The 115,343-nt window shown below is 72.2% G+C and carries 107 protein-coding genes and 1 riboswitch (2 of these 108 cut by a window edge); of the genes, 82 read left to right on the forward strand and 25 right to left on the reverse strand.

Translation table 11 applies throughout. From position 1 onward, the window contains the following. Both PWG71_RS02365 and PWG71_RS02370 read left to right on the forward strand, forming a co-directional pair. Positions 1-431, forward strand: the 3' portion of a protein-coding gene (locus tag PWG71_RS02365) for an SAM-dependent methyltransferase (protein WP_274807776.1). It extends 271 nt beyond the left edge of the window; the window shows 431 of its 702 coding nt (coding positions 272-702); its start codon lies off the left edge, out of view; the stop codon is at positions 429-431. Next, positions 419-961, forward strand: coding sequence for a DinB family protein (locus PWG71_RS02370; RefSeq protein ID WP_274807777.1), 543 nt, complete (start codon positions 419-421; stop codon positions 959-961). Before PWG71_RS02365 ends, PWG71_RS02370 begins: the two co-directional genes overlap by 13 nt. An 86-nt stretch (positions 962-1,047) precedes the next feature. Here PWG71_RS02370 and PWG71_RS02375 read toward each other — a convergent pair whose 3' ends face one another. Then, positions 1,048-3,126 (reverse strand): primosomal protein N', encoded by a 2,079-nt coding sequence (locus PWG71_RS02375; protein ID WP_274807778.1) that lies wholly within the window; start codon positions 3,124-3,126, stop codon positions 1,048-1,050. Positions 3,127-3,234: 108 nt separating this feature from the next. On the opposite strand from PWG71_RS02375, the gene fmt reads away from it, so the two are divergent. From fmt to PWG71_RS02425, 10 genes are all read left to right on the forward strand, one after another. After that, positions 3,235-4,170 (forward strand): methionyl-tRNA formyltransferase, encoded by a 936-nt coding sequence (fmt, locus tag PWG71_RS02380; protein ID WP_274807779.1) that lies wholly within the window; start codon positions 3,235-3,237, stop codon positions 4,168-4,170. Positions 4,171-4,241: 71 nt separating this feature from the next. Next, the gene (locus PWG71_RS02385) at positions 4,242-5,702 is read left to right on the forward strand and encodes an RsmB/NOP family class I SAM-dependent RNA methyltransferase (RefSeq protein WP_274807780.1); all 1,461 of its coding nucleotides are present in this window, start codon (positions 4,242-4,244) and stop codon (positions 5,700-5,702) included. Positions 5,703-5,945: 243 nt separating this feature from the next. After that, positions 5,946-6,614, forward strand: a complete 669-nt coding sequence (rpe, locus tag PWG71_RS02390) for a ribulose-phosphate 3-epimerase (protein ID WP_274807781.1) — start codon at positions 5,946-5,948, stop codon at positions 6,612-6,614. A 178-nt stretch (positions 6,615-6,792) separates the two neighbouring features. Continuing rightward, a complete protein-coding gene (locus PWG71_RS02395; protein WP_274807782.1) occupies positions 6,793-7,926 on the forward strand; it encodes a phosphatase PAP2 family protein in 1,134 nt (377 codons plus the stop codon). Positions 7,927-7,928: 2 nt separating this feature from the next. Further along, a riboswitch (FMN riboswitch) is annotated at positions 7,929-8,059 on the forward strand. Between the two features lie 112 nt (positions 8,060-8,171). Further along, positions 8,172-8,798 carry a riboflavin synthase gene (locus PWG71_RS02400; protein ID WP_274807783.1) on the forward strand — a complete coding sequence of 209 codons (627 nt, stop codon included), beginning with the start codon at positions 8,172-8,174 and terminating at the stop codon, positions 8,796-8,798. A 79-nt stretch (positions 8,799-8,877) separates the two neighbouring features. Further along, positions 8,878-10,167: a bifunctional 3,4-dihydroxy-2-butanone-4-phosphate synthase/GTP cyclohydrolase II gene (locus tag PWG71_RS02405; protein WP_274807784.1), complete on the forward strand. Its 1,290-nt coding sequence runs from the start codon at positions 8,878-8,880 to the stop codon at positions 10,165-10,167. Positions 10,168-10,200: 33 nt separating this feature from the next. Beyond that, on the forward strand, positions 10,201-10,674 hold the full coding sequence (gene ribH / locus PWG71_RS02410) for a 6,7-dimethyl-8-ribityllumazine synthase (protein WP_274807785.1): 474 nt from the start codon (positions 10,201-10,203) through the stop codon (positions 10,672-10,674). Positions 10,675-10,735: 61 nt separating this feature from the next. After that, positions 10,736-11,197, forward strand: coding sequence for a PH domain-containing protein (locus tag PWG71_RS02415; RefSeq protein ID WP_274807786.1), 462 nt, complete (start codon positions 10,736-10,738; stop codon positions 11,195-11,197). 134 nt (positions 11,198-11,331) lie between these two features. Beyond that, entirely contained in the window at positions 11,332-12,492 is a 1,161-nt protein-coding gene (locus PWG71_RS02420; protein WP_274808120.1) for an XdhC family protein, read from the forward strand. Between the two features lie 125 nt (positions 12,493-12,617). Continuing rightward, positions 12,618-13,217 (forward strand): nucleotidyltransferase family protein, encoded by a 600-nt coding sequence (locus PWG71_RS02425; protein WP_274807787.1) that lies wholly within the window; start codon positions 12,618-12,620, stop codon positions 13,215-13,217. 21 nt (positions 13,218-13,238) lie between these two features. Here PWG71_RS02425 and PWG71_RS02430 read toward each other — a convergent pair whose 3' ends face one another. Both PWG71_RS02430 and PWG71_RS02435 read right to left on the reverse strand, forming a co-directional pair. Then, positions 13,239-14,156 carry an aldose 1-epimerase family protein gene (locus PWG71_RS02430; RefSeq protein ID WP_274807788.1) on the reverse strand — a complete coding sequence of 306 codons (918 nt, stop codon included), beginning with the start codon at positions 14,154-14,156 and terminating at the stop codon, positions 13,239-13,241. Between the two features lie 216 nt (positions 14,157-14,372). Continuing rightward, positions 14,373-15,029, reverse strand: a complete 657-nt coding sequence (locus tag PWG71_RS02435) for a DUF998 domain-containing protein (RefSeq protein WP_274807789.1) — start codon at positions 15,027-15,029, stop codon at positions 14,373-14,375. Positions 15,030-15,180: 151 nt separating this feature from the next. On the opposite strand from PWG71_RS02435, the gene PWG71_RS02440 reads away from it, so the two are divergent. Both PWG71_RS02440 and PWG71_RS02445 read left to right on the forward strand, forming a co-directional pair. Beyond that, the gene (locus tag PWG71_RS02440) at positions 15,181-15,504 is read left to right on the forward strand and encodes a YciI family protein (protein ID WP_274807790.1); all 324 of its coding nucleotides are present in this window, start codon (positions 15,181-15,183) and stop codon (positions 15,502-15,504) included. Positions 15,505-15,566: 62 nt separating this feature from the next. After that, positions 15,567-17,576, forward strand: coding sequence for a DUF6596 domain-containing protein (locus tag PWG71_RS02445; RefSeq protein ID WP_274807791.1), 2,010 nt, complete (start codon positions 15,567-15,569; stop codon positions 17,574-17,576). On the opposite strand, the gene PWG71_RS02450 is transcribed toward PWG71_RS02445, so the two are convergent. The 3 genes from PWG71_RS02450 to PWG71_RS02460 all read right to left on the reverse strand — a co-directional run bounded on the left by PWG71_RS02450 (position 17,548) and on the right by PWG71_RS02460 (position 21,720). Next, positions 17,548-20,253 (reverse strand): protein kinase domain-containing protein, encoded by a 2,706-nt coding sequence (locus PWG71_RS02450; protein WP_274807792.1) that lies wholly within the window; start codon positions 20,251-20,253, stop codon positions 17,548-17,550. The two genes, PWG71_RS02445 and PWG71_RS02450, sit on opposite strands and share 29 nt — an antisense overlap. A 255-nt stretch (positions 20,254-20,508) precedes the next feature. Beyond that, positions 20,509-20,763, reverse strand: a complete 255-nt coding sequence (locus tag PWG71_RS02455) for a DUF2470 domain-containing protein (RefSeq protein WP_446724972.1) — start codon at positions 20,761-20,763, stop codon at positions 20,509-20,511. Between the two features lie 414 nt (positions 20,764-21,177). Beyond that, positions 21,178-21,720 (reverse strand): YceI family protein, encoded by a 543-nt coding sequence (locus PWG71_RS02460; protein WP_274807794.1) that lies wholly within the window; start codon positions 21,718-21,720, stop codon positions 21,178-21,180. A gap of 147 nt (positions 21,721-21,867) precedes the next feature. On the opposite strand from PWG71_RS02460, the gene PWG71_RS02465 reads away from it, so the two are divergent. The 11 genes from PWG71_RS02465 to PWG71_RS02515 all read left to right on the forward strand — a co-directional run bounded on the left by PWG71_RS02465 (position 21,868) and on the right by PWG71_RS02515 (position 30,961). Beyond that, the gene (locus PWG71_RS02465; protein ID WP_274807795.1) at positions 21,868-22,377 is read left to right on the forward strand and encodes a MarR family winged helix-turn-helix transcriptional regulator; all 510 of its coding nucleotides are present in this window, start codon (positions 21,868-21,870) and stop codon (positions 22,375-22,377) included. Between the two features lie 48 nt (positions 22,378-22,425). Further along, the gene (locus PWG71_RS02470) at positions 22,426-23,133 is read left to right on the forward strand and encodes an SseB family protein (protein WP_274807796.1); all 708 of its coding nucleotides are present in this window, start codon (positions 22,426-22,428) and stop codon (positions 23,131-23,133) included. A gap of 70 nt (positions 23,134-23,203) precedes the next feature. Then, on the forward strand, positions 23,204-24,148 hold the full coding sequence (locus PWG71_RS02475) for a prepilin peptidase (RefSeq protein ID WP_274807797.1): 945 nt from the start codon (positions 23,204-23,206) through the stop codon (positions 24,146-24,148). Between the two features lie 45 nt (positions 24,149-24,193). Beyond that, on the forward strand, positions 24,194-25,375 hold the full coding sequence (gene aroC / locus PWG71_RS02480; RefSeq protein WP_274807798.1) for a chorismate synthase: 1,182 nt from the start codon (positions 24,194-24,196) through the stop codon (positions 25,373-25,375). Positions 25,376-25,449: 74 nt separating this feature from the next. Next, positions 25,450-25,953, forward strand: a complete 504-nt coding sequence (locus PWG71_RS02485) for a shikimate kinase (protein ID WP_274808121.1) — start codon at positions 25,450-25,452, stop codon at positions 25,951-25,953. Further along, the gene (gene aroB, locus PWG71_RS02490) at positions 25,950-27,050 is read left to right on the forward strand and encodes a 3-dehydroquinate synthase (RefSeq protein ID WP_274807799.1); all 1,101 of its coding nucleotides are present in this window, start codon (positions 25,950-25,952) and stop codon (positions 27,048-27,050) included. The genes PWG71_RS02485 and aroB overlap by 4 nt, the downstream gene beginning before the upstream one ends. Before the next feature lie 136 nt (positions 27,051-27,186). After that, positions 27,187-27,747: an elongation factor P gene (efp, locus tag PWG71_RS02495; protein WP_274807800.1), complete on the forward strand. Its 561-nt coding sequence runs from the start codon at positions 27,187-27,189 to the stop codon at positions 27,745-27,747. Next, a complete protein-coding gene (gene nusB / locus PWG71_RS02500; protein WP_274807801.1) occupies positions 27,747-28,160 on the forward strand; it encodes a transcription antitermination factor NusB in 414 nt (137 codons plus the stop codon). Before efp ends, nusB begins: the two co-directional genes overlap by 1 nt. 34 nt (positions 28,161-28,194) lie before the next feature. Continuing rightward, on the forward strand, positions 28,195-28,983 hold the full coding sequence (locus PWG71_RS02505; protein WP_274807802.1) for a methyltransferase domain-containing protein: 789 nt from the start codon (positions 28,195-28,197) through the stop codon (positions 28,981-28,983). 36 nt (positions 28,984-29,019) lie between these two features. Next, positions 29,020-30,306, forward strand: coding sequence for a DNA polymerase IV (dinB, locus tag PWG71_RS02510; protein WP_274807803.1), 1,287 nt, complete (start codon positions 29,020-29,022; stop codon positions 30,304-30,306). Positions 30,307-30,550: 244 nt separating this feature from the next. Then, positions 30,551-30,961 carry a DUF3040 domain-containing protein gene (locus tag PWG71_RS02515; RefSeq protein WP_274807804.1) on the forward strand — a complete coding sequence of 137 codons (411 nt, stop codon included), beginning with the start codon at positions 30,551-30,553 and terminating at the stop codon, positions 30,959-30,961. 394 nt (positions 30,962-31,355) lie between these two features. On the opposite strand, the gene PWG71_RS02520 is transcribed toward PWG71_RS02515, so the two are convergent. Genes PWG71_RS02520 through PWG71_RS02530 form a run of 3 tightly spaced genes read right to left on the reverse strand, consistent with a single transcriptional unit; the run spans position 31,356 to position 35,895 of the window. Next, entirely contained in the window at positions 31,356-33,668 is a 2,313-nt protein-coding gene (locus tag PWG71_RS02520) for a transglutaminase family protein (RefSeq protein WP_342455933.1), read from the reverse strand. Beyond that, positions 33,665-34,867: a DUF58 domain-containing protein gene (locus PWG71_RS02525; protein WP_274807805.1), complete on the reverse strand. Its 1,203-nt coding sequence runs from the start codon at positions 34,865-34,867 to the stop codon at positions 33,665-33,667. The genes PWG71_RS02520 and PWG71_RS02525 overlap by 4 nt, the downstream gene beginning before the upstream one ends. A 35-nt stretch (positions 34,868-34,902) precedes the next feature. Continuing rightward, positions 34,903-35,895, reverse strand: a complete 993-nt coding sequence (locus tag PWG71_RS02530; protein ID WP_274807806.1) for an AAA family ATPase — start codon at positions 35,893-35,895, stop codon at positions 34,903-34,905. Between the two features lie 446 nt (positions 35,896-36,341). Here PWG71_RS02530 and mraZ point away from each other — a divergent pair, with 446 nt between their 5' ends. From mraZ to PWG71_RS02550, 4 genes are all read left to right on the forward strand, one after another. Further along, complete coding sequence (gene mraZ / locus PWG71_RS02535) at positions 36,342-36,773, forward strand: division/cell wall cluster transcriptional repressor MraZ (protein WP_274808123.1); 432 nt, start codon at positions 36,342-36,344, stop codon at positions 36,771-36,773. Between the two features lie 274 nt (positions 36,774-37,047). Beyond that, entirely contained in the window at positions 37,048-38,076 is a 1,029-nt protein-coding gene (gene rsmH / locus PWG71_RS02540; protein ID WP_274807807.1) for a 16S rRNA (cytosine(1402)-N(4))-methyltransferase RsmH, read from the forward strand. 9 nt (positions 38,077-38,085) lie between these two features. Then, positions 38,086-38,532 (forward strand): hypothetical protein, encoded by a 447-nt coding sequence (locus PWG71_RS02545; RefSeq protein ID WP_274807808.1) that lies wholly within the window; start codon positions 38,086-38,088, stop codon positions 38,530-38,532. Beyond that, positions 38,529-40,496, forward strand: coding sequence for a peptidoglycan D,D-transpeptidase FtsI family protein (locus PWG71_RS02550; protein WP_274807809.1), 1,968 nt, complete (start codon positions 38,529-38,531; stop codon positions 40,494-40,496). Before PWG71_RS02545 ends, PWG71_RS02550 begins: the two co-directional genes overlap by 4 nt. Before the next feature lie 121 nt (positions 40,497-40,617). Here the strand turns inward: PWG71_RS02550 and mmuM are convergent, their stop codons facing one another. Then, entirely contained in the window at positions 40,618-41,550 is a 933-nt protein-coding gene (gene mmuM / locus PWG71_RS02555; RefSeq protein ID WP_274807810.1) for a homocysteine S-methyltransferase, read from the reverse strand. Positions 41,551-41,658: 108 nt separating this feature from the next. On the opposite strand from mmuM, the gene PWG71_RS02560 reads away from it, so the two are divergent. From PWG71_RS02560 to PWG71_RS02630, 15 genes are all read left to right on the forward strand, one after another. Continuing rightward, entirely contained in the window at positions 41,659-43,320 is a 1,662-nt protein-coding gene (locus PWG71_RS02560; RefSeq protein ID WP_274807811.1) for a UDP-N-acetylmuramoyl-L-alanyl-D-glutamate--2,6-diaminopimelate ligase, read from the forward strand. Between the two features lie 322 nt (positions 43,321-43,642). Continuing rightward, positions 43,643-45,091: a UDP-N-acetylmuramoyl-tripeptide--D-alanyl-D-alanine ligase gene (locus PWG71_RS02565; RefSeq protein WP_274807812.1), complete on the forward strand. Its 1,449-nt coding sequence runs from the start codon at positions 43,643-43,645 to the stop codon at positions 45,089-45,091. Then, positions 45,088-46,161: a phospho-N-acetylmuramoyl-pentapeptide-transferase gene (gene mraY / locus PWG71_RS02570; protein WP_274807813.1), complete on the forward strand. Its 1,074-nt coding sequence runs from the start codon at positions 45,088-45,090 to the stop codon at positions 46,159-46,161. Before PWG71_RS02565 ends, mraY begins: the two co-directional genes overlap by 4 nt. A 5-nt stretch (positions 46,162-46,166) precedes the next feature. After that, a complete protein-coding gene (gene murD, locus PWG71_RS02575) occupies positions 46,167-47,603 on the forward strand; it encodes a UDP-N-acetylmuramoyl-L-alanine--D-glutamate ligase (RefSeq protein WP_274807814.1) in 1,437 nt (478 codons plus the stop codon). 190 nt (positions 47,604-47,793) lie between these two features. Next, a complete protein-coding gene (gene ftsW / locus PWG71_RS02580) occupies positions 47,794-49,194 on the forward strand; it encodes a putative lipid II flippase FtsW (RefSeq protein ID WP_274807815.1) in 1,401 nt (466 codons plus the stop codon). After that, positions 49,191-50,357: an undecaprenyldiphospho-muramoylpentapeptide beta-N-acetylglucosaminyltransferase gene (gene murG / locus PWG71_RS02585; protein WP_274807816.1), complete on the forward strand. Its 1,167-nt coding sequence runs from the start codon at positions 49,191-49,193 to the stop codon at positions 50,355-50,357. The genes ftsW and murG overlap by 4 nt, the downstream gene beginning before the upstream one ends. Then, complete coding sequence (murC, locus tag PWG71_RS02590) at positions 50,354-51,850, forward strand: UDP-N-acetylmuramate--L-alanine ligase (protein WP_274807817.1); 1,497 nt, start codon at positions 50,354-50,356, stop codon at positions 51,848-51,850. The genes murG and murC overlap by 4 nt, the downstream gene beginning before the upstream one ends. Before the next feature lie 102 nt (positions 51,851-51,952). Beyond that, positions 51,953-52,642: a cell division protein FtsQ/DivIB gene (locus tag PWG71_RS02595; RefSeq protein ID WP_274808124.1), complete on the forward strand. Its 690-nt coding sequence runs from the start codon at positions 51,953-51,955 to the stop codon at positions 52,640-52,642. Positions 52,643-53,133: 491 nt separating this feature from the next. Then, positions 53,134-54,627 (forward strand): cell division protein FtsZ, encoded by a 1,494-nt coding sequence (ftsZ, locus tag PWG71_RS02600; RefSeq protein WP_274807818.1) that lies wholly within the window; start codon positions 53,134-53,136, stop codon positions 54,625-54,627. A 126-nt stretch (positions 54,628-54,753) separates the two neighbouring features. Next, positions 54,754-55,473, forward strand: coding sequence for a peptidoglycan editing factor PgeF (gene pgeF, locus PWG71_RS02605; protein WP_274807819.1), 720 nt, complete (start codon positions 54,754-54,756; stop codon positions 55,471-55,473). A 51-nt stretch (positions 55,474-55,524) separates the two neighbouring features. Further along, entirely contained in the window at positions 55,525-56,250 is a 726-nt protein-coding gene (locus tag PWG71_RS02610) for a YggS family pyridoxal phosphate-dependent enzyme (protein WP_274807820.1), read from the forward strand. Positions 56,251-56,384: 134 nt separating this feature from the next. Further along, a complete protein-coding gene (locus PWG71_RS02615) occupies positions 56,385-56,912 on the forward strand; it encodes a cell division protein SepF (protein ID WP_274807821.1) in 528 nt (175 codons plus the stop codon). Between the two features lie 37 nt (positions 56,913-56,949). Then, entirely contained in the window at positions 56,950-57,249 is a 300-nt protein-coding gene (locus tag PWG71_RS02620) for a YggT family protein (RefSeq protein ID WP_274807822.1), read from the forward strand. A gap of 130 nt (positions 57,250-57,379) precedes the next feature. Further along, the gene (locus PWG71_RS02625) at positions 57,380-58,225 is read left to right on the forward strand and encodes a DivIVA domain-containing protein (protein ID WP_274808125.1); all 846 of its coding nucleotides are present in this window, start codon (positions 57,380-57,382) and stop codon (positions 58,223-58,225) included. Positions 58,226-58,289: 64 nt separating this feature from the next. Continuing rightward, on the forward strand, positions 58,290-59,615 hold the full coding sequence (locus PWG71_RS02630) for a hypothetical protein (protein WP_274807823.1): 1,326 nt from the start codon (positions 58,290-58,292) through the stop codon (positions 59,613-59,615). 65 nt (positions 59,616-59,680) lie between these two features. On the opposite strand, the gene ileS is transcribed toward PWG71_RS02630, so the two are convergent. After that, the gene (gene ileS / locus PWG71_RS02635) at positions 59,681-62,884 is read right to left on the reverse strand and encodes an isoleucine--tRNA ligase (RefSeq protein ID WP_274807824.1); all 3,204 of its coding nucleotides are present in this window, start codon (positions 62,882-62,884) and stop codon (positions 59,681-59,683) included. Positions 62,885-63,244: 360 nt separating this feature from the next. Here ileS and PWG71_RS02640 point away from each other — a divergent pair, with 360 nt between their 5' ends. The 4 genes from PWG71_RS02640 (at position 63,245) to PWG71_RS02655 (ending at position 65,812) form a co-directional block, all read left to right on the forward strand. Then, positions 63,245-63,505, forward strand: coding sequence for a hypothetical protein (locus PWG71_RS02640; protein WP_274807825.1), 261 nt, complete (start codon positions 63,245-63,247; stop codon positions 63,503-63,505). Positions 63,506-63,852: 347 nt separating this feature from the next. After that, a complete protein-coding gene (locus PWG71_RS02645) occupies positions 63,853-64,263 on the forward strand; it encodes a TraR/DksA family transcriptional regulator (RefSeq protein WP_274807826.1) in 411 nt (136 codons plus the stop codon). A 29-nt stretch (positions 64,264-64,292) separates the two neighbouring features. Then, the gene (gene lspA / locus PWG71_RS02650; RefSeq protein ID WP_274807827.1) at positions 64,293-64,889 is read left to right on the forward strand and encodes a signal peptidase II; all 597 of its coding nucleotides are present in this window, start codon (positions 64,293-64,295) and stop codon (positions 64,887-64,889) included. Next, positions 64,886-65,812 (forward strand): RluA family pseudouridine synthase, encoded by a 927-nt coding sequence (locus PWG71_RS02655; protein WP_274807828.1) that lies wholly within the window; start codon positions 64,886-64,888, stop codon positions 65,810-65,812. The genes lspA and PWG71_RS02655 overlap by 4 nt, the downstream gene beginning before the upstream one ends. A gap of 112 nt (positions 65,813-65,924) precedes the next feature. On the opposite strand, the gene PWG71_RS02660 is transcribed toward PWG71_RS02655, so the two are convergent. After that, entirely contained in the window at positions 65,925-66,893 is a 969-nt protein-coding gene (locus PWG71_RS02660; protein ID WP_274807829.1) for a DMT family transporter, read from the reverse strand. A gap of 73 nt (positions 66,894-66,966) precedes the next feature. Here PWG71_RS02660 and PWG71_RS02665 point away from each other — a divergent pair, with 73 nt between their 5' ends. Then, positions 66,967-67,890, forward strand: a complete 924-nt coding sequence (locus PWG71_RS02665) for a LysR family transcriptional regulator (protein WP_274807830.1) — start codon at positions 66,967-66,969, stop codon at positions 67,888-67,890. A gap of 58 nt (positions 67,891-67,948) precedes the next feature. Here PWG71_RS02665 and PWG71_RS02670 read toward each other — a convergent pair whose 3' ends face one another. The 4 genes from PWG71_RS02670 to PWG71_RS02685 form a co-directional block, all read right to left on the reverse strand. Beyond that, positions 67,949-69,631, reverse strand: a complete 1,683-nt coding sequence (locus PWG71_RS02670) for a thiamine pyrophosphate-dependent enzyme (RefSeq protein ID WP_274807831.1) — start codon at positions 69,629-69,631, stop codon at positions 67,949-67,951. Between the two features lie 340 nt (positions 69,632-69,971). Continuing rightward, complete coding sequence (locus PWG71_RS02675) at positions 69,972-70,286, reverse strand: AzlD domain-containing protein (protein WP_274807832.1); 315 nt, start codon at positions 70,284-70,286, stop codon at positions 69,972-69,974. Next, positions 70,283-71,005, reverse strand: a complete 723-nt coding sequence (locus PWG71_RS02680) for an AzlC family ABC transporter permease (protein ID WP_274807833.1) — start codon at positions 71,003-71,005, stop codon at positions 70,283-70,285. Before PWG71_RS02680 ends, PWG71_RS02675 begins: the two co-directional genes overlap by 4 nt. Positions 71,006-71,061: 56 nt before the next feature. Continuing rightward, the gene (locus tag PWG71_RS02685) at positions 71,062-71,919 is read right to left on the reverse strand and encodes an AraC family transcriptional regulator (RefSeq protein WP_274807834.1); all 858 of its coding nucleotides are present in this window, start codon (positions 71,917-71,919) and stop codon (positions 71,062-71,064) included. Positions 71,920-71,976: 57 nt separating this feature from the next. Here PWG71_RS02685 and PWG71_RS02690 point away from each other — a divergent pair, with 57 nt between their 5' ends. The 3 genes from PWG71_RS02690 to PWG71_RS02700 all read left to right on the forward strand — a co-directional run bounded on the left by PWG71_RS02690 (position 71,977) and on the right by PWG71_RS02700 (position 73,765). Next, positions 71,977-72,414 (forward strand): GNAT family N-acetyltransferase, encoded by a 438-nt coding sequence (locus PWG71_RS02690; protein ID WP_274807835.1) that lies wholly within the window; start codon positions 71,977-71,979, stop codon positions 72,412-72,414. A gap of 147 nt (positions 72,415-72,561) precedes the next feature. Beyond that, a complete protein-coding gene (locus tag PWG71_RS02695) occupies positions 72,562-73,221 on the forward strand; it encodes a PaaI family thioesterase (RefSeq protein WP_274807836.1) in 660 nt (219 codons plus the stop codon). Between the two features lie 232 nt (positions 73,222-73,453). Then, positions 73,454-73,765, forward strand: a complete 312-nt coding sequence (locus tag PWG71_RS02700; protein WP_274807837.1) for a chorismate mutase — start codon at positions 73,454-73,456, stop codon at positions 73,763-73,765. Positions 73,766-73,912: 147 nt separating this feature from the next. On the opposite strand, the gene PWG71_RS02705 is transcribed toward PWG71_RS02700, so the two are convergent. Beyond that, complete coding sequence (locus tag PWG71_RS02705) at positions 73,913-75,145, reverse strand: endonuclease/exonuclease/phosphatase family protein (RefSeq protein ID WP_274807838.1); 1,233 nt, start codon at positions 75,143-75,145, stop codon at positions 73,913-73,915. 68 nt (positions 75,146-75,213) lie between these two features. Here PWG71_RS02705 and PWG71_RS02710 point away from each other — a divergent pair, with 68 nt between their 5' ends. From PWG71_RS02710 to PWG71_RS02725, 4 genes are all read left to right on the forward strand, one after another. Then, positions 75,214-76,059 carry a hypothetical protein gene (locus tag PWG71_RS02710; protein WP_274807839.1) on the forward strand — a complete coding sequence of 282 codons (846 nt, stop codon included), beginning with the start codon at positions 75,214-75,216 and terminating at the stop codon, positions 76,057-76,059. Positions 76,060-76,391: 332 nt separating this feature from the next. Beyond that, positions 76,392-78,131, forward strand: coding sequence for an HNH endonuclease signature motif containing protein (locus tag PWG71_RS02715; protein ID WP_274807840.1), 1,740 nt, complete (start codon positions 76,392-76,394; stop codon positions 78,129-78,131). 189 nt (positions 78,132-78,320) lie between these two features. Beyond that, positions 78,321-81,884: a DNA polymerase III subunit alpha gene (gene dnaE / locus PWG71_RS02720; RefSeq protein ID WP_274807841.1), complete on the forward strand. Its 3,564-nt coding sequence runs from the start codon at positions 78,321-78,323 to the stop codon at positions 81,882-81,884. Between the two features lie 151 nt (positions 81,885-82,035). Next, a complete protein-coding gene (locus PWG71_RS02725) occupies positions 82,036-82,827 on the forward strand; it encodes a PadR family transcriptional regulator (protein ID WP_274807842.1) in 792 nt (263 codons plus the stop codon). Between the two features lie 71 nt (positions 82,828-82,898). Here PWG71_RS02725 and PWG71_RS02730 read toward each other — a convergent pair whose 3' ends face one another. Both PWG71_RS02730 and PWG71_RS02735 read right to left on the reverse strand, forming a co-directional pair. Then, positions 82,899-83,429 carry a DinB family protein gene (locus PWG71_RS02730; protein WP_274807843.1) on the reverse strand — a complete coding sequence of 177 codons (531 nt, stop codon included), beginning with the start codon at positions 83,427-83,429 and terminating at the stop codon, positions 82,899-82,901. 44 nt (positions 83,430-83,473) lie between these two features. After that, positions 83,474-84,013, reverse strand: coding sequence for a DinB family protein (locus PWG71_RS02735; RefSeq protein WP_274807844.1), 540 nt, complete (start codon positions 84,011-84,013; stop codon positions 83,474-83,476). 81 nt (positions 84,014-84,094) lie between these two features. On the opposite strand from PWG71_RS02735, the gene PWG71_RS02740 reads away from it, so the two are divergent. Beyond that, positions 84,095-84,748 (forward strand): hypothetical protein, encoded by a 654-nt coding sequence (locus PWG71_RS02740; RefSeq protein WP_274807845.1) that lies wholly within the window; start codon positions 84,095-84,097, stop codon positions 84,746-84,748. Between the two features lie 4 nt (positions 84,749-84,752). Here the strand turns inward: PWG71_RS02740 and PWG71_RS02745 are convergent, their stop codons facing one another. The 4 genes from PWG71_RS02745 to PWG71_RS02760 all read right to left on the reverse strand — a co-directional run bounded on the left by PWG71_RS02745 (position 84,753) and on the right by PWG71_RS02760 (position 88,746). Next, the gene (locus PWG71_RS02745) at positions 84,753-86,618 is read right to left on the reverse strand and encodes an AMP-dependent synthetase/ligase (RefSeq protein ID WP_274807846.1); all 1,866 of its coding nucleotides are present in this window, start codon (positions 86,616-86,618) and stop codon (positions 84,753-84,755) included. 98 nt (positions 86,619-86,716) lie between these two features. Continuing rightward, entirely contained in the window at positions 86,717-87,172 is a 456-nt protein-coding gene (gene ybaK / locus PWG71_RS02750; protein WP_274808126.1) for a Cys-tRNA(Pro) deacylase, read from the reverse strand. 145 nt (positions 87,173-87,317) lie between these two features. Further along, positions 87,318-88,091, reverse strand: a complete 774-nt coding sequence (locus PWG71_RS02755) for an LON peptidase substrate-binding domain-containing protein (protein ID WP_274807847.1) — start codon at positions 88,089-88,091, stop codon at positions 87,318-87,320. A gap of 94 nt (positions 88,092-88,185) precedes the next feature. Further along, positions 88,186-88,746 (reverse strand): ferritin, encoded by a 561-nt coding sequence (locus PWG71_RS02760; protein WP_274807848.1) that lies wholly within the window; start codon positions 88,744-88,746, stop codon positions 88,186-88,188. Positions 88,747-88,993: 247 nt separating this feature from the next. On the opposite strand from PWG71_RS02760, the gene hisD reads away from it, so the two are divergent. The 9 genes from hisD to PWG71_RS02805 all read left to right on the forward strand — a co-directional run bounded on the left by hisD (position 88,994) and on the right by PWG71_RS02805 (position 98,785). Next, on the forward strand, positions 88,994-90,295 hold the full coding sequence (gene hisD, locus PWG71_RS02765; protein ID WP_274807849.1) for a histidinol dehydrogenase: 1,302 nt from the start codon (positions 88,994-88,996) through the stop codon (positions 90,293-90,295). Between the two features lie 94 nt (positions 90,296-90,389). Next, on the forward strand, positions 90,390-91,487 hold the full coding sequence (locus PWG71_RS02770) for a histidinol-phosphate transaminase (protein ID WP_274807850.1): 1,098 nt from the start codon (positions 90,390-90,392) through the stop codon (positions 91,485-91,487). A gap of 39 nt (positions 91,488-91,526) precedes the next feature. Further along, positions 91,527-92,120: an imidazoleglycerol-phosphate dehydratase HisB gene (gene hisB / locus PWG71_RS02775; RefSeq protein ID WP_274807851.1), complete on the forward strand. Its 594-nt coding sequence runs from the start codon at positions 91,527-91,529 to the stop codon at positions 92,118-92,120. Next, a complete protein-coding gene (locus PWG71_RS02780; protein ID WP_274807852.1) occupies positions 92,121-92,279 on the forward strand; it encodes a hypothetical protein in 159 nt (52 codons plus the stop codon). A 13-nt stretch (positions 92,280-92,292) separates the two neighbouring features. Further along, positions 92,293-92,955 (forward strand): imidazole glycerol phosphate synthase subunit HisH, encoded by a 663-nt coding sequence (gene hisH, locus PWG71_RS02785; protein WP_274807853.1) that lies wholly within the window; start codon positions 92,293-92,295, stop codon positions 92,953-92,955. A gap of 30 nt (positions 92,956-92,985) precedes the next feature. Next, a complete protein-coding gene (priA, locus tag PWG71_RS02790) occupies positions 92,986-93,738 on the forward strand; it encodes a bifunctional 1-(5-phosphoribosyl)-5-((5-phosphoribosylamino)methylideneamino)imidazole-4-carboxamide isomerase/phosphoribosylanthranilate isomerase PriA (protein WP_274807854.1) in 753 nt (250 codons plus the stop codon). Next, positions 93,735-94,508: an imidazole glycerol phosphate synthase subunit HisF gene (gene hisF / locus PWG71_RS02795; RefSeq protein WP_274807855.1), complete on the forward strand. Its 774-nt coding sequence runs from the start codon at positions 93,735-93,737 to the stop codon at positions 94,506-94,508. Before priA ends, hisF begins: the two co-directional genes overlap by 4 nt. Positions 94,509-94,958: 450 nt before the next feature. After that, positions 94,959-96,938 (forward strand): ABC transporter ATP-binding protein, encoded by a 1,980-nt coding sequence (locus tag PWG71_RS02800; RefSeq protein ID WP_446724962.1) that lies wholly within the window; start codon positions 94,959-94,961, stop codon positions 96,936-96,938. Next, positions 96,935-98,785, forward strand: coding sequence for an ABC transporter ATP-binding protein (locus PWG71_RS02805; protein WP_274807856.1), 1,851 nt, complete (start codon positions 96,935-96,937; stop codon positions 98,783-98,785). The genes PWG71_RS02800 and PWG71_RS02805 overlap by 4 nt, the downstream gene beginning before the upstream one ends. Before the next feature lie 10 nt (positions 98,786-98,795). Here the strand turns inward: PWG71_RS02805 and PWG71_RS02810 are convergent, their stop codons facing one another. Then, a complete protein-coding gene (locus PWG71_RS02810) occupies positions 98,796-99,797 on the reverse strand; it encodes a sugar isomerase (RefSeq protein ID WP_274807857.1) in 1,002 nt (333 codons plus the stop codon). Positions 99,798-99,919: 122 nt separating this feature from the next. On the opposite strand from PWG71_RS02810, the gene hisI reads away from it, so the two are divergent. From hisI to PWG71_RS02885, 15 genes are all read left to right on the forward strand, one after another. Beyond that, the gene (gene hisI / locus PWG71_RS02815) at positions 99,920-100,264 is read left to right on the forward strand and encodes a phosphoribosyl-AMP cyclohydrolase (protein WP_274807858.1); all 345 of its coding nucleotides are present in this window, start codon (positions 99,920-99,922) and stop codon (positions 100,262-100,264) included. Next, positions 100,261-100,965: a Trp biosynthesis-associated membrane protein gene (locus PWG71_RS02820; RefSeq protein ID WP_274807859.1), complete on the forward strand. Its 705-nt coding sequence runs from the start codon at positions 100,261-100,263 to the stop codon at positions 100,963-100,965. The genes hisI and PWG71_RS02820 overlap by 4 nt, the downstream gene beginning before the upstream one ends. Beyond that, on the forward strand, positions 100,965-101,237 hold the full coding sequence (locus PWG71_RS02825; protein WP_274807860.1) for an HGxxPAAW family protein: 273 nt from the start codon (positions 100,965-100,967) through the stop codon (positions 101,235-101,237). The genes PWG71_RS02820 and PWG71_RS02825 overlap by 1 nt, the downstream gene beginning before the upstream one ends. A gap of 311 nt (positions 101,238-101,548) precedes the next feature. Continuing rightward, on the forward strand, positions 101,549-101,902 hold the full coding sequence (locus PWG71_RS02830; RefSeq protein ID WP_274807861.1) for a CD225/dispanin family protein: 354 nt from the start codon (positions 101,549-101,551) through the stop codon (positions 101,900-101,902). 91 nt (positions 101,903-101,993) lie between these two features. Then, positions 101,994-102,509 carry a DUF2752 domain-containing protein gene (locus PWG71_RS02835; protein WP_274807862.1) on the forward strand — a complete coding sequence of 172 codons (516 nt, stop codon included), beginning with the start codon at positions 101,994-101,996 and terminating at the stop codon, positions 102,507-102,509. 43 nt (positions 102,510-102,552) lie between these two features. Next, the gene (locus PWG71_RS02840) at positions 102,553-102,942 is read left to right on the forward strand and encodes a CD225/dispanin family protein (RefSeq protein ID WP_274807863.1); all 390 of its coding nucleotides are present in this window, start codon (positions 102,553-102,555) and stop codon (positions 102,940-102,942) included. A 150-nt stretch (positions 102,943-103,092) separates the two neighbouring features. After that, positions 103,093-103,356, forward strand: coding sequence for a CD225/dispanin family protein (locus PWG71_RS02845; RefSeq protein WP_274807864.1), 264 nt, complete (start codon positions 103,093-103,095; stop codon positions 103,354-103,356). 176 nt (positions 103,357-103,532) lie between these two features. Next, positions 103,533-104,339, forward strand: a complete 807-nt coding sequence (gene trpC / locus PWG71_RS02850; protein WP_274807865.1) for an indole-3-glycerol phosphate synthase TrpC — start codon at positions 103,533-103,535, stop codon at positions 104,337-104,339. A 259-nt stretch (positions 104,340-104,598) separates the two neighbouring features. Next, positions 104,599-105,816, forward strand: coding sequence for a tryptophan synthase subunit beta (trpB, locus tag PWG71_RS02855; RefSeq protein ID WP_274807866.1), 1,218 nt, complete (start codon positions 104,599-104,601; stop codon positions 105,814-105,816). Then, positions 105,816-106,628 (forward strand): tryptophan synthase subunit alpha, encoded by an 813-nt coding sequence (gene trpA, locus PWG71_RS02860; protein ID WP_274807867.1) that lies wholly within the window; start codon positions 105,816-105,818, stop codon positions 106,626-106,628. The genes trpB and trpA overlap by 1 nt, the downstream gene beginning before the upstream one ends. A 341-nt stretch (positions 106,629-106,969) precedes the next feature. After that, complete coding sequence (locus PWG71_RS02865) at positions 106,970-107,476, forward strand: MauE/DoxX family redox-associated membrane protein (RefSeq protein WP_274807868.1); 507 nt, start codon at positions 106,970-106,972, stop codon at positions 107,474-107,476. Between the two features lie 45 nt (positions 107,477-107,521). Continuing rightward, entirely contained in the window at positions 107,522-108,499 is a 978-nt protein-coding gene (locus PWG71_RS02870; RefSeq protein ID WP_274807869.1) for a DsbA family protein, read from the forward strand. A gap of 55 nt (positions 108,500-108,554) precedes the next feature. Then, the gene (lgt, locus tag PWG71_RS02875; protein ID WP_274807870.1) at positions 108,555-109,655 is read left to right on the forward strand and encodes a prolipoprotein diacylglyceryl transferase; all 1,101 of its coding nucleotides are present in this window, start codon (positions 108,555-108,557) and stop codon (positions 109,653-109,655) included. A gap of 139 nt (positions 109,656-109,794) precedes the next feature. Then, a complete protein-coding gene (locus PWG71_RS02880) occupies positions 109,795-110,958 on the forward strand; it encodes a hypothetical protein (protein WP_274807871.1) in 1,164 nt (387 codons plus the stop codon). Positions 110,959-111,195: 237 nt separating this feature from the next. Beyond that, positions 111,196-112,134 (forward strand): hypothetical protein, encoded by a 939-nt coding sequence (locus PWG71_RS02885; protein WP_274807872.1) that lies wholly within the window; start codon positions 111,196-111,198, stop codon positions 112,132-112,134. Between the two features lie 44 nt (positions 112,135-112,178). On the opposite strand, the gene PWG71_RS02890 is transcribed toward PWG71_RS02885, so the two are convergent. After that, a complete protein-coding gene (locus PWG71_RS02890) occupies positions 112,179-113,879 on the reverse strand; it encodes a bis-aminopropyl spermidine synthase family protein (protein WP_274807873.1) in 1,701 nt (566 codons plus the stop codon). Between the two features lie 569 nt (positions 113,880-114,448). On the opposite strand from PWG71_RS02890, the gene gltB reads away from it, so the two are divergent. Further along, positions 114,449-115,343: the 5' portion of a glutamate synthase large subunit gene (gltB, locus tag PWG71_RS02895; protein WP_274807874.1), read on the forward strand. The gene runs 3,668 nt beyond the window's last position; 895 of the gene's 4,563 nt are visible here — the first part of the coding sequence; it begins with the start codon at positions 114,449-114,451; the stop codon falls past the right edge of the window.

Here is a 115,343-nt window from a genome sequence, read left to right on the forward strand (position 1 = left end):
CCGACGCGCGCGTCGTCCACGTCTCCCCGCCCGGTGTCGCCGGGATGGTCGCCTCCGACGCCGTCCTGACCGGCGACGGCTCCTGCTCCCCCTCCTCCCTGAACCGCCTCGCCACCTCCGGGCTCGTCGATCTCGACGAGCCCGTCGCCGTTCTCATGACCCGGCCCTTCGCCGCGGACGCCCCGCCCACCGGCATCGCCGACCTGCACGCCCTCATGCGCGGCGGCGGCTACCTCGCCCTCACCACCACCGGCCCCCACACCGCGCTGCGGAGCGCCCTGGCCCCCTTCCGTCCCGTCGAACCCGGGGCGGCCGACATCCAGTGGTGGCCCTACCCGGACGAGGACGTGCCCGGACCGGGCACCGGCACCCTGGGCGCGCTGGGACGCGCGACCGGACGGACCGGGGGAGGACGCCGATGGCGACGGTGAACTGGACGGGCGAGATCCTGGCCCAGCTCCGGTTCTACTGGGACTACTCCCTGTGGCCCCGGCTGGAGGGGCTCACCGACGCCGAGTTCCACTGGGAGCCGGTCCCGAACGCCTGGGGCGTGCGTCCCGGACCGGACGGGCGCTTCCACCCCGACCGGATCGTCCCCGAACCCGACCCGCCACCGGTCACCACCATCGCCTGGCGGCTGGGCCACATCGTGGTCGAGCTGCTGGAACAACGCGACGACCGCCACTTCGGCGACGGCACCTTCGGCGACGTCGCCTGGCCGGGCACCGCCGACCAGGCGCGCCGACGCCTGCGCCGCGCCTACCTCTCCTGGTCCGACCACGTCGCCGCCCTCGACGAGGAGGGACTGGCCGCCCCCGTCGGCGGCGCCGAATCCACCGAATGGGCCGACTTCCCGATGGTCGCCCTCATCCTGCACGTCCAACGCGAGGTCGTCCACCACAGCGCCGAGGTCCTCCTCCTGCGCGACCTCTACCGCGCCGGGCTCGGCCCCACCGCCTGAGCGGACCCGGCCTCCGCACCGAGGCCCCGTCCTTCGCACACCCCTCGCACGAACCGAAGCGGCGCGGGGGTTCGCAAGGGCGCATCCTAGACGACGTGGAGCGGGTCCACCCGGATCTGGGCGAGGTGCTCCTCGCGGCGGGCGCTGCGCGCGGCCGCGGCCGCCTTCAACACCCGGGCCAGCTCTCCCACCCCCGCGCGCGGCACCCGCAGCAGGGCCCGCTCGGTGGTGTGCGTTCCGCCCGGCCCGGCGGGCCCCTCCACCCGTTCGGGTCCCACCGGGACCGGGCCGAGCAGCTCCACGCCCTCGGGCAGGTCCACCCGGTCCAACAGCTCGCGCACGTGCTCGGGGCCCCCGGTCACCGACGCCATCGACACCGCGGGGGGGAACCCCAGTTCACGTCGGTCGGCCAGCTCGCGTTCGGCGAAACCGCCCGGATCCCACCGCACCAGCGACTGCACCACCGGCGACCGGACATCGGCGCACACCACCACCGTGCCCTCCGGGCGCACCAGGGCGGCCGCGCTCAACCACCGCCGCAGCGTCTCCTCGGCCGCCCGCAGGTCCATCCGGTTGAGCAGCGCCCACCCGTCCAGCAGCACCGCCGCCGCGTACCCGCCCTCGGCCACCGGTTCCGCCCCGGGCGTGGCCACCACCAGCGACGGCGCGTCCGGCACCCGCGACAGCACCTCCTCACGGCCCGAGGTGCGCACCGTCAACGACGGGAAGGCCCGGCCCAGCTCCTCCGCGGTGCGTCGGTCGCCCACCACCACGGCCCGCATCCGGGTCACACCGCACTCCGGACACGCCCACGCACCCGCCACCCGACCGCACCAGCCGCACGAGGGCATCGCGTGCGAACCCCGCACCGCCAAGGGTCCCCGGCAGCCGTCGCACCGGGCCGGTTCCCGGCAACCCGCGCAGGCCAGCGTGGTGAGGTACCCCCTCCGGGGCACCTGGAACAGCACCGGACCCGCCCGGGACGCCTCCCGTGCCACCCGCAGGGCCAGACCGGGCAGCCGCGCCGTGCGCGCCGCCCCGTCCCGGGCCAGCTCGCGGTCGTCGCCGGCGGCCCGCACCAGGGGCGCGTGCCGCCGCAGGGTCGCCCGGTCGGCGACGAGCGCCCCCGCCCACCCCGACTCCACCAGCATCTGGGCGTCGGTGGTCCGGGTGTGCCCGCCGATCAGCGCGCCCGCCTCCGCCCGGTGGGCGCGCATCGACAGCACCGTGCGCGCGTGCGGGTAGGGGGCGTGCGGGTCGGCGTGCACGTCGTCACCGTCGTCCCACAGCACCACCAGACCCACGTCGCGGACGGGCGCGAACGCCGCCGCCCGGGTCCCGACCACCACCCGTACCCGGCCGCGCAGCACCGACAGCCAGCGCCGATAACGCTCGGAGGGGCCCAGGCCGGCGGTGAGCGCCACATGCCGCCCCTCGCCGAGCACCGAGACCAGGGCGGTGTCGACCCGCTCGACGTCGCGGCCGTCGGGCACCACGATCACGGCGCCCCGCCCGGCCGCCAGCGCGGTGCCCGCCGCCACGGCGATCGCCTCGGCCCAGTCGGTCCCCGGCAACGCGTTCCACACCGCCCGGGGCGCCCGCCCCCCGCGCAGTTCCTCCAGGAAGGCCGGCCCGTCCGGATACTCCGTCCACGGGCCCGCCTCCGGCGCGACGGGGACCGCCTCGGCGGGGGCTCCGGGCTCCTCCTTCTCCGCGCGGGCGTGCCGGGGCGGCACGGCCAGGCGCAGCACGTCGCTGAGGGTGCCCGCGTAACGGTCGGCGACCGCCCGGGACAACCCCAGGACCTCGGGGGTGAGCACCGGTTCGGGGGACACCACCGCGTCCAGGTACGCCAACCGTCCGCCGAACTCCGAGGAGTCCACCCGCTCGACCAGGAAGCCGGTCAGCTTGCGGTTGTTGAACCGCACCCGCACCCGGCACCCCGGCACCGCCGCCTCGTCCATGTCGGCGGGCACCCGGTAGTCGAAGTACCGGTCCAGGTGCGGCAGCGGGGTGTCCACGACCACGCGCGCGATCGGCAGCCGCTCGGCGGGCCTGCGCGGGGCCGGGCGGTCGGACCGCTTCTTCTCCTGCTTCTTCTCCGCCGGCGGTTCGGCGGGAAGCTCGAAGAGGGCCCCGTCGGGCCCATTGGACCGGGATGTCATCCCCTCTGGTCTACCAGAACCCGGCGACAACGCCCCTGGGACGCCCGGTACGGCTGGTACAACTGGGATCCGCGGCGGTGGGCCGTGGATCCAGGAGGGGGACCCCGCATGAAACTCGTCTTCGCCGGCACGCCCGAGGTGGCCGTTCCGTCCCTGCGAGCGCTGATCGACTCCGACCACGAGGTCGCCGCCGTCGTCACCCGCCCCGACGCCCGGTCCGGGCGCGGGCGCAGGATCGCGGCCAGCCCCGTCGCCGAACTCGCGGAGAAGGAGGGCATCGAGGTCCTCAAACCGCTCAAGGTCGGTGACCCCGACTTCCTGGCCCGCCTCGCCGAGATCGCCCCGGACTGCTGCCCGGTGGTCGCCTACGGCGCCCTGCTGCCCCAGGCCGCCCTCGACATCCCCCGCCACGGCTGGGTCAACCTGCACTTCTCCCTCCTGCCGGCCTGGCGCGGCGCCGCCCCCGTCCAGCACGCGATCCTGCACGGCGACGACGTCACCGGCGCCTCCACGTTCCTGATCGTCAAGGAACTCGACGCCGGTCCCGTCTACGGCACCCTCGCCGAGACCGTCCGCCCCACCGACACCAGCGGCGAACTCCTGGACCGTCTGGCGGTGTCGGGGGCCGGGCTCCTGGCCCGCACCATCGACGGCATCGCCTCGGGCGAGTCGTCCCCCGTCCCCCAGCCCGACGCCGACGTCTCCTACGCCTCCAAGCTGGAGACCGACGACGCCGAGGTCGACTTCACCGCCCCCGCACTGCGCGTCGACCGACTCGTGCGCGCCTGCACACCCGCCCCGGGCGCGTGGACGACCTTCCGGGGGACCCGCCTCAAGCTCGGCCCGGTCGTGCCCCTCCCCGACGCCGACACACCCGCTCTGGACCCCGGCCGCCTGCACGTCGACAAGAAGCGGGTCATCGTCGGCACCGCCACCCACCCGGTGCGGCTCGGCGAGGTCCGGCCCGAGGGCAAGCGCGCCATGGCCGCCGTCGACTGGGCCCGTGGCGTGCGTCCCACCGAAGACGACCGTTTGGGCGACTGAGCTGCCGTAGGCTCGACCTGGTGGGGCCCGACCCCACCAGGTCACGTCCACGGTCCCAGGAGCAGCACACGTTGAGCGAGCAGTCCCGATCCCCGTACCGCCGACCGCGCCACGGCTCCAGGCCCGGACAGGGCGGGGCCCAGGGCGGAACGGCGCAGGCCAAGCCCCGCGACCCGGCCCGCCGGGTCGCCTACGACGTCCTGCGCGCGGTCGACCAGCGCGACGCCTACGCCAACCTGCTGCTGCCCTCCCTGCTCAACGAACGCGGCATCTCCGGCCGCGACGCCGCCCTGGCCACCGAGCTGACCTACGGCACCCTGCGCCTCCAGGGCACCTACGACGCCATCATGGAGACCTGCGTGGACCGCACGCTGGCCTCCGTCGACGCCGAGGTGCTCCCGGTGCTGCGGTTGGGCGCCCACCAGCTGCTGTCCACCAAGATCCCGCCGCACGCCGCGGTCAGCGCCACCGTCGACCTGGCCCGCCGGGTGGTGGGTCACCACCGCGCCCGGTTCGCCAACGCCGTCCTGCGCAAGGTCGCCGCCCGCGACCTGGACGCCTGGACCGAGGTCATCGCCCCGGACCGCGCCGTCGACCCCAGCGGATACCTGGCGGTGGTGCACAGTCACCCGCGCTGGGTCGTCAAGGAGCTGGCCCGCGCCCTGGGCGAGCGGTCCTCGACCGGGTTGGTGGAGACCGAGCGCCTGCTGGTGGCCCACAACGAGCGCCCCAAGGTGACGCTGATGGCCAAGCCCGGCCGGGCCACCGTCGCCGACCTGGTCGCAGTGGGCGCCGAGCCCACGCCCTACTCTCCCTTCGGCGCGCAGCTGCCGGAGGGCGATCCGGGGACGATCCGCGAGATCCGACAGGGCCGCGCCGCCGTGCAGGACGAGGCCAGCCAGTTGGTGGCGCTCGCCCTGACCAGGGTCGACGTCCACGGCCGCGACGAACTGTGGCTGGACATGTGCGCGGGTCCCGGCGGCAAGGCGGGGCTGCTCGCCTCGCTGGCCGGCAAGGGGGAGGCGCGCCTGGTGGCCTCGGAGGTGCAGCCGGCCCGCGCCGGGCTGGTCGCCCGGGCGGTGCACCGCGCCCCGCGCGACGCCGGGCGCGCGATCGCCGCGGACGGCACCCGCCCGGCCTGGAGGCCGGGCGTGTTCGACCGGGTCCTGGTGGACGCCCCCTGCACGGGGCTGGGCGCCCTGCGCCGCCGCCCCGAGTCGCGGTGGCGGCGCACCGAGAACTCCGCCGCCGACCTGGCCCCGCTCCAGCACGACCTGCTCGTGAACGCCGTGGAGGCGGTCCGGCCCGGTGGCGTGGTGGCGTACGTGACGTGCTCTCCCCATCTGGACGAGACCGACGGCGTCGTGCGCCGGGTGCTGGCCGAACGCGACGACCTCACCCTGCTGCGGGCCGCCGACCTCTTGGACGGGGTGCCCGACCTGGCCGCCGGCGAGGACGGCCGGTACGTGCAGTTCTGGCCGCACCGGCACGGCACCGACGCCATGTTCCTGGCCCTGCTGCGCCGCTCCTGAGTCGTGTCCCGTGTCGCCGCCGGTCCCGGGGCCGGCGGCCGGGCCTCCGGGCCGTCCCGGTCGTGCCCCTCCGCGGGGCGCGAGGACCCGGGGACGGCGATGCACCATCATCGCAAAAGCGGACAAAGCGTGATCTACATTGTCAAGCTGCTGCTTTGTGATGAGATCACCCCAGGTCCGGGCACCCGCGTCGACACGAGGTCCTCCAACGGACCCGTCGGACGTCTGACTACACTGCCAGGCGTGGCAATCCAGATCTCACCCAGCATCCTCAGCGCCGACTTCGCGCGCCTCGCCGACGAAGCGGCCGCCGTTCCCAACGCCGACTGGCTGCACGTCGACGTCATGGACGGACACTTCGTCCCCAACCTCACCCTCGGCCTGCCCATCGTCGAGTCCCTGCTCAAGGCGACCGACACCCCCGTGGACTGCCACCTCATGATCGAGGACCCCGACCGGTGGGCCCCCGCCTACGCCGAGGCGGGCGCGGGCAGCGTCACCGTCCACGCCAAGGCCGCCAACGCCCCCGTGCGCACCCTGCGCGAGATCCGCCGCCTGGGCGCCCGCGCCGGACTGGCCCTCAACCCCGCCGAGCCCGTCGAGCCCTACGCCGACCTCGTCGGCGAGATGGACATGCTCCTGCTCATGACCGTCGAACCCGGGTTCGGCGGACAGCGGTTCCTCGACCTGGTCCTGCCCAAGATCCGCCGCGCCCGCGCCATCCTCGACAGCCGTGAGGCCTCCGTCTGGCTCCAGGTGGACGGCGGGGTCGGCACCGAGACCATCGAACGCGCCGCCGAGGCCGGGGCCGACGTCTTCGTCGCCGGTTCGGCCGTCTACGGCGCACAGGACCCGGCCAAGGCCATCGAGGTCCTGCGTTCCCAGGCAGCCGAGGCCTCCGGGCGCGCATAACGATCCCGGTGTGGCATCGGCGTGCGGCTGGTCACGCCGGCGCCGCACCCTCTAGGCTGGCGCACCGTAGTCGTCGATTTCGCTTGGTCGCGGCTCCGTCTTCCCCTGGCGCCCGCGCCCTCGGGGGAGCGGCGCGGCGTGAGCGCGTTGCCAAGCGCGGACACGTGGAGTGCGCGCTGTGAACGCTCGAACGGCCGGAGACCCGGCCATGGACGTGCTGTGGGAGGCCGAGACCGCCCCCATCGAATGGCTCCAAGGGCTGGGGGACCGCCTCGTGGGGCCCATGGCCGTCGTCACCGAACTCGGTTCCCAGACCTTCATCATCGCCCTGCTCGCCCTGATCTTCTGGTCCGTGAACTCCGGGCTGGGCGCCCGCCTGTTCGTCCTGGCCGTGGGCACGGGCGCTCTCAACCACCTGCTCAAGGGCTTCGTGTACGGTGCCCGGCCCTCCTGGTACAGCGCGCAGATCGCCCAGCACGCCGCCGAGTCCAGTTTCGGGATGCCCTCCGGCCACGCCCAGGGCTCCACGGTCCTGTGGGGTTACCTGGGGGTCGCCTCCGGTCGGCGCGCCCTCCTGTGGGCGGCGATCGGGCTCATCGCGCTCATCTGCCTGTCGCGCGTGTACCTGGGCGTCCACTTCATCAGCGACATCGTGGTGGGGGTCCTGCTCGGGGTCGCCACCCTCTGGGCGTTCCTGCGCTGGGAGGGCCGGGTGCTGGCCTGGTGGCGTCGGCTGGACACCGTCCGCTGGGTCGCCGTCGCGGCGGCCGTGTCCCTGACCCCCTGCCTGATCGGTGCCGCGTGGCGGTACCTGGCGCGCGACGGCTGGGAGCCGCCGGCGGAGTGGATCGGCGCGACCCCGCTGGATCCGGCCGGGTACACCCTGGCCGGCCTCTTCGGCCTCTCCGGGGCGCTGCTCGGCGGACTGGTGGGCTTCACCCTGCTGGACCGGCGCGGCTGGTACAGCGCCGAGGGCCCGCTGCCGGCGAGGGCGGCCCGGTTCGTCCTGGGCATCTCCGTGGTGGTGAGCGTGCTGGTGTTCACCGACCTGGTGTTCGTGTCGGTGACCGGGCCCACCGAGGCCCTCCTGCGATTCCTCACCTACGTGGTCGTCGCGTTCTGGGCGTCCTTCGGCGCGCCCGAGCTGTTCCTGCGCAGCGGCCTGGCGCGGCGCCCGTTTCCCCCCCCGGGACCAGGGAGAACAGGCCGAGGACCGGTCCGACGGCGTGCCCGGCGCATGATCCCGGTCACACGCACTATGCGCTCGTGCTACCGCGGAGTTAAGATCGGGGTCGTCTCAGACATCAGTTGAGAATGCGTGCTCCGGGGTCGGTGAAAGTCCGAACCGGCGGTGACAGTCCGCGACCCGGCCGAGTCCATCGGCCGGTTGAACCGGTGGAATTCCGGTACCGACGGTTAAAGTCCGGATGGGAGGCAGCACGCGTCGGGACGGTCTGTTCGCCGTGGCGCGCCATGCCCACGGCCGCTCACCGATCCGCCGTGGACGCACGTTCCGCACACGCCCCGGAGCCCTGTCAGGCTAGGGAAGGCGAAGGCGTGTTCACAGGAATCGTGGAAGAGCTCGGCGAGGTCGTCTCCATCGAACCCGCGGGTCCCGAGGGCGAGGCCGCCCTGCTCACCCTGCGCGGCCCCCTGGTCTCCTCCGACGCCGGCCACGGCGACTCCATCTCGGTCAACGGCGTGTGCCTGACCGTCGTCGACCGCGGCGAGGGGACCTTCAGCGCCGACGTGATGAAGGAGTCCCTGGACCGCTCCTCCCTCGGCTCTCTGACCCCCGGCGCCCCGGTCAACCTCGAACGCGCCGCCCGTGTCGACTCCCGCCTGGGTGGACACATCGTCCAGGGCCACGTGGACGGCACCGCCCGACTCCTGTCCCGGAATCCGGGCGACAACTGGGACGTTCTACGGTTCGACCTGCCCGACGCGCTGTCCCGCTACGTGGTCGAGAAGGGGTCGATCACCGTCGACGGCACCAGCCTGACCGTGTCCGCGGTCAGCGAGCCGGGCGCGGCCGCCGGGTACTTCGAGGTCAGCCTCATCCCGGAGACCCTGCGCGCCACCACCCTGGGCGGTCTGCCCCTCGGCGCCACCGTCAACATCGAGGTCGACGTGATCGCCAAGTACGTCGAGCGCATCACCGCCGTCGCGAACGCCCGCGTCTAGCCCCGCCGGTCCCGGGGCGGACCCCGTGGGGGCCGCCACCCACCCGTACCACCCGTACCCATCGACCACTGGAGCGGTAATGACCGTCACCGACACCACCCCGGCCGCGACCCATGACGAGCGGCCGGTGTTCCTCGACCCGATCGAGGACGCCATCGCCGATTTCGCCGCCGGTCGCGCCATCGTGGTGGTGGACGACGAGGACCGTGAGAACGAGGGCGACATCATCTTCGCCGCCGAACTCGCCACCCCCGAGCTGCTGGCGTTCATGATCCGCTACACCTCCGGTGTGGTGTGCGTGCCCATGGAGGGCCCGGACCTGGACCGGCTCGACCTGCCGCTGATGACGGCCCGCAACGAGGAGAGCCTGCGCACCGCCTACACGGTGACGGTGGACGCCCGCCAGGGCGTCAGCACGGGTATCTCCGCCGCCGACCGGGCGCGCACGATCCGCCTGCTGTCCTCCGCCGAGAGCCGCCCCACCGATTTCGTGCGCCCCGGGCACATCCTGCCCCTGCGCGCCCGGCCGGGCGGCGTGCTGGCCCGTCGGGGCCACACCGAGGCCTCCGTCGACTTCGCCCGGCTGGCCGGACTGCGACCCGCCGGGGTGCTGGCCGAGGTGGTCGAGGACGACGGCACCATGGCCCGGCTGCCCCGGCTGCGCGAGTTCGCCGACGAGCACGGTCTGAAGCTGGTGTCGGTGGAACAGCTGGCCGCCCACCGGCTGGCGCTGGGGGAGTCCCTCTCCGAGGAGGACGCCCACCCGCCGCTGGTGACCCGGCTGGTGGAGACCCGGATGCCCAACCGGTACGGGCAGTGGCGCGCGGTCGGGTTCAAGGGCACGGCCGACGGCGCCGAGCACATGGCCCTGGTCATGGGCGACCTGGGCGACGGCACGGACGTGCTGGTGCGGCTGCACTCGGAGTGCCTGACCGGCGACGCGTTCGGCTCCCACCGGTGCGACTGCGGACCGCAGCTCGACGCGGCCATGGCCGACATCGCCCGCGAGGGGCGCGGTGTGCTCGTCTACCTGGGCGGCCACGAGGGCCGGGGCATCGGGCTGCTGCACAAGCTGCGCGCCTACGCCCTCCAGGACGAGGGGGTGGACACCGTCGACGCCAACCTGCGGCTGGGGCTGCCCGCCGACGCCCGCGAGTTCGGCGCGGGCGCCCGGATCCTCACCGACCTGGGCGTCTCCTCGGTGCGTCTGCTGTCCAACAACCCCGACAAGGCGCAGGGTCTGGAGCGGCACGGGGTGCGGGTCACGGAGCGGATCCCCACGCCGGCGTTCCTCACCGACGACAACATCGCCTACCTGCGCACCAAGCGCGACCGGATGGGTCACGACCTGTCCGGTGTCACCGACTGAACCACGAGCACGAGACGACGGGAAGTAGCGACGATGAGCGGTGAAGGACGTCCCGAGGAGCTGGGCCTGGACGCCTCCGGCATGTCGGTGGGCATCGTGGTGACCCGCTGGAACGCCCCGATCGTGGAGCCGATGCTGGCCAACGCCCTGGACGTGGTGAAGTCCTCGGGTGCCGCCGAACCGGTGGTGGTCCGGGTGGCGGGGGCCGTGGAGATCCCGGTGGTGGCGCAGGAACTGGCCCGCCGGCACGACGCGGTGATCGCGTTGGGCGCGGTCATCCGGGGCGGGACCCCGCACTTCGACTACGTGTGCCAGTCGGTGACGCAGGGCCTCACCGAGGTGGCGTTGCGCCAGTCCACCCCCGTGGGCAACGGTGTCCTGACCTGTGACACCCTGGAACAGGCGCGGGACCGCGCCGGCCTGCCGGGCAGCGTCGAGAACAAGGGCGCGGAGGCGGCCGAGGCCGCGTTGGACGCCGCGGTGGTCCTGCGCGGACTGCGGAGCTGAATTCGGGTCGCGGGGGCGGCCCCGGGAGTGGAGCGAACGGGTGCGGACGAGGGAACAGACCGTGGACGATACGTCGGAACGGCCGGCACTGCCCCGGACCTGGCGGCCTCGGGTGGTGCGGATGGTCGCCTACGGCCTGGGGCTGTTGATCATCGCCACGATGGTGGTCCTGGCGGTGATCCTGCCGGGGGACTGGCGGTTCATGGACCGGGTCATGCTCGTGGGGCTGGGCGCGGCGATCGCCGCGGGGCTGCACCTGTTGGCCCGGCCCCGGCTGGTGGCCACCGAGGAGACCGTCACGGTCGTGAACGGCATCCGCACCCACGTGCTGTGGTGGGCGGAGATCGTGGACGTGCGGATGCCCGAAGGGGAGCCGTGGCCGTCGGTGGACCTGTCCGACGGCACCACGTTGGCGGTGATGGGCATCCAGAGCGCCGACGGTGACCGGGGCCGGGCGGCCCTGGAGGAGTTCCGTCTACTGCTGCGCGAGCGGGGCGAGGCCGCGGAGCCGGGCCGGGACTGACACCTCCTCGTAGGAAGCTCCAACGGGAGCCCTCGTTTCTTGATGGAACGAGGGCTCCCGTCGTGCGGTACGGGGCACATACCTTGGTAGCGAGGACCACAGGTGTGTCGAGGCAGTCGGGAACGGGGTGGCAGGTGCGCGATATCCGAGCGGCCGTGTCGGAGCTGTACGCCTCCGGGGAGACGTTCGCCGTGGCGACGGTGATCGACACCTTCAAGAGCGCGCCGCGCCCCGCCGGTGCGGCGATGGCGGTGAGCGCGTCGGGTGAGGTGTTCGGGAGCCTGTCGGGTGGCTGCGTGGAGGGCGCGGTCCACGAGGAGGCGATGGAGGCGATCCGCACCGGGGTGCCGGTGCGCCGGACCTACGGGGTCGCCGACGAGGACGCCTTCGGTGTGGGCCTGACCTGCGGTGGCACCCTGCACGTGTTCGTCGAGCCGGTGGACCGCGCGCGGTACCCCCGGCTGGGCGCGGTGCTGGGGGCGATCGACGAGCACCAGCCGGTGGCGGTGGCCACGGTGGTGTCGGACCCGTCGGACGCCGACCGGGTGGGTCGGCGGCGGATCGTGTGGCCGTCCGACGCCGAGGGGGACGTGGGCGGTGCCCGGCTGACCGACGCCCTCGACGACGATGTGCGCGGGATGTCGGCGCAGGGCGGTACCGGTCTGTTGCGCTACGGGGTGGACGGGCAGCGGCGCGGCGACGAGCTGGAGGTGTTCGTGCAGTCGTTCGCGCCGCCGCCGCGGATGCTGGTGTTCGGCGCGATCGACTTCGCGGCGGCCGTCGCCGAACTCGGCGCGTACCTGGGGTACCGGGTGACGGTGTGCGACGCCCGTCCGGTGTTCGCCACGGCCAGGCGGTTCCCCGCCGCCGAGGAGGTGGTGGTCAAGTGGCCGCACGTGTACCTGGACGAGGTGGCCGACCGGATCGATGAGCGCACGGCGATCTGTGTGCTGACCCACGATCCCAAGTTCGACGTGCCGGTGTTGACGGCGGCGTTGCGGACCCGGGCCGGGTACATCGGCGCGATGGGGTCGCGGCGCACGCACGACGACCGGATGGCCCGGCTGCGCGAGGCGGGTGTGGGCGAGGAGGACCTGGCGCGGCTGCATTCGCCGATCGGTCTGGACCTGGGGGCGCGGACCCCGGAGGAGACGGCGGTGTCGATCGCGGCCGAACTGGTGCGGACCCGGTGGGGCGGGAGCGGTCGCGCGCTGCGCGAGACCACGGGTCGGATCCACCGGGACGTCCCCGTGGAACCCTTTATTCCGGCCGGATTCGGTCACGTCAACAGGTGAACCGAAAATTCGGTTCGGGTGAAACCGCAGGTCGTGGCGGTCCCATCGGTCGGGTCCGGGAATCACTTCGGACGCTGTGCCCGAGGTGGCCGGTGCGGAGGGGCCGCGCATGGCATCATCGCGGCATGGGAAGCGGGGACGGGGAACACGGCCGGGTCGCGGGCCTGTTGTTGGCGGCCGGTGCCGGGAGCAGGTTGGGTCGGCCCAAGGCGCTGGTCGAGGTGGGCGGTGAACGCCTGGTCGATCGGGGGGTCCGCACCCTGCGCCTGGGGGGTTGCGAACCCGTTCTGGCGGTGTTGGGGGCGGCGGACACGACGGTCCCCGACGCCTGGACGGTGTTCAACCCCGACTGGGCCTCGGGGATGGGTTCGTCGGTACGGGTGGGCATCGACGCCCTGCCCGACGGGGTCGACGCGGTCCTGATCTCCCTGGCCGATCAGCCCCTGGTCACCCCCGAGGCGGTGGCCCGCCTGGTGGCGGCGCACGCCGAGGGCGCCCGTGCGGCGGTGGCCACCTATCGGGGCAACCAGCGCAACCCGGTGCTCATCGGGCGCGAGCACTGGTCGACGGTGCACGCCATGGCGGTGAACGATGTGGGGGCGCGCCCGTTCCTGCGCGCCTACTCGCACGTGGTCACGCCGGTGGCCTGCGACGACGTCGCCAGCCCCGAGGACATCGACACGTTGGAGGACCTGGCCCGCCTCAGCGACCTGCTGAGCCGCTGAGGCCGGGGACCGGACGGCCCGTCAGGCCGTCGGTGCGGCGGTGATGCCGAAGACGTGCCGGCTGTCGGCGCCGGGCGCCAGCACGATGAGGCCGTCCCCGCTGACGAACGCGTCGGGCGGGCAGGTCATCGGTTCGACCGCCAGGTGGGCGCGGTGGTCGGCGCCGCCGAGGGTGTCGGAGCTGAACAGCTGGAGGTACCCGAAGCTCGCGTCGCACCACACCGACACCCGGTACCGGGGGCCGTCCACGTGGGTCCACGCCCGGCCGTCGGCGTCGCGCCCGCCGATGGTGAAGGCGGTGTCGAGCACGGTGTCGCCCAGGCCCCGGCCGGGCGGGCCGAAGTCCAGGTCGGTGTCGGCCACCGGGAGGGGGTCGCCGACGGGCAGCAGCCGGTCGTCGGTCGGCAGGTACCGGTCGACGGGGGCGCTCAGGGTGAGCGCGTCGCGGGCGGCCAGCCCTCCCACGGGCTCGCCCAGGGCCAGGTAGGGGTGGAAACCCAGCCCGAACGGTGCGGGGGAGTCCCCGGTGTTGCGTGCGACGGTGGTGACGGTGAGGCCGTCCTCGCCCAACCGGTAGGTCAGCTCCATGGCCAGCGTGAACGGGTACCCGGGGGTGGCGGGCAGGGCCAGGTGCAGGTCCACGGAGTCCTCGGTGACCCGGACCGGCTCCCACGGCCGGTCATGGACCAGTCCGTGGATGGCGGACCCGGTGGCAGGGTCGTTGACGTCGAGCCGGTACTCGGCTCCGTCGAACCGGTAGCGGCCCTCGCCGATCCTGTTGGGCCAGGGGGCGAGCACCTGCCCCTGGAACGCGGTGGGCGTCCCGGTGTAGGGCCACACCAGGTCGTCGTCCCGCCAGGTGAGCGCCTGGATCGCGGCCCCCGTGGTCGCGACGCGGGCACGGAACCCCCCCGAGCGCAGTTCGATGGTCTCTCCCACGTGCGGCCTCTCCACGGTCCTCGCCCGATCCCCACCACGGTCCGGCCCGCTGCCGAACCGGGAGATCATAGCCCACCGGCCCCGTTCGGAAGGGGCGAACGGTGCCGGTGGGAGGGGGATCACGCTCGGGGACGCGCCGCCGGCCGGGCCGTCCGGCGATCGCCTCGGGGCCGACCTCCTCGGGGAGCGGGACCCGGTCCGGTCGGGCGGGTGACGTCAGGCGGTGCGCAGGTGGTGGGCGGCGACGGCGGAGACCCACAGCATCGCGGTGATCGCGCCGACGGCCAGGGTCAGCGAGCCGAGGGCGCCGCCGGTCATCGCCCAGCCGTCGCCCAGGAGCAGGGCGGTGCCGGCGATCACGGAGAGCACGCTGCGGGCGCGGTCGCCGGTGCGGGCGAAGCGGCGGGCCAGGACGTAACAGACGGCGATCAGCGCGATGAAGGTGAGCGAACCCGCGGCCATGTGGGCGAAGGACGTCCATCCCAGCGCGGTGGGCGTTCCCTCGGGGGTGCCGACGGGGAACCCGTCGGCCGGTTCCATGACGAACGCGCCGGCGGCGATCATCCCGATGCCGTAGATCGCGACGAGCCGGGGCGCCCAGACACCGCCCGGGGCGCCGGCCAGGGCCCGGCGCAGCCCGATCGCCCCGGCGACGGCCAGGACTCCGGCGACCGCGAAGTTCGCGATCTGGAGCCAACCGAGGTCGCCGTTGCTCAGCGCGCTGAGCGGGTGGCGGGTGAGGTCGAAGCCCTCCCTGCCGACCACCTGGGCCAGGGAGACGCCGGCCCACAGCGGGCCGGCGACGACGGCGCAGGCGAGCAGCGCACGGGTACCCGGGCGGGCGGTGGCGGTGGGGGTCGGGGCGGTGATCATGATCGGTGTCCTTCCGGGGCGGTGGCCTTCTCACCCCCACGTCGAACCGGAGACGTGACAGGGAACGCCGGCGTTCCCTGTCACGTCTCCCGAACGACGTGTAAGTGTTCGCGGCCGATGCGCGAGGCGCACGAGAAATGAGGAGCACCCCATGCGATTCCTGATGCTGAGCCGACCCGAGGAGAACGCCCGTACCGACGAGGGCCTGTACGTGGAGATGGCGGCGTTCGTGGAGGAGCTCACCGCCGCCGGGGTCCTGGTGGCCACCGGTGGTCTGGAGCCCGGCGGGATCCGGATGGCCTCCCACGGGGACGAGATCACCGTCACCGACGGCCCCTTCACCGAGAGCAAGGAGGCCGTGGCCGGGTTCGCGCTGGTCGACGTCGCCACCGAGGAGGAGGCGCTGGAGCTGGCCCGCCGGTTCCGTCGGATCGTCGGTGACGGCGAGAGCGTCATCCGGCGGGTCTTCTCCTGATCCCCCCGCACCACACCGTCCCGGGTTGCGCTCGCACCCGGGGCGGTGCTGTCATCGACGGTGTGAGCGAAGTGCACGAGGTCGTCAACGCCGTCTGGAAGGCCGAGTCGGCGCGGATCGTCGCCGCGCTCACCCGCGTCGTGCGCGACGTCGGCACCGCCGAGGAGTGCGCCCAGGACGCCCTGGTCGACGCGCTGCGACAGTGGCCGCACGAGGGGGTGCCCGACAACCCCGCCGCCTGGATCACCACCGCCGCCAAACGCCGCGCCCTGGACCGGATCCGCCGCGAACGGCGCCTGGAACGCGAACACGAGCGCATCGCCCACGACCTCGAACGGGCGGCCCCGGAGGAGGCGGGGGGACCGGGCGGGCCGGGCGGGGAGCCCGAGGACGTGCTGCGGCTGCTCTTCCTCACCTGCCACCCGGCGCTGTCGGTCGGCGAACGCGTCGCCCTCACCCTGCGCCTGGTCACCGGTCTGACCGACAACGAGATCGGGCGCGCCCTGCTCACCCCCGAGCGCGACATCGCCCGGCGGATCGCCTCGGCCAAGCGCACCCTCGCCGAACGCGGCGCCGCCCTGGAACCTCCCGGGCCGGAGGAGGTCACCGACCGACTGCCCGCCGTCCTGGACGTGATCTCCCTGGTCTTCAACGAGGGCCATACGGCCACCGCCGGACCCGGACTGATGCGGCCGCGCTTGTGCGCGGAGGCGTTGCGCACCGGCCGGATGCTCGCCGCGCTGGTCCCGGACCGTGCCGAGGCGCACGCCCTGGTCGCCCTGATGGAACTCCAACGGTCGCGATCGGCCGCCCGTATCGGCCCCTCCGGCCAACCACTGCGACTGCACGAACAGGACCGGAGCCGGTGGGACCGGGAGGGCGTCCGACGCGGCTTCGCCGCGATGCTGCGCGCCCGCGACGCGGGCGGCCCACCCGGCCCCTACACGCTCCAGGCCGCCATCGCGGTCTGTCACGCGCGGGCACCCGACGCCGAGGCCACCGACTGGGGGCGGATCGCCATCCTGTACGACCGGTTGGCGGACCTGACCCCGACCCCGGTGGTACTGCTCAACCGGGCGGTGGCGGTGGGCTTCGCGCACGGCCCCGAGCGGGGGCTGGAGTCGGTGGACGCGGTGGCGGCGGAGCCCGCGCTGCGCGACTACCACCTGCTGCCGAGCGTGCGCGGGGACCTGTTGGCGCGGTCGGGGCGTCCCGCCGAGGCCAGGGTCGAGTTCGAGCGTGCCGCCGCCCTCACCGACAACCGCGCCGAACACGCCTTCCTGCTGCGTCGGGCCGCCGACCTGCCGGCCGCCCCGACCGGCCCCCTCCTGGGGGAGACCGTGCGCGCCTTCCTCGCCCGCGACGACCTGGGTGAGCAGGCCGCCCGCTCCTACGGGCGGACCCTGCACCGCCTGTGCCGGTCCCTGGGAGAGGGGCTGCCCCTGACCGATCTGACCGCCGAGCGGGTGGCCGGGGTGTTCGCGGCGGCCTGGGGCGGGGGCGCCGCCCGCACCTGGAACCGGCACCGGTCGGCGGTGCGGTCGTTCGCCGCCCGGATGGACCTGGCGGGGATCGACGCGGCGCTGGAGCGCAGGGCCGAACCCGCGATCGCGCCCGCGGGGATCGATCCGGGCGCGGTGCGCGCCCTGTGCGAGGGCGCGTCGGTGCGCGAGCGCGCCCTGTGGTGTCTGCTGAGCGAGTCCGGTGTCCCGGCCCGCACCGCCCTGGCCCTGAACGTCGAGGAACTGGACCTCGACGACCGTTCGGCCGTGGTCGCGGGCGCCCGGGTGACCTGGCGTTCGGGCACCGCCCGGCTACTGCCGGACCTGGTGGGCGACCGCACGCGCGGCCCGTTGTTCCTGTCCGACCGTCGCCCCGGTCCGGCCCGCACCCCCGGGGCGGGGGACCTGTGCCCGGACACGGGGCGGCGGCGGCTGTCCTACGAGCGCGCCGAGCGCCTGTTCGCGCTGGCCTCCCGCGCGGTGGACCCGCACGGGAGGGGATGGACCCTGGGCCTGCTGTCGGGGCTCGGCCGGGCGGGGATCAGCCGAGCAGGCCGTCGAGGGGGATGAGCACACCCGAGCCGAGCATCAACAGCCCGGTGGACAACAGGACCACCAGCATGAACACCGATCCGACCACGGCCAGGCGGGACGCGGCCAGGCGGCGCCGTGCCCGGGAGGCGGCCCTCGTGCTCGCCGCGGTGCGTCCCAGCACGATGAGCCCGATGGAGGTCAGCACCGGCAACCACCAGGCGGCGCCCGTGTCGCCGGGCAGCAGGCCGGTGACCGCGCCGGTGAACTCCGACAGCGACCCCAGGATCGGGCCCCGGGAGCCCTCCACCAGGCCCGTGTAGGCGTCGGTGACGAACGCGCTCTCGGGATAGAAGCCGTCCGCCGGGCGCAGCGCCCGCCCCAACCCGTCGACGAGCCCGAGCAGGGCCGCCGGGTAGGCGAAGCGTCGGCACCGGCCCGCCGTCATCGCCTTCTGGATCTGCTTCATGGTGCGCTGGACACGACGGGAGGCGCGGTCCCGCGCCCGCTGGGAACCCTCGGGCCCGGCCTGGTCGGGCCGGTTCGGGTCCTGTGCGGCGCCCCACCCTCCCCACGGGGGCCGACGGGCGGCGTGCTGCGGGGCGGTGCCGTCGATCACCGGATCGTCGCCGGTGGCGGCCTCGGCCCGGCGACGACGGGTGTCGGCCATCCGGGCGCGGGTCTCGTCCCAGCGTTCCCGGGCCGAACCGGTCAGGGCCGCCCACCGGTCCTGGCGGCGGGCGCGTCCGTCGGCGCGTTCGCGGTCGGCGATGGAACCGCCGATGCGGACGGCCTCGGGCAGCAGGAGCACGGCGGTGAGCAGGGCGGCGCGCGAGGCCAGCGGGTCGGTACCGCCCTCGCGCAGGCCGGTGCGGCGCTGTTCGGTCCACCAGGGGGCGTGCGGCGCGGTGCTGCGCTGGGCGGGGTGCCAGGACTGGCGGCGCACCAGGGCGCGGTGCCGGGAGGCGATCTCGGGGGCCAGGACCAGTTCGACGGCGCGCGCCCAGGTGGTGTCGATCTCGTGGGCGGCGGGGCGGTCCGGCCGGTCGCCGCCGCCCCCGGTGATCCGGTCGAGGCTCTCGGTGACCCGCCGCATGAGCAGGGGGACCTCGTGCTGGACGCGTTCCAGGAGCACACAGCGCCCCGACCCGTTGGTGCGGCAGCCCGGGTGGGGGCACCAGTGCTGGGCGGCCAGCCCCACCGCACCCGATTCCACGGCCTCGCGCACCACGGCGTGCCGGCTGGCCTCACCGGTGGCCAGTTCCAGCAGGCCGTCGGCGCTGATCTCGTGACCGTGGAAGCGCGGCGGCATGCCCGGAACGTAGCGGGCGGCCAGGGCGCTGATGGCGATGTGGGCGCGTTCGGGGTGGCCTTCGAGGCCGGTGAGGTAGGCGCGGTCGAAGGTGTGGTCCTTGACCTCGCGGTCCAGCCAGGTGCGCAGCTCCGACCAGTGGGTGCGCAGCCACAGGGCGCCGGTGTCGGACCGGTCGAGGAGGTCGAAGGCGAGACTGGGCGGGTCCTCGTGGGAGGCGCCGGCGAACACGATGGGGCGCAGGCGCCGGGCGGTGCGGATCGCGGGGCGTTCCCCGGCCAGCCACTGGGAGACCTCGGCGTGCCCCCAGCGGGCGGAGGGGGAGGGGGCGAGCAGGCCGCGTACCAGCAGCCGCCAGCGCTCGTCGGCGACGGCGGAGATGTCCACCTCGGTGTTGCGGGCGGTGAGCCAGTTGCCGCCGCGGTCGGGGCGGCGTCCGGTGACCAGTTCGTGGGCCATCACGCCCAGGGCCCACCAGGCGCCGGGGGCCTCGCGGCGGCCCTCCACGACCTCGGGGGCGGCGTAGTCCTCGGTGATGGCCAGCCCGCCGTAGACACGGCTCATGGTGGCGCGGACGGCGCCGCCGAAGTCGGTGAGCGCGAGCACCGGCGGGTCCAGGGAGCGCACCAGCAGGTTCTCGGGTTTGACGTCGGTGTGGTTGTGCTGGAGGTCGTCCTGCCAGTGGCGGAGGCACTCGGCGACGGCGGAGACGACGGCGCGGGCCCGGGCCTCGTCCAAGGGGGCCCCGTCGATGACGGTGCGCAGGGTGCCGTGGGCGAAGTACTCCTGGGCCTCCCAGGCCAGGTCCTCGTCCCAGGAGCTGGTGGCGTGACCGTAGCCGTGGATCGCCGGGGTGTGCGGTGAGGCGGTGCCGCGGGCGCGCAGCCGGTCCAGGAGCTCCCGGTTGATGTCGTGGCCGGGCCGGTACACCTTCAGCGCCAGGCGGCGGCCGGGGGAGTCGGCGGGCTCGACGAGGTAGACGACGGCCTCGCCGCCCGCGCCGATGCGGTCCAGGACCTGGTAGCGGCGGCGCAGTTCGGCGGGGACGGCGTAGTCCAGGTCGCTGGCGGGGCCGACGACGACCCGGGAGACGAGTCGGGCCATCCAGTCCAGGAGCGGCCCGAACAGGGAACGCCACCAGGGGGCGTCTTCGCCGCCGCCCGGGGCCCCGGTCCCGGGGGTCCGGGCGGCGGGCGACGCGGTCCGCTCGACCCTGGTGGCCCGGGGCGGCGACCCGGGGTCCGCGACCCGGGTGGGCGGTGTCCCGTCGCGGGTGGAGCCGGGGCGCAGCACACGGGTGACCCACCGCGTGGCCCCTGGCGCGGGCCCCGCCTCGGCGGTGGGCGCGGTGGGTTCGATCCGTTGCGTCGGCGCGTTGTCGTCACCGGTGTGGGGCGTGACCATGGAGGTCGGTGCCGTCCTTCGGTTGCGTGGGTGTCTGGACGTCCGTGGGATCGGCGGACCGCTTTCCGGACCGGGCGCCCCCGCGGCGCCGTGCGGCGACCGTGCGCCCGTGGACCCCCGGGTGGCGCCTCTCCCCGTCTTCATCCTGTTGGACTCCCGACGCCGCCGTCGAGTTCCCGCGGAAGCGGTCCCTGTCACAGCGGGGGCGGCCGGTGCCCGCGTGTCACGGTCGGCCGCGCGTCCCGGTCGGCGGGGTCAGTGCCCGCGCGGGGTGAGGCCGAGCTTCGCGCAGGCCTCCTGGTACATGCGCACGACCTCGACGCGGATCTGGGCGCGCTCGGTGAGCGGCCGTGCCCAGGGGATGCGGACGGTGTGCTCGGTGCCGTCGACGGTGACGGCGTAGTCGCCGCCCTCGCCGTCCAGTCCGGTCATGCGGGCCTCGGTGGCCTGGGGGAGGCCGCCCAGGGCGCGGCAGATGAGCAGGGTGTCCTCGGGGTGGTCACCGTTCATGTGGGCGGTGACGGCGGTGACGACCTCGGGGGGAAAGGGGCTGGACGGCACGGTTCCTCCTGGAGTGCGGGGCGCGGGTGCGGGTGCGCACGACGAAGCGGGGGGAGGGCGTGCGCCCTCCCCCCGCCGACGATAGCCGAGCGTCACCCCGGGTGGTGACGGTGTGTCGCCAAAACCGGTCGGCCGTTCTCCCGCGCGCGGGCGGACCGACGTCCCCCCGCCCCGCCCCCGAGGGGCGGGGGCCGCCGTGCCCACCGTGTCCGTGCTGCCGGCCCGCGCCGGGGCGCCGGGCCCCCGCCCGCCGCGCGGACCTCCCGACGCCCCGGGGTTCCACCGGACCCCGGGGTCCCGTGGGCGCCGTCGCGACGATCCGCCCCGACCTGGTCGGGGGAACCGCCCGGTGGGAGGGCGGGCTCAGGCCTGGTGGGTGAACTCGGCGTCGATGTCGATGGTGATCTTGTCGCCGATGACCACGCCGCCACCGTCCATCGGCATCTCGATGTCGACGCCGAAGGCCTTGCGGCTGATCTGGGTGGAGGCCGCGAAGCCGGCGCGGTCCAGCCCGTAGGGGTCGACGGTGGAGCCGTTGAACTCCAGCTTGAGCTCGACCGGGTGGGTGTTGCCCTTGATGGTCAGGTCGCCCTTGAGGACGAAGTCCTCGCCGTCGGCCGCCAGGCCGGTGGAGCGGAAAGTGAACTCCGGGTGGTCCTCGACCCCGAAGAAGTCGGCGGAGCGGATGTGGCCGTCCCGGTCGGCGTTGTCGGTGTTGATCGAAGCGGCGTCGATGGTGGCCTCGACGGACGCCCCCGTGGGGTCCTCGGGGACGGTCAGGGTGGCGTCGAACTTCTCGAACCGACCGCGGACCTTGCTCACCATCATGTGGCGGACGGAGAAGCCGACCACGCTGTGGGCCGCGTCGATCGTCCAGGTGCCGGGCTTCAGTTCCTGCGCTGCCATGTGCCTACATCTCCCTGTGAGCGGGTCGGGGCCCGGGATCGGGCCCCTCTATCTGCCTAGGAACAAAGTACCTTAGAAATATCTTCCTTGGAAGAAGGTTAGGTGTCCGATCCGGGGTTCGCAAGCGGTCGGCGTTAGGATCGCCCCATGGAGAACCCGGCATGGCTCGACGCCGACGAACAACGGGTCTGGCGGGGCTTCCTGCGGGTCAACGCCTGGATCTACGACGACCTCGAACGCGACCTGCGCGAACGCGGCGGACTGAGCCTCATCGAATACGGCATCCTCGTGCACCTGTCCGAGGCGCCCGAACGCCGCATGCGCATGCGCGCCCTCGCCGACGGCGTCATCGTCTCCAAGAGCCGGCTCTCCCACCAGATCTCCCGCCTCGAACGCGACGGGCTCGTCCGCAAACAGGAGTGCGCCGACGACCGGCGCGGCCTGTGGGCCGTCCTCACCGACGAGGGCGCCCGCCTCCTGGCCGACATCGCCCCCGGACACGCCGCCCGGGTCCGCGCCCTCGTGTTCGACCGCCTCGGCCCCCGGCGCACCGCCGACCTGGAGGCGATCCTCGCCACCCTGGAACCCTCCGGCGACGCGCCGATGGACGGCATCCGACCAGCGGACGACCGTTCCGCCACGGCCGGTCACGACTGAGCCGAACACCGACCCGCCCGGCCCCCGTCCCGGGTAGAGTCGGGGGCCGTGAGCAGACCAACGATCATCGGCGCCCAGAACTTCCGTGACGACGACGGCGGCGCCGACCCCGAGGTCGAATCCCGCCTGCGCGCCCACGCCGCCGGCGAGATCGGCGACCGCCAGGTGCTGACCGCCCTGGGCGCCTCCCGCCTCCTCATCCCCGTGGTCGCCGTGGCCACCGAGACCGAGAAGGGCGTCGGCGGGCTCACCAAGGACAAGAACAGCGAGGTCGCGGTCCCGATCATGACCGGCAAGGACGGACGCCGCGGCGTACTCGCCTTCACCTCCGTCGACGCCGTCCGCCGGTGGCGTCCCGACGCCCGACCCGTCCCCTTCGCCACCAAGGACGCCTGCCGGGCCGCCGTCGAGGAGGGCGCCGACGCCCTGGTCGTCGACGTGTCCGGTCCGGTGCCCTACAGCGTCCAGGGGCGCTTCCTCACCATGCTCGCCGAGCACGGCACCGTCCCCGAACCCAAGGACGACCCCCAGGTGCTCGCCCTCGTCTACCGGGTGACCCACTCCGAGTTCGGCATCGAACGGGTGCGCATCCACCCCTCCGAACGCGCCGACATCGGCATCCGCCTCGAACTGGAGGAACGCGACGACGAGGTACTGCGCCGCGTCGCCGAACGCCTGGCCGCCGAACTGCGCCACGTCCTGCCCGGCGGGATCGAACTCAGCGCCGTCGTGCGCGCCCACCGCGACGAGGACTGATCGCGCGGGGCTTTTCCACAGGTACGATCCGGGCCTGTCGCCACGGATCGCCGACCGGTAGCTTCGCACTATGCCCACCCCCTCCGCGTTCGTGCCGCATCCGGACCCGTGGGCGATCGCCGTCATCGCGGCATCGGTCCTGTTCGGGCTGGTCGCCGGTCATATCGGCGGTCGCCTGGTGCCCCTGTTCGGCCCCGCCCGCCCCCGCGAGCACGTCCCCGCCGACGTCCACGGCGCCGTCTCTCCCGGCGCGGACGAGGGCACGACCGCGGGCACCGACAAGGCGGTGGCCCCGCCGGCCCCCAGGGGCGACGACGAGGGGCCACCACCGCCCCGCTGCCCCCACTGCCGGGCCGAACTGGTGTTCTGTCGCTGGTTCCCCCTCGTGGTCGATCGCTGCTTCCGCATCCGCGGCGCCTGCCCGCACTGCGAACAGACCGTCCGCTCCCACCCCGGTGTCCTCGTCCTGGCCGTGCTCGGCGCGACCCTGGTGGGTCTGACCGCCCTCCGGGACCCCGTCTGGACCCCCCTGTGGATCCCGGCCGGGCTGTGGCTCGTCGCCGTGGGCGCGGTGCTCTCCGTCGTGGACCTGCGGGTCCAACGCCTCCCGGACGTCATCGTCCGCCCCTCCTACCCGGTGGCCGCCGCGCTCATCGCGGCCGCGGTCCTCCTCCCACCCGGCGGCCCTCACCTCCACCGCGCCACCGACGCCCTCATCGGCATGGTCCTCGTCACGGTGCTGTACTGGCTGCTGTGGCGCGTCCGCCCCGGCGGACTCGGCTTCGGCGACGTCAAACTCTCGGGCCTCAGCGGCCTCTACGCCGGATGGGCGGCCGGCCCGTTGGGCGCGCTGACCGCCGTGTTCTGGGCCTTCGCCGCCTTCTCCGCGGTGGGCCTGGTCCTGCTGGCACTGCGCCGCCTCTCCCACCGCGACCCCTTCCCCCTGGGGCCGTTCATGTGCGCCACCGCGCTGGCCACCGTCCTGGCCGCCCGACCCCTGATGCCCGCACTCTGAGACCGGATGCCACCCCTCGGACCGATCCGTGAAAAGATCGGACCCATGTTGCGTTGGCTGACCGCAGGGGAATCCCACGGGCCGGCACTCGTCGCGATTCTGGAGGGCCTCCCGGCCGGTGTGTCCGTCACCTCTGACGACATCACCGCCGCGCTGCTCCGCCGCCGCGCCGGGTACGGTCGTGGCGCCCGGATGAAGTTCGAACAGGACCAGGTCTCCCTCATCGGAGGCATTCGCCACGGCCTGACCCTCGGGGGTCCGGTCGCCATCGAGGTCGGTAACACCGAGTGGCCCAAATGGGAGAAGGTGATGTCCGCCGACCCGGTGCCCACCGAGGTACTGGACGGCATCGCCCGTAACGCGCCGCTCACCCGGCCGCGCCCCGGCCACGCCGACCTCGTCGGCATGCAGAAGTACGGGCACACCGAGGCCCGGCCGATCCTGGAGCGCGCCAGCGCCCGGGAGACCGCCGCACGCGTCGCCATCGGTGAGGTCGCCCGCCTCTTCTGCCGACAGGCGCTCGGCGTGGAGATCCTCAGCCACGTGGTGTCCATGGGCCCGGTCGCCGTCCCCGAGGACGCGCCCGAACCCCGCCCCGAGGACCTCGCCGCCGTCGACGCCGACCCGCTGCGCTGCTTCGACCCCTCGACCAGCGCCCGCATGGTCGACGAGGTCGACGACACCAAGAAGTCCGGCGACACCCTCGGCGGCGTCGTCGAGGTGCTCGCCTACGGCCTGCCCCCGGGGCTGGGCAGCCACGTCCACTGGGACCGACGCCTGGACGCGCGGCTGGCCGGAGCCCTCATGGGCATCCAGGCCATCAAGGGCGTCGAGGTCGGCGACGGTTTCCGCACCGCCGCCCGCCGCGGCTCCGAGGCCCACGACGAGATCGAGCCCGGACCGGACGGCGTGCGCCGCCGCACCAACCGCGCCGGCGGAGTCGAGGGCGGCATGAGCACCGGCGACCCGCTGCGGGTGCGCGCCGCCATGAAGCCGATCGCCACCGTCCCCCGGGCGCTGGACACCATCGACACCGAGACCGGCGAACCGACCCAGGCCCACCACCAGCGCAGCGACGTCACCGCGGTCCCGGCCGCAGGAGTGGTCGCCGAGGCGATGGTCGCCCTGGTCATCGCCGAGGCCGCCATCGAGAAGTTCGGCGGTGACTCGGTCGCCGAGACCGCCCGCAACCTCCAGGGGTACCTGGACTCCCTGGAGATCCGCTGACCCGCCCGGGCCCGCCCGCGGGCGGGCCCGGGGAACGAGACGAAGGTGGGAAGAGCGTGTCACGAGCGATCGCGGTGCTCATCGGATCGCCCGGTTCGGGCAAGTCCACGGTCGGGGAGGCCCTGGCCCGACGGCTCGGCGTCGATCTGCTGTGCACCGACACCGAGATCGAGAAGCGGGCGGGCAAGCCCATCGGCGACATCTTCCTGGAAGAGGGCGAAGAGCGCTTCCGGGCGCTGGAACGCGAGATCGTCGCCGAGGGACTGCGCACCTGGGAGGGCGTCATCGCCGTCGGCGGCGGCGCGGTCCTGAACGAGGACACCCGCCGCGACCTCGCCGACCACCACGTGGTCTACCTCCAGGTGGAGTTCGCCGAAGCGGCCAAACGCGTCGGCATGGACACCGCCCGGCCGCTGCTGGTCGGCAACCCCCGCGCACGACTGCGCAAACTCCTCGAAGAACGCCTCCCCGTCTACGAGTCCCTCGCCACGGTCACGGTGCCCACCACCGGGTACCACCCCGAGGAGATCGTCGACGTCATCGTCCCCACCCTCGACGCCGGAAAGGCCGACCGATGACCGTCACGCGCATCAGGGTCGGGGACACCGCCGGCCGTTACGACGTCGTCGTCGGCAGCGGCGTGCTCTCCGAGCTGCCCTCGCTCGTCGGGGACGCCGCCCGGGTGGCGGTCGTCCACCCCGAAGGGCTCGGCGGTATCGCCCGGCCCGTCGTCAAGGCCTTGGAGGCCGCCGGGTACGAGGCCCACCCCATGCCCGTCCCCGACGGCGAGGCCGCCAAGACCGTCGCGGTCGCCGCCGACCTGTGGTCCCGCCTGGGCCGACACGGCTTCACCCGCACCGACACCGTCGTGGGCGTGGGCGGCGGGGCCGCCACCGACCTCGCCGGATTCGTCGCCGCCACCTGGCTGCGCGGGGTGCGCTCGGTCCTGGTGCCGACCACCCTGCTGGGCATGGTCGACGCCGCCGTCGGAGGCAAGACCGGCATCAACACGCCCGAGGGCAAGAACCTCGTCGGCTCCTTCCACCCCCCGGCCGGGGTGCTGTGCGACATGGCCACCCTGCCCACCCTGCCCCGCGCCGACTACATCGGCGGCCTCGCCGAGATCATCAAGGCCGGTTTCATCGCCGACCCCGTCATCTGCGACCTGGTCGAGGACGACCCCGAGGGCGCCGCCCTGCCCGAGGGACGGCACACCCGCGAACTCATCGAACGCGCCATCCGGGTCAAGGCCGAGGTCGTCTCCGGCGACCTCAAGGAGAGCGGCCGCCGCGAGATCCTCAACTACGGCCACACCCTGGGACACGCCATCGAGCGCGCCGAGAACTACACCTTCCGGCACGGGTACGCGGTCTCCATCGGCATGGTCTTCGCCGCCGAACTCGCCCGGCTCGACGGTCGCATCGACGCCGACCTGGTGTCCCGCCACCGGGCCCTGCTCACCGCCGTCGGCCTGCCCGTCTCCTACGCCGCGCCCGCCTGGCCCGAGCTGCGCGCCGCCATGAGCGTGGACAAGAAGACCCGCGGCGCCACCCTGCGCTTCGTGGTCCTGGACGGCATGGCGAAGACCGCGATCCTGGCCGGACCCGCTCCCGAGCTGCTCGACGCGGCCTACGCCGCCGTCGCGGACGGCGCCCCGGTTCCGGGAAGCCACTAGACTTGCACCCAGGCGGCCTGCGCACCGGTGCGCTCGGGGCGGACCCCGAGGCGCCCGCGGCCGGCCCCACCGATCAGCGGACCGGGCCCCAGGGTCCGGCCCCCGACGTGTCAGACCCCTTGGAGAGACGACCGAAGTGGCCACGACGAACGACATCAAGAACGGCACGACCCTGCGGATCGACGGCGTTCTGTGGAACGTCCTCGAATTCCAGCACGTCAAGCCGGGCAAGGGCGGCGCGTTCGTCCGTACCAAGCTGAAGAACGTCCTCACCGGCAAGATCGTGGACCGGACCTTCAACGCCGGCGCCAAGGTCGAGTTCGCCAACGTCGATCGCCGCGACATGGAGTACCTGTACCACGACGGCGAGTCCTTCATCTTCATGGACACCCAGACCTACGACCAGCTCCCGGTCCCGGACGCCGTCGTCGGCGACGACAGCAACTTCCTCCTGGAGAACACCAAGGTCACGGTGGCCACCAACGAGGGCAACCCGCTCTACATCGAACTGCCCGCCGCCGTCGAGCTGGAGATCACCCACACCGACCCGGGTGTGCAGGGCGACCGCTCCACCGGCGGTACCAAGCCCGCCACCGTCCAGACCGGCGCCACCATCCAGGTGCCCCTGTTCATCTCCACCGGTGAGCGCGTCAAGGTCGACACCCGCACGGGCGACTACCTCGGGCGAGTCAACTGATGAGCGGAGCACGGCGCAAGGCGCGGCGGCGCGCGGTCGAGGTCCTCTACGAGGCCGAGGTGCGCGGCATCTCGGTGGAAGAGGTCATCAAGCGCCGCCTGGCCCAGCCCGAGCCGCCGATCAACGAGTTCACCGAGCAGTTGGCCCGTTCCGTCAACGGGCACCGCGACCGCATCGACGAACTCCTGGACACCTACGCCATCGGTTGGACCCTGGAGCGGATGCCGGTCGTCGACCGCAACATCCTGCGCATGGGCGCCTATGAGCTGCTGTGGGCCGAGGACATCCCCGACGCCGTGGCGATCGCCGAGGCCGTCGGCGTCGCCAAGGAACTGTCCACCGACGAGTCTCCCAACTTCGTCAACGGGCTGCTGTCCAGGCTCATGGAGAACAAGTCGACGCTCGCGCTGTAGAGCCGGCGGGCGGCAACGGACATGGGGGACACGGGTGAGTGACAGGACCGGCACCAGCGCGGGCGGTCTGGGCGAAGGCGGGGCGACCGGCCCCGGCAGGGCGGCCAACGCGGCGCGGACCGCCGTCGTGTGGGAGGCCTTGGCCGGACTGCTGGACCGACTCGGCGGCGGTGCCCCGTTGGACATCGTCGACGCCGGTGGCGGCACCGGCGGGGCGGCCGTCCCGCTCGCCGAACTCGGCCACCGGGTGACCGTGGTCGAACCCAGCCCCGACTCGCTGGCCGCGCTGGAACGCCGCGCCGCCGAACGCGGCGTCCGGGTGCGCGGTGTGCAGGGGGAGATCGGGGACCTGGTGTCCCTGTTCCCGGCCGGCGGCACCGACCTGGTCCTGGTCCACAACGTGCTGGAGTACGTCGACGACCCGGTCGCCGCCCTGCGCGACGTGGTCGGCGTCACCCGCCCCGGCGGTGCGGTCAGCCTGCTGGTCACCAACGCCGTCGCCGGCGCCCTGCACCGTGCCCTGGCCGGTCACCTCACCGACGCCCGCACCCTGCTGGAGGACGTCGAGGGCCGCTGGGGCCCCGGCGACCCCATGCCCCGGCGGTTCACCCGACGAGGCGTCCTGGAACTGGTCGGCACCGTCGGCCTCACCGACGAACGGGTGCGCGGGGTGCGGGTGTTCGCCGACCTCGTCCCGGGCCAGGCCTGGGAGGGCGACGTCCACGCCGGTCGGCACCTGGTGGAACTGGAGAAGGCGGCCGCCGAGCACCCCGAGCTGCTCGGCATCGCCACCCAGCTCCACGTGACCGCCCATCGGCCCTGAGCCGGGACCGTCCCCGACGGCGCGTAGCCTGACCGCATGAGCCGACGTCAACTGGAACGCGGGGCCGCGCTGCGGGGCATGGTCTCCCCGGAGGGCATCGTGCCCCTGGACGCCGGGTTCCCGCTCGACGGGTCGGGGCCCGACTCCGACTGCAACGTCCTGCACCTGGACATGGACGCGTTCTTCGCCAGCGTGGAACGGCTGCGCGACCCCGGCATCGGGGACGCGCCGATCATCGTCGGCGGCACCGGTCCACGCGGCGTCGTCTCCTCCGCCGACTACCGGGCCCGCGCCCGAGGGGTCCACTCGGCGATGCCCATGACCCGGGCCCTGCGCCTGTGCCCCGACGCGGTGGTCCTCCCGCCCGACGGGCGCGCCTACCGCGCCGTCTCAGAGGCGGTCATGGAGGTCCTGCGCGCGGTCACCCCCCTGGTGCAGCCCCTGTCGTTGGACGAGGCGTTCCTCGACGTGTCGGGCGCGCGCCGCCGCCTGGGCGGGCCGGTGCGGATCGCCGCGATGATCCGCGAACGGATCCGAAGCGAACAGGGGCTGACCTGTTCCGTGGGGGTGGCCGCCACCCGCTTCGTCGCCAAACTCGGTTCCACCCACTGCAAACCCGACGGCCTGCTCCTGGTGCCCACCGCCGGTGTCCGCGCCTTCCTGGATCCGCTGCCGGTGGGCGCCCTGCCCGGAGTGGGGGACAAGACCGAACGGACGCTGGCCCGCATGGGCGTGCGCACCGTGGGCGCGCTGGCCCGCCACGACGGCGATCTGCTGCGCATGGAGCTGGGCGACAAGGTCGGCACCCGTCTGGCCGAGCTGGCCCGCGGGGTCGACGACAGCCCCGTGACGGCCGAGTCCGTCGACAAGAGCGTCGGCGCGGAGGAGACCTTCGACACCGACGTCGCCGACCCCGGGACGGTCCGCAAGGAGTTGCTGCGGCTCTCGGAGAGGGTCGGGAGACGTCTGCGCGCCTCGGGGCTGATGGGGCGTACGGTGAGCGTCAAGCTCCGACGCGGTGATTTCTCCACCATCACCCGGGCCCGGACCCTGCCCGACGCCACCGACGTCGGACGGGAGATCAACGCCGCGGCCCGCGCCCTGTACGCCGAGTCCGGACTCCAGGGGACCCCGTTGCGGCTGGTCGGCGTGCGGGTGGAGGGCGTGGTCCCGGCCGGCGGGGTCCATCGCCAACTGGCCCTGGACGAGCGGGAGACGGGCTGGCGGGACGTCGAACGTGTCATGGACCGGGTGGCGGAACGATTCGGACCCGGCGCGATACAGTCGGCTGTATTGGCCAAGCGTGACGAAAACGACGTATGATGCCGCAACTTCTGGACTGTTCCGAGCGTTATACGGTGCAGGACCGGAGTCAGGGTAGACAGAGAGGCATGGAAACCGGTGTTTCCGAGACAGCGCGGGGGTATCGTGACCTTGGTCGGTCAGGTCCGCACGCACCTTTTCCTTCCACCGTGCGCTAGCGCACCGTATTCTGGGCATACCACTGACCAAGAGACTGTTGATCAGTACCCGTCACCCCAACCGGGGACTGTCGTAGGGAGGCGCCGTGCCGCTCTCTGAACACGAGCAGCGCATGCTCGACCAGATCGAGCAGGCGCTGTATGCCGAGGACCCGAAGTTCGCGAACACCGTTCGACAGACGAACCCCGTGGTCCATCACAAGCGCCGGATCATCAAAGCCGGACTCGGGTTCGTTCTCGGCCTCGTGCTGATGCTGACGGGCCTGTTGCTCGGTAGCTCCATCGGCACCGCCGTGGGCGTCACCGTCAGCGTCTGTGGTTTCCTCGTCATGCTGACCTGCCTGCTATGGGGCCTCAACGCCTGGCGTAGAGCGGCCGGAGGCGGTCCGGAGACCGTCGTCGCCGAGCAACCCCGCCGACGCAAGGGCGATGGGCGTCCCGGCATGATGAACCGCTTCGAGGAGCGCTGGCGTCGCCGCCAGCAGGGCGACGAGTGACCCCGTCCCCCTGACCGGTATCGGCTTCACAGACGACCGGGGTCCCGCACATCGGTGCGGGACCCCGGTCGTCGTTCAACCGCCCTCCCCGGCCCGCCCCGACCGCGCCCGCCGACGGGAACAGTCCCGAACAGGTGACCGGGGGTCCCCACGTGGTCGCGCACGATGAGCGGCGGCACCGCCGTCCGGGCGTCGGCGGCCGGGTCCACCGCCGGGGAACCGGCCCGGAAACGGTCGAAGGCGGCGCTCGGCCGCGGTGTCCCCGGGGGCCGTGGGGCGAAAGGGCATGATCGTCCCCGGGGGGAGGGTCGGACACGACAGGCCCTCACCCCATGGCGATCCGTGCGCTTTGAAGACGGAACCGGGCGCGCCCTCCCGGGCCCGCCCGGCACCCTCACGCCCCTTGGGGTTCGGGGTCGGGCGTCACCGCGCGCGGCCGGTCCCACAGGGACCGGGGCAGCAGCGTCGCACGCAGTCGCACCCCCCGCGTGACCACCCCGGGCAGCCCGGCCACGATCGTGCGCAGGTCGGTGCCCACGCTTTCGTCCCAGACCGAGGCGGGGGCGTACCGGTCGCGCTCCTCGGCCAGGGCCAACCGGTGCAGGGCCGCCCGGACCCCCTCGGGCAGCGGCACCCTGTTCCGGTCGCGCAGCGCCGACAGGCGGGCCGCCGTGGCCCGGGGGCTCTCGGCCAGGTCCCAGCCCAGCCCCAGGTCCACGCACGTGTCCCGCAGCTCGCGCCAGGCGGCCCCCGGCCGTCCCGACCGGGAACGCCGCACCAGGGCGCGCACGGCGGCGGGCAGCAACGGCACGAGCAGAACGCCGACGACCGCGGCCGCCGCGGGCACCCACGACAGGTCCGGCCCGGTCCCGTCAGGGCCGACGGGGGGCGCGGCGGCGCCCTCCGTCTCCTCCGCCTCGGCGGACGGGCTCGCCCCCGGGGAGGGCGCGGGCTCCTCCTCCGACGCACTGGGCTCGTCGTCGGGGCCGATGGTCGGCGTGGGCTCCGGTTCGGGGGTCTCGGGGTCGAGACCCCCGCCGGTGCTGTACTCGGGCTCGGTGGCCGATCCCTGTCCGGTCGCACCGGCCGGCGTCGGTTCGAACCGGACCCATCCGGCCCCCTCGAAGTACAGTTCCGGCCAGGCGTGGGCGTCACCGGTGGTCACCGTCCACCGGCCGTCGCCGAGCCGCTCACCCGCGGTGTAGCCGACCGCGACCCGGGCGGGGATGCCCGCCTGACGGGCCATCACGGTCATCGCCCCGGCGAACTGCTGGCAGTAGCCGGTCCGGTCCACGGTCAGGAAGTGGACCAGCGGATCGGAACCGCCGGGCACCTCCGGCGGCCGCAGGCTGTAGGTGAAGTCCCCCGAGGTGAAGAACTCCTGGAGGGCGACCGCCTTGAGGTAGGGGGAGTCGGTGTGCCCGGTCAACGACCGGGTCAGCTCCCCGACCCCCGGGTCCAGGTTCCGGGGCAGCGAACGGAAGTCCCCCGGCAGCGAACGCGGAGCGCCCGCCCCGGCCAGCTCCCGCGCGTCGACCGGTCGTTCGGAGGTCTCCACGGTGAAGTTGAGCCCGGTGGACGGCTGCTCGGTCGTGAACACCATGAGGCTGTCGGGGTGCACGTACCACTCACCGGACACGTCCACCGAACGGGCCCAGTACGGCAGCGGAAGGAAGTCCATGCCGGCGATGTCGGAGTCCAGGGACACCCGGGTGAGGACGGTCTCCTCCTCGGCCGCCGAGGGCCATCCGGTGGGGAGGGGGAGGTCGTCCTCGACCCGCGTGTCACCGGAGGCGTCGACCGGGCTCATCGTCCAGTTCACGCCGTCGAACTCGTCGAGGACGTACCGGCGCAGATAACCGGGCTCCTCCGCTTCGGTGCGGTAGGTCAGCACGGTCCGGTCGGACTCCGCCAGCAGTTCCCGGCGCAGGGACACCAACGGGTGGGTGGTGGTGATGACGTCGTTCTGCCGGCCGATGTAGGTGCCCTCCGCCATGGAGTGGAACGCGTCGGTGCGCAACCCCGGGACCGCCGCGGGCAGGGCCGACGCCAACACGATCGCCGCGACCCCGGCCAGCGTCGCCACGAGGGCGTGCTGGAGGGCGCCCCCGGCGGGGACCGGGACCACCACCCCCCACTCGCGGCCGCGCACCCACGTGTCCACGGCCAGGAGTTGGAGGAACCCGAAGGCGCACACGGCCAGGGGCCATGCTCCGATGCCGTCCCCGTCCACCACCAGCGGCACCACGGCCAAGGCCAGCAGCAGCCCGCCGACCATACCGGGGCAGCGCGCGGTGGCGGCCAGGAAATCGGCGGTGATCAGGAAGACCGCGAAGGACACGGCGATGATCAGCACCACACCGGAGGTCGCCGTCACCGGCGGCTGATTGACGTTGATGACCTCCAGCCCGCGGGAGAACACCTCGAACACGTGCTCCACCGCCGCACCGGAGGGCAGCAGGCCCATCGGGGCCAGGTGCCCGGCGAACAACGGCACGATCAGGAGACCCACCACCGCCGTTTGCAGCACCGGCACCAGCAGCCCGACCCGGCCGCTCCACATCCGGTACAGGACGGACACGACGGTCGCCGTGACCATGAGGACGACGGCGGGCGACCACCAGCCGTCGCCGCGCACCAAGGGGGAGAGGAGGGGGAGCGCGCACAACAGGCAGACCAGGGCGGCCAGGGGCATCAGGGCTTTCAACGCGGGACCTTCCCGAGAGGTGCGGCGTCCCGCCACAGCGGGGGCAGCTCGGCGATCGAGGACAGGCGCACGACCCGCCAGCCGCCCGTGGACAGGATCTCGCCCACCCCGCGCAGCGCGTCGGGAGAGGGCCAGGCGGCCCCGGCGCACAGCACGGCCACGCGGTGACCGCCGCCCGTCCTGGCCAGGACGGCGGCCTCCTCCGCCTCCACGGCGCCCAGGACGGCCACCGTCAGGGAGGCGGAGGAGGCCGGGGCCGAGGCGCCGAGCGGCGGGGCGGTCGCGTCGGAGGGTTCGATGACGGCCAACCCGTCCAGCAACGCGGAGGGGGCGGTCACCGGCATCCGCCCGCGCTCGGTGTGCAGGCGCACCTCGTGGCCCTGGTCGAGCAGGTGGAGGGCGATGGAGGCGGCGGCGCTCACCGCGGTCTCCAGGGAATGGGCGGCCCCCGTGCCCGCGTGGGCGCGGCGGCGGGTGTCGAGCAGGATCGTGCCGTACTCGCGCCGGTGCTGTTCGTCGCGGCGGACCATCAGCTCGCCGTGTTTGGCGGTGGAGCGCCAGTGGACCCGGCGCAGTTCGTCCCCGTACCGGTATTCGCGGGGGACCGGGTCCTGTTCGCCGATCCCGCTCGTCGAACGGCGCGGGGAGTCGTCGCCCTGGGAACCGTCGGCGGTGCCGACCCGGCCCAGGGGGACGGTCGCCGGGGTGACCAGCAGATGGTCGGGGGCGCTCGGCCGCTGTTCGACCCGCACGCACCCCAACGGGTCGGTCACCGACACCCACAGGGGCCCCAGCGGATAGTTGCCGCGCACGGCGGGACGGACCAGGTAGGCGAGGTCGCGCACACCGCGCGGGCCCAGGAGGCCGAGCGAGTAGCGCGGTTCGTGCCCCAGGGGGGTGGGCAGGGTGTCGCGGATCGACACGGAGGTGACCGGCCAGGCGTGGGAGGAGTTGCCGACCCGCACCATGACACGGGCGTCATGGCCGGCCCGCACCCGGGAGGGCGTGATGAGGCGGCTGTGCGCGATCCGGCCCGCCGCGCCGAACACGCTGAGCGCCGCCAGCGGCGGGACCGCCGTGGCCAGCACGCCCAGGGCCACGAGTTCGCGCTGGCCGATGACGAGACCGGCCACGAGGGCGATCAGGCCGAGGAGCAGCAGGCAGACGCCTCGGGCGGTGAGGGTTCGTCGCGGGCGCATGGACCCTCTCTCGGGACGGTCGGACGGTCAGGCGGTCAACGGGGCGCGGGGACGGGCAGGCGGGCGACCAGGTCGGCGACGATCCGCTCGGCGGTCATGCGCTCCATCTGCGCCTGCGGTCCGGGCAGCAGGCGGTGCGCCAGGACCGGGACGGCCAGGGACTGGACGTCGTCGGGGACGATGTAGTGGCGCCCCTCCAGGGCCGCGTGGGCGCGGGCGGCCCGGACCAGGTGCAGGGTGGCCCGCGGGGACGCGCCCAGGTCGAGTTCGGGACTGGTCCGGGTGGAGTTGACCAGGTCCACGATGTAGCGGCGCATACCGGGGGCGACGTGCACCTGGCGGACCAGGTCGGCCAGCCGGCGGACGGTGAGGGCGTCGGTGACGGGGGTCAGCCCCTCCAACGGGGAGTGGGTGCCGTGCGAGTCGATCATGTCGAGCTCGGCCTGGGGGGAGGGGTAACCGACGGAGACCCGGGCCATGAACCGGTCCCGCTGGGCCTCGGGCAGCGCGTAGGTGCCCTCCATGTCTGCCGGGTTCTGGGTGGCCACGACCATGAACGGGCGTTCCAGGGGGCGGGTGCGGCCGTCGACGCTGACCTGGCGCTCCTCCATGCACTCCAGCAGGGCGGCCTGGGTCTTGGGCGAGGCGCGGTTGATCTCGTCGCCCAGCACGATGTTGGCGAAGATCGGCCCCGGGTCGAACTCGAACTCGCGTCGTTCCTGGTGGTAGACGCTGACCCCGGTGATGTCGCTGGGCAGCAGGTCCGGGGTGAACTGGACGCGCTGCACGGAGCAGTCCACGGCCCGGCCCAACGCCTTGGCGAGCATGGTCTTGCCGACGCCGGGGACGTCCTCGATGAGCAGGTGGCCCTCGGCGAGCAGGACGGTCAACGCGACGCGCAGCACCTCCGGCTTGCCCTCGATGACCGTCTCGATGGCGCCGCGGACGCGGTCGGCCACGGCGACGATCTCTTCGACGTCCGCCTGGACGCCGCCCCCGCGACCGCCGTGGTGTGTGCCGAGTGACACGAGACCCCTCCCGCTCCGTGTGTCGGTGTTCGGATCCGAGGCTAGGGCCAATCAGAGCGATTGCAAACCAAAGTGCCGGAATCGGCCGTCGAATGCGGGCTGATGCGACGAAAGCGTACTAAAGCGCGAGAATTGCTCTTCTGATCATTCGCTCCGACCCCGTTACGACCCACGGGGCGGCTGCGAAAAGAGAACCTCGCAAAGCCGCGTCTCCCGGCTTTCCCCGACGCCTCCGGGGTCCGATCCGGGCGTCCGCCCTCCCGCCCGCCGGGCGGCGCGCCGGGGAGCGCGGGATCCCCCACCCACGCACCACCGCTGTGACCTGCGCATTCGTCGCCCAATCCGCCATTGTGCCCCCATCGGAGCTGTTGACGGTGGGGAAGAGTGGAGTAAGGTGGAGCATCGTGGAGAGGGTGAATTCTCCGCTTCGGGAGGAGGTCGGGAGTGTGTTCCTCGGCACGCACACGCCTCGGCTGGATCAGAAGGGACGCCTGTTCCTTCCCGCGAAGTACCGCGACGACCTGTCGGGGGGTGTGGTGATCACCAAGGGCCAGGAACGCTGCCTCTACGTCTTCCCGGTCAAGGAGTTCGTGCGCATCACCGATTCCCTCGCCGAGGCCCCCGTCACGGCCCGAGCGGTCCGCGACTACGGCCGCATCCTCTTCGCGAGCGCCTCCGACCAGACCTGTGACGGTCAGGGACGGGTCACCGTACCGGCCGCCTTGCGCGCCTACGCGGGGCTCACCCGCGACTGCGCCGTCATCGGGGCCAACACCCGACTGGAGATCTGGGACGCCCAGGCCTGGTCGGACTACGAGGCCGAGCGCGAACGGGAGTTCGCGCACATGTCGGAGGAGGTGCTTCCCGGGGTGCTGTGAGCCCGGACGCCTCCGGCTCCACGGCACGGAAACAGGTCCACACCCTCGCAGCCGGGATCCGGTGACGGCCTCCGGGTGCGGCGACACGAGCTGGCACGACTTCCCCGGTGCCAGACCGTCAACGCGACGCCACCGAAAGGTGGACAATAGCGGCCGTGCCCGGAGGCCCACCGGAAACCGGTGAGGCCACCAGGGACACCGTGGAGCGCGCCCGCACGGGCGCGACCGCGGCGATTCGAGGGGGAGACGCGACAGCGTGGAGGAACGGCATCGCATGGGTGACACCCGGGGGCACGGCGACGGGAACGGGGACACCGGCGACGAACGCGTCGCGGCGGTCCGCACGGGGGCCGACCCCCTGCACGTCCCGGTCATGCTCGACCGCATCGTGGAACTGCTCGCCCCGGCACTGCAACGCCCCGGATCGGTGCTCGTCGACGGCACCCTGGGCCTGGGCGGCCACTCCGAGGCGCTCATGAAGGCCTGCCCGAACGCCCGCCTGGTCGGCGTCGACCGCGACACCACCGCCCTGGAGCGCAGCGCCGCCCGCCTGGCGCCCCACGCCGACCGCGTCCACCTGGTCCACGCCGTCTACTCCGAGATCCCGCGGGCCCTGGACGAGGCCGGCGCCACCGACGCCGCCGCCGTCCTCCTGGACCTGGGCGTGTCCTCACCCCAACTCGACGAGACCGACCGCGGCTTCGCCTACGCGCACGAGGCGCCCCTGGACATGCGCATGGACCGCACCCAGACGCTCACCGCCTCCGAGATCGTCAACACCTACCCGGTGGCCGAGCTCACCCGCGTCCTGCGCACCTACGGCGAGGAACGGTTCGCCTCCCGCGTCGCCCGCGCCATCGAACGCCGCCGCTCCCAAGGCCCCATCGAATCCACCCGCGAACTCGCCGAACTCGTCCGCGAGTCCATCCCCGCCGCGACCCGCCGCACCGGCGGCCACCCCGCCAAACGCACCTTCCAAGGGCTGCGCATCGAGGTCAACGCCGAGCTGTCCATCCTGGAACGCACCCTGCCCGCCGCCCTCTCCCGACTGGCCGTCGGAGGACGCATCGCCGTGCTGTCCTACCACTCGCTGGAGGACCGCCTCACCAAGAAGGCGTTCGCCGCGCTGGCCACCGACACCACGCCCCCCGACCTGCCCGTCCCCCTCCCCGACCGGCAACCCGAACTCCGGCTCCTCACCCGGGGGGCCGAACTCCCCACGGACGAAGAGAACGAACGCAACCCGCGCGCCCAGTCGGCCCGCCTGCGAGCGGCCGAACGCGTGCGGCCCACGCGGCAGTAGGGAGAACAGATGAGCACGACCAGGACGGACACCCGTCGCACGGCCCCGCGCCGCACGGCGACCCCGCGCAAGGCACCCGACGGCGGACGCGCTCCCGCGCGCCCGAAGAAGACGTCGACCGCGACCCCGGCCCGCTCCCGCGCGCCCAGGATCCCGTTCGTCCTCCTCGTCCTGTGCCTGCTCGGCGGTGCCCTGGTCGGTCTCCTGCTCCTGCGCGGTGTCATCGCGCAGGAGGCGTTCGCCATCTCCAGCCTCCAGACACAGAACCGGGAACTGTCCTACGAGGAACAGCGACTCCAGAGCACCGTCGCCCACCTGGAGACCTCCGAGCGCATCGCCCGCGAGGCCGAGGGGATGGGCATGGAAGAGGGGGACGCCCCCCTGTTCCTGGACCCGGACGCCGGTGAGGTCAGCGGAGGGACCGAGGACGGTTCGACCACCGGGAGCGCCGATTGAGCACCCCCCGACGCCCCCGCGACCCCCGCAGGCCCGGCGCGACCGGCAAGTCCGGCTCCCGGCCCGCACGCAGGCCCCAACGCGACGCCCCGCGCCCCGACACCGGGGCGCGGGCCTCCGGCGAACGCCGTTCACCCCGGGAGAACCGCGCCGCGTCCGGTGAGCGCACACGCCGCAGGCCGACCCCGCCACCGCCCCCGCCGCCCCTGCTGCGCCGCACCTTCCGCCGCGGCGAGCCGGGCAGACGCATCCGCTTCGGCGGCGCCCTGGCCCTGGCCGTACTGGTCCTCTTCGCCGGGCGCCTGATCCAGATCCAGGGCATCGAGGCGGAGACCTACGCCGAGGCCGCCTCCGAACTGCGCCTCCAGACCATCGACATCCCCACCATGCGCGGCGCGATCACCGACGCCAACGGCGACCCGTTCGCGCTGTCCGCGGAGGTGCGCACGGTCTTCGTCGACCCCGAGGAGGTCCGCGAGGACCAGCGTGAGGAGCTCATCGACGAACTCGTCACCCGCTTCGACCTCGACGAGGACGAGGTCACCGCCAAGGTCGACGCCGCACCCACCCGCTACCAGGTGGTCGCCCGCAAGGTGCCGCCCGGAGAATGGCAGGAACTGCGCGAACTCGGCCTGCGCGGGGTGGGAGCCGAGGTCGACTACGAACGCGTCTACCCGGAGGAGACCGGGGCCGCCGACCTGGTGGGCTTCGTCGGCAGCGAGGGCCACGGCCTGGAGGGCCTGGAGGCCTACATGGACACGATCCTGGCCGGAGAGGCGGGCAAACGCCAGGTCGAGGTCGGCCTGGACGGCACCCAGATCCCCATGGCCGGCGGCCTGGTCAAAGACCCGGTGCCCGGCCGGGACGTGCGCCTGACCCTCGACCGCGACGTGCAGTGGTACGTCGCCCAGACCCTGGCCGAGCGGGTGGAGGAACTCGACGCCGCCGGCGGCAGCGCCATCGTCATGATCCCCGGAACGGGCGAGATCATCGCCATGGCCGACTACCCGAGCTACGCGCCGACCGACATCTCCGCCGGCGGCCCCGAGGAATGGTCCAACGGCGCCGTCGCCGAGACCTTCGAACCGGGCAGCACCAACAAGGTCATCACGGTCGGCGCGGCCCTGGAGGAAGGACTCACCACCCCGGAGACGGTCTACACGGTCCCCTACGCCCTCCAGTACTACGACCAGACCTTCCGCAACTCCAGCAACAACGGCACCCAGCGCCTCACGGTCAACGGCATCATGGCCCAGTCCAGCAACGTCGGCACCATCAAGATCGCCGACCAGGTGGGCCCCGGGGTCCTGCACGACTACATGACGCGATTCGGGCTCGGCCAGCCCACCGGCCTGGCCCTGCCGGGTGAGGAGACCGGCATCCTCACCGACCCCGAGGACTGGTGGGGCACCCAGCTGCCGTCGGTGTCCATCGGACACAGCGTCACCGTCAACGCCGCCCAGATGGCGTCGGTGTACGCCACCGTCGCCAACGGCGGCGTGCGCGTGGAACCCCGCGTGGTGGCCGGGACCGTCGACACCGAGGGCACGTTCACCCCGGCCGACGACCCCGGGCGCACCCGGGTGATCGGCGAGGAGACGGCCGAACGCCTCGCCCTCATGCTGGAGGCGGTCACCAGCGACGAGGGCACCGCGCCCCAGGCCCGCATTGACGGCTACCGGGTGGCGGGCAAGACCGGTACCGCCAACCGGGTCAACCCCGAGACCGGGACCTACGAAGGCGGCGGCTACACCTCGACCTTCGCCGGCTTCGCGCCCGCCGACGCGCCCGAGGTCGTCGTCCAGGTGGTCCTGCACAACCCGCAGGGCACCTACTACGGCGGTGAGGCGGCCGGCCCCGCCTTCAACGACATCATGTCCTTCGCGCTCAAGACCCTGAAGGTCCCGCCGACCGCCACCGACCCGCCCGCCATCCGCCTCTTCGAGGAGGAGGACGGCGACTGACCCCGCCCCTCCGCGCCCTCGCGTCGCCCCGCCGCCGCCCCCACACGGGCGACCGGCGGCCGACGCCCCCTCGAAGGCCTCGCCTCCGCCGGCCTCCGGAACCCCGAGGGCGCACTCGCGGTCAGGGCGACGCGAGCGCGTCCAGGTGGGCGCGCACCGACCGGATGTGCTCCGGGCCGGTGCGACAGCAACCGCCCACCAGCACCGCCCCCGCCCGGCACCACGTCACCGCGGCCGCGCCGAACTCCTCGGGGGAGGAGACCCCGGTCCAACGACGCGCCCCGGCGTCCCACACCTCACCGGAGTTGGGATAGGCCACCGCGGGGAACCCGGCCTCGGCCACCACCCGCACCAGATCCGGGACGAACCGGGGAGCCGTGCAGTTCACACCCACCGCCACCAACCGCGGCGCCGCGGGCGAGCCCGCCAGCTCCGCGACGACCTCCCGCAGCGGCGTGCCGTCGCACGCCCGGACCCCGTCCCGGCACGACAGGCTCAACCACGTCCGCACCCCCGGCGTCTCCGCCACCAGCCGCGCCAACGCCCGGACCTCCGCCGCCGACGGCACCGTCTCGCACGCCATCAGGTCCGCCCCCGCGTCGGCGAGCACCCGCCACCGCTCCCGATGCCACGAGTACAGGCCGTCCTCGTCCAGGTCGTAGGCGCCGGTGTACTCCGAACCGTCCGCCCGGGCCGCCCCGTAGGGGCCCACCCCCGCCGCGACCAGACCCGAACCGAAGGCGTCGCGTTCGAGCCTCGCCAACTCCACCGACCGCCGCACCAACCCGATCGCCTCGGCCCGCGACCACCCCCGGGCCGTCAACGCCGGAAGACCCGCCTGGTAGCCGGCCGCGGTCACCACCTCCGCGCCCGCTTCGAGATGATCCCGGTGCACCCGCCGGATCGCGTCGGGGTCCTCGGCCAACAACCGCGCCGACCACAGACCGCCCGACAGGTCGTACCCGTACTCCTCCAACCGGGTCGCCAACCCGCCGTCGAGCACCACCGGCCGCCCTCCGGCCACCGCCTCCGCCACCCGGTCCACACCCCTCACCCCCGCCCACCACGGTAGCCGCGGAACCACGACCGATCGGCGTCGTCCCAGCGTGGAAATTACCGACCGATCGCCTCCAACGGTTAACCTCCACACGTGCCACCGGTAATGCGACCTGAACACACGCCACTGCGACCCCTGTCCGACCTCGTGCCGCTGCTCGGCCCGGACGCCGTTCTGCTGCGCCCGGACCTCGCCCCGGATCACCCGGTCCCGGCCCGCGAGGTCCAAGTGCGCGGTATCACCCACGACTCCCGACAGGCGGGCCCCGGCGACCTGTACGCGGCCCTACCAGGGGCCCGGGCCCACGGGGCCGACTACGCCGCGCAGGTCGCCGAGGCGGGGGCCGCCGCGATCCTCACCGACCCCGCGGGGGCCGACCGGGCCACCGCCACCGGGCTCCCCACCCTCGTCGTCCCCGACGCCCGCGCCGCGCTGGGCACCGTCGCCGCCTGGATCTTCAAGGAACCCTCCCGGGACCTGCTGCTCATCGGCACCACCGGGACCAGCGGCAAGACCACCGTCTCCTACCTCATCGAGTCGGGGCTGCGCCGCGCCGGCATGGGGACCGGCCTCATCGGCACCGTCGAGATGCGCGTGGGCGACGAACGCGTCGCCTCCTCCCTCACCACGCCCGAGGCCACCGACCTGCACGGTCTCTTCGCCCTCATGCGGGAGAAGGGCGTCACCGCCGCCGCCATGGAGGTCTCCAGCCACGCCCTGGCCCTGGGCCGGGTCGGCGGAGCCCACTACGACGTCGCGATCTTCACCAACCTGTCCCAGGACCACCTGGACTTCCACAGTGACCTGCGCGACTACTTCGAGACCAAGGCGCGCCTGTTCACCCCCGAGTACTGCGACATCGCGGTGATCAACGCCGACGACCGGTTCGGCCGGGCGCTCGTGGACATGGTGCAGGCGCGAGGGGCGGTGCCCGTCACCACCTTCGGCGTGGAGGGCTTCTCCGACGCCGACCCCGAGACCGCCCTGACCGCCGACTGGACCGCCGTCGACGTGCGCCTGGGCGCCGCCGGCAGCACCTTCCGCATCGTCGGTCCCGGCGGCATGGAGGCCCGGGCCTCCGTCGGCCTGCCCGGCCCCTTCAACGTCTCCAACGCCATGGCCGCCGTCATCGGCCTCGTCGAGGCCGGCCTGCCCCTGGAGACCGCCATCGAGGGCGTGGCCGCCGCCCCCGGCGTCCCCGGCCGCATGGAGAAGGTGACGGCCCGGGAGGTGCCCACCTCCCTCCAGGACTTCACCGCACTGGTCGACTACTCCCACAAACCCGGGGCCGTCGAGGCCGTCCTGTCCTCCGTGCGCACCGTCGCCGAGGGCGAGATCACCGTGGTCCTGGGCTGCGGAGGCGACCGCGACCGCGCCAAACGCCCGCTCATGGGCGAGGCCGCCGCCCGCCTCGCCGACCGGTTCGTCATCACCAACGACAACCCGCGCTCGGAGGACCCCGTCGTCATCGCCACCGCGATGCTGGAGGGCGCCGCCAAGGTCCCCGAAGAGGAACGGGCGCGGATCACCGTCGAGTTCGACCGCGCCGAGGCCATCCGCCTGGCCGTGTCCCGCGCCGGCGCCGGCGACGTCATCGTGGTCGCCGGCAAGGGCCACGAGACCGGCCAGTACGTCAAGGGCGAGGTCCTGCCCTTCGACGACCGCGAGGTACTGCGCTCCGCCATCGAGGAGCACCTGTCCGTCGACGTCCGCGAACGCCTCGGAGTCGCACTCCTGGACGTCCATCGGCCCGCCGACGGCACCTGACCCCGACCCCGCCCCGTGCGCGACCGGTGCACGGGGCGGAGCCGACGGTCACGAAGTGGCGGATATTGCCGACCACGGGCCCTGCCGGGACCCCGAACACCCCAACATGTTCTAAGGTGGGTGCGGCAATCGCAGCCCGAACACGCGCCGTCCACCGGTGGCGCCCATGGACGTTGTCGCCCCCGAACCACCGTGGTGGAATCCGGCGCGGCACCGCGTGCGCGCCCGTCCGCGGTGCCATCCCCCGAACCGAGTCCTCCGGCCGGGTGGCCATCCGTCATCCCGTGGTCGCCGTGGATCGGGCCTGACCTGAGGAGTGGATTTGATCGCGCTCACGCTCGATCGGATCGCCGAGATCACCGGAACCGCCCTCGGCGGATCAGTGCGCCCCGATACCGTCGTCGACGGCCCCGTCGTCGTCGACTCGCGCCTGGCGGCGCCGGGCTCCCTGTTCGTCGCCCTGAGCGGCGAGCGGGTCGACGGCCACGAGTACGCGCGGGCAGCGATCGAGGCGGGGGCGGCCGCGGCCCTGGTCTCCCGCCCCGTCGACGCCCCCCACCTGCTGGTCGACGGCGGGGACGACGCGGTGGTGGAGGCCCTGGCACGGCTGGCCCGCCACACCGCCGACACCCTGTCCGACCCCGCCCGCGGCGCCGACGCCGTCGAGATCGTCGGGGTCACCGGTTCCTCCGGCAAGACCACCACCAAGGACCTCATCGCGCAGGTCATCGGCCGGCGGGGCACCACCGTCGCCCCGGCGGGCTCGTTCAACAACGAGATCGGCCACCCCCTCACCGTGCTGCGCGCCGACACCGACACCCGACACCTGGTGCTGGAGGTCGCCGCCCGCGGCATCGGGCACATCGCCCACCTGTGCCGCGTCGCGCCGCCCCGCATCGGCGTCGTCCTCAACGTCGGCAGCGCCCACGTGGGCGAGTTCGGCGACCGCGACGCCATCGCCAAGGCCAAGGGCGAACTGGTCGAGGCACTGCCCCCGGGGGCGTCGGCCCCCGGCGCGGGCGGCCTCGCCGTGCTCAACGCCGACGACCCCAAGGTCAACGCCATGGCAGCGCGCACCGCCGCCCGCGTCGTGACCTACGGGCTCGCCGACGACGCCGACGTGCGCGCCACCGACGTCGTCATCGGCGCCGACGGCGCGCCCGCCTTCACCCTCCACCTGGGCGGGACGAGCACCCCCGTGCGCCTGACCCTCGTCGGCGCCCACCAGGTGCACAACGCGTTGGCGACCGCCGCGGTCGCCCACGAACTCGGCATGGACATCGCGGGCATCGCCGACGCCCTCGGCGCGGCCGTCCCGGTCAGCCGCTGGCGCATGGAGGTCACCGAACACGACGGTGTCACCCTCGTCAACGACGCCTACAACGCCAACCCCGAGTCCATGCGGGCGGCGCTGACCACCCTGGGCGCACTGGCCCGGGACCGCCGACCCATCGCCGTCCTCGGCCACATGGCCGAACTCGGTGACGAGGCGCACATCGAACACGAGAAGATCGGCGACCTCGCCGCTCGCACGGGCGTGCCCCTGCTGATCGTGGTCGGCGATCAGGCCGAGGGCATCGCCACCGGAGCCGAGAACGCCGCCCGCGAGGGGCGGTGGTCCGGTGAGACCGTCCGGGTCGCGGACGCCGCGGCGGCCGCCGCGGAACTGCGCGCGCGGATGCGCGCGGGAGACGTCGTCATTGTGAAGGGATCACGGGTGGCAGCACTCGAAAAGGTTATCGACCACATCACCGAAGGTGATGTCCGGTGATCGGCATCTCCATCGCGGCGGCGCTGTCGCTGATCGTCTCCATGGCGTTGATGCCGCCGCTGATCAACCTTCTGTACCGCTTCAAGTTCGGCCAGGAGGTCCGCGACGACGGCCCCGAGGGCCACAAGACCAAACAGGGCACGCCCACCATGGGCGGCATCGTCGTCATCCTCGGCGCGGTGGTCGGCTACCTCGGCTCCCACCTGGTGCTGAGCCTGGTCCAGCCGTCCGCCCCCGGCCCCACCGCCTCCGGCCTGCTGGTGATGTTCCTGTTCGTCGGCATGGGCTGTGTCGGCTTCCTGGACGACTTCATCAAGATCTACAAGCGCCGCAGCCTGGGCCTGCGCAGCGGCGCCAAGATGGTCGGCCAGGCCATCGTCGGCGTCGGGTTCGCCTACGGCGTCACCCAGTTCCCCAACGGCTACGGCTACACCCCCGCCGCCCCCAGCCTGTCCTTCCTCCGTGACTTCGGCCCCCCGCTGATGATCGGCCTGTTCATCCTCTGGGCGCTGTTCCTCATCGTCGGCTTCTCCAACGCCGTCAACCTCACCGACGGCCTCGACGGCCTGGCCACCGGCGCGACGATCATCTCGCTGGTCGCCTACATGATCATCGGCAACTGGCAGCTCCGCCAGTCCTGCGTGTCCTACCTCTCCAACAACTGCTACACGGTCCGCGACCCCCTGGACCTCGCCGTCGTCGCCTCCGCCGTCCTCGGCTCCTGCATCGCCTTCCTCTGGTTCAACGCCCCGCCCGCCAAGGTCTTCATGGGCGACACCGGCTCCCTGGCCCTGGGCGGCCTCATCGTGGGCCTGGCCATCACCACCCGCACCCAGCTCCTGCTGCTCCTCATCGGCGGACTGTTCGTCATCATCACCATGTCGGTGATGATCCAGATCGCGTCGTTCCGCCTCACCGGCAAACGCGTCTTCCGCATGGCACCCCTCCAGCACCACTTCGAACTCAAGGGATGGGCCGAACCGACCATCGTGATCCGCTTCTGGATCATCCAGGGCCTGTTCGTGGCGGTCGCCATCGGCCTGTTCTACCTCGAATGGATGCCGAGGTAGCCGGGATGTCCCATCACTCCACCACCCCCACCCCCTTCGCCGGCCTACGGGTCTGCGTCGCCGGCCTGGGCGTCTCCGGACCGCCGGTGGTCCGCCTCCTGCTGGAGCGGGGGGCCCGGGTCACCGTGGTCGACGGACGCGACGACGACACCGTCCGCCCCGTGGCCGCCGAGCTCACCGAGGCCGGAGCCGAGGTCGTCCTGGGCGCCACCCCCCTGCCGGACGGGTGCAACCTCGTCGTCATCTCCCCGGGCTGGCGCCCCGACTCGCCCCTGGCCGTCGCGGCGGCCGAGGCGGGCGTCGAGGTCATCGGCGACGTCGAACTGGCCTGGCGGATCAAACCCGCCGACCAGGTGTGGCTCGCGGTGACCGGCACCAACGGCAAGACCACCACCGTGCGCATGCTGGAGGCCATGCTCCGCGCCGACGGACGCGACGTCCTCGCCGTCGGCAACGTCGGCACCCCCGTCGTCGACGCGGTGCGTCCCGACACCGAAGGCCGGTACCCCGACGTGCTCGCCGTCGAACTGTCCAGCTTCCAGCTCCACTGGTCCTCCAGCCTGCGCCCGCACGCCGCCACCGTCCTCAACGTCGCCCCCGACCACCTGGACTGGCACGGCGGCCTGGAACCCTACGCCCGAGCCAAGGGCGCGGTGTTCGCCCCCGGCACCCTCCGCGTGGTCAACACCGCCGACCCCTGGTCGGTGCGCCTGGCCGAGGAGGAGGGCGACCCGCACACCCCGCTGGTCGGCTTCGGCCTCGGCACCCCCCGATCGGGGGAACTGGGCGTCGTCGAGGACCTGCTGGTGGACCGGGCGTTCGTCGACGACCCCGTGGGCGGCGCCGAGGAACTGGCCACGCTCGCCGACGTGCGCCCCCCCGCGCCGCACAACGTCGCCAACGCCCTCGCCGCCGCCGCGCTGGCCCGCTCCACCGGGGTCGCCCCGGCGTCGATCAAGGCCGGACTGGCGGCGTTCGCCCCCGAACCGCACCGGATCGCGTACGTGGCCTCGGTGGCGGGCGTCGACTACGTCGACGACTCCAAGGCCACCAACCCGCACGCCGCCGCCGCGTCCCTGGGCGCCTACGCCTCCGTGGTGTGGGTCGCCGGAGGCCTGCTCAAGGGCGCCGAGGTCACCGACCTGGTCGCGGCCTCCGCCGGCCGGTTGCGCGGAGCGGTGCTCATCGGCGCCGACCGCGCCCGGTTGCGCGAGGCGCTCACCGAGCACGCCCCCGACGTCCCGGTCGTGGAGATCGACGGGCCCGCCCCGGACGCACCCGAGGGACACACCGTCATGGACGCGGTGGTCGCCGCCGCGACCGCCATGGCACAGGAGGGCGACACCGTCCTGCTGGCCCCGGCGGCCGCGTCCATGGACATGTTCACCAACTACCCGGAGCGCGGACGCCTCTTCGCCGAGGCCGTCCGCCGATTGCTCTGAGTGATCGATCGCCGCCCGCGCGTGAGAAAACGCGCGCGGGCGGCCTTCGCTGTGCTCCGAACCACTCCTTTCCAGGCCGAAGATGGCCAACACGCGGGAAATGTCCACGGTTCCCGACCCGCCGTTCGCCACTATTGAGGCGCGCAGGTGCGGAGGGTGGTGCGGATTGGCGACGACGACGGTCCCCGGAGTGGCCCGAACCCGGGCGACGGTGATCAAGGGGCGCGAGCGTCCCCTGTGGAGGGAATGGGCCGGTGCCCTGGACCGACCACTGACCTCCTACTACCTGATCCTGGGCACGGCGGTACTGCTCATCGCCCTGGGTCTGGTCATGGTGCTCTCCTCCACCATGGTCAAGTCGATCAGCGAGACCGGCTCCTCCTTCTCCCTCTTCCAGAAGCAGTTGGGGGCGGCCGTCATCGGCCTGCCCCTGATGATCCTGGCCTCCCACATGCCCCAGCAGGTCTTCCGGCTCGTCGGCTACCCCGCCATGATCGTCTCCGCGGCCCTGCTGCTGCTCACCGTCTTCCAAGGGGTCGAGGTCAACGGCGCCACCCGTTGGCTGGACATCGGCGGGCTGATCGTCCAGCCCTCCGAACCCGCCAAACTCGCCTTCGTCCTGTGGGGCGCCGGCATCCTCGCCCGCAAGGACGAACTCTCCGAACTCACCGAGTGGCGCCACCTGCTCTTCCCGCTCCTGCCCGGCTGCGGTCTGCTCGTCCTGCTCGTCCTGCTCGGCTCCAACCTGTCCACCGCACTGGTGTTCCTCGTCACCTTTCTCGGCCTGCTGTGGGTGGTCGGCGCACCCGGCAAGCTCTTCGTGGCCATGTTCGGCCTCGTCCTGGGCCTGGCCCTCATCGCCATCGCCATCGAGCCCTACCGGATGGCCCGCGTCACCACCCTCTTCGACCCCATGGCCGACCCCCAAGGCGCCGGCATGCAGTCCCTCCACGGCCGCTACGCCCTGGGCACCGGCGGGATCTTCGGCGTCGGCATCGGCGCCAGCCGCGAGAAGTGGGGCTTCCTGCCCTTCGCCGAGTCCGACTTCGTCTTCGCCATCATCGGAGAGGAATTCGGCCTCATCGGCACCCTGCTCCTCCTGGCGCTCTTCGGCGTCCTGGGCTACGCCGGGCTGCGGGTGGCCTTCCGCGTCAAGGAACCCTTCCCCCGCCTGGCGGCCTTCGCCATCGTCACCTGGATCATGGGCCAGACCATGATCAACGTCGGCGCCGTCATCGGCCTGCTCCCCGTCACCGGCGTCCCACTGCCCCTGGTCTCCTACGGCGGTTCGTCGTTGATCACGACCATGGTCGCCCTCGGCGTCCTCCTGTCCCTGGCCAAGACCGAACCCCAGGCACAGCGGGCCCTGGCGGCCCGGGGTCCCGGATGGGCGCAAAGGGCTCTAAGCTGGCTGGGCCTGGAGAACATCGCCAACCCGGTCACCGGCCGCGGCGGCGCCCCGTCCTCCGGGCGCGCCGCCACGGCGCGCGGCCCGCGCACACCGGGTCCCCGCGGCGGCGGGACAACGGCCAAGTACGACAGCGGACCGGTCCCGGCTGGGAGCCGGTCGAGGAGGAATCGGCGACGATGAGGGTAGCCCTCGCCGGAGGCGGCACGGCCGGGCACATCGAGCCCGCGCTCTCCCTTGCGGACGCGCTGCGGCGCATCGACCCCACCACGGAGATCCTCTGCCTGGGCACCGAACGCGGTCTGGAGACCCGCCTCGTGCCCATGCGCGGATACGAGTTGGGTCTGATCCCCGCGGTCCCCCTGCCCCGCAAACTCACCCCGCAACTGCTCAGTGTCCCCGGCAAGCTCGCCGGAGCCCTCAGCGCCGCCGGCGACCACCTGGACCGCCTCCAGGCCGACGTCATCGTCGGCTTCGGCGGCTACGTGGCCACCCCCGGATACCTGGCGGCCCGACGGCGGCGCATCCCCATCGTCGTCCACGAGGCCAACCCCCTGCCCGGGCTGGCCAACCGACTGGGCGCCCGCATGACCGAGCACGTCTACACCGGTCACCCCCACACCCAGATCCGCCACGGCCGGTTCATCGGCATCCCCCTGCGCCAACAGATCACCACCCTGGACCGGCTGGCCATGGGCGACAAGGCCCGCGCCTACTTCGGACTCCGCTCCGACCTGCCCACCCTGCTGATCTTCGGCGGCTCCCAGGGCGCCCAGCGCATCAACGAGACCGCCTTCGCCGCCCGTGACGCCTTCCGCGACCACGGCGTCCAGGTCCTGCACGTGGTCGGCCCCAAGAACGCCGACGAACCCCAGGACCTCACCCAGGACGGCATCCCCTACGTCGCCGTGCCCTACGTCGACCGAATGGACATGGCCTACGCCGCCGCCGACATCGCCATGTGCCGATCCGGCGCGATGACCTGCGCCGAACTCACCGCCGTCGGCCTGCCCGGCGCGTTCGTGCCCCTGGCCATCGGCAACGGCGAACAGGCCCTCAACGCCGAACCCATCGTCCAGGCGGGTGGCGGCCTCATGGTGAACAACGCCGAGATCTCCGTCGAATGGATCACCGGTCGGCTCATCCCGCTGCTCACCGACACCGACCGGGTCGTGGCCATGTCCGAGGCCGCCGCCCGCATGGGCCGCCGCGACGCCGACATGGAACTGGCCCGCGAGGTCGCCGCCATCGCCCGCGGCGACCGGCCCAGCCCCGAAATCCCCGTCCCCGAAGACGACAACGGCGACGACACCTACTACGACGACGACGGGAAGGACGCCCGATGACCCTGGTGCGACCGACCGACCCGATCCCCGTCGACGAACTGGGCCGCACCCACTTCATCGGCCTGGGCGGCGCCGGCATGTCCGGCATCGCCCGCGTGCTCCTGCAATCGGGCGTCGAGGTGTCCGGCAGCGACGCCCGCGACAGCGACACCCTGCGCGAACTCGAAGAGATGGGCGCCCGCGCCCACGTCGGCCACGCCGCCGAGAACCTCGGCGCCGCCGAGACCGTCGTCGTCTCCTCCGCCGTCCGGGAGAACAACCCCGAACTCGCCGAGGCCCGCCGGCGGGGCCTGCGCGTCCTGCCGCGCGCCGCCGCGCTGGGCGCCCTGCTGCTGGGCCGCGAGGGCATCGCCATCGCCGGCACCCACGGCAAGACCACCACCACCTCGATGGTCACCGTCGTCCTCCAGCACCTGGGCGTCGACCCCGGCTACGTCATCGGTGGAAAACTCGTCACCACCGGCCTCGGGGCCGACGCCGGCATCGGCGGCCCCATCGCGGTGGAGGCCGACGAGAGCGACGGCTCCTTCCTCATGCTCTCCCCGAAGATCGCCGTCGTCACCAACGTCGAAGCCGACCACCTCGACAACTACAGCGGCATCGAGGAGATCCACGCCAACTTCGCGTCGTTCGTCGACCGCGTCGAACGCACCCTCATCGTCGGCATCGACGACGAGGGAGCGCGCCGCGTCGCCCGGACCGCCCGCGAACGCGGCAAGAAGGTCCTCACCTACGGCGAGACCGCCGACGCCGACTACCGGATCACCCGCATCCGCCCCCGCGGCTTCACCACCGAGTTCACCCTCGCCACCGCCGACGGCGGTGAGATCGAGGGCAGCGTCGCCGTCCCCGGACGCCACAACGTGCTCAACGCCGCGGCCGCCGTCGCCGTCGCGGACGAACTCGGCCACGACCTGGAGGTCGCGGTCGAGGGCATCGCCGACTTCGGCGGGGCCGCCCGCCGCTTCGAGGCCAAGGGCGCGGCGGGCGGTGTGGGCGTCTACGACAGCTACGCCCACCACCCCACCGAACTGGAGGCCGACCTGCGCGCCACCCGGGGCGCCCTGGAATCGTTCGCCGAGCAGGCGCGCGAAGCCGGGGAAGAACAGCCCGAGGGCCGCATCATCGCCGTCTTCCAGCCCCACCTGTACAGCCGCACCCGCATCTTCGCCGACGAGTTCGGGGCCGCCCTCACCCTGGCCGACGAGGTCGTGGTGTTGGGGATCTACGCCGCCCGTGAGGACCCCGAACCCGGGGTCACCGCCGAACTCATCACCTCCAGGGTCGGACACGACCGGGTGCACCACACACCCGACCGCGCCGACGCCGTCCGGCTGGCCGCCGACCTGGCGCGCCCCGGCGACATCGTCCTGACGATGGGCGCCGGCGACATCACCGAACTGGGTCCGCTCATCGTGGACCGGTTGGCCGAGGTCGCCGACGTGGAGGAGATGGCCGAATCCCTCGGCCGCGGCGGACGGGGCCGGGACTGACGTCGGAGGACACGGGTGAGGGCAGACCACGACGGAGCGCCACGCGGCGGGGACCCCGACACCGGGACCCGGCCGCGCGCCGACACCCCGACCGCGAGGACGGTGCGCGAACGGTCCGACCCCTGGAAGGTCGCCTTCGTGGCGCTCCTGGTCGTCGCCCTCGTCTGCGTCGTCACCTGGATCCTCCTCGGCTCCCGCCTGCTGGTGGTGCGCGAGGTCTCCGTGACCGGCCTGGACCGGGTCGACCACGATGAGGTCGTCGCCGCCGTGGACGTCCCCACCGGCACCCCCCTGATCCGGGTGGACCTGGCGGACGGCGCCGAACGCGCCGCCTCGCTGCCACTGGTGGAATCGGCCACGGTCACCCGCGGCTGGCCCGCCACCCTACGGGTCGAGGTCGTCGAACGCCGACCCCTGCTCGCCGTGCGGGTGGGGGAGGAGTACCGACTCGTCGACCGGGACGGGATCCGCATCGAGGACTCCCCGACCCGGCCCGGCACCCACCCCCTGGTGCGGGTGACCGGAGAGGTGGAGGGGAACGAGGCCGTCCGGGCCGCCGCCGACATCGTCGAAAGCGCCCCCGACTCCTTCCTCGCCCGGATCCGGCTCATCGACGCCACCGACACGGAGAACATCCGGATCGAGGTCACCGAGGGCTCCGTGATCGAGTGGGGGACCGCCCAGGGCGCCGAGGACAAGAGCGACGTCCTGCGCGTGCTCATGCGCGAACACCCGCCGGGGGAGGAGACCGTCTACGACGTCTCCACCCCCGACCTGGCCATCGTCCGGTGAAGCGGCGACCAGAAGTGGGGAAAAGACGGCAAAGTCCCCGGAAGTCGGATCCGGACCCTCCCGATCGGGGGCCGAAGGGCGCACAGAGGGGGCCACGGACACGACGCGGGGACATTCCAGACGCGACGCGCCGGGTCGGCACATCGCTTCCTCGTGTTATACGACGTTAGGCTGAAGTCGTCATCGGTTGCCGGTGGTGGACGGTCGGCTTAGTGTCGAGAGTCACGATCATCGTCAACAAAGTACAGAACACGCTTTTCGGGGTACGCGGGAATCGTATTTCCTCCCGCCGAGCCGAGGGAGGCGTCGGCCCACCCCGGGTCGGCACCCCGCGGTCCACACGGCCCCGGGTCCCCCGTCCCGGCGTCCGCGGACGCCTTGTCGGGGTACCCGAAACGCACACTGTAGAACCGGATGCCGGACCCTCCGGCCCGACGGCCCCGCCGTCGAGCGGACGGGAACGGCGTATGCGAGCGGAAAGGCCCCTCGTCGTGGCAGCACCGCAGAACTACCTCGCGGTCATCAAAGTCGTCGGTATCGGCGGCGGCGGTGTCAACGCCGTCAACCGAATGATCGAAGAGGGGCTCAAGGGCGTCGAGTTCATCGCGATCAATACCGACGCCCAAGCGCTGCTGATGAGTGACGCGGACGTCAAACTGGACGTCGGTCGTGAACTCACGCGCGGACTGGGAGCCGGAGCCAACCCCGATGTCGGCCGCAAGGCCGCCGAAGATCACCGCGAGGAGATCGAAGAGGTCCTCAAGGGGGCCGACATGGTCTTCGTCACCGCCGGTGAGGGTGGCGGGACCGGTACGGGCGGCGCGCCCGTGGTCGCCAACATCGCCCGATCCCTGGGAGCACTCACCATCGGTGTGGTCACCCGCCCCTTCGGTTTCGAGGGCAAGCGCCGGGCGACCCAGGCCGAGTCGGGGATCGCGATGCTCCGCGAGGAGGTGGACACGCTCATCGTGATCCCCAACGACCGGCTGCTCTCCATCTCCGACCGGCAGGTCAGCGTCCTGGACGCCTTCAAGGCCGCCGACCAGGTCCTGCTCTCCGGTGTCCAGGGCATCACCGACCTGATCACCACACCGGGCCTGATCAACCTCGACTTCGCCGACGTCAAGTCGGTCATGTCCGGGGCCGGATCCGCGCTCATGGGCATCGGCTCCGCACGCGGGGACGACCGGGCCGTCGCGGCGGCGGAGATGGCGATCTCCTCCCCGCTCCTGGAGGCCAGCATCGACGGCGCCCACGGCGTCCTGCTGTCCATCCAGGGCGGCTCCGACCTGGGCCTGTTCGAGATCAACGAGGCGGCCCAGCTCGTCTCCAACTCGGCGGCGCCCGACGCCAACATCATCTTCGGCGCGGTCATCGACGACGCCCTGGGCGACGAGGTCCGTGTGACCGTCATCGCCGCGGGCTTCGACGAACCCGAGGTCACCGGTCCGTCCCTGCACAGGCACGAGCCGGCGGACCCTCCTAAGGCCGTCGCCCCCACGGCGGGCAGCGCGTCCGGTGGGGAGGGGGCGCCGTCCGCGCCCGCCACCACGGGCGCGAACGGGGCGTCGGCCGAGAACCTGCCGTGGTCGGGCGGTCGTCAGACCACGCCCGAACCGGCCCGTCCGCAGACCCCGCCGCTCTCCCAGCGCCCCGTACGGCAGGACCCGCCCCCGGCGGCGCCCGAACCGTTCGAACAGCCGGCGGTCGACCCCGAACCCCAGGGCCAGGACCCGGTGGAGCAGCCCGAGCCGCAGGCTCCGTCCTACGGCACCTCCTACGCCGATTCCTCCTACGCCGACCACACCGGTCAGGAGGAGACCCGGGACCGTGAGGAGCCGGCCGCCCGGGAGGACGAGCAGTCCCGCTCTATCCACGTGGTCTCGGAGTCGGTCGCCGAACGGCGCGCCGACGTCCCCACGCCCCGCCGCCGGGTCGTCTTCGAAGAGCCCGACGACCTGGACGTCCCCGACTTCCTGAAGTAGCGGATCGACACCCCGGTACCATCGACGTGTCAGCGGCCCCGACCCGAGCGGACGGGGCCGTCGCCGCCCCGGGCGTCCGACGCCGACCGTGCCGCCCGGGCAGAGGGAAGGACAGCGGGCAGCCGGATGGTCACCATCGCCGACCTCGGGCACGGGGTCCGTGCCGCCGTCACCGAACGCCACGGCGGGACCGGCGTCCCGCCCTACGACTCGCTCAACCTCGGCCTGGGCACGGGCGACGATCGGGAGACGGTCCTGGCCAACCGGCGCCTCGCCGCCGAGGACCTGGGCTTTCCGGTCGACCGGATCGTCTGGATGAACCAGGTGCACAGCGCGGACGTCCTCGTCGCGAAGGTCCCCGGCGGCGTCGGTACCTGTGACGGGGTCGTCACCACCCGATCCGATCTGGTCCTGGCCTCCCTGGCCGCCGACTGCCTGCCCGTCCTGGCGGCGGACGGGGAGAGGGGTGTCCTGGGCGCCGCCCACTCGGGCCGCTCGGGCACCGCCCACGGGATCGCCGGCAACCTCGTCGCGACGATGGTCGACCACGGCGCCCGCCCCGAGCACATCACCGTCTTCCTGGGACCCGCCATCTGCGGCTCCTGCTACGAGGTGCCGCCGGAACTCCAGGCCGAGACCGCCCGCCACACACCCGAGGCCGCCTCCACCACCCGGCGGGGCACCACCGGGGTGGACATGGTCGCCGCCGTCACCGCCCAGCTGCGTCGGGCCGGCGTCACCGACATCCGCGCCGACGGCCGCTGCACCCTGGAGAGCCCCGAGCTGTTCTCCCACCGGGGCGGTGCGCCCACCGGCCGATTCGCCTCGTTCATCTGGCGCGTCTGAGGGACCACCGACGACCCCGGACGGACCCGCGCCCACAGGAGTAAGGACAACGTGTCACACGACCCGGCCCGCGTAGAGCGGATCAAGGCCAACCTCGCGGCCGCCCGCACCCGCATCGAAGAGGCCTGCCACAAGGCCGACCGAAACCCCTCCGAGGTGTCCCTGATCGCCGTCACCAAGACCCGCCCGGCCGAGGACGTGCGCATCCTGGCCTCCCTCGGCGTCACCGACGTCGGCGAGAACCGCGACCAGGAGGCGGCGCCCAAGGCCGCCGCCACCGCCGACCTCGACCTCACCTGGCACTTCGTCGGCCAGTTGCAGACCAACAAGGCCAAGTCGGTGGCCTCCTACGCCGACGTCGTCCACTCGGTCGACCGGGACAGGCTCGCCCGGGCCCTGGGGGACCGGGCCGCGTCCGCCGGCCGACGCCTCACCTGCCTGGTGCAGGTCGACCTCGACGACGGGTCCCAGGCGGGAGTGCTCGGGCCCCGGGGCGGGGTCGACCCCGCCGACGCCCTCGACCTGGCGGCCCGGATCGATGAGCACGACGCCCTCACCCTGGGCGGGGTGATGGCGGTCGCGCCGCGTGAGGGTGATCCCCACGAGGCGTTCGGTCGCCTTTATGAGGTCGCGTGTCGGATCCGTGATCGTTATCCTCTGGCGACGGTGATCTCCGCGGGCATGAGCGGGGACCTCGAAGCCGCGATCGAGCGAGGCGCGACACACCTGCGCCTCGGTACGGCGTTGCTCGGCGACCGGGGACCGATCGTGGGGTAATGTCCCCACATAGACCTTGGAACCCGTCTGTGGAGTTCGCCCGAAAGGGCGTCCCACCCCGTTGAGAAGGGGAGACGGGACCGTACGGAGGAGTCGGCTGCGGTGAAGGCCGCGGGGACGACGGAGGACATGAGATGGCCGGCGCGATGCGCAAGATGGCGGTCTACCTCGGCCTCGTGGAGGACGACCGTTACGATCACCGCTATGCGGACGAATATGATGAGTTCGACGATTTCGACGAGGGCGTGGAGGAACACCGCGAGCGCGGTGTGGACACTCCGCGCGGCGAGGGAACACGGGGCGACGAAGTGAGCGACACCGGCGACCACTCGGGTACGGGTGAGCGACGCGGTGGCACCACGACGACCTCTTCCACCGCCGACCTCGCGAGGATCACCACGCTCCATCCGCGTACCTACAACGAGGCGCGTACGATCGGAGAGCACTTCCGGGAGGGCACGCCGGTGATCATGAACCTGACCGAGATGGTCGACAGCGACGCCAAGCGGCTGGTCGACTTCGCGGCTGGTCTGATCTTCGGTCTGCATGGCAGTATCGAGCGCGTGACCAACAAGGTGTTCCTACTGTCCCCGGCCAACGTCGAGGTGACCGCGGAAGACAAGGCGCGGATCGCCGAGCGAGGGTTCTTCAATCAGAGCTAGACCATCACATCCGTCCAGAGATTGGGTCGATTAGACCGTGTATCCCGTCCTATTCGTGCTGATCATCGCGCTCCAGCTGTACGTGTTCGTGCTGCTCGCGCGTGTCGTTCTGGAGATGGTGCAGTCCTTCTCCCGGACGTGGCGCCCCACGGGGTTCCTGCTCGTGATCGCCGAGATCGTGTACACGCTCACCGACCCGCCGTTGAGGTTCCTGCGGAAGTTCATCAAGCCGATCCGGCTGGGCAGTATCGCGCTCGACCTGAGCGTCCTGGTGCTGTTCATCGGTCTGACCATCGTGATGCGCCTCCTTCAAGGATTGGCGGTCTCGGTCGCATAGCACCAGGAGCAGGGCGAAAAAAATCGACCCCGATTCCGTTATGTGGTCTTGGTCATGATCCGGATTGCCGTAAGGTCACGATCAGGTAGCGTCCCTACGGATGGACTCCAAGCGCGCCAAGGAGACGAAGATGCCGCTGACACCCGCTGATGTGCGGAACAAGCAGTTCAGCACGACCCGGCTCCGACCGGGGTACGACGAAGAAGAGGTCGACGCCTTTCTCGACGAGGTCGAGTCCGAGCTGGACCGACTGATCCAGGAGAACGAGGAACTGCGCGGCAAGCTCGCCGAGTGCCTGCGCGGCAAGGTGCCCAACGCCGGGATGCAGGACTTCCAGCAGCCCCAGGAGCAGCCCGAGCCGCCTCGCCCCGAGCCCGTCCAGGTCCCGCAGGCCGTCGTCGAGCCGCAGCCCCAGGCGCCCGCTCCCATGCACATGAGCATGGGCGGCGAGGAGAACATGGACACGGCCGCCCGCGTCCTGGCCCTCGCCCAGCAGACCGCCGACCAGGCGATCTCCGACGCCCGCCGTGAGGCCGACGAGACCCTCGGCCGCGCCCGCCACGAGTCCGAGGACATCCTCGGCAAGGCCCGCCGCCAGGCCGAGCAGATCATCGGTGAGGCCCGCGTCCGCTCCGAGAACCTGGACCGGGACGCCCAGGAGCGTCACCGTCAGGTCATGGGCAGCCTCGTCCAGCAGCGCGAGGAGCTGGAGCACAAGGTCAACGTGCTCAAGGACTTCGAGCGCGAGTACCGCAGCCGTCTGAAGGACTACTTCGAGCGTCAGCTGCGCGAGCTGGAGGAGGGCGCCGGCATCGAGCAGAACCCGAACACCACCGGCGGCTTCCAGACGATGGCCCCGCCGACCGGCCCGACCCCGGCGCTCCAGCACGGTCCCGCGGGCAACCCGTTCGGTCAGCCCGAGCCCGTCCAGCACGGTGGTTTCCACCCGGGCGAGGCCCCGCACGACCGCCGCTGACCCCGGTCGGCGGTAGGCTCCACAACTGAAGATTCCGGCAACGTGTAAAGGTCCTGGTCGACCCGTGATCCTCAGCGTCCTCGCATCCGTCGCGGTGCTGGCGGCCATCGTCGTCATCGTGGCAGCCCTGGTGTTCGCCGAGACCACCCTGGTGTACATCGCCCTGGGGTTGGCTGGCGTGAGCGCCCTCCTGCTGGTGGGGGCGATTCTCGCCCAGGGGAGGAAGAGAACGGATCGAACGGACGGTTTGGGGAAGTCGTCCGTTCCCACGGCCTCGCACGTCACGCCGGAACACTCCGAGCGTGTGCCCGCACCGGCTCCCGAGCCGGTGCGGGAGGCCCCGGCCTGGAGCACGACGGCGGAGGACTCCGGCCCGGGGGAACCGGAGTACGACCTTCCCCGTTGGCAGACGCCCACGGCCCGCGAATGGCCGGAACCGGACACGACGGCCCCCGCCCCCGCCCCCGCTTCGTTCCCCTCCGCGGTCGAGCCCGACTCCCGCGTCGAGACCCCTGCGGAAACCGCATCGCCCTCCTGGTTCTCCGGCCCCACCACGGCCCCCGAACCGGTCGAGGTACCGCGAACCGCCGCGCACGACGATCGCGCGGCCGCCCCCCTCACCGACGAGCCCAGCGCGGACCGGTCGCCCGAGCCACAGGAACCGCGGGAGCCCGAGGACGACCCCGCGCCCTCCGCCGCCGACCGCGACATGCCGGCCTGGCTCGCCGAGGCCTACGACGACGATCCCGCCGAGTCCCCCCACACCCCCGCCCCCGCGAGTGACGACGACCGGGAGGACGCCGTCGCGGCCGCCGACCTCCACGAGAGGGACGAGCCCGCCGCGACCGTCACCGATGACGACCCTCCCGCGACCGTCGTCTCCTCCACCGACACGGACGAGGTCCGTCCGACCCGGGACGAGGACGCCCCCGAGACGACCGGGCCCGCCATGACCGACGACACCGCCCCCGAGGCGGCCCCCGAGACGGACGAGGAGCCCGACGGGGACCCCATGGCGCCGCAGCCGGAGGAGGCGGACGAGCCGGACCCGGACGAGCCGAACCCGGACCAGGGCCGGCGGGGCGAGAACGGGGCCAACGCGGACGAGCCCACCGTGAGGATGGGCGAGGACCCTCCGAGCACGGGCGAGGCCCTCACGGACCCGGACCAGGAGCGGGCCGAGGTCACCCGGACCGACGAAGAGGAAACGACCGACGACGGCGCCTCCGCGACGGACGACGAGGAACCGCCGAAGGGGAAACGCTTCTCCTACAACATCCCGCAGCGGAAGGAGGACACCGAGGAGACCTCCGTGTTCTCCTATCGCACGCCCGCCGAGGACGACGAGGACCCCGACGCCACCGCCGCCTTCACCCGCGAACGCCCCTGACACCCCCGGTACGGGGAACACGGACGGGCGCCGCCCCCCGAGGGGGCGGCGCCCGTCGCCGTCGATCAGGCCTTGCGGAAGCCGAAGGCCACGCCGAACTCCTCCGATGAGGTGCGGTGCAGATCCGCACCGACCTCACCCGCCTTGAAGGCGTCCGCCAGCACCTCGCCGGCGATGGTCCCACCGTGCTCTGCGAGCGCCCGCGACGTGACCTCGTCGGTGGCCGTCCACCACACGTGGATGCGGTCCGACACGTCCAGGCCGCTCTGCTTGCGGGCCTCCTGGAGCATCCGGACCATCTCCCGGGCCAGACCCGCCCGACGCAGCTCCGACGTCAGCTCCAGGTCCAGCGCCACCGTCTCACCCGACTCCGAGGCGACCGCCCAGCCCTCACGCGGCTGCTCGGTGACCAGCACCTCGTCGGCGTTGACCTCCACCGGCTCGTCCTCGACCCGGACCCGCGCCCAGCCGGTCTCGCGCACCTGGCGCACCAGCTCCGCCGGGTCGGCCACCTGGATCGCCTTCGCGACCAGCGGCGTCCGCTTCGCGAACCGCTTGCCCAGCGCCCGGAAGTTCGGCTTGACCAGGTAGTCCACCAGGTCACCTCCGACCGACGACAGCGAGTCCAGCGACGCCACGTTCAGCTCGTCGGCGACCTGGTCGCGCAACTGCTCCGGCAGGTCCCCGAAACCCGAGGCGCCCACCAGGGCGCGCGCCAGCGGCTGACGGGTGCGCACCGCCGAGTCCACCCGCGCCGAACGGCCCAGCTCCACCAGCCGACGGGTCAACCCCATGTGCTCCGACAGGGCCGGGTCGATCAGGTCCTCGCGCACCTGCGGCCACGACGCCAGGTGCACCGACTCCGGAGCCCCCGGCCGCCGCAGCGCCGACCACACGTGGTCGGTCAGGAACGGCACGACCGGCGCCATCAACAGCGTCACCGTCTCCAACGCCTCGAACAGCGTCGCGAACGCCGCCGCGCCCTCCGGAGTGTCCGCCCCGCCCCAGAAACGGCGCCGCGACCGGCGCACGTACCAGTTGGAGACGTCGTCCACGAACGCGGTCAGGCGACGGCCCGCCGCGGTGGTGTCGAAGGCGTCCATCGCCGCCGTGACGTCGCGGACGACCTCGTTCAGCTCCGACAACAGCCACCGGTCCAACAGCGGCCGGTCCTGCGGCGCCGGCGCGTCCGCCAGCCGGGTGTGGTCCCAGCCCTCGCCGGCGTTCGCGTACAGGGTGAAGAACGACACGGTGCTGTAGTAGGTCAGCAGCACCTTGCGGACGATCTCCTCCAAGGCGGCGTGCCCCACCCGGCGGGCGGTCCACGGCGAACCACTGGCCAGCATGAACCACCGCAGCGCGTCGGCGCCGTGCCGGTCCATCACCGGGATGGGCTCCATGACGTTGCCCAGGTGCTTGCTCATCTTGCGGCCGTCCTCGGCGAGGATGTGACCGAGCACCACGACGTTCTCGAACGCGTTGCGGTCGTGCACCATCGTGTTGACCGCCAGCAGCGAGTAGAACCAGCCGCGGGTCTGGTCGATCGCCTCGGAGATGTACTGCGCCGGGAAGTTCTCCCGGAACACCTCCTCGTCGACGTGCGGCGCGCCCCACTGCGCGAACGGCATCGACCCCGAGTCGAACCAGGCGTCGATGACCTCGGGTACGCGCCGCGCCACCCGCTCCTCTTCGGGGAGGGACGGGTCGGCGTCCGGGTCGGGGATGACGATGTCGTCCACGTAGGGGCGATGCGGGTCCAGGTTCGACAGGTCCTGCCCGCTCAGCTCGCTCAGCTCCGCGAGCGAACCCACGCAGATCCGCCGCCCGTCGGGGAACTCCCAGATCGGCAGCGGGGTGCCCCAGTAGCGGTTGCGCGACAACGCCCAGTCGACGTTGCCCCGCAGCCACTCCCCGAAGCGGCCCTCCTTGACGTTCTCGGGCACCCAGTTCGTCGCCTGGTTCTGCGCGATCAGCTCGTCCTTGACGGCGGTGGTGCGGATGTACCAGGACGGCACCGCGTAGTACAGCAGCGCCGTGTGGCAGCGCCAGCAGTGCGGGTAGGAGTGCTCGTAGCTCAGGTGCCGGAACAGCAGACCCCGGTCCTTCAGGTCCCGCGTCAGCGTCCTGTCGGCCTCCTTGAAGAACACCCCGCCGACCAGGTCCAGGTCCTCCTCGAAGGCGCCGTCGGGGCGCACCGGGTTGACCATCGGCAGCCCGTAGGCGCGGGCCACCGCCATGTCGTCGGCACCGAACGCGGGCGCCTGGTGGACCAGACCGGTGCCGTCCTCGACGGTCACGTAGTCGGCGAGCACCACGTAGTGCGCGGGCTCGTCGAAGGGCACCAGGTCGAACGGGCGCCGGTAGGTCCAGCGCTCCATCTCATCGCCCTCGAAGGACTCCCCGGTGAGTTCCCAGCCCTCCCCGAGGACCTTCTCGAACAGCGGACGGGCCACGACCAGACGCTCGTTCCCGTCGGTGGCCACCACGTACTCCACGTCGGGGTGGACCGCCACGGCGGTGTTGGACACCAACGTCCACGGGGTGGTCGTCCACACCAACAGCGCGGTCGGGTGCTCGGGGGCGGCCAGCGGCCCCGACGTCACCGGGAAACGCACGTACACCGACGGGTCGGTGACGGTCTCGTACCCCTGGGCCAGCTCGTGGTCGGACAGGGTGGTGCCGCAACGCGGGCAGTAGGGGCTGATCCGGAAGTCGCGGACCAGCAGGTCCTTCTCCCAGATCCGCTTCAGCGCCCACCACACCGACTCCACGTACTGCGGGTCCATGGTGCGGTAGGCGTCGTCCATGTTCACCCAGTAGCCCATGCGCTCGGTCATCGCGGTGAACGCGTCGACGTTGCGCAGCACGGACTCGCGGCAGCGGGCGTTGAACTCGGCGATGCCGAAGGACTCGATGTCCTTCTTGCCGGACAGGCCGAGTTCCTTCTCCACGGCCACCTCGACGGGCAGGCCGTGGCAGTCCCAGCCGGCCTTGCGGTCCACGTGGTAGCCGCGCATGGTGCGAAAACGCGGGAAGACGTCCTTGAACGCGCGAGCCTCGACGTGGTGCACGCCGGGCTGCCCGTTGGCGGTGGGCGGGCCCTCGTAGAACACCCAGTTCGGGCCGCCGCGGGTCTGGTCGAGGGAGCGCTGGAAGACGTTCTCCTTCGACCAACGGTCGAGGATCTCGCGCTCCATCGCGGGCAGGTCGATCTGCGCGGGCAGCTGGGGTAGTGCGCGGGATGCGTCCGGCCGGGAGTCGTTGGCCACCGTCGTACCTTTCCATCAGGGGAGTTCCTGACGGAGGGACGAGGCCAGGGGCCCCGCGGTACCACCCTCCTTGGAGACCGTGTTCCGTCCGCGCGACGGCGGCCGGGGCGGTTCCCTCTTCGTTGTGCTTGTCGGGTCTACCGGGGACGCGCGGCGTCCCGTTCTTCCGACGGCTCCGGGGTGATCTTCGTGCCGGTCGTGCCCCCGGGCTCCCACCGCCCCCGGGTCGCTTGGACGGGACCGCGCTTCTAAGCTGTGTCCGTCCGGTCGGGGCCGGCACTACTCGTCCCCATCGACACCCGGGCCCAGGATAACGCAGTGCGGGGCGGAACCTCGCGCTTTTCTCGAAGGAGCGACGCCATGGCCGAGAACGTGCGCGGCACCGTCCTGGTGACGCTGTCGGATCGGGACGACGCCGAGGAACTGGCCGAACAGTTGGTCGAGCAGGGCTACGAACCGTGCCTGGTCCACCGGGACATGCTGGCCGGGGAGGACGACGCCGAGGACGCCGACTGGGTCATCGAGGTGCACACGGGCCCGCACGGCGGCCCGGCGGTGTTCGACGAACCGCACCTGGCCGCCCTCGCCGAGGACTACGGCGGCTTCGCCGCCGCCGAATAGCCCCCACCGGGTCGGAACCCGGCCCGGGAGGGCGTGCGCCCACGCGAGGCCGCCCGCGCCGCCCCCCGGGTGGTGCGCGCCGACGCCCGCGCCCGCCGCTTACCCGCCCCCCGGGTGGTGCGCGCCGACGCCCGCGCCCGCCGCTTACCCGCCCCACCGGGTGGGAGGACACCGGCGCGGTCACCGACATCCCGGACCCGCGCGGGGCCCGTCACCGGGCCCGGTCGTTGCCAAGGGGCCGGTGCTCGCCTAGGCTTCCCCGCACCACTCGCGGCTCCGCCCACGGGGGTGATCCCGCAGGTCGGCGGGGTTCGGGCGGGTGCCGCACGGTCGGGGGAGGCAACGCGATGAAAGCCACCGAGGCGGCGGATATGCCGGTGCTGCCGGGGGAGGACCCCTGGACGTCGGAGGAACTGGTCCGGGTCCGGGACCGACTGGAGAACGACATCGCCACGGCGCGCGAGGAGATACGCCAGGTCGAGCGACAGGTCGCCGAACGGCTCACCGACCCCGTCGAGGGGGCGGGGGACGATCCCGCCGACACCGGGGCCAAGGCCTTCGAACGCGAACACGAGCTGGCGTTGGCCTACAATACTCGTGACCTGCTCGCCGCGAGCGAGCGGGCGATCGAACGGATGCACGCGGGGACCTACGGGATCTGTGAGTCATGCGGTCGGCCCACCGGCAAGGCGCGCCTTCAGGCGTTCCCCCGGGCCACCCTGTGCGTCACCTGCAAACAGCGCGAGGAGCGCCGCTGACTGAGGTAGAGCCCTCCGGGGACAGCAACATGACCACGAACCGCAAGACGGGGATCCCCCCGCGCCGCTATCCGATGCTGGTGCTCATCGCGCTCACCGCCATCGGTGTCGACCTCCTCACCAAGGAATGGGTCCTGGCGACCTTCCACGAGGGTGAACGACTCGACGTCATCGGCAGCGTCGTGCAGTTCACCCTGGTGTACAACACCGGTGCCGCCTTCTCCATGGGCACCGACCACACCTGGGTGTTCTCCACCATCGCCACCGTCGTGGTGATCGCGATCGCCTGCTACGGCCTGCGCGTGCGCAGCGCCTGGTGGGCGGCCTCCCTCGGCCTGATGATGGGCGGGGCCGCCGGCAACCTGCTGGACCGGATCTTCCGCGAGCCCGAACCGTTCCACGGCGCCGTCGTCGACTTCGTCAAGGTGATGAGCTTCCCGGTCTTCAACGTCGCCGACTCCTGCGTGGTGGTCGGGGCGATCCTGGTCGTCGCGCTGACCTTCAAGGGACTCGACCCCGACGGCACCTGGGCGTCCGACAAGACCGAGGCGACCGTCGCCACCACCGACGACGCCGAGGGCGACACCGCCCCCGGTGACGACACGACCGAAGGGAAGGGCCAGTGAGCGACACCCGCAGCCTGCCCGTGCCCGACGGCCTGGAGGGCGACCGACTCGACGCGGCGATCGCCCGGCTGTTCGGGCTGTCCCGTACCCGCGCCGCCGAACTCATCGTCGACGGCAGCGTCCTGGTGGACGGCGCCGAGGCGGCCAAGTCCGACCGGGTCCACGCCGGCGCCTGGCTGGAGATCACCCTCCCGCCGCCGCCCACCGCGCCCGTGCCCCGCCCCGAGGCCGTGCCGGGCATGCGGATCGTGCACGAGGACGCCGACATCCTCGTGGTCGACAAACCCGTCGGGGTGGTCGCCCACCCCACGGTCGGATGGACCGGCCCCAGCGTCCTCGAGGGCCTGCTGGCCGCCGGCGTGCAGGTGGCCACCAGCGGTGCCGCCGAACGCCAGGGCATCGTGCACCGACTGGACGCCAACACCACCGGGCTGATGGTGGTGGCCAAGAGCGAGATCGCCTACAGCGTCCTCAAGCGCGCCTTCAAGGAGCGCAGGGTCGACAAGCGCTACCACACCCTGGTCCAAGGGCACCCGGACCCGCTGCGCGGCACCGTCGACGCCCCCATCGACCGGCACCCCGCCGGTGACGGCCGCTGGGCCGTGGTGGCGGGCGGACGCCCCTCGGTCACCCACTACGACACCCAGGAGGCGTTCCGGGCCGCCAGCCTCCTGGAGATCAGGCTGGAGACCGGACGCACCCACCAGATCCGGGTGCACATGTCGGCGCTGCGCCACCCGTGCGTGGGCGACGCGCTCTACGGGGCCGACCCCACCATCGCCGAACGCCTGGGCGTGCGACGCCAGTGGCTGCACGCGGTACGGCTCGGGTTCGATCACCCCACCGAGCACCGTCCCGTCGAGTACTCCAGCCCCTACCCGCAGGACCTGGAGCGCGCCATGGAGATCCTGCGCGAGGACTGAACCTCCCGCACGCACCGGACCTCCCGCACACACCGGGGCCCCGACCCGCACCGCGACCGCGAACGGTCCGGCGGCGGATCGGGGCCCCGCGTCGTTCCCGGCCCGGCCCCGGTCAGGCCGAGGGCGGCCGGACGGGCCGGGTACGGATCATCCCCTGGCACAGGGCCGCGCCGACGATGATGACCACCGCGCCCAAGGGCTGGTTCCAGGACAGGGACTCGCCCATCAGCGTGATCCCGGCGGCGATCGAGATGACCGGCACCACGTAGGTCACCGTGGTGGCCACCGTCGCACCCGCCTCCCGCACCACCGAGTACTGGAGGATGTAGGCCACCCCCGTGCCCAACACCCCCAGCACCACCACCGACGCCACGACCTGCCAGGTCACACCGGTGGGAACGTCGGTGGTCAAGGGCACCAGCACCGCCAGGGGGACGGCGGCCAGCAGCAGTTGCAGGGTGCTCAGCTCCAGCGCGCTGTGGGAACTGCCCGCCACGAACCGGCGCAGGTACGGGGTGCCGATCCCGTAGCAGGCGGTCGCGGCCACCACGAAGGCCATCCCGATCATGGCGTCGCGGTCGCTCACACTCACCTCTCCCAGGGAGTTCCACACCCCGAACACCACCAGCACACCCAGGAACCCGACCGCCAGACCCAGCACCCGGTCCCGGTCCGGGCGCCGCTCGTCGGCCAGCAGCACCATCGAGAAGGCCACCCCGAACAGCGGCGTCGCGGCGTTGACGATGCCCATCACCGCCGAGGGGATGAGCTGCCCCGCGTACCCGAACAGGGTGAAGGGGATCGTGTTGAGCAGGAGCGCGGCGACGGCCATGTGCGCCCACAGACGGGGCGAGGCGGGCCACCGGCCGCCGCGCAGCAGCATGACCACCAGGAGCGGCAGGGCGCCGGCGACGATACGGCCCAGGGACACCTGCATCGGCGCCAACGACTCGGCGGCCACCTTGATGAACACGAAGCTCATGCCCCAGATCAGGGCCAGGAGCGCGAACTTCGACCGCCAGTCGGCCAACGGGCGGCGGGTGTCGACGGGTGAGGCCTCGGACGGGGAGAGTACGGACATGGAACGGTTGTACCGTGATCCGATGTGTTAGGTCTACTTCGCATTTCTTAACGCGTGAGTTAGTGTCGCTTACATGCTCAGTGTCGACCGCCTCCGTGTCCTCCACGCCATCGCGGCACACGGTTCGCTCAGCGCAGCGGCCGAGGCCCTCCACGTCACCAACTCGGCCGTCTCCCAGCAACTCGCCAAACTCGAACGCGAGGTCGGCCAGTCCCTCGTCGAGCGCAACGGCCGGGGGGTGCGCCTCACCGACGCCGCCGAACTCCTCGTCGAACACGCCGCCCGCATCCTGTCCATGGTCCAACGCGCCGAAGCCGAACTGGAAGCGCACCGCGACGACGTCACCGGACACCTGCGCCTGTCCGCCACTCCCACCGCCGTGCGCGGCATCCTCCCCCAGGCCCTCAACTCCCTGCGCGAGGCCCACCCCCGGTTGCGGGTCGAACTCTTCGAAGAGGAACCCCGCGAAAGCCAGCAGTCCATCGCCCGCGGCGAGGTCGACCTCTGCATGGTCATCGACTGGAGGGGCTCCCCCCTCACCCTGCCCGACGGCATGAGCCGCGCCCCGCTCATGGAGGACGTCGGCGACATCGCCCTGCCCGCCGACCACCCCCTCGCCCACCGGGAGATCCTGGAGATCGACGAGATCCTCGACCTGCCCTGGATCAGCTGGTCGCGAGGGTCGATCTGCAACGACTGGCTCTACGACATGATCCGCTCACGCGGCGGCGAACCCCGCGTCATCCACAACGTCGAAGAACACCAGACCAAACTCGCCCTCATCGCCGCCGGAATCGGAGCCGCCGTCATGCCCCGCCTCGGCCGCGGACCCCTACCGGACGGGGTGCGCCTCGTCCCGGTCCAGCCCGCCCTCGTCCGCCAGGTGTACGCGTTCTGGCGCACCGACGCCTCCCGCCGCCCCGCCATCCGCGCGGCCGTCCGCGCCCTGCGCGACGCGGCCTCCGCCTACGACACCCGCCCCGTCCCCGTCTGCTGACCACGCACACCGGAACGGACCACCCGGACGCGGCGGGGACACCGCGCCCGGGCGCCGGTCAACGAGGGGCCTCCAACAGCTCGGACAGGGTGGCCACCGGGCTGATCACCTCCGGGTCCGTGCGCACGTCCACGAGGGTCGGCAGATCGGCTCCCACCGCCTCCCCCAAGGCCTTCACCAGCTCCTCCCTGGTGCGCACGGTCGCCCCCCGGGCCCCCAGGGCACGGGCCCACCCCGCCAGGTCCAACGGCCCACCGATCCGGGTGCCCGCCAACCGCCCCATCTCACGCGCCTGGTGCATGGCGATCGTGCCGTACAGACCGTTCTGGAACACCACGATCGTGATCGCCGCGCCCTCGCGCACCGCCGTCTCCACCTCCTGGCCGGTCATGAGCGCGCCGCCGTCACCGGCCACCGCCACCACGGTGCGCTCCGGCGCCGCGACCTTCGCGGCCACCGCCGCCGGCACCGCGTACCCCATCGCCCCGCTGGTGGGCGCCAACTGGGTGCCCGGATGGCGGAACCACCAACCCCGGTGGAGGAACGACGCGAAGTTCCCGGCGTCGTTGGTCACGATCGCGTTCTCCGGCAACGCCTCCCGCATCCCCGCGACGACCTGCCACGGGTGCATCCCCGGACCCCCGTGCGCCTCCGTCTCCTCCGGGACGGTCGCCGACTCCACCCACGTCCGCCGGGCCGTGCTCCAGTCCCGGTAAGGGGCCTGGAACGGGGCCTCGGCCAGCTCTCCCAGCGCCGCCCCGGCATCGGCGACCACCGACGACCACAGGTCGACGTGCGACCCCGGGCGGCCCGGATCGATGTCGATCCGGGCCACCCGGGCCCGCGTCGTATCGGGCAGCCGATACCCCTGGGTGGTCGTCTCGCTCAACCGGCACCCCACGACCAGGACCGCGTCGGCCTCCTCCAACGCCGCCAACGTCGCCGGCGGCGTCCCCAACCCCAGATGCCCCAGATAGAGCGGGTGATCGTTGGGGAACACGTCCTGCCGCCGCCACGCGGCGTACACCCCCGCCCCGAACCGTTCGGCCACCCGCACCAGATCCCCGCGCGCCGACCGGGCGCCCCCGCCCGCGATGATCACCGGGCGCACCGCGCGGGTCAGCCACGTCGCCAACCGGTCGCGTTCCGCCTCGCCCAACGGCGGACGCGACGGAGCCGGCGGCCGGGGCGTCCGACCGGCCGCGACCGGCGCCCCGAAAAGGTCCCCGGGCACCGCGATGGCGACCGGCCCCGGACGCCCGGACCGGGCCACCCGGATCGCCTCGGCGGTGACCTCGGCCAACCGGTCGGCCCGGTGCACGGTGGTGGACCACTTGGTGATCGGCGCGTAGAACGCGGTGAGGTCCACCTCCTGGAACGCCTCCCGGCCCAGCCGCTCGGTCTCGGCCTGGCCCAGGAACACGATCATCGGGGTGGAGTCCTGCATCGCGGTGTGCACCCCCACCGCCAGGTTGGCCGCCCCCGGGCCGCGGGTGGCCGCCGCCACCGCCGGGACACCGGTGAGCTTGGCGTCGGCCTCGGCCATGAACCCGGCGCCGTTCTCGTGCCGGGTGGAGATCAGGCGCATGGCGGGATGGCGGTCGATGGCGTCGGCGAGTTCCAGGAAACTCTCGCCCGGAACGGTGTAGCAGCGGCGGACGCCGGCCGCGGCCAGGACGTCGACCACCGCCTGCGCGGCCGTGCGGTCGGGGGGTGCGGTGCGGTGATCGGCTCTGGCCATGGGGGTGGGGTCCCTTCCATCGTCGCAAGGTCCACTCGGTGCGTCCGGGATCGGCCGGGCGTCTGTCGCCGACTCTGACAGGCGCGCCGAAGCCCGGTCAAGGAACGCCTTCCGCACCCGGGGACGACCGTCCGTCCGCACGATCCGGTCCACCGCGATCACACCACGGAACGATCGGGGAGGGGGTGGATTCCCCACGATCGCCCCGCCCGGCCCCACGGTCCGCGGACCCGTGCCGCGAGGGCCGCCACCGGGCGGCGCACGGGCCCGGCCCGAACGGCACGCACCCGCAATCGCCGTCGGTGCCACCGGGGGAGCGGTACGGACACCCCCGGCCGCCTCACAACCCCAGGGCCCGCAACCCGGCGGTGACACCGGCCGCGACCAGGACGACCACCAGGAACGGGGCGCGCAGCGCCAACGCCGCCACGGCCGCGCCCACCCCGCCCATCCGGGCCGTGTCCCACGCCAGGGTCTGCCCCTCACCGCGCAGCGCCTCCACGGCGATCAACGCCGCCAACAACGCCAACGGCACGGCGGTCGCGAACCGGCGCAGCCACACGTTGTCGAGCAACCGGCGGGGCGCGGCCAGCCCCGCGTACTTCAGCAGGTAACACCCGACCGCGGTGGCGATCAACGCGATCCACAGGGTCACGACCGCACCTCCTCGGTGTCGTCGGCGGTCTCGGCGGCCGGGGATTCCGGACCGATCAGGGCGATGAGCGCGGCCGAGGCGGCCAGCAGCACCGGCACCCCCGGCGGCAGCACCGGAGTGGCCGCGAGCGCCAGTCCCGCGCCCAGCCCGGCGATCAGCCGGGCGCGGGCACCGCCCTCGCGCAACCGGGGCCACAGCAGGGCCAGGAAGATCGCCGGGCCGACCGCGTCCAGCCCCCACGCGTCGATGTCGCTCACCCGCCGGGTGGCCAACGCGCCCACCAGCGTGGTGACCACCCACGACGCCCCCAGGACCACGAAGGTCGTCGTGAACGCCAGCCGGGCCGACGCCCGATCCGGTTGGGCCAGCGTCGCCGCGGTGGTCTCGTCGATGACCCCGTGCGCGGCCAGCGCGCGCCGCACACCGCCCCGCCACCCCAGCACATCGGCCAGCCGAAGGCCGTACAGGGTGTTGCGGGCGCCCAACAGCAGGGCCCCGAGCATCCCTGCGACGAGGTCGCCGCCGCCGGCGACCACACCGATCAACGCGAACTGGGACGCTCCGGTGAACATGAACGCACTGGTGAACACGGCCTGGGCGGGCGACAGCCCGGCGGCCACGGCGGCGGTGCCGAAGGCCAGACCGGCGGCGCCCACGGCGACACCGATCCCGAGGCCGTCGCGCACCGCGGGAGAACGCAGAAGGGAGATGGCTTTCACGTTCGCCCACGTTAGGAGAGGGGCGGGGAGCCGTCTTGTACGTTCTTGCGCCCGGCTCAGAGGACGGACAGCGCCCGCCGGTAGGCGCCCGGCGGCACCCCGAGGTGCCGGCGGAAGTGCCGGTTGAGGTGCGCCTGGTCGGTGAACCCCACCTCCACGGCCACCTCGCTCGGCCGGCGGCCGGCCACCAGCAGGGCGCGGGCGCGGTCCACCCGCACCTGGTTGAGGTAGGCGTGCGGGGGAAGCCCGTACGCGGCCGAGAACGCCCGGGACAGCGCGAAGGGGCTCAGACCCACCTCGGCCGCCAACTCCTCCAGGGTGGGCGGGCCGGTCAGCCGGGCCGCCAGGATCTCCCGGGCCCGGACCGCCTCGGGGCGGGCCGAACGCTCGCGGACCTCCGGGGGGCGTTCGCGTCCGTGGGAGCGCAGCAGCGTCGCGATCCCGCGCCGTACCAGGGAGGAGGAGCCCAGCCGGTCGCCGCGTTCGGCCGCCAGGTGCGCCGCGTGCAGGAGCCGGGACGCGTCGGGCGCGTCGATGCCCGACTCGGTGAACGCCGGGGTGCCCCGCAACCCCAGCTCCCGCGCGATGTCCACCACCACCTCCGGCTCGGGATAGAACACCCGGTAGGCCCAGCCCTCGGGGACGCCCGCGTGCCCGGTGTGCACCTCGTCGGGGGCGACCACGGCCAGCCCGCCCGGGCCCACCCGGGAGGTACCGCCCGGGTGGGTGTACTCCTCGATGCCGCCGGTGATGATCCCGAAGGTGTAGGTGGGGTGCGTGTGCCGGGTGAAGGTGGTGGTGACGAACCGGGCGGTGAGCATCTCGGTGCCCGGCAGCCCGGAGAAGCGCCAGTAACGCGCGTGCTCGGCGCGCGGATCCTCGGGGGCGGGGTGAACGACACTGGGCATGCCCATGCGCCCAGGTTAGTCGCCGGGGCCCGGACCCGGCCGGAGCGGTACTACGCTGCGGGCATGACCACTACCGAGATCCGCCCGGCGCGCGAGGAGCACGATCGCGCCGCCGTGTTCGTCATCCGGGGCGCCGTCTTCGTCGCCGAGCAGAAGGTGCCCATCGAGGAGGAGTGGGACGAGCGCGACCCGGCCGCCGAGCACCTCCTGGCCCTCGTCGACGGTGCGCCCGCCGGTACCGTTCGACTCGTCGACCAGGGCGACGGGACCGGCCTGCTCGGACGCATGGCCGTCCTGCCGGAGCGGCGCGGCGACGGCCTGGGGGCCGCCCTGGTGCGGGCCGCGGAGGACCGGGCCCGCGCACGCGGACTGCGCGCGGTGGAGCTGCACGCCCAGACCCACGCGCTGGGCTTCTACGAGCGGCTCGGCTACGCCGCGCACGGTGAGGAGTTCCTCGACGCCGGGATCCCGCACCGTCACATGGTCCGCGACCTCGCCTGACCCCGCGGACGCGTGCTCCCCGTCCTCCGACGGTGTGACGGGGAGCGCACGTGCGGGCGATGCCCGACCGGAATACAACCGAGTAGGATTCGGTTTGACGTTGGTGCCCCCCACCACCAGCCCACCCGCCGATCCGACGAGGAACACATGACGGTCAACACGCAGCCGGCCCCCCAACGCCCCGACCCCCGGGCCTTCGGACTCCCCGTCGTCGAACAGGCCGACATCCCCGCCGAGCTGCGCGACCTGGTGGCCCGCGTCCACACCCTCATCGACGTGGTCGCCAACACCGGAGCCGACACCGACACCCTCGCCGAGGCCGCCGCCACCATCGAGGACGTCACCGGCCGCCTCGACGTCGCCCGCCGCCAGATCGGCACCATGGTCCGCCGCGAACTCGACGACGGCACCGCCGAGCACGGCACCATCACGAACATCGTCGCCGGCGACACCAACCCGGCCGCCCCACCGCTCTTCCTCCAGCCCACCGCCGAGGGCGTGCGCGGCGAGGTCACCCTCGGCACCCTCTACCAGGGCCCGCCCGGACTCGTCCACGGCGGCTGGATCGCCGCCCTCCTCGACCAGGCCGTCGGCACCGCCTCCTCCCTGGCCACCTCACCCGGCCTCACCGCCAAACTCGAAGTGGACTACCGCAGGCCCACCCCCCTGTTCAACCCGCTGGAGATCACCGCCGAAGTGCGGCGCACCGAACGGCGCAAGGTCTTCGTCACCGGCCGCATCCGCGTCAACGGCGAGGTCACCGCCGAGGCGAACGCCATCATGGTGCGCGTCGAGATCCCCGAATAGGCGGGTCCCCGTGCACACACCCCACGGACGCGCTACCATCACGGACATGACCCACCGCTATCGCGTGTTTAACGAGCCGACGCTCCCGTCGGCCGTCGACACGTAGGCGGAAACGGGAACGTCGGCAACAGAGCACTCGGGCATCGCGCCCCGGTGCTCTTTCGCTTTCCAGGCGGCCGACACCCCCGCGCGGGACACCGTACGGCCGCACCCAACGCGACCGGAGGCCACCGTGCACGACCAGACCACCACCCCGTCCACCACCCACGAGATCGCCCGGCTGCGCGAACACATCGACGACGTCGACGCCCGACTCGCCGAACTCCTCGAACAGCGCGCCCTCATCGCCGCCCGGGTCCAACGGCTCAAGCCCGTCGGCTACTTCGCCGGCCGCGACATGGACCGCGAGCGCCGCCTCGTCGAACGCATGGCCCGACACGCTCCCCGCCTGGGCGCCGACCGGCTCGCCGCCATCATGGACAGCGTCATCAGCGCGGGACTGGCCGCCGCCGAGGAGGAGGCCGCCCGCCAACACCGACCGTGACCGGACGGCCCGGGCGGCCACCGTCCCGACGCGGCGAGGACGCGCGGCCCGGGCCCCATCCGAACCCCGGCCCCCGAAAGCCGCCCCGACCCGACCGTTCCGCGCACCCACGGGCCACCCGCCCTCCCCATGGGGCCGGGCACCCGGTCACGGCGCCACATCCACCCAGACGAGCCGGTGATCCGACCCCGGGAACGGACGCCCGACACCCGTGAGCCGCACCAACGGGTCGTCCAGAGCGGGCCAGAACACACCCCGAGCACCCACCGACGAACCCCGCGACGGCAACACGTAGTCCACCCTCAGGTGCCCCCGCCGCGTGTCCTCCGCGCACACCTCCCCATGCCCCACGGCGCACACCGCGCTCCCCACCCGGCCCCGGCCACCCTGGGAGCAGGGCAGCGGATCCACCACCCGGGGGTGCTCCAACAACCGGGTGATCGCCTTGGGCGGCGACGCGCCCTCCCGGGGATCGGCGTTGAGATCCCCGGCCACCACGAACGGCGCCCCCGGCTCCAGACCGCCGCGCACACCCGCGTCGTCCCGTATGTAGCCGTCCGCGCCGGGCGTCAGATAATCCACCCAGAACCGGACCTCGTCGTGATTGCGCAGCACGTTCCGCCGCTCCGGACCGTCGAACGCCGGCGGCGCCGGATGCGACGCCAACAGGTGCACCGGACGGCCCCACCCCGGATCCACCGGCAGGTCCCAGTGGCTCTTGGACGACAACCGGGCCACCGCCCGCGCCTCCGGCGAGAAGAACGGCCCCCCGGTCACCGGGTCCACCGGCAGCAGCGCACCGGGCATCTCCGCCCACCGCAACGACCGGAACGTGCGCGCCCGCGCCACGTCCAACGGGTACCGCGAGAACACCGCCATCCCGTACTGGCCGGGAAACCGCCCGAACCCCAACGCGTCCTCGGCGTAGGCGACGCTCCCCGGCTCCGTCACGACCCGACCGTCGCCGTTGAGATCCACACCCGACGCCACACCCGTGTTCACCGGAGCCGTGTAGGCGTACGGGTAATCGACACCCTCCGCACCGTTCCACCCCCGCGCCAGATACCCCCGCGCGAACGACCGCAGGGCCCGCCCCGTGGGATCGTGGTCGAACTCGTTCACCAGCAGCACGTCGGGGCGCACCCGCTGCACGGTCTCGGCGATCACCCGCGCCCGCCCCCACCCCGCGGACGCCAACGCCCGCGCCATCCTTCCGGGCCGCCCTCGGGACAGGGCCGTGTTGAACGTCGCGAACCGCACCGACCCCTCGGGCACGGGCGGCGGCACCGACGGCGACACCGCCACGGCGGGCGGAGCGATCGGCGCGTCCTCGGTGACGAGGACCAGGGTGGCGGTCGAGGCCGGACGGAGAGAGGTCACCGACCCATCCTCGCGCCCACCGGGAAAAGCCCTTGCGCGAGGCGCCCGACTCCGCTTCCCTGACGGGCATGCCCGAACCCGACCTCCCCTTCCGCTGGGACGTGGAACGCGATCACACGGGGTCCCTCACCGAACCCGTGCGGCCGGACGGGACCTACGTGGACGCCCTCGTCGATTGCACGGCCAAGGTCCTGGCCCGCAGTGCGGACCGGGACCTGTACTTCGTCGGTCGTTCCCCGGACAGCCTGTACGACCTGCTCCACGGTGTCCTCGCCGACACCCCGCACCGCGACCGCGTCCACCGGCTGCCGCTGTCCCTGTACGGATGCGACGGCGGGAGCCTCACCCCGACCGAGCGCGCACAACTCCGGGTCAACCTGACCGCCCAGGGCATCACCCCGGCCCGGCTCGTCGGGGGTGGCCGGGCCATCGTGTTCTGCGACCTGGTCAACGAGGGGAGCACGTTCGAGAACCTGCACCGGGAGCTGACGGCCTGGGCCGACGACGAACGCGCGGACCGGAACCGGATCCGCGGCCGGATCGGCTACCTGGGGATCGTCGCCCGGGAGAAGACCAGCCCCAACACGTGGCGCTGGCGGCAGCACGCCCCCTGGGTGGAGGAGCTGCCGCCCCGCGCGGTGCGCAACGTGTCGATTCCCGGATGGCTGTGGGGCTTCCTGGGGAACGTCCAGCCCAAGACGGAACCGTCGTTCCGCCGCACCCGCTGGGCCGATCCCGAGGTCGCCCGCCCACGCCACGACGAGAGGACCCGCGCCGCCCTGTCGGCCGCGGTCGCCCTCCACGAGCGGGGGCGCGACCCGGAGGTCCGCGACGCGTTCCGGCGGGTGCTCACCGCCGAACCCGCCTTCCGCGAACCCTGGCTGCGCACCCTCGCCCACACCCTCCGTTCCTGACCCCCGCCACAGAGAGCCACCCCTCCGGCGCCGGGGCCACCCGGCAGACATGGACAGAGGTGTCTCCGCGGCGGCATGCCCGTCCCGCTCGACGCCACCCATTCCTGTTCACCGCGTGATCTGCGGATTCATGTCCGAAACGCCGGGCCGACCTGTGGGTGTCCGTGGGCAGGCGGCATTCGCTGTGGGCACGACCGGAGAGATCGTGACCGGGTGACCGGACCCGGTCTGCGGAAACCCCCACCAAGGGTGACCGCGAAACCACGTCGGCAAGGCCGGTCCGTTGAGACCGGCTCCGCGGCCACCCCCCACCCCCTGGCGGAGCGCCTGCCATGCCCGAACTGCGTATCGTCCCGGAAGAGGAGCCCGAGCCGCGTGCGGCGTCGCCGGCGCTGAGGTACCACGCCACCGAACTCGAACGCCATAGCGAGGCCGCCGGGCCGACTCGGGCCCGGCTCGCGGATCCCATCCCGTACCCGAAGTCCATGATCTCGATGGTGGAGACCGCCCAACGGTCGCCCCTGGAGGCCCGAGAGGGCGACAAGGTCGCCTCCGGGTTCACCGAACTCTGTGATGAGGTGCCGAGAACCGGGGGAGCCCTCGGCCGGATAAGGCCACTTGTGGAAAACCGGGGGAGGGGTGGTCGCGGATCGTATGGTGTGGTCATGGTGGAGAACAGGGAGCACGTGGACGAACCGGCCGGGTACACCTCGGTCGATGTCGCGCTGCGCGCCGCCGTCGAAGCCGTCGACCGGGCACTCGGCGGACCGGTGCCCCCCGGGGGCGAGGCCCGGGTATTGGACCTGATCACCGCCGTCCACCGCCACATGGACGCCATCGAGCACCGCGCCCTGGTCGCGCTGGCCGGTGTACAGGCACGAGGATGCCTCCTGGAGGTGGGAGGACAGCGCACCATGGCCGCCTGGATGACCCACGCCTACGGCATCTCCTCCCGTCGGGCCGCGGAAATGGAACTCCTGGCCCAACAGCTCCACCACGGACGGTTGCCCGACACCGAACAGGCCCTGGAACGAGGCGAGGTGTCCCTCGGCGAGGCCATCGCGATCGCCAAAGAGGCGGACAAGGCCGCCGCCCACGCCGACCACCTCAAAGAGACCCTCGCCGACGGCCACACCGAACGGATCTCCCCCGAGGAGGCGCGCAGGACGATCGAGGCCTCCGTCCTCGCCGCCCGGGAGAACAGCGAGACGCTGTCGGTGGCGCGGATCCACCGTCTCGGCAACCGGCTACGGGCCTCCCTGGCACCGGACCGCCTGGAGGAGGACCACGCCTGGGCGCACGCCGGACGCGGAGCCCGGTTGACCACCACCCACGACGGAGCCTTCCGATTCGAGGTATGGGGAGCGGCCGCCGACGCCACCCTGGTACGGGCCTGTCTGGACTCCTACACACCGCCCCCGCCCACCGGCCCCGACGCCCTCGTGACCCCGAGGACCGAGCGCACCTACGAGGCGTTCACCACCGCGATGGGCGTGGCCCACGCCCACCACGACTGCGCCGGCGTCGAAACACCCGTGGTGCGCTTGGACGTACTGGTGCCCGACACCGTGCTGGCCGGCGATACCACCGCCGGGGCGGCCGTGACCGACACCGGACGGGTGCTCCCCGTATCGGTGCTCCGTGAATGGTTGACACGCTCCACGATCCGCCCGTTGTTCGTCGACGGTGAGGGAGTGGTCAGGTACGTGGGAGAACGACGTCGACTGGCCTCCTCCGCGCTACGGGCGGCGGTCTTCAAGAACCACAGCGGATGCGCGTGGGAACAGGGATGCGACCTGCCGTTGCGGTGGTGTCAGACCGACCACATCGTGGAGTTCTTCCAAGGAGGACCCACCCGGGCCGACAACCTGCAACCACTGTGCTCCATGCACAACCGGCTCAAACACCGCCGGGCGCTGGCACGGGACCGGCACGGATACTGGGCCGGACGCCCCCACCGCGGCCACCGGGCCGACACCGACCGGGAGAGAAGACGGAGGAGATCGTCCGACACGGCGGGACGGTTCCCGGCGCCACCACCCGAGCCACCCCCGACCGCTCCGGTGCCCTGACCCGCGCCCTCGACCAGGTCACCCGACCCCGCCCGCACCCCGGTGCGCTCACCCGGCCGCCTCACCGCCCCCGGCATCGTCGACGCGGTCCGTCCCCGGGCCGTGGCGGATGCGCTTCGAGCGTCGTGGGAAAAGCGTAGGCTCAAGAGACACCACCCGTCCGCCCACCCTTCCGGGAGCACTCCACCCATGGCAGACTCCTTCGTCCACCTGCATGTCCACACCGAGTACTCCATGCTCGACGGTGCGGCCAAGCTCAAGCCTCTGTTCAAGGAGGCGGGGAGACTGAACATGCCCGCCGTGGCGATGACCGACCACGGCAACATGTTCGGGGCGTACGAGTTCTACCAACAGTCCAAAGGCACCGGGGTCAAGCCGATCATCGGCATCGAGGCCTACGTGGCGCCCGAGTCGCGCTTCCACAAGAAACGCGTGTTCTGGGGGCGGGCCAGCGGCTCCGACGACACCGCGGCCGAGGGCGGCAAGGACATCTCCGGCGGCGGACGCTACCTCCACATGACGATGCTCGCCCGCAACGCGACCGGGCTGCGCAACCTCTTCAAGATGTCGTCCCTGGCCTCCACCGAGGGCTACTACATGAAGCCCCGCATGGACCTGGACCTGATGTCCGAGAACAGCGAGGGCATCATCGTCTCCACCGGGTGCCCCTCCGGCGGCGTGCAGACACGCCTGCGACTGGGACAGGAGAAGGAGGCGATCGAGTACGCCGCCGGTCTCCAGGACATCTTCGGCAAGGAGAACGTCTTCCTGGAGCTGATGGACCACGGCGTGCCCATCGAGAAGGAGGTCCGCGACGGCCTCCTCAAGGTCGGCCGGGAACTCAAGATCCCGCCCCTGGTCACCAACGACTCCCACTACGTCTACGAGTCGCAGGCCGACGCCCACGACGCCCTCCTGGCGGTCGGCGTGGGCAAGAACCTCGACGACCCCACCCGGTTCCGGTTCAACGGTTCCGGCTACTACCTCAAGAGCGTCGACGAGATGCGCGGCCTGCTCACCTTCGACGAGTGGCAGGAGGGGTGCAGGAATACCCTCCTCATCGCCGAGCGCATCGACCCCAACGCCTACGACGAGGTGTTCGCGCACCGCCAGCTCATGCCCGAGTTCCCGGTGCCGGAAGGGGAGGACCAGGCCTCCTGGTTGGCCAAGGAGGTCGAGCGGCTGCTCAGGAGCCGCTACCCGGACGGGGCGAGCGACGAAGTGCGCCGCCGGGTCGACTTCGAACTCGGCATCATCAACGAGATGGGCTTCCCCGCCTACTTCCTGGTCGTCTCCGACATCTGCCAGTACGCCCGCAAGGAGGGCATCGCCCTGGGCCCGGGTCGTGGTTCGGCGGCCGGCTCGATGATCGCCTACGTCCTGGGCATCACCGACCTGGACCCCCTCGAACACGGCCTGCTGTTCGAGCGGTTCCTCAACCCCGAGCGCGTGTCCATGCCCGATATCGACCTCGACTTCGACGAGCGTCGGCGCGGCGAGATGATCGAGTACGTCACCCGACTGTACGGCGCCGAGCGCGTCGCGCAGATCCTCACCTTCGGCACCATCAAGGCCAAGGCGGCGGTCAAGGACTCCACCCGCATCCTCGGCATGCCCTATTCGGTGGGCGACCAGATCACCAAGGCGTTCCCCGCGGCCGTGGGCGGCAAGGAGATCCCGCTCGACGCCGTGTTCAACGCCGAGCACGAGCGGTACCCCGAGACCACCGAGCTGCGCAACCTCGTCGACAACGACCCCCAGGTCGCCAAGGTCATGGAGACCGCGCGCGGTATCGAGGGCCTGACCCGCGGCACCGGTGTGCACGCGGCCGGCGTCATCCTGTCCAAGGAACCCCTGATCGACGTCATCCCGCTGCACATGCGCGATGCCGACGGGGCCATCATCACCGGCTTCCCCTACCCTCAGTGCGAGGACATGGGGCTGCTCAAGATGGACTTCCTGGGCCTGCGCAACCTCACGATCATGGACGACGCGGTCAAGTCCATCAAGGAGGCCGAGGGCCTCGACATCGACCTCGCCCAGCTCTCCTTGGACGACAAGAAGACCTACCAGCTGCTCTCGCGTGGTGACACCCTGGGCGTCTTCCAGCTCGACGGCGGCGCCATGCGCAACCTCCTCAAGCGGATGGAGCCGAAGAAGTTCGGTGACATCGCGGCCGTCCTGTCCCTGTACCGGCCCGGCCCGATGGCGGCCAACGCCCACAACGACTACGCCGACCGGTCGAACGGGCGCCAAGAGGTCACCCCCATCCACCCCGACCTCAAGGACGCCCTGGAGCCGATCCTCGGGGAGACCTTCCACCTGCTCGTGTACCAAGAGCAGATCATGGCCATCGCCCAGCAGCTGGCCGGGTACACGCTGGGCGGCGCCGACCTGATGCGTCGCGCCATGGGCAAGAAGAAGAAGGAGGCCCTGGAGGCGGAGGAGGCCAAGTTCTTCCCCGGGGCCATGGAACGCGGCTTCTCCAAGGAGGCCGTGCAGGCGCTGTGGGACGTCATGCTGCCGTTCGCCGGCTACGCGTTCAACAAGTCGCACGCCGCCGGGTACGCCCTGGTCTCCTACTGGACCGCCTACCTCAAGGCCAATCACCCCGCCGCGTACATGGCCGCGTTGCTGACCTCGGTCAGTGACGACAAGGACAAGATGGCGGTCTACCTGGCCGAGTGCCGGGCTCAGGGCATCAAGGTGCTGCCGCCCGACGTCAACGAGTCGGGTCTGCGCTTCACTCCGGTGGGCAAGGACATCCGCTTCGGCATGGGCGCCGTGCGCAACGTGGGCGCCAACGTCGTCAACTCGATCATCAAGACCCGTACCGAGAAGGGCAACTACACGTCCTTCACGGACTTCCTGTCCAAGATCGAACTCGCGGCCTGCAACAAGCGGGTCATCGAGTCCCTCGTCAAGTCGGGCGCGTTCGACTCCCTCGGTCAGCCCCGTCGCGAGCTGTACCGTCACCACGAGGCCGCGGTGGACGGCATGATCAGCTCCAAGAAGCAGGAGGCGCACGGCCAGTTCGACCTGTTCGGCGGCGGGGACACGGACGGTGACGCCACCCCGATCGGATTGAACATCCAGTGGGGCGATGAGGAGTGGGACCGCAAGACCAAGCTGGCCTTCGAGCGGGAGATGCTGGGCCTGTACGTGTCCAGTCACCCGCTGGCCGGCGCCGAGCGGGTGCTGGCCCGTTCCCGGGACACCTCCATCGCCCAGATCGTCGCCGGTGAGATGAGCCGGGAGCGCAACGAGGTGCGCATCGCCGGGCTGATCTCCAAGGTGGAGAAGCGGGTGAACAAGGCGGGCAACCAATGGGCGATCGCCACCGTGGAGGACCTGGACGCCTCGATGGAGGTGCTGTTCTTCCCCAAGACGTTCCCGTTGTACGTGGACGCCCTCATCGAGGACACCGCGGTGACGGTCAAGGGCCGTCTCAACGACAGGGACGGTACGTGGTCGATGTTCGCCTCGGAGATGTCGATGCTGGACATCTCGCACATCACCGAGGGCGAACCCCCGGTGCTGCTGACGGTGGACGAGAAGCGGTTGACCCCGAACCTGGTCGATGAGCTGCGCCAGGTGTTGAGCACCCACAAGGGGGAGACCCCGGTGCGGATCCGGGTGGACAACCCGGTCCGTTCCAAGATCTTCGCGGTGGACCGCTACTCGGTGCGGATCTCCCCGGAGTTCAACGGTGAGATGAAGAGCCTGTTGGGGGCTTACGCGGTCGACTACTAGACCGGATGTGGCCCGGATCCCCGTGCGTCGTGAGTCGGCGCACGGGGATTTTTTCGTGCCCGGATCTTGTCGCGCGTAATTTAGCGATATATCTTTGAGCTATCAGAACAGAGTATGACAGTCGCTCTGTATCGACTTGAAGGAGAACGCGATGAGCGCCATGGCTCTTCCCGGCCCCTGGGCCTGGAACAACGACGGCGAACACGTCGGCCGTCCCTGCGGCCCCCGGTCGCGCCGCTTCGCCGGCGGACGACGAGGCGGACCCGGCCACGGACACCCGCACGGCGGCGGTCACCGAGCCGAATTCGGCCCGATTCCGCCCGAGCCCCCCGTCCCGCCCCTACCGCCCGGGGGCCCCGGAGGCTGGGGACCCGGACCGTTCGGCCCCGGCGGTCCCTTCGGCGGATTCGGCCCGCACGGCGGCGGCCGCGGAGGGGGCCGCCGCGGCGGCCCACGGGCCCGGCGCGGCGACGTGCGCACCGCTATCCTGCTGCTCCTCGCGGAGGAACCCCGCAGCGGCTACGAGATCATCCGTGAGGGCCGCGAACGCAGCGGCGGCGCCTGGCGCCCCAGCCCCGGTTCCGTCTACCCGATGCTCCAACAGCTTGAGGACGAGGGCCTGGTCGAACAGGAGACGGGCGAGGGCCGCCGCCGCCCCTACCGGCTCACCGAAGAGGGCATCGATCACCTCGAAGAGCGCGGCGCCGACCTGACCCCGCCGTGGGAGGCCGCCGCCGATGCCTACGCGGACGACCGTTCCCGCTACGAGGAGATCGGCACCCTGGCCTACCAGCTCGGCGCCGCGGCGGTCCAGGTGGCCCAGGCCGGAACCGAGGAGCAGATGGAGCGGGCCAAGCGCCTGCTGTCCGACACCAAGCGCGGCCTCTACCGCATCCTCGCCGACGACGACACCGTCCCTCGGGGGGACGACGACCTCGACTGACACCGTCGGACACGGAGAACGGGTGTCGGCCGCGATCGCGGCCGACACCCGTTCGGTGTTCTCCGAGCGCCCTACTCTCCCGTGGTGCCGTCGGCGAGTTCGCGCAGGAGGTCCAGGTGTCCGTTGTGGCGGGCGGTCTCCTCGATCATGTGGACCAGGACCCAGCGCAGCGTCGCGGCGGCCTCGCCCCCGCGCTCGCGCACCGCCGACGTGTCCAGCTCCAGTTCGGCGGTGATCTCCCGGGACCGCTCGCACTGCTGCTCGTACTCCTCCAACAACGATCCGAGCGGCACCTCGTTGCCGCGCCGCCACTCGGCGTCCGGGTCCTCGGGGGTCGCGTACCCGTTGTCGGGCCACCCCAGCAGGATCCACTCGAACCAGGCGTGCTCCACCCACCGCAGGTGGGAGACGATCGCGCCCACGCTCATCAACGGGGAGGTCGGCACAGGGGTGGCCACCGCGTGCGCGGCCGAGATACCCGCGCATTTGGCGTGGACCGTGGCGCGGTGCCAGTCCAGCCACGAGGTGAGCATGGTGCGTTCGTCGGCGGCCATCGGAGGGTCGATGCGCGCGGGCACGGCCGGGAGGGTGGGTTCCGTCATCTTCTCATCATGGCGTTCTGCACGGACATCCTTCCCCCCGTCCTTCACTCTCCCGTGGTGCCGTCGGCGAGTTCGCGCAGGAGGTCCAGGTGTCCGTTGTGGCGGGCGGTCTCCTCGATCATGTGGACCAGGACCCAGCGCAGCGTCGTACGCCCCCGGGACCCCAGCACCTTGCGCGAGGAGGACCCGAGTTCCAGTTTCGCGGTGATCTCCCGGGACCTGGCGCACTGCGCCTCGTACTCCTCCAGCAGTGTCCCCAGGGGCATCTCGGACCCCAGCCGCCATTCGGCGTCGGGGTCCTCCTCGCCATAGGGGGCCGGGTCGGGCTGGCCGAGCATGGCCGACTCGAACCAGAACGCCTCCACCCATCGCAGATGACAGACGATCCCGCCCACCGTCATCAACGGCGACGTCGGCAGCGGCGCCGCCGCCGACAACGACGGCTCCAGCCCGGCGCATTTGGCGTGGACCGTGGCGCGGTGCCAGTCCAGCCACGAGGTGAGCATGGTGCGTTCGTCGGCGGCCATCGGAGGGTCGACACGGGCGGTGAGGGGAAGGCGCAGCGTGCTGTTGTTGTCGCTCATGCCGGTATTCTCCGTTCCGGTCATGTCGTCGGGCCACCGGTTTTCCATGGTGACGACACGATGGCGAGGAGAAGGCCGCAGATGAACGACCAGAACAGGGCGAACGCACCGCGCGCGCCGCGCCCGGTGATCGTGGGCGCGTGCGTGTTCGGGGCACCGGCCTTGGCCGGGGTGTTCCTGGGCCTGCTCTGGTGGGTCGTGGCCCCCGACCGCGCCGAGGGCACCGTCCTGGGAGACGGCGGGGTCTTCACCGGCACCAGCGAGGCCCTGTTCGCGGGGGAGGGGACCTTCGTCATCATCACCGCGCTGGCCGGGCTCGTCTCCGGTTACGCCGCCTACATGGCACAGTTCCCCCTGGCCCGACGCCGCCCTCGGGACCTGCGCCTGCTGTGCCTCGTCGCCGGTTTCCTCGGTTCGGTCGCCGGCACCCTGCTGACCTGGCGCGTCGGTGTGCTGCTGGACGCCCCCCTGCACGCCGCCCTGGAACGGGCTCAGCCCGGCGATCGGGTCACCATCGGTCTGGACCTGGCCGCGACCGCGTTCCTGGTCGCGTGGCCCTTCGTCTTCGTCCTCCAATACGCCCTGCTCGACGTGATCAGCATGCTCCGGCGGGACCTGCCGGGCGTGCCCGGGGCGCGGTCGACCGCCGCGCGCGACGACGAACCCCTCGCACCCGCCCCGACGCCGACCGGCCCCTCGCCGCTGGGCGAGGGGCCGGATCCGTTGCCGCGCTGACGGGTCAGAGGGTCCGCACGCTGTCCTCGTACATGCCGTCGAGGATCTCCTGGTACTTGGCCTCCACCGCCCGACGCCGCATCTTCAGGCTCGGCGTGATCTCGCCGCCCTCCACGGTCAGGTCGTTGGGCAGGATCGCGAACTTCTTGATGGTCTCGTGCCGGGGCAGGGTCAGGTTGAGCTCGTCGATGGCCTCCTGGACCATCGCGCGCGCCTTCGGGTCCCCGGTCAACCCGGCGTAGTCGAGTTCGCCCAGTCCGTTCTCCTCGGCCCAGGTCGCGATGGCCTCGGGGTCCAGGGCGACCAGTGCCACGCAGTAGGCGCGGCGGTCGCCGTGCACCACCAGGTTGCTGACGTAGGGGCACAGCGCCTTGAACCGGCTCTCGATGCCCTGCGGCGCCACGTACTTACCGCCGGAGGTCTTGATGAGCTCCTTCTTGCGGTCGGTGATGCGCAGCTTGCCGTCCTCCAGGACGCCGATGTCGCCGGTGGCGAACCAGCCGTCCTCGTTCAGGACCTCCTCGGTGGCGCCCGACATGTTGTGGTAGCCGCGCATGACGCCGCCGCCGCGCAGCAGGATCTCCCCGTCCTCGGCGATCTTCACCTCGGTGCCGGGCATCGGCAGGCCCACGGTGCCGAACCGGATGTCACCGGGACGGTTGAGGAACGAGCCGGCGCTGGTCTCGGTGAGCCCGTAACCCTCCAGGATGATGATCCCGGCTCCGTGGAAGAACCGGCCGATCTCGGGGGCCAGCGGGGCGCTGCCGGAGATGAAGAACTTCAGCCGGTCGCCGAAGCGGGCGCGCAGCTTGGAGAAGACCAGCCGGTCGGCCACCTTGTGCTGGAGGGCCAGCGCCCCGGTGGGCTCCTTGCCCTCCTCCTTGAGCCGGGCCACCTTGTCGCCGACGCCCACGGCCCACGTGAAGATGCGGTACTTGGCGCCACCGGCTTCCTTGGCCTGCATGACGACGCGGTTGTAGACCTTCTCGAAGATGCGTGGCGCGGCCGCCATGAAGGTGGGACGCACGATGGCGAGGTTGTCGACGATCTTGTCGACCCGCCCGTCCACGGCGGTGAGGAAGCCCACCCGCAGCTGGCTGACCTGCATGAGTTTGCCGAACACGTGGGACAGGGGCAACCACAGGTACTGGACGTCCTGGGGGGTGAGCAGTTCCCAGCCCTGACCGCGCAGTTCCTCGTCCAGGTCCGACAGGGCCTGGGCCTCGTAGAGCCAGTTGGCGTGGTCCAGCCGTACGCCCTTGGGGCGTCCGGTGCTACCGGAGGTGTAGATGAGGGTGGCGAGGTGTCCGGATTCCACCGCTCCGACGAGTTCGCCGAACAGGTCGGGCCTCTCCTCGTGCGCCTTCGCGCCCAGCGCGCTCAGCTCGTCGAGGGTGATGACCCAGCCGTCCTCACCGCCTTCGCCGTCGAAGACCACGACCTTGGACACGCCGGGGATCTGCGCCCGCTGGTCGACGAGCTTGGTCACCTGTTCGGCGTTCTCGGCGAAGACCACCATGCTGCCGGAGTCGGCGATGATGTAGGCCGCGTCGGGGGCGGTGGACGAGGGGTAGATGGTCGTGGACGCACCGCCGGCGCACAGGATCGCCAGGTCGGCCAGGATCCATTCGATCCTGGTGCCGGCGGCGATCGCGCAGCGGGCCTGCGAGGTGACCCCCAGGGAGTGCAGGCCCAGTGCGAGGTCGCGCACCCGGTCGCGGGTCTGGGACCAGGTCAGGGTCTCCCAGGTCTCGGGAGCGCCGGTCGTGTCGGGGACGGGGTAGGTGAACGCCGTCGCGTCGCCGCTCTCGGCGACACGGGAGACGAACATGTCCGGAACAGACGAGAAGGGGGATGCAGTGTTACCCATGTCACAAAGCTACCTTCGGGTAGTGGGGGCGGCAACAGCCGATGTCCGCTTGTGGCCGGGTACCCCCGCATCCTTCCCGCGATCCAGGCGGGAAAAGCTCAGTCCGCGCCGATGGGAGCGGTGACCGCCTCGGTGAGCGAGATGAGGTCGCCGGGGGTCAGTTCCATCTGCAACCCGCGCCGTCCGGCCGACACGTACACCGTCGGCAGGTCCCTCACCGACGCGTCGATGACCGTCCGCAGTCGTTTGCGCTGACCGAGCGGGCTGATACCGCCCCGCACATACCCGGTCGCCTTCTCCGCCCTGGCCGGATCGGCCATCACGGCCTTCTTTCCGCCCACGGCGGCGGCCAGCGCCTTGAGGTCCAGTGTGGTGCTCACCGGTACCACCCCGACGATGAGGGTTCCGTCCACCTCGGCCACCAGTGTCTTGAACACCCGTTCGTGGGGCACCCCCAGCGCGTCGGCGGCGTCGGTCCCGTAGGAACGGCCTTCCCCGCCCTCCACCTCGTACGGGTGCAGGGTATAGGTGGTCTTCGTCCTTCCGGCCGCCACGGTCGCGGGCGTGGCCTTTCCGCTCATGGGCTCCCCCGGTCCCTCTTCGCAGGCGTACGTCCGGTCGGCCCCGGACACCTGCTCTGTAGGGCAGGCTAACGAACTTCGTGCGGTTCGCGGCCCGACGGACCAGGGTCGAAGGTCCTCAGTTGAAGGAGACCCCGTTGTTGAGGAAGGGGCCGGCGGGCAGGGTGTTGAGGGTCGGCGTGTGCACGATGCGGTTCTCACGGCGCAGGAACCGGGCCAGCACCGCCAACCGGGTCGCCGCGTCCTCGGCCTCCAACAGGCGCTGCTTCTCGGACTGGTCGAGCACGACCGTCTCGGACAGGGCGTAGGACAGCGGGATCGGCTCCTTGGGCATCTCCGAGAACGCCCCCGTGCTCAACCCCGCCGCGGACAACCGTTCCCGGTAGATCTCGAACAGCGTTCGCGCCCGTTCGGCGTGCTCCTCGGCGTCCGGACCCGCAGCCTCGGGCAGGAACGCCACCGAGGCGGTGGGATAGACGTCGGGGGAGGAGGCGTCGACCTCCGTCAGGTCCTCGATGGAGAACCGGGTGCCGCCCTCGATCACCAGGTCGTAGCGGCCGTCGTCGTAGGTGCGCACGTTGCGGACCAGCGCGGTGCAGCCGACGCCGCTCACCCGCGGCAACCGGACGTCGCCCCCCAGCGTGGGCGCCCCCACCGTGCTCTCGGCGCTCTGCGCCGACGAGGTGCCCGCCACCTCGTGTCCCAGCTCGATCCACACCACCCCGAAACGCCGGGGCGAGCGATCGCGCACGGCGGGCTCGCCCCGGGTGAGGGTGGGGCCGAGCAGTTCGGCCACCAACCGGCGGTAACGCGGTTCGAAGACGTGCAGGGGGACGTTCACACCGGGGAACAGAACGGTGTTCAACGGAAAGATCGGCAGAGCCTGGACCATGGCCCCAGTATGCCTTTCGTCACGGCGGCCGAGGCCCGGACACCCGGAGGGGCGCCCGGCTCCCACCGGGCGCCCCTGGAGCGTCGAACCAGACTCAGGAAACGGAGGGACCCGCCGTGGTCGGCGCGTCCTGGCTGCCCTTGTCCTCGCTGGGCATGTCACGCGCCACGAAGTTCTCCACGTCGAACAGGTTCCCGTAGGAACGGTCCATCACGTTCAACAGGGTGGACATCTTGGCGATCTCCTCCACCTGCTCCTGAATGAACCACTGGAGGAACTGCTCGCCGGTGTAGTCGTCCTCGTCGCGGGAGACCTTGGCCAGCCGCTGGAACTGGTCGGACACCTCGCGCTCCTGACGCAGGGCCAGGGCGACCAGGTCGCGCGGAGCGGCGAACTCGGTCTCGATCTCGTCCACGCCCGGGAACGCGAAATCGATGTCCCGGTCGATGAGGTAGCGCACCAGCATCATGGCGTGGTCGCGCTCCTCCAGCGACTGTTCGTAGAACACCCGCGCCAACTGGGGAAGGTCCTGGGTGTCGAACCAGGCGGCGATGGCCACGTACTGGTGGGAGGCCGTCAGCTCATGCCGCACCTGGTCGACGAGGAGTCGGTGGAACTTGGAAAGGCCGCTATCGCTGCTCTTGTTCGAAGTCATGCATCCATAATAACGCATGAAAAGACATTGAAGGAAATCAAGAAACGCCTTGAAATTTGTTAGGCAAGCCTTTCTGAATCTTTTTTAGGTTAGGTATGCCAAAGTAAGGAGGAACTTATTTCGAGTGTTCGTGCGCACTGGTGGCGAATGCCGGAAAGGCGGCCTCTCGCACCTTCGGTTCCGATGTGGCGTCCATCATTCGGACGCCCGAGCCCACCCGTCGGGCGTCGCCCCCTAGACTGGGGTCGTGATCAGTCGAATCGACCTCCGAGGCAGCCAGGACGACCCCCGCGACGCACTCCCGCGCGCGGCGATGGACGTGGCGGACGCCGCCGAGCGCGTGCGCCCCCTCTGCGAGGACGTTCGCCATCGCGGTGTCGAGGCGCTGATCGAGATCACCGAGCGCTTCGACGGGGTCCGCCTCACCGACATCCGTGTCCCCAAGGACACCATCGACGCCGCCCTGACCGACCTCGACCCGGCCGTGCGCGCCGCGCTGGAGGAGTCCATCCGCCGCGCCCGCAAGGTCCACCGGGACCAGCGCCGCACCGACCACACCACCGACGTCGTGCCCGGCGGCACCGTCACCGAACGCTGGATCCCCGTCGACCGCGTCGGCCTCTACGTGCCCGGCGGCCGCGCCGTCTACCCCTCCAGCGTCGTCATGAACGTCGTCCCCGCCCAAGAGGCCGGGGTCCGCTCCCTGGCGGTCACCTCACCGCCCCAGAAGGAGTTCGGCGGACTGCCGCACCCGACGATCCTCGCCGCCTGCGCCCTGCTCGGCGTCGACGAGGTCTACGCCGTCGGCGGAGCCCAGGCCGTCGCCATGTTCGCCTACGGCGCCGGCGACTGCGCCCGCGTCGACATGGTCACCGGGCCGGGCAACATCTGGGTCGCCGCCGCCAAACGCCTCCTCAAGGGCGTCATCGGCATCGACGCCGAGGCCGGTCCCACCGAGATCGCGGTCCTCGCCGACGCCACCGCCGACCCCGACCACGTCGCCGCCGACCTCATCAGCCAGGCCGAGCACGACGTGGTGGCGGCCTCCGTCCTGGTCACCCCGGACGAGGCCCTGGCCGACGCCGTCATCGAACGCCTGCGCGTCCGCGCCGCCGCCACCCGGCACGCCGACCGCGTTCGCGAGGCCCTGTCCGGACCCCAGTCCGGCGTCGTCCTGGTCGACGACCTCGACCACGGCCTCGACGTCGTCAACGCCTACGCCGCCGAACACCTGGAGGTCATGACCGCCGACGCCGCCGCCGTCGCCGCTCGCGTGCGCAACGCCGGGGCGATCTTCGTCGGCGCCTTCTCCCCGGTCTCCCTCGGCGACTACGCCGCGGGATCCAACCACGTGCTGCCCACCGGCGGCTGCGCCTGCCACAGCGGCGGCCTCAGCGTGCAGACCTTCCTGCGCGGGGTGCACGTCGTCACCTACGACCGCGACGCGCTGGCCGATGTCGCCCATCACGTCATCACCCTGGCCGAGGCCGAGGACCTGCCCGCCCACGGCGAGGCCGTCGCCGCGCGGTTCACCCCGCCCACGGCCTGAACCGCGACGAAACCGGACGGTGGCCGGCGCCCCGGGCCCGCGCGCCCGTGCGGCCCCACCGGGGTCCCGTGCGCCCCACCGACCACGACCGACCATGAGCGTGACACCCGTGAGCTTCACTCTGAACGACCTGCCACTCCGCGACGACCTGCGCGGCCGCTCGCCCTACGGGGCACCGCAGCTCGACGTCCCGGTGGTCCTCAACACCAACGAGAACCCGCACCCGCCGTCGAAGCGCCTGGCCCGCGCCCTGGCCGACGCCGTCGCCGAGACCGCGCTGGGCCTCAACCGCTACCCGGACCGCGACGCCGTCCGCCTGCGGCGGGGACTCGCCGACTACCTCGGCCACGACCTCGGCACCGCCAACGTGTGGGCGGCCAACGGCTCCAACGAGATCCTCCAGCAGATCCTCCAGGCCTTCGGCGGGCCCGGCCGGGTCGCCATGGGTTTCGAGCCGTCCTACTCGATGCACCCCATCATCTCCCGCGGCACCGGCACCGGCTGGGTGTCGGTGCCCCGTGACGCGGACTTCCGCGTCGACGTCGACGCCGCCCTGGCCGCCATCGCCGAGCACGCGCCCAGCGTCGTCTTCCTGACCTCGCCCAACAACCCCACCGGCACCGCGCTGGACATCGCCGACATCGAGCGCGTCACCGCCGCCGCGCCCGGCGTCGTCGTCGTCGACGAGGCCTACGCCGAGTTCCGCCGCGAGGGCACCCCCAGCGCCCTGGCCCTGCTCGCGGACCACCCGCGCCTCATCGTCTCGCGCACCATGTCCAAGGCGTTCGCGCTGGCCGGGGCCCGCCTGGGCTACCTGGCCGCGCACTCGGCCGTCGTCGACGCCCTCCAGCTCGTCCGCCTGCCCTACCACCTGTCGGCCGTCACCCAGACCGTCGCCCTGGTCGCCCTGGACCACGCCGACGAGCTCCTCGGCGCCGTCGACGACCTGCGCGCCGAACGCGACGCCCTGGTGGAGTGGCTGCGCGCCCGCGGTTTCGCCGTCGCCGACTCCGACGCCAACTTCGTCCTGTTCGGCGCGTTCGAGGACCGCACCGAGGTCTGGAAGGCCATGCTCGACCGGCAGGTCCTCATCCGCGAGGTCGGCCCGCCCGGCTGGCTGCGCGTCACCGTCGGCACCCCGTCGGAGATGGCCGCGTTCCGCGACGCGCTGCTCGCCGTCACCGGCCGCTGAACCGGCCCGGACCCCGTTTTCCCACAGGAGGAACCCACCATGAGCCGTATCGGACGCGTCGAGCGCGCCACCAAGGAGACCAAGGTCCTGGTCGAGATCGACCTCGACGGCACCGGCGTCGCCGACGTCTCCACGGGCGTCGGCTTCTTCGACCACATGCTCGACCAGCTCGCCAAGCACGGTCTGTTCGATCTGACCGTGCGCACCGAGGGCGACCTGCACATCGACTCCCACCACACCATGGAGGACACCGCCCTGGCCCTGGGCGCCGCCTTCCGCGAGGCCCTGGGCGACAAGACCGGCATCCGCCGCTTCGCCGACGCCAAGGTGCCCCTGGACGAGGCGCTCGCCGAGGTGACCGTCGACGTCTCCGGCCGCCCCTACCTGGTGCACGGCGAACCCGAGGGCATGGCCCCGATGATCGGCGGCGACTACGACACCACCATGACCCGCCACATCCTGGAGTCGTTCGTCGCCCAGGCCCGGGTCGCCCTGCACGTCCACGTCCCCTACGGCCGCAACGCCCACCACATCGTCGAGTGCCAGTTCAAGGCGCTGGCGCGGGCGCTGCGCTTCGCCACGGAGAAGGACCCCCGCGTCACCGGGGTCCCCTCCACCAAGGGCGCCCTGTAGATGGACGATCTGTGGGGACTGGCCCTGATCGTGCTGGGCGGCTTCCTCGGCGGAGGCGCCTACGCGCTGTGGAAGGTCAACAAGCCCATCGCCGTCGCCCTGGCCGGGTGCACGGTGCTCGCCGTGGTCTCGGGCGCGCTGCGCCTGGGCTACTTCTAAGGGGAGGAACCCCATGCCGTCACGCGTGGTCGTCTTCGACTACGGGTCGGGCAACCTGCGCTCGGCCCAGCGCGCCATGGAGCGCACCGGCGCCGACGTCACCGTCACCTCCGACCCGCACGCCGCCTTGGACGCCGACGGCCTGGTCGTCCCCGGCGTGGGCGCCTTCAGCGCCTGCATGGCGGGTCTGAAGGCGGCGCACGGCGACCGCATCATCGGCCGTCGTCTCGCCGGCGGACGCCCCGTCCTGGGCATCTGCGTCGGCATGCAGGTGCTCTTCGACAAGGGCGTGGAACGCGCCGACCCGCAGGCCGAGGACCAGGTCACCGACGGCTGTGGCGAATGGCCCGGAGCCGTCGAACGCCTGCACGCGCCGATCCTGCCCCACATGGGCTGGAACACCGTCCGTCCCCCGGAGGACTCGCGACTGTTCGCCGGGATCGGGCCGCAGGACCGCTTCTACTTCGTGCACTCCTACGCGGTGCGCGCCTGGGAGCTCGTTCCGCACGACCCGCGCATCGCCCCGCCCAAGGTCACCTGGGCCGAACACGGCGAGCCGTTCGTGGCCGCCGTCGAGAACGGCCCCCTGTGGGCCACCCAGTTCCACCCGGAGAAGTCCGGCGACGCCGGGGCCCGCATCCTGGCCAACTGGGTCGCCACCCTCCCGCAGACATAGTTTTCGGACCAACGAGCACGAGAAGGCCCCATGACCGGCGAGACCAACACGCCCGCACTCGAACTCCTGCCCGCCGTGGACGTCGCCGGCGGCCAGGCCGTCCAACTCGTCCAGGGCAAGGCCGGGTCGGGCGGACAGTACGGCGATCCCTTCGAGGCCGCGACGGCCTGGCAGGAGGCCGGCGCCGAGTGGATCCACCTGGTGGACCTGGACGCCGCCTTCGGCCGCGGCCACAACCGCGACCTGCTGCGCGACATCGTCGCCCGCCTCGACGTCAAGGTCGAGATGTCCGGCGGCATCCGCGACGACGAGTCGCTGGCCGCCGCCCTGGCCACGGGCTGTACCCGGGTCAACATCGGGACCGCCGCCCTGGAGAACCCCGAGTGGTGCGCGAAGATCATCGCCGAGCACGGCGACAAGATCGCCATCGGCCTGGACGTGCGCGGCACCACCCTGGCCGCGCGCGGCTGGACCCGTGACGGCGGCGACCTCTTCGAGACCCTGGCGCGTCTGGAGTCGGAGGGCTGCGCCCGCTACGTCGTCACCGACGTCAACAAGGACGGCACCCTCAAGGGTCCCAACCTCGACCTGCTGCGCACCGTGTGCGAGCGCACCGACAAGCCCGTCGTGGCCAGCGGCGGCGTCTCCAGCCTGGCCGACCTGCGCGCCATCGCCGCGCTGGTCCCGCTGGGCGTGGAGGGCGCCATCATGGGCACCGCCCTGTACGAGGGCGCGTTCACCCTGGAGGACGCCCTGGCGACCGTCGCGGAGGCCGCCCGGTGAGTCTCGCGGTCCGTGTCATCCCCTGCCTGGACGTCGACGCCGGCCGGGTGGTCAAGGGGATCAACTTCGAGAACCTGCGCGACGCGGGGGACCCCGTCGAGCTCGCCGGCACCTATGACGCCGGCGGTGCCGACGAACTCACCTTCCTGGACGTCACCGCTTCCAGCGGCGACCGGGAGACCACCTACGACGTGGTGCGCCGCACCGCCGACCAGGTGTTCATCCCGCTCACCGTCGGCGGCGGCGTGCGCACCACCGAGGACGTCGACCGGTTGCTGCGCGCCGGGGCCGACAAGGTGGGCGTCAACACCGCGGCGATCGCCCGCCCCGAACTCATCCGTGAGATCGCCGAGCGGTTCGGCCGACAGGTCCTGGTGCTCTCGGCGGACGTCCGCCGAGTCCGCGAGGGCGACGCCCCCACCCCCAGCGGGTTCGAGGTGACCACGCACGGCGGTCGTCGGGGCACCGGCGTCGACGCCCTGGACTGGTGCGAACGCGCCGCCGAGCTGGGCGCGGGGGAGATCCTCCTCAACTCGATGGACGCCGACGGCACCAAGCGCGGCTTCGACCTGGAACTGATCCGCGCGGTGCGGGCCCGGGTGGGGGTTCCGCTCATCGCCTCCGGCGGCGCGGGCGCGGTCGAGCACTTCGCCCCGGCCGTCGACGCGGGTGCCGACGCGGTCCTGGCCGCCACGGTGTTCCACTTCGGCGAGTTCACCATCGCCGACGTGAAGGAGAGCCTGCGCGGGGCGGGTCACACCGTCCGCTGACCACGACCCGTCCGCTGACCACGACCCGTCCGCGGCCCGTTCCCGCTCCGGGAACGGGCCGCGGATACGGATCCCCCGTGTCGTGGTCGGGCCGACGGGTGGCAGACACGAGTGGAAGCGGTGACACCGGCGTCGTCGACCGCGCCTTCCGTGCCCCGGCCGGTCATCGAGGCCACCGCGGATCCCGTCTCCGCGGGCGCCCGCCCCTCTTCCCGGGCCCGCGCACCGTCCCGTTCCATCGTCCCCTGGACGGAATAGCACCGATCCGCCCGACGCTGAAACAATCCGGTGGAACCTGTCGGTGCCGCTGGATAGGTTGGCACGACACGCGCCCCGTGCCCTTCGGCATGCCCGAAAGGACGCGGGGCGCCATCGTCGATCCGCGCCGGGAACCCTCCCACGAGGAGCACGCGCCCGGCCGCGCACAGGACCCAGGAGAACGGGACGCGTATGGCGCAGGGCACGGCAACAGCGGGAACGCACACGGAGGAGGAAGCCGACGCCTCACCCGACACCGCGCACAGAGGGGTGTTCGGCCGGGGCATGAGGGTGCTGTGGGTCGCCGCCCGCACCGAACCGTGGATCTTCACCGTCGCCGTCCTCGGCGCCATGTTGCACGCGGCCGTCACCGTCGGTTCGGCCTCCGTCCTCGGACACCTCACCGACGCCACCATCATCCCGGCCTTCGCCCAGGGGGCCACCACCACCGGGGCCCTCGTCGCGGCCGCCGCCCTGCTCATGGCCGTCGGCCTGGGCAAGGCCATCGGCATCGCCATGCGCCGCATGCTCGCGGCCCTCATGCAGTTCCGCCTCCAGGCCCGCTACCGCCGCTCCGTCGCCCGCAAGTACCTCGAACTGCCCCTGGCCTGGCACCACCGCCACCCCACCGGGCGGCTCCTCTCCAACGCCAACGCCGACGTCGAGGCGGCCTGGCAGCCCCTGGCACCCCTGCCCATGGCCGTGGGCAGCGTCTTCATGCTCGTCATCGCCGCCGTCGCGATGCTCGTCACCGACCCCGTCCTGGCCCTGGTCGCCTTCGTCGTCTTCCCCGTCCTGGTCCTGGCCAACGTCATCTTCCAGCGCCGCGTCTCACCCATGGCCTCCCGCGCCCAGGCACTGCGCGCCGAGGTCAGCGGTGTCGCCCACGAGTCCTTCGACGGCGCCCTCGTCGTCAAGACCCTCGGCCGCGAGGACACCGAGACCGAACGCTTCACCGAATCCGCCCACCGCCTGCGCGACGCCCTCATCCAGGTCGGTCGGCTGCGCTCCATGTTCGACCCCGTCATGGAGGCCCTGCCCAACTTCGGCGTCCTGGCCGTCCTCCTCCTGGGCATGTGGCGGCTGTCCACCGGCGACATCGAACCCGGCGACCTCGTCCAGATCGCCTTCCTGTTCACCCTGCTGTCCCTGCCCATCCGCTCCTTCGGCTGGATCCTGGGCGATCTGCCCCGCAGTGTCGTGGGCTGGGACCGCGTCCAGTCCGTCCTGCGCTCGGAGGGCTCCATGGAGCACGGCGACCGCGTCCTCGCCGACAGCCCCACGGGCATCGCGCTGAGCGTCCGCGACGTCGTCTTCTCCTACGCCGACTCCTACGACACCGACGGCCGCGACCTCATGGACGACCACGAGGGCGGGCCCCGCGCCGTCGTCCTCGGCGGCGTCGACCTGGACATCGCCCCCGGCCGCACCGTCGCCCTCGTCGGCCCTACCGGTTCGGGCAAGTCCACGCTCACCACCGTCCTCATGCGCCTGGTCGACCCCGACGCCGGGACGGTCTCCTACGACGGTGTCGACGTGCGCGACCTGGCCCGCGACCAGATCCCCCGCCACGCCGCACTCGTCCCCCAGAGCACCTTCGTGTTCGAGGACAGCGTCCGCGGCAACGTCACCCTGGGCGAGGACATCGACGACGAGCGGGTGTGGGCCGCCCTGCGGCTGGCCCGCGCCGACGGGTTCGTCGCCGAACTCGACGGCGGCCTCGACGCGCCCCTGGGGGAGAAGGGCACCACCCTGTCCGGCGGCCAACGTCAGCGTCTCGCCCTGGCCCGTGCCGTGGTCCGGCGCCCCCGGCTGCTCATCATGGACGACGCCACCTCCGCCGTGGACCCGCAGATCGAAGCCCAGATCCTCGCCGGCCTGCGCGAACGCGACGCCGCCGCCACCGTGGTCGTCGTCGCCTACCGGCGCGCCACCATCGAACTCGCCGACGAGGTCGTCTACCTCGAACAGGGCCGTGTCCTGGCCCGCGGCGCCCACGCCGAACTCCTGGAGACCTCACCCGGCTACAACAGGCTCGTGACCGCCTACGAGCGCGCCTCCGCCGAGAACGACGCCGAGCACGCCCCCCTCCCGGAGGGCCCCGCCCCCGTCGACCCCACCCGCCGAGCCGCGGTCCGCGGCGACGACCTCACCGAGGAGACGAGCCGATGAGCGCGCCCACCCGCACCCGGGACCGTGGTGAACCCACCGTCGACGGGAGCGACGCGCCGACGCGCGCCGATTCCTCGGTGTCCCTGCACCGGTCCACCGGCTCGGCCATGGACACCCTCCGCCGCGGCCTGCGCCTGTCCCCGGAGTTCGCCAAGGGGCTGTGGCTGACCCTGGTGTTCGCGGTCGTCGCGACCGTCGGCAAGGTCGTCGTGCCCGTCGCCGTCCAACAGATCATCGACAACGGCCTCGTCACCGAGGGCGGCCCCGACCTCGGGTTCGTCGCCCGGATGGTCGGCGTCTGCGCCGCCCTGCTCGCCGGCACCATGGTCTGCTCGTACCTGATGAACGTGCGCCTGTACAAGGCCACCGAGTCGGGGCTGGCGACCCTGCGGCGCAAGGCCTTCCGTCACGTCCACGACCTGTCCGTCCTCACCCAGAACAGCGAGCGCAAGGGCGCCCTGGTCTCCCGCGTCACCAGCGACGTCGACCAGATCAGCATGTTCATGCAGTGGGGAGGCATCCTCCTCATCGTCAGCACCGGGCAGCTCCTCGTCGCCACCACCCTCATGGCGGTGTACTCCTGGCAGCTCACCATCGTCGTGTGGGTCTGCTTCCTGCCGCTGCTGTTCGGTGTGCGCTGGCTCCAAAGGCTCCTGTCGAAGGCCTACCTGAAGGTCCGCGAGCGCACCGGCGACATGCTCGGCGTCATCGGCGAGACGGTCATGGGCGCCGCCGTCATCCGCGCCCACGGCACCGAGGAGCGCACCGCCGACCGCATCGACACGTCCGTCCTGGCCACCCGGCGCGCCCAGGTGCGCGCACAGCGCCTGTCCGTGGCGGTCTCCCCGTTCGCCGAGATCGTCTCCGCGGTCGGCAACACCGCGGTCGTCCTCATCGGCGTGTGGTTGGGTCTGGACGGCGACCTCACCGCCGGCCGCCTCATCGCGTTCCTGTTCCTGATGACCCTGTTCATCCAGCCGATGATGATGGCCACCGAGATCTTCAACGAGGCCCAGAACGCCATCGCCGGTTGGCGCCGGGTCCTGGGCGTCCTGGACACCGTCCCCGACATCGCCGACCCCGGCGAGGCCGGCCGGGTCCTGCCGCGCGGACCCGTCCGGGTCGACTTCGACCACGTGACCTACTCCTACCCCGACGGCCCCGTCGTCCTGGACGACGTGTCCGTGGAGATCGCCCCCGGCACCCGGCTCGCCGTGGTGGGGGAGACGGGTTCGGGCAAGACCACCTTCGTCAAGCTCCTCACCCGTCTGATGGACCCCGAGCACGGCACCGTCCTGTTGGACGGGGTCGACCTGCGCGACGTCGCGTTCTCCTCACTGCGCGGACGCGTCGTCATGGTCCCGCAGGAGGGCTTCCTCTTCGACAGTTCCCTGGGCGACAACATCCGCTTCGCCCGCCCCGAGAGCACCGACGCCGAACTGGAGACCGCCATCACCGACCTGGGTCTCGCGGAGTGGCTCGACAGTCTCGCCCACGGTCTGGACACCCCGGTGGGCCAGCGCGGTGAGTCCCTGTCGGCGGGCGAGCGCCAGCTCGTCGCGCTCATCCGCGCCTATGTCGCCGACCCCGACCTGCTGGTCCTGGACGAGGCGACCTCCGCCGTCGACCCGCACACCGAGATGCGCATCCAGCGCGCTCTGGACCGGCTCACCCGGGGGCGCACCTCCGTGGCCATCGCGCACCGCCTGTCCACCGCCGAGGCCGCCGACCGCGTCCTGGTGTTCGACGACGGGCGCATCGTCCAGAGCGGTTCCCACACCGAACTGGTCGCCCGGCCGGGCGTCTACGCCGACCTGTACGCCTCCTGGGTGCGCTCCTCGGCGTGAGGGGCCGCGCTCACCGACCCGGCGAACCCCACCAGTGGGCCGCCAGCAGGCCCGGGACCACGGTCTCGGCCATGAGGGAGACGTCCGGGTCGGTGTCGCCCGGGTAGCGCACCGTCAGCTCCGCCCCCGGCACGCGTTCGCGGCCGGGGGTGGGGCCCACCGCCACGAACCGGCCCCGCAGCTGCCCCAGGTGTTCGGAGAACCGTTCGTCGTAGGTGGAACCGGCGAACAGCAACGCCCGATAGTCCGTCCGGGCCGCCATGTACCGGTCGGTGTGCGACCACTCCCCGGTCTCGCACGTCCGCGCCACCATCACCGGGCCCTTGCGCAGCAACTGCGCGCCCTGCACGGCCGACACCGTCCGCTCGGCCGGCGCCACCAGGTGCACACCGTGCGACGAGGTCAACGCCTCGGCGGCCTCCGGAACCCACGTGGGCGCCGACGACGTCAACGCCTGCACCGCGTTGGCCGTCCGCCGCAACAGCCCCGGCAGGGTCCGGCTGCTCCCCAGTACCGGCGCCCCCAGCCGGTGCCCCAGCAGCAACGCCAGCGCCAACGCGTGCTGGTAGGCGCGGCATCCCAGCCCCGCCTCCTCCGCGCCGGCGTGCAACGGGACCAGCAGGTCCGCGTACCGCGCCACCACCGCGTCGGTGTCCGCCGCCAGCACCACCACCGGGGAACGGCCCACGTACCGGTCCAGGGCCGTGCACAACTCGCGCTGGCCTCCGCCCAGGCTCACGCCCACCACCAGGGTCTCCGGCCCGGCGGGGGGCTCCTGCGCCGACGCCGAGGAGTCCGCGAACGCGCCGATCCCCGCCAGCCGCAGCCGGGCCGCCGCGACCTCGCACACGCCCCGGGCCGCCCCGATCCCCAGGAGGCGCACCGCCGCCGGCTCGTCGTCCAGCAACGCCGGCAACGCCGCGTAGGGGTCCCGGCGCGGAAAACGGTCGGCGAGCGCGGTCAAGGCGGCGGGCATTCCCGCCAGGTCGGCGGCCAGCGCCTCTGCGGTCACGGGAGACCCCCACATCGTCCTGTTCGGGCCGCCCCGGGCGGCGGCCTCGCGCACGCACTCTAACCCCCCGGGGAGAGCGCCCCGGTGACGCGGGCCCGAGGGCCGCCCATAACCTGGAGGGCATGAGTGTCACCAGCCTCGATCCGGCCATCGCCGCCCGACTCAAGCGCACCGAGGACGGTCTCGTCCCCGCCGTCGTGCAGCAGCACGACACGGGCGAGGTCCTCATGCTCGCCTGGATGGACGACGAGGCGCTGCACCGCACCCTCACCACCGGGGCCGCCACCTACTGGTCGCGCAGTCGCGGCGAGTACTGGGTCAAGGGGGCCACCTCCGGCAACACCCAGCGTGTGGTGTCTGTCGCACTCGACTGTGACGGCGACACCCTGCTGCTCCGCGTCGAGCAGACCGGGGCCGCCTGTCACACCGGTGACCGCACCTGCTTCGACGCGGGACGGCTGCTGTGACCTCTCCCACGCCCCGGGCCCGCCGCGAATACGGGATCGCCGTCGTCGGCCTGGTCGTCGGCGCCGCGCTCCTGCTCGCCTCGGCCGGGCGCGTGTGGGCCACCGGCGACCTCACCGCCACCGGGCCGGTCTCCGCCGCCCCGGTCGAGGTCACCGGCGCGGACCTCACCGGCGTCCTGAGCGGTATCGGCTGGGCCGGTCTGGCCGGGATCGCCGGGCTCCACGCCGCCCGCGGACGGCTCCGGCGCCTCATCGGCGCCCTCCTGGCCCTGGGCGGCGTCCACAGCCTCATCGCCGTCGCCGGCGCCGTGCGCCCGGAGGCGCTCACCGCCGCCGTCGACGACGCCGCCTCCGTCGGCGCGGCCCGGGCCGACGGGGTGCCCGACCTCATCGTCGTCGGCCCCGCCATGGCCGCGGCGGGCGCCGTCCTGCTCTTCCTGGTCGGCGTCCTCGCGCTGGTGCGCGCCCCCTCATGGCCCGGTATGGGGAACCGGTACGATCGGGACGCCGCACCGCGCGCGGACCACACCTCGACACCCGCCGACCTGTGGAGATCTCTCGACGCCGGTGACGACCCCACACTCGACGCCCCCGGTGGCGACACGGCCCCCGCGCAGCCCGCGGGACGTGCCGCCACCGGGGACGGCACCGAACCCGCACAGCCGACCGCCCGGTCGGCCGACTCGAAGGAGAAGCCCTGATGTCCGCTGATGAACACCACGACGACCACGGCAACACCGTCTCCGCCTGGTTCCTCACCGTTTCCTGGATCGTCGCCTGGTCCGTCGCGGCCGTGGCCATCATCTTCGGTGGCGACCTCATCACCTGGGTCGTCGTCGGCCTGGTCGCCAGCGTCGTGCTGGCGGTCGTCGCCGGTGTGATGAAGAAGGCGGGCCTGGGCCGCAAGGAGCCGCGCCCGGTGCCGCCGACCCGTGAGGAGTGGGAGGCGGCCAACAAGAAGGCCGTCGCGTAGACCTTTCCCGCTTCTCGGGGGACCCGCCCATGGGATCTTGCGGCCACATCCGGACAGAACCGGCAAATTCGCAGCTCACAACGACTGAGTAACGGAAAATGGACGAAGGTCCCATGGGGCGGGTAGATTCACCTCCACCGGCCGTGACCGTCGTGCATACCGACTGGTGGTCCGCCCCCGCGGTCTGGCAACATGCGTATTCGTCCGCGGCGTGAACGCACCGGTGAACCGACCCTGGCCCATGTCGGTCCGCGTGCCCTGCCACACGCCGCGTTCCGCAACCCTTGTCCACATTCTGGAAAGTTGTTCTCATGAGCTATGGTCCCCCGCCCCCCGCCGGTCCCCCCGGATACGGTCCGCCCGGTGGCGGTTACGGCCCGCCCCCCGGCTCCACCCCGCCGGACAACGGCCTCACCTGGGCCATCGTCGCCATCTTCTGCTGCTGGCCGTTCGCCATCCCGGCCCTCATCAACGCGACCAAGGTCAACGACCTGTGGAACCGCGGTGACCAGGCCGGCGCGCTGGAGGCCCAGGCCCAGGCGAAGAAGTGGACCAAGTGGGCCTTCATCTCCGCGGGCATCATGTGGGGCCTCATCATCGTCTTCTACATCCTGATCTTCGTGCTCTTCGGTGCCGCCATGACGGCGTCCACCACCACCTACTGACGGACGCCGGTAGGGCCCTCTGCCCCCGTACGCCGGACGGCGTCCGGGGGCAGAACCCTTTTCCACCCCATCGACCCTTAAGCTGGTTCACGTGCAGCCCGAACAGAGCGACCACCGGTCCGGGACCCCCGGTCCGGCCGAGCACGCGCCCCTTCCCCTCGGACAGCGGATCCTGCGCAGGCTGCACCGGGTCCCCCCGCCCGTCTGGCCGTTGAGCGCCGGTGCGATCGCCCTGGCGGGCGCCACCCTCCTCCACTTCGTGGATCCCAACGAGCCGGGCAACTACCCCACCTGCCCCTGGCTGCTGATGACCGGCACCTTCTGCCCGGGCTGCGGGACCATGCGCGCCATCGCGCTCACCACCCAGGGGGACGTCCTCGGCGCGATCAGCATGAACCCCCTGCTGACCCTGCTCGTCCCCTACATCCTGTGGTCGTACGTCCAGTGGGTCGCCTCCACGATCCGCCCGCCCCGGAGACCGCCCCGGCCCACGCCCTCCTGGTTCCTGTGGACCCTCACCGTGACCGTCACGGGCTTCTGGGTGGCCCGCAACCTCCCCTGGTTCTCCTTCCTCGCCCCCGGGACACCGCTGTTCCCCGGCTGGTGACCCGGGACGTCCACCGAGTCCACGTATCCGAAAGGCCCGCACCATGAGTTACCCACCCTCCGGCGGCTATGGCCCACCCTCCGGCGGCTATGGCCCGCCCCCCGGGGGTTACGGCCCCCCTCCCGGTGGTTTCGGCGGCCCGCCGCCCCCCTCCGGTCCGCCGAAGAACTACCTCGTCCACAACATCCTGGGCATCTTCGGCTGCACGGTCATCGGCATCATCGGCCTCATCTTCGCGCTCCAGGTCAACAGCAAATGGCAGGCCGGGGACTACACGGGCGCCGAGGAATCGGCCAAGGTCGCCAAGATCATGGGCATCATCGGCCTGGTCGGGTTCATCCTCGCGCTCCTGTTCGTGGTGTTCTACGTCGTGCTCATGATCATCGGATTCGCCATGCTCGGCACGACCACCAGCGACCCCTACTACTACTGACGGGCGAGCCCCCCGGCCACTCCACCGCGGCCGGCGGGGTGCCCCCGGATCACCACCGACTCGCTACCGTTTCGTCATCGGGGACCTCTAACCTCGCTTATCGGAGAGCCGACCGCCCCCGGTCGGACACCTAACGAGAAACGGTCCCCCATGAACATGCCCGCCGAACAGCCGAAGAACTACCTCGGCCTCAACATCCTCGGCCTCTTCGGCTGCACCATCGCCGGCATCATCGGCATCGTCTTCGCCCTCCAGTCGAAGAACAAGTGGGAGGCCGGGGACCACTCGGGCGCCGAGGACGCGGCGAAGATCGCCAAGATCACCGGCATCATCGGCCTGATCGGCTTCATCCTCCTGGCCCTCTACATCGTCCTCGTGGTCATCGTCGGCGGAGCGATGGTCGCCGGCATGTAGCCGCCCCCGCCATCGGCCCCCGCCACACGCCGTGTGCGCGGGGGCGACGGCGTCCCCGCCCCCCGGTGTCGATACGATGAGCCCACACGGCGCGACGACGGTCTCCACCGGCGGCGCCCGCGGCCCGCGTCCCGGCGAGCGCCGCGACCGGCCACGACGATAGGGAGCGGTAACCAGTGAGCGTGCTCGACGAGATCCTCGACGGAGTACGCGCCGACCTGGCCGAACGCCAGGAGGCACTGCCCCTGGACCGGCTCAAGGAACAGGCCGCGTCGGCGCCCACCCCCAAGGACGCCGAAGCCGCACTGCGCCGCCCCGGCGTCCACGTCATCGCCGAGGTCAAGCGGGCCAGCCCCTCCAAGGGCCCCCTGGCGACCATCGCCGACCCCGCCGCACTGGCCCGCGACTACGAGGCCGGCGGCGCCGCCCTCATCAGCGTCCTCACCGAACAGCGCCGCTTCAACGGCAGCCTCGCCGACCTGCGCGCCGTCGCCCGCGCCGTCGAGACGCCGCTGCTGCGCAAGGACTTCGTGGTCAGCTCCTACCAGCTGTGGGAGGCCCGCGCCTTCGGCGCCTCCGCCATCCTGCTCATCGTCGCGGCCCTGCCCCAGGAGGCCCTGGTCTCCCTGGTGGAGCGGGCCCGCTCCCTGGGACTCATGCCGCTGGTGGAGGTCCACGACGAGGACGAGGTCGACCGCGCCCTCGACGCCGGCGCCACCGTCATCGGTGTCAACGCCCGCAACCTCAAGACCCTGGAGGTCGACCGGGACACCTTCGCCCGGCTCGCCCCCCGCATCCCCTCCGACATCGTCAAGATCGCCGAGTCCGGCATCCGCGGGCCGCACGACCTGCTGGCCTACGCCGGTGCCGGCGCCGGAGCCGTCCTGGTCGGCGAGAGCCTGGTGCGCGGCCGCAACCCGCGCGAGGCCGTCGCCGACCTGGTGACCGCCGGAGCGCACCCCGCTCTGCGGGACCGGAACTAGGGGACGGGCGGCTCCATGGGGGGAACGACGGCGCGCACCGCCATCACGGCCCGTACCGGCCGTCGATGGCGATGGCTCTAGGGAACCCGCCGCGCACCACGCGCGCCCGCGGGTTCCCGTCGCCGCGTTGACCCACGTCAGAAACGCGCCGCGGGCTCCGAGACCGTCACCCGCGGCGCAGGTCCGGCCGACGCGCGCACCCCCTCGCGGCGCACGCCCGGGGTGGGCCGTCGACCCAGCATCCCGAAGGACACGTCCCATGAACCACGATCCGCACCTGCCCGACGCACGCGGGCATTACGGCCGCTTCGGCGGCCGCTTCGCCCCCGAGGCGCTCATCGCCGCCCTCGACGAGGTCGAGACCGAATGGGAGAAGGCCCGCCAGGACCCCGACTTCCAGGCCGAACTCGCCGGACTCCTCAAGGACTACACGGGGCGCCCCAGCGCCCTCACCGAGGCCCGCAACTTCTCCGAGCACTGCGGCGGCGCCCGGGTCCTGCTCAAGCGCGAGGACCTCAACCACACCGGGTCGCACAAGATCAACAACGTGCTCGGCCAGGCCCTGCTCACCAGGCGCATGGGCAAGACCCGTGTGATCGCCGAGACCGGCGCGGGACAGCACGGCGTGGCGACCGCCACCGCCTGCGCCCTCATGGGCCTGGAGTGCGTCATCTACATGGGGGAGGAGGACACCCGCCGCCAGGCGCTCAACGTCGCCCGTATGCGCATGCTCGGCGCCGAGGTCGTCCCCGTCACCATCGGCAGCCGCACCCTCAAGGACGCCATCAACGAGGCGTTCCGGGACTGGGTCGCCAACGTCGACCGCACCCACTACCTGTTCGGCACCGTCGCCGGCCCCCACCCCTTCCCGAAGCTGGTCCGCGACCTGCACTTCGTCGTCGGCGCGGAGGCCCGCGAGCAGGTCCTGGAGCGGATCGGCCGACTGCCCGACGCCGTCGCCGCGTGCGTGGGCGGCGGCTCCAACGCGATGGCGATCTTCGCCGCGTTCATCCCCGACGCGTCGGTCGCCCTGTACGGGTTCGAGGCCGGCGGCGACGGCGCCGACACCCCCCGCACCGCCGCCTCCATCAGCTCGGGCAGCCCCGGCGTGTTCCACGGGGCCCGCACCTTCGTCCTCCAGGACGAGTACGGGCAGACCCTGCCCAGCCACTCCATCTCCGCCGGCCTCGACTACCCGGCGGTGGGACCCGAGCACGCCCATCTCGCCGACACCGGCCGGGCGAACTACGAGGCGATCACCGACGCCGAGGCCATGGAGTCCTTCCGGCTGCTGTGCCGCACCGAGGGCATCATCCCGGCCATCGAGAGCGCCCACGCGCTGGCCGGCGCCCGCAAACTGGGGGAGCGGCTCGGACCCGACGCCGTCATCCTCGTCAACCTCTCCGGGCGCGGTGACAAGGACGTCGACACCGCGGCCGCCTACTTCGGCCTGATCGACGCGAAGGACGAGGCGTGATGACCGTGACGACCCTTCAGAGCAAGCTCGCCGAGGCCCGCGACCAGGGCCGGGCCGCCCTCATCGGCTACCTTCCCGCCGGTTTCCCCGACGTGGAGTCCTCCATCAAGGTCATCGAGGCCATGGTCGCCGGCGGTTGCGACGTCATCGAGGTGGGCCTGCCCTACTCCGACCCGATGATGGACGGCCCCACCATTCAGCGCGCCGCCGATGTCGCCCTGGCGGCCGGGACCACCACCGACGACGTGTTCCGCGTGGTCGAGGCGACCGCCGCCACCGGTGCCGCAGCCGTGGTCATGTCCTACTGGAACCCCATCGAGCGCTACGGTCTGGAGCGGTTCGCGGGCAACCTCGCCAAGGCGGGCGGGGCCGGGGTCATCACCCCCGACCTCATTCCGGAGGAGGCGCGGGAGTGGACGGTGGCCACCGACGCCGCGGGCCTGGACCGGATCTTCCTGGTCGCGCCCTCCTCCACCGACCGGCGGTTGGAGCTGACCATCCGGGCCTGCGGCGGGTTCGTGTACGCGGCCTCGCTCATGGGCGTCACCGGTACCCGCACCCAGGTCGCCGACACCGCCGCCGGGCTGGTGCGGCGCACCCGGGAGGTGACCCGCGGTTCCGGTCTGCCGATCTGTGTGGGGCTGGGCATCTCCACGGGGGCGCAGGCCGCCGAGGTGGCCTCCTACGCCGACGGGGTCATCGTCGGTGCCGGTTTCTGCCAGCGGGTGTCGGACGCGCCGGACCTGGAGACGGGGCTGATCGCGGTGACGTCCTTCGCCGAGGAGCTCGCGGCGGGCGTCAGGTCCCGCTGAGAGGGGACCTCGGGGGGTGATCTCGGGGACCTCGGACATCGTCGGCGGGCCGTCCCCTCACGGGGGCGGCCCGCTTTCTCTTCCCGCTGGTCAAAGCCAGGGTTAAGTCGGTGAGAATCGGGTGAGAAGGGTCCTTCCGGGGGGCGGTGACACCGCCGGCGCGGGTCGCGCGGTGGTGTGATGGGGGAGTGACGGACGCCGGGGTCCGGTAGCGGTGCGCCCGGTTCCACCGCCCGGGGTCGTCGGGTGATCACAGACGGTAGGATCTGCATGGTCACTGAGAGCGACTCCACAGGTGCGGAGTGCGACAAATCAGCCCCCGATCCCCGAAGGCCCACTCCATGGACACAACCGACGAAACCCCCGCCCTCGTCTCCGGGTCGCGCTGGGACACCGTCCAACCCTGGATCACTTTCGTCTGCCGCCTCGCCCTCGCCGGAATCCTCGGGTACTCGGCCTTCTCCAAGTACCCGCCCGCGCTCTCCGTCCAGGCGGTCGAGGCCTACGACCTCTTCCCCCACGAGCTCGCCCGCCTCATCGGCTACACCCTCCCCCTCTTCGAGCTCGCCCTGGCCGTTCTCCTCCTCGTGGGCCTGGCCACGCGCTTCACCGGTGCCGTCGCCACCCTGCTCATGCTCGTCTTCATCGCCGGGATCGTCTCGGCCATGGCCCGCGGCCTGAGCATCGACTGCGGCTGCTTCGGCGGCGGCGGCGCCGTCGACCCCGAGGAGACGACCTACGGCCTCTCCATCACCCGCGACATCGGCTTCGCGGCACTGGGGGCCTTCATCGCCCTGTGGCCCCGCTCGCCCCTCGCCCTGGACCGCGCCCTCGGACTCTTCCGCTGACCCGCGATCCACGACCACCCCGGAACACAGGAACAGAGGAACACCATGGGGAGCGAAACGCGCAAACGCGCCCGCGAACACCTCAAGGAACAACGGGCCAAGGAGAAGAAGGCCGCGGCCCTGCGCAAGAACCTGATCGTCGTCGGCGCCGCCGCCGCGGTCGTCCTCCTCATCGTCGTGATCGGTTACGCCGTTCTCAACTCCGACCGGGGCGAGGGCTACACCGGGCCCATCGCCGCCCAGACGGTCCAGGAGGACGGCAGCGTCGTCATGGCGGACGACGGCGTCCAGGCCCCCGTCGTCGAGGTCTACGCCGACTACCAGTGCCCCGCCTGCCGTCAGTTCGAGATCACCAACGGCGGCCTCCTCAAGGAACGCGCCGCCCGGGGCGAGGCCATCGTCCACTTCCGCCCGGTGAGCATCTTCGCCCAGCAGCAGGTCCCCATCAGCGGCAACTCCCTGCGCGGCGGCGCCGCCGCCCGCATCGCCGCCGACCACGGCGTCTTCGTCGAGTACAACGACGAGCTCTTCGAGAACCAGCCCACCGAGGGCCGCGAGGGCTTCTCCACCGACCAGCTCAAGGGATGGTTCGCCGAACTGGAGACCTCCCCCGGACAACAGGAGGAGTTCGGCGCCCGCCTCGACGAGGAGGCCGCCGTCGTCACCGAGTTCACCGAGGAATTCCTGCCCGCCCTCACCCAGGACGCCGTGGACCGGATCGGCCAGGAGACCCTCGGCACCATGGTCCTCACCGACCTCCTGGCCTGGGGCGCCGACAACGGTCACGACCCCGCCTTCCTGGAGGGCACCTACACCGGCGAGATCATCGAGGCCACCGGCAACGCCTACACTCGCTACAGCGGGGACGACGCCTTCGGCGGTACCCCCTCCATCTACATCAACGGCACCTTGCTCGACAACAACACCGCCATGACGGTCAGGGGCCTCTCGGAGGCGATCGCCTCCGCCGACCCCGGTAAGGTCGAGACCCAGCCGTTGGGCGACGGGGGTGACGAGGAGTAGCACCCCCGAAGACACCCCCCGCACGCGGGGCGAACCCGAGAGCAGAGCAGTGACATTGTCGTCGACAGCCATCGAGGGCGCGGCCGGAACCGGCCGCGCCCTCGCGGCCATCCCCAGCCCGCAGGTGAACTCGATCCCGATCGGGCCCCTGGAGATCCACTTCTACGCGCTGTGCATCCTCGCCGGTGTGATCGTCGCCGTCCTGTGGAGCGAACGCCGTTGGAAGGCGATGGGCGGTGAAGCCGGCACCATCCTCGACATGGCCGTGTGGGCGGTCATCCTCGGCCTCATCGGCGGCCGCCTCTACCACGTCATCAGCGACGCGCAACTGTACTTCGCCGAAGGCCGCGAACCCATCCGCGCCCTCTACGTGTGGGAGGGCGGACTCGGCATCTGGGGGGCCATCCCCATGGGCGCCCTCGGCGTGTGGCTCGTCGCCCGCAAACGCGGCCTGTCGATGTCCAAGCTGTCCTTCGCCATCGCCCCCACCCTCCCCCTCGCCCAGGCCATCGGCCGCTGGGGCAACTACTTCAACCAGGAACTGTTCGGCCGTCCCACCGACGTCCCCTGGGCCGTGGAGATCCACCCCTACCCGGAGGGCCACCTGCGCCCCGGCATGGAGTTCGGTGTCACCACCTACCACCCCACCTTCCTCTACGAATCCCTCTGGTGCCTGGGCCTGGCCGTCCTGCTCGCCTGGGCCGGCCGCCGCTACGAGTCCTCGCTCCAGGGCGGCCGCCTCTTCGCCCTCTACGTCATGGGCTACTGCGCGGGCCGCTTCTGGATCGAGTACCTGCGCGTCGACCCCGCCAACGACTTCTTCGGCCTGCGCCTGAACAACTGGACCTCCATCGTGGTCTTCGCCGGCGCCCTGGCCTACTTCATCTGGGCCGGTCGACGCCTCGACGCCTTCTCCGGCTCCGTCCTGCCCCACGGCGCCGACGCCGGAACCCAGGTGTTCGGGGTCACGGGGGACGGTGAGGTCGGTAACGACGGAACCGTCTACAGCACCGCCGACACGGGGGATTCGGACCTCGACACCCCAGGTGGGGACGCCGGCACGGAATACCACCCGAGCCCCGAGCGATCTAGTAGCGAGGGCTCGACCGAGAACGACGCCGATACGGGAACCGATTCCGGGGCGAAGCCCGAGTAGACACGGGGAAGGTCGCACGCCCGCCGTAACGGGCGAGACGACCGCGCACGACATCCACCTCCACCCATGAGGGTGGCGACGTGCCCGCACGTGCCCCCGTACCTTTCGAGCAGACCACGGGTGACCATTGAGAAAGACCGTGAGCAGAGCCGAGTCCGGGTCCGGCCGTAGAGGTCGGCGCGGCGGTACCCGCCGCGCCGACACCGGCCGTATCCGCGACAACGCCGACGACTACGGCCACGACGAGGAGTACGACTACGACCCGGAGGAGGACTACTCCGCCGAGTACGGTCACGCCTCTCCTCGTGACGACGACCACGACCCCGTCGCCGACCAGGGGTCCGCGGACGAACCCGGGGAGCACCGGGACGACCGGGCCCCCCGTGGACGCCGCGGAGCCCGCCGGGCCGCCCCGGCCAAGGACACCGCGCAAGGCGGCACGGTGGACCGGGTGTCCGCCTTCTCCGCCTCCGCGCTCAAGAAGGTCTCGGTCCTGGGCGACCGGTCCAACCAGATCGTGTACACCCTCGCCGAGCAGAGCAAGCGCAAGCGCGGCACCGTGATGCTGGGCGTCCTCACCGGCGCCTTCGCCGTCGCCCTGGTCGCCCTCCTGGGCCTGCTCTCGTACCAGCTCTTCAGCGGGGCCGGCGGGTCCACCTCCGGAGGCGACAGCAGCGTCGTCGCCCCGCCCGAGGGGCACAGCACCCTCACACCCCAGCTCTACCTGTCCGAACCCGACCGCGCCGACGTCTTCGGACCCATCGAGGAGCGGCCCGAGGGCCTCGAACCGATGACCGAGGAGACGGTGTTCGGGCCCGTCCGGGAACTCGAACTGGACGACATGAGGTTGGAGCTGCGCGACGGCATGGTCACCGACTCCTGCACCTCCCTGGTGTGGGGCGATGAACTCGGCCAGAGGCTCATCGACGCCGACTGCGTCAACGCCGCCTCGGGTCTGTACACCGACGCGGACCAGGACCACGTCGCCCAGGTCACCCTGTTCGACCTGGCCGACGCCGACGCCGCGGCCGACGTCGAGGCCGCCTTGGACCCGACCAACGCCGAGACCGGCGCCGGGTTCCTGCTCAGCCGCACCAGCGACGAGATCCCCGGCCTCCAGGACGGTTTCAGCCAGGCCAACGTCCAGGTCATGGGCCACTACCTGGCGGTCTTCTGGGTGGCCCGCACCGACGGCAGCCCGCCCGGGGACGACACCGACCTGGCGAAGTTGAGCGTGGCCTCCATGAACGCGGTCGGCTACGTCTACGACGAGGTCATCACCGCGCAGGCGCGACAGGAGTAGCGGACCGACCGCCCGCTCCACCGAGACGGCCGTGCCCCCATCGGGAGCACGGCCGTTCGCGCGCCCCGGACGTCCCGATAGGATCTCGGACAGATCACCCGGTCACGCGACCGGGTCGAACGCGGGGCGCGCACACCGCTCCGGGGCCGGCCCCCTATCCCCCCGCGACGCCCCCGCCGAGTGCGATGGGCCCGGTGGCGCGCACGCGGGCCCGTCATCCGAGGAAAGGTCCATGGGGTGTCCCCTTCTGAAGCGTCGGCGTCCGGCACAGCGGGACGTCGGAGGAAGAACAGCGAACCCGACGACGCCGGGCGCTCCTCCCGTACGAACGGCCGCCGCCGCTCCGGAGGACGACGAAAGCAGGAACCCAGGCGGTTCGGCCGGCTCATCGGTGTCATCGGCGGTGTCCTGGTCGTCGCCCTCGTCGGCCTCGGCGTCGTCCTCTACCTCGACCGGGGCGGGGAGGGCGGCGGGGACGGTTCCCCGCCGCGGACCCGACCCGTCGCCTACTCCGTCTCCGACAGCGAGACCAACGACATCAACACGGTGCTGGCCACCCGCGAGGCCGACAACCGCCCCCTCAACGAGGGCGAGCTGTTCGGTGAGCGCAGCGCCGAGATCTCCAGCCGGGGCATGGCCTTCACCCTGCGCGACTTCGAGCTGGCGGAGGACTGCTCGGGCGCGGTGTGGGGCGACGGCGTCGCCGAGGCCCTGGTCGGCGCCGACTGCACCCAGGCCGGGCGCGGCACCTACGTGTCCGACGACCACTTCGGTGTGGTGGCCATCTTCAACCTCGCCGACATCGAGGGCAGCCGGGCGGTCGCCGCCGCCATGGCCGAACCCGAGCTCCCCGAGGGGGAGGAACCGCCCGCCGACGCGCCCGTCCCCGGGTTCGTGATGCCGCCGTCGGGCGCCGACCCCTTCGACCGGCTCGGCTCGGGTTACAGCGCGGCCGAGGCCACGATCAGCGGCCACTACCTGGTGGTGGTGTGGGTGCAGCCCACCGACTCCGCATCGGTCGACGAACGCGTGAGCCTGGCCAGCCCCCTGGTGACCCTGGGCAACTTCCGGGACCCGCTCTACCGGCGTCTGGTCAACCTCAAGGACGACACCGACACCACGGAGCCGACCGGGGGCACGGGCGTCGAGACCACCGGTCCCGGCACCGGCGGCTGACCCGCGCCCGGGGTCGCGCCCGCGTGGGCGCGACCCCGGGACGCTCACTCCTTCGCGGCCGCCGCCCACACCCGTTCGGCCACCGAACGCAGCTCCGCGAACCGGTGCCCGGGCAGGTCCAGTAGGGTGTGACCGGAGACCCACTCCGGAGCGGCGGTCACCGCGTGGCGGGCGGTGCGCTTGTTGATCGGTTCCTCGCGTTCTCGCGCGACGCGGATCGTCCCGGCCCGCAGCACCGACGTCAACGTGCCGTGGGCGTGCTCTTGGACGTGCGCCAGCAGCCGGTCGACCGGGTCCGTCGGCTCCGGGGCGGGCGTCAACCGGATCGCGGTCAGGTCCGGGGCGCCGAAACCGCGGAGGAACCGCACCCGGAACCGCGGCTCCACGAGGGCGCGCAGCCCCGTCTGTCCCCGTTCGTCGCGCACGCACGCCGCCGCCGACGGCACCAGCAGGTACCCGGCCCCGTCGGGGCAGGCCAGCGCGGCCCGCGCCGCGATCCGATCCCATCCGCCGGTCAGGTCCACCACGGGCGGCCCCGACAGCGGCACGGCCGTCTCCATCCACGTGGACAGGCGCACCCGCCCCGAGGCGGGCGGCACCGACGACGGCCACGCCCCCACCGGCACCGGCCGCGCCCCGGTCTCCTCGGCGACCCGCGCCACCACGGCGCGCGCCCGTTCCTCGTCCAGTGCCCCCTTGGCCTCCTTGGCGTTCACGCCCTGGCTGTAGACGCGGGCGGGGCCCTCACCGGCCGGGGGAGGGGTGCGCGACAGCGGCCGCAGTACGTACAGGTCCGAGGCCGCCCCGATCGACTCGGCGCCCTCGTACCGGTTGAAGTCCGGCCACATCGCCTCCATCACCAGGTCCGATCGCAGGAGTCGCGCCTGGGTGGCCGCCGCGAGCCGGGGCGTGGTCTCACTGACCCCGTAGGCCACCAGCACCCGGCCCTTGCGCGGGTCGGCCATGCCCTCCAGGCCCCGGCGCACGAACAGCTCCACCCCGTCGGGGGTGTAGGGCGGGTCGGTGAAGACCACGTCCGCCGCGCCGCGCAGCGCCGGCGGCAGTCCCAGTCGCAGGTCGGCGTGATGGGTGCGCACGGCCAGGCCCAGACGGTCGGAGACCGCGTCGATGTGCGCCAGCACCCGCTCGTCGATGTCGACCACCAGGACCCGTGCCCGCGGCCGGGTCAGCGCCAACGCGACCGAGGTCAGGTCGTGGTCGCCCACGCACAGCACCGTGCGGTCGTCCAGGTCGAACCGGGTGGTCAGGAACAGGGCCCGGCGCAGGGCCGTCTCGGCGGTCGCCGTGACGTGGTCCAGGTCCGGGTCGGAGGCCGGCCCGTCGGCGACGGCGCGGGCGATCTCGGCGGCGGCCCGCCCGTGCCGGGGCAGCAGGTGCGCCACCGGGTCGGCGAGCGTGTCCCCGGCCGCTCCCGCGTAGCGCGCGGGGTGCGTCGGCCGTACCCGGACGCCGTCGGTCTCGCGTACGGCCTCCCCGGCCTCGACCAGGGTCCGCAACAGCGACACCACCAGGGTGCGGGCCACCCCGGTGGCCCGCACCAGGTCGTCGGGGCCGCACGGGTGTCCGGTGGACAGCGCGGCGAGGACCCGGCGCAGCCGGGGCGCGTCCACGCCGTGGTCGTGGAGCGCGCGCCGCGCCGCCTCGGGCAGGGGGGTGGGCGGGGCGTCGGTGTCGCGGGGGCCGGGGGCGTCGTCCGGTCCGGGGGAGATGGGGTCTACAGCCATGCCCCGATCGTCCCACGCTCCGGGCGCGGACATCGATCCGCAGGTCAGGGTGGTTCGCGAAGGATGAGGGAGATATCACTCGCGTGCGGAGCCGAGTCCCCCTTGGGGGGAGTGTTAACACCGGGGTAATGTGGTGGCGCGGCGCACCGCGCTCGCGCGCCCAGGGCGGCGAACCCGACCAACCGTCGTGTTTTATCCGCTTTGGGAGGTTTAGCGGGATTCCCTGGTGGAAAAACCGGCTAGGCACACCCTCGACGGGGAACCACCCGTACGAGGGACCGTGGCACCACCCGTAAGGTGTCCACGACACGTCACCCGGGGTGCACCGCGGCACCCTATGGTCTAGACCTGCGATCCACATCGCGGCTGGACCCGCACGAAGCACGAAGCACGCAACACCGCTCGCAGCGGGCGACCATCCGCCATTCGCACCACGAGGACGTGGCCGCGGTACGGTGGCGGGCCACGGCGTCCACGACGCGAGCACCCACAACTTCACGCACGCAGCAGGGCCAATGTCGTCCCGGATGCGCTTTTCACGAAGCCGACGCAAGACGACAGGAGGGTAGATGCCCGCTGGTCAGGTGCGGCGTTCGTCCGTCCGAACGAACGTTGAATCCACTTCTCAGGGCCTGTACGACCCCGCCTTCGAGCACGACGCCTGTGGTGTGGGCTTCGTCGCCGATCTCACCGGCCGCCGCGGCCACGACATCGTGGAGAAGGCGCTCACCGTACTGCGCAACCTCGACCACCGAGGCGCCTCCGGTGCCGACCCCGACGACGGAGACGGCGCGGGCATCCTCACCCAGATCCCGCACGAGCTCTACACCGAGGTCTGCGACTTCGAGCTGCCCGCCGCCGGCGCCTACGCCGTCGGCATCGCCTTCCTCCCCGCCGACGCCGCCGAGCGCGCCGCCGCCATCGACACGATCAACGCGATCGTCGCCGACGAGGGCCTCACCCTCCTGGGCTGGCGCGACCTGCCCTTCGAGCCCCAGTACAGCGGCCCCGCCGCACGCGAGGCCATGCCCTACTTCGGGCAGCTCTTCATCACCGGCACACCCGGCACCGCCACCGACGGCCTCACCGGCATCGAGCTGGAGCGCTACGCCTACTGCGTCCGCAAGCGCGCCGAACACGAGACCGACGTCTACTTCCCGAGCCTGTCCCCGCGCACCATCGCCTACAAGGGCATGCTCACCACCCCGCAGCTGGAACCGTTCTTCCCCGACCTGTCCGACCGGCGCTACGCCTCCGGCCTGGCCCTGGTCCACTCCCGGTTCTCCACCAACACCTTCCCGTCCTGGCCCCTGGCCCACCCGTTCCGCTACGTCGCCCACAACGGTGAGATCAACACCGTCAAGGGCAACCGGAACATGATGCGCGCCCGCGAGGCCAAGCTCGCCACCGACCTCATCCCCGGCGACCTCGACCGGATCTTCCCCATCGTCGACCCCGACGACT

It is taken from the genome of Nocardiopsis sp. N85 (genome assembly GCF_028882275.1).
GTDB classification, from domain to species: Bacteria; Actinomycetota; Actinomycetes; order Streptosporangiales; family Streptosporangiaceae; genus Nocardiopsis; species Nocardiopsis lambiniae.

Excerpts from the sequence above, each read along its gene's own strand:
- PWG71_RS02710 (WP_274807839.1), top strand. The coding sequence starts at position 75,214 with ATGCCCGAACCCGACCTCCCCTTCCGCTGGGACGTGGAACGCGATCAC.
- lspA (WP_274807827.1), top strand. The coding sequence starts at position 64,293 with ATGACCACGAACCGCAAGACGGGGATCCCCCCGCGCCGCTATCCGATG.
- murG (WP_274807816.1), top strand. The coding sequence starts at position 49,191 with ATGAGGGTAGCCCTCGCCGGAGGCGGCACGGCCGGGCACATCGAGCCC.
- PWG71_RS02370 (WP_274807777.1), top strand. The coding sequence starts at position 419 with ATGGCGACGGTGAACTGGACGGGCGAGATCCTGGCCCAGCTCCGGTTC.
- rsmH (WP_274807807.1), top strand. The coding sequence starts at position 37,048 with ATGGGTGACACCCGGGGGCACGGCGACGGGAACGGGGACACCGGCGAC.
- PWG71_RS02440 (WP_274807790.1), top strand. The coding sequence starts at position 15,181 with ATGCGATTCCTGATGCTGAGCCGACCCGAGGAGAACGCCCGTACCGAC.
- murD (WP_274807814.1), top strand. The coding sequence starts at position 46,167 with ATGTCCCATCACTCCACCACCCCCACCCCCTTCGCCGGCCTACGGGTC.
- PWG71_RS02545 (WP_274807808.1), top strand. The coding sequence starts at position 38,086 with ATGAGCACGACCAGGACGGACACCCGTCGCACGGCCCCGCGCCGCACG.
- PWG71_RS02525 (WP_274807805.1), bottom strand. The coding sequence starts at position 34,867 with ATGCGCCCGCGACGAACCCTCACCGCCCGAGGCGTCTGCCTGCTGCTC.
- ribH (WP_274807785.1), top strand. The coding sequence starts at position 10,201 with ATGAGCGGTGAAGGACGTCCCGAGGAGCTGGGCCTGGACGCCTCCGGC.
- PWG71_RS02615 (WP_274807821.1), top strand. The coding sequence starts at position 56,385 with ATGGCCGGCGCGATGCGCAAGATGGCGGTCTACCTCGGCCTCGTGGAG.
- PWG71_RS02640 (WP_274807825.1), top strand. The coding sequence starts at position 63,245 with ATGGCCGAGAACGTGCGCGGCACCGTCCTGGTGACGCTGTCGGATCGG.
- PWG71_RS02670 (WP_274807831.1), bottom strand. The coding sequence starts at position 69,631 with ATGGCCAGAGCCGATCACCGCACCGCACCCCCCGACCGCACGGCCGCG.
- PWG71_RS02805 (WP_274807856.1), top strand. The coding sequence starts at position 96,935 with ATGAGCGCGCCCACCCGCACCCGGGACCGTGGTGAACCCACCGTCGAC.
- PWG71_RS02460 (WP_274807794.1), bottom strand. The coding sequence starts at position 21,720 with ATGGCAGCGCAGGAACTGAAGCCCGGCACCTGGACGATCGACGCGGCC.
- PWG71_RS02760 (WP_274807848.1), bottom strand. The coding sequence starts at position 88,746 with ATGACTTCGAACAAGAGCAGCGATAGCGGCCTTTCCAAGTTCCACCGA.
- PWG71_RS02735 (WP_274807844.1), bottom strand. The coding sequence starts at position 84,013 with ATGAGCGACAACAACAGCACGCTGCGCCTTCCCCTCACCGCCCGTGTC.
- PWG71_RS02725 (WP_274807842.1), top strand. The coding sequence starts at position 82,036 with ATGAGCGCCATGGCTCTTCCCGGCCCCTGGGCCTGGAACAACGACGGC.
- PWG71_RS02745 (WP_274807846.1), bottom strand. The coding sequence starts at position 86,618 with ATGGGTAACACTGCATCCCCCTTCTCGTCTGTTCCGGACATGTTCGTC.
- hisB (WP_274807851.1), top strand. The coding sequence starts at position 91,527 with ATGAGCCGTATCGGACGCGTCGAGCGCGCCACCAAGGAGACCAAGGTC.
- PWG71_RS02755 (WP_274807847.1), bottom strand. The coding sequence starts at position 88,091 with ATGGTCCAGGCTCTGCCGATCTTTCCGTTGAACACCGTTCTGTTCCCC.
- PWG71_RS02405 (WP_274807784.1), top strand. The coding sequence starts at position 8,878 with ATGACCGTCACCGACACCACCCCGGCCGCGACCCATGACGAGCGGCCG.
- fmt (WP_274807779.1), top strand. The coding sequence starts at position 3,235 with ATGAAACTCGTCTTCGCCGGCACGCCCGAGGTGGCCGTTCCGTCCCTG.
- PWG71_RS02715 (WP_274807840.1), top strand. The coding sequence starts at position 76,392 with ATGCCCGAACTGCGTATCGTCCCGGAAGAGGAGCCCGAGCCGCGTGCG.
- PWG71_RS02825 (WP_274807860.1), top strand. The coding sequence starts at position 100,965 with ATGTCCGCTGATGAACACCACGACGACCACGGCAACACCGTCTCCGCC.
- PWG71_RS02770 (WP_274807850.1), top strand. The coding sequence starts at position 90,390 with ATGAGCGTGACACCCGTGAGCTTCACTCTGAACGACCTGCCACTCCGC.
- nusB (WP_274807801.1), top strand. The coding sequence starts at position 27,747 with ATGAGCGGAGCACGGCGCAAGGCGCGGCGGCGCGCGGTCGAGGTCCTC.
- PWG71_RS02780 (WP_274807852.1), top strand. The coding sequence starts at position 92,121 with ATGGACGATCTGTGGGGACTGGCCCTGATCGTGCTGGGCGGCTTCCTC.
- PWG71_RS02425 (WP_274807787.1), top strand. The coding sequence starts at position 12,618 with ATGGGAAGCGGGGACGGGGAACACGGCCGGGTCGCGGGCCTGTTGTTG.
- PWG71_RS02625 (WP_274808125.1), top strand. The coding sequence starts at position 57,380 with ATGCCGCTGACACCCGCTGATGTGCGGAACAAGCAGTTCAGCACGACC.
- PWG71_RS02665 (WP_274807830.1), top strand. The coding sequence starts at position 66,967 with ATGCTCAGTGTCGACCGCCTCCGTGTCCTCCACGCCATCGCGGCACAC.
- PWG71_RS02660 (WP_274807829.1), bottom strand. The coding sequence starts at position 66,893 with ATGTCCGTACTCTCCCCGTCCGAGGCCTCACCCGTCGACACCCGCCGC.
- PWG71_RS02685 (WP_274807834.1), bottom strand. The coding sequence starts at position 71,919 with ATGGGCATGCCCAGTGTCGTTCACCCCGCCCCCGAGGATCCGCGCGCC.
- dnaE (WP_274807841.1), top strand. The coding sequence starts at position 78,321 with ATGGCAGACTCCTTCGTCCACCTGCATGTCCACACCGAGTACTCCATG.
- PWG71_RS02560 (WP_274807811.1), top strand. The coding sequence starts at position 41,659 with ATGCGACCTGAACACACGCCACTGCGACCCCTGTCCGACCTCGTGCCG.
- PWG71_RS02845 (WP_274807864.1), top strand. The coding sequence starts at position 103,093 with ATGAACATGCCCGCCGAACAGCCGAAGAACTACCTCGGCCTCAACATC.
- pgeF (WP_274807819.1), top strand. The coding sequence starts at position 54,754 with ATGGTCACCATCGCCGACCTCGGGCACGGGGTCCGTGCCGCCGTCACC.
- PWG71_RS02450 (WP_274807792.1), bottom strand. The coding sequence starts at position 20,253 with ATGGTCACGCCCCACACCGGTGACGACAACGCGCCGACGCAACGGATC.
- PWG71_RS02800 (WP_446724962.1), top strand. The coding sequence starts at position 94,959 with ATGGCGCAGGGCACGGCAACAGCGGGAACGCACACGGAGGAGGAAGCC.
- PWG71_RS02870 (WP_274807869.1), top strand. The coding sequence starts at position 107,522 with ATGGGGAGCGAAACGCGCAAACGCGCCCGCGAACACCTCAAGGAACAA.
- PWG71_RS02375 (WP_274807778.1), bottom strand. The coding sequence starts at position 3,126 with ATGACATCCCGGTCCAATGGGCCCGACGGGGCCCTCTTCGAGCTTCCC.
- PWG71_RS02840 (WP_274807863.1), top strand. The coding sequence starts at position 102,553 with ATGAGTTACCCACCCTCCGGCGGCTATGGCCCACCCTCCGGCGGCTAT.
- aroC (WP_274807798.1), top strand. The coding sequence starts at position 24,194 with ATGTTGCGTTGGCTGACCGCAGGGGAATCCCACGGGCCGGCACTCGTC.
- PWG71_RS02455 (WP_446724972.1), bottom strand. The coding sequence starts at position 20,763 with ATGAACGGTGACCACCCCGAGGACACCCTGCTCATCTGCCGCGCCCTG.
- PWG71_RS02435 (WP_274807789.1), bottom strand. The coding sequence starts at position 15,029 with ATGATCACCGCCCCGACCCCCACCGCCACCGCCCGCCCGGGTACCCGT.
- PWG71_RS02465 (WP_274807795.1), top strand. The coding sequence starts at position 21,868 with ATGGAGAACCCGGCATGGCTCGACGCCGACGAACAACGGGTCTGGCGG.
- dinB (WP_274807803.1), top strand. The coding sequence starts at position 29,020 with ATGAGCCGACGTCAACTGGAACGCGGGGCCGCGCTGCGGGGCATGGTC.
- PWG71_RS02890 (WP_274807873.1), bottom strand. The coding sequence starts at position 113,879 with ATGGCTGTAGACCCCATCTCCCCCGGACCGGACGACGCCCCCGGCCCC.
- PWG71_RS02475 (WP_274807797.1), top strand. The coding sequence starts at position 23,204 with ATGCCCACCCCCTCCGCGTTCGTGCCGCATCCGGACCCGTGGGCGATC.
- trpA (WP_274807867.1), top strand. The coding sequence starts at position 105,816 with ATGACCGTGACGACCCTTCAGAGCAAGCTCGCCGAGGCCCGCGACCAG.
- PWG71_RS02865 (WP_274807868.1), top strand. The coding sequence starts at position 106,970 with ATGGACACAACCGACGAAACCCCCGCCCTCGTCTCCGGGTCGCGCTGG.
- PWG71_RS02730 (WP_274807843.1), bottom strand. The coding sequence starts at position 83,429 with ATGACGGAACCCACCCTCCCGGCCGTGCCCGCGCGCATCGACCCTCCG.
- PWG71_RS02740 (WP_274807845.1), top strand. The coding sequence starts at position 84,095 with ATGAACGACCAGAACAGGGCGAACGCACCGCGCGCGCCGCGCCCGGTG.
- hisH (WP_274807853.1), top strand. The coding sequence starts at position 92,293 with ATGCCGTCACGCGTGGTCGTCTTCGACTACGGGTCGGGCAACCTGCGC.
- PWG71_RS02690 (WP_274807835.1), top strand. The coding sequence starts at position 71,977 with ATGACCACTACCGAGATCCGCCCGGCGCGCGAGGAGCACGATCGCGCC.
- PWG71_RS02830 (WP_274807861.1), top strand. The coding sequence starts at position 101,549 with ATGAGCTATGGTCCCCCGCCCCCCGCCGGTCCCCCCGGATACGGTCCG.
- aroB (WP_274807799.1), top strand. The coding sequence starts at position 25,950 with ATGACCGTCACGCGCATCAGGGTCGGGGACACCGCCGGCCGTTACGAC.
- hisI (WP_274807858.1), top strand. The coding sequence starts at position 99,920 with ATGAGTGTCACCAGCCTCGATCCGGCCATCGCCGCCCGACTCAAGCGC.
- trpB (WP_274807866.1), top strand. The coding sequence starts at position 104,599 with ATGAACCACGATCCGCACCTGCCCGACGCACGCGGGCATTACGGCCGC.
- PWG71_RS02695 (WP_274807836.1), top strand. The coding sequence starts at position 72,562 with ATGACGGTCAACACGCAGCCGGCCCCCCAACGCCCCGACCCCCGGGCC.
- priA (WP_274807854.1), top strand. The coding sequence starts at position 92,986 with ATGACCGGCGAGACCAACACGCCCGCACTCGAACTCCTGCCCGCCGTG.
- murC (WP_274807817.1), top strand. The coding sequence starts at position 50,354 with ATGACCCTGGTGCGACCGACCGACCCGATCCCCGTCGACGAACTGGGC.
- PWG71_RS02645 (WP_274807826.1), top strand. The coding sequence starts at position 63,853 with ATGAAAGCCACCGAGGCGGCGGATATGCCGGTGCTGCCGGGGGAGGAC.